The sequence below is a fragment of the Enterococcus sp. AZ040 genome (assembly GCF_050499185.1).
In the GTDB taxonomy this organism is placed as follows: Bacteria; Bacillota; Bacilli; order Lactobacillales; family Enterococcaceae; genus Enterococcus_D; species Enterococcus_D entomosocium.
In genome coordinates this window covers 2944113-3059455 of record NZ_JBMHEW010000001.1, presented here as the reverse complement: position 1 = coordinate 3059455, position 115343 = coordinate 2944113, and the positions used below count along the sequence as shown (strand labels likewise).

The following is a 115343-nucleotide window of genomic DNA, read 5'->3' as shown; positions in this document are numbered from 1 at the left end:
AACGTAGAAGCAAACAAAGAGAAAAGGCAGCAACTGCGGGGAAATTTCCCATAAAAAAACAAACCTGCGAAAAACAGGTTTGTTTGCTAAGTACGTGTATTTAAATTTCGACGTTGCCATAACGATTGGCAAGGGCGGTGCGGATCAAGCGCTCTGCCAAATGCTCATTTCTTGCGAGAAGCGGTCCGTGGAAGTAAGAGCCGAACACATTGCGGTAAACCACGCCTTCGGTTTGGTCTTCGCCATTGTTTCCTTGTCCTTGGATGACTTTCCCCAATGGTTTTTCCCCTTTACCTAAGAAAGTACGGCCATTATGGTTTTCAAAGCCATAATAGGTCTCATCGAATTCTTCATTGTGGATCACGATGTCACCGATGAACCGGTTGTTTTCCTGGCTTAAGGTGTAATGATCCAAGGCACCGATCCCCTTGATTTTCTCGCCGTTGGCACCGATGTAGTAATGACCCAGCAATTGATAGCCGCCGCAAATTGCCAGCATCACGCCATCATTTTCGATATAGCTGGTCAGGGCTTCTTTTTTTGATTGGATATCTTGTGAAACGATCACTTGTTCAAAATCTTGCCCGCCACCGAAGAAGACGAGATCATATTTTTCAGGATCGAAGGGCTCGTGAATGCTGACGACTTCTGCGTTGAAGGTCACGCCTAGTTTTTCGGCCACGTAGCGCAGCATCAAGAGATTGCCATTGTCGCCATAAGTATTCAAAAGATTTCCATACAAGTGGGCAACATTCAGTTGATACTTAGTCACGACTCATTCCTCCTTTGATATAGCCTTTTTCCGCAAGCTTTTTGCGTAGCTGCAGGACTGCAGTGTAAGTCGCTAAAATATAGACTTTTTCTGTTGGTAAGTCTGCAATTTGCTTGATGACGTCATCAAGTTCAGGGGTTTCAATGATTTTCTCTTCAGGGATCCCCGCAACTTTTAACCGCAACGCCATATCTTTGTGACGATCACCACCAGCGATCACTTGAGGAATCCCCATATCGGCAAACGCTTCATGGTCGCCATCCCAAATCCAGCTGACGTCGATCCCATCTGCGTAGTTGGCATTCAACAAGCTGACTAGTGAGAAAGGATAGGGCGACAGGCCGATCATATCGATGACTTGGTTCAAACCAACAGGGTTTTTAACTAAGACTAACGTACATTCTTTGTCCCCGATGCGGATCACTTCTTGGCGGCCAAAGACTTTTTCGTCATAGGCCAAACCAGATTTGATTTTTGCAGGTGCTACGCCATAATATTCCGCAACCGCAGTTGCCGCCAGCGCATTGTAGACATTGTACATCCCACCAACTTCGATGCGATAGTCATTGCCATCGATCACAAAATCAGCAGAGGTGTTGTCCATTGCGGTCATTTCCGTCAGTTTATAATCCAATTCTGGTCGATGGAAGCCGCAATTTGGGCAGTAGTATTTCCCAAGATTGGCATAGGTGATCATTTTATAATGCAAAATGTGATGACACTCAGGACACAACACGCCATCCGTATTGTAATGGGCCATCTGCTCTTCATCTGGCAAATGATCAAATCCATAGTATTTCCGCGGATTGACAGTTGCCACCGAATTGAACAGTGGCGAATCCCCATTGCAGAGGATCGTTGCTTCCGGTGAGTTTGCCGCACCTTCAACGATCATTTTATAGGTCGTATAGATCTCGCCATAACGGTCCATTTGATCGCGGAAAATATTGGTGAAAACGAACAATTCCGGTTTGATGTACTTCGTTACTTTGCTGAGACTGGCTTCATCGATTTCTAAAACCGCAAATTTTTTGCCTTTTTTAGGGCGTGCCGATAGAAAGGTTGAAACGATCCCTTGGACCATATTGGCGCCGGTGGGGTTCGTTAATACTTCATCAAATTCTTGGCGCAAAATATTGACAGTCAAGGCAGTCGTCAATGTTTTGCCGTTGGTGCCTGTGATCACGACGACTTGGTAATCTTTCGCCAAATGATCTAATATATGTGGATCAACTTTTAATGCTAATTTACCAGGCAGGCTTGAGCCACCTTTGAAAAAGTTCTTTAATACCCATTGAGAGGTCTTACCGACTGAAACAGCCAGATGACTTCGTATTCCCATAATGTAACCCTCCATTAGAGCGAATGCTTTCGTTGTGCAAATTCAATTTATCATACCATATACCAAGAAAAAGGTTAAATTGCTTTTGCGATTCTTTAAATTTCTACAAAGACCATGTTGATAAACGGCTCTTTCACTTGCGATGATCAACAAATTGAAAAGCAAAACAGCAAACCTTCTGCCAGGTTTGCTGCTGCTTTAACCGATAATGATTTTTTCCGTTGGGTACTCGTAGCCTAAGTCACGTGTTTCTTTTGGTACGAATAACATCAAGGTGTACAGCATACCGACACGGCCGATAAACATCAAAAGAGCAATCACGAGTTTGCCGATGGTTGATAAATCGCCCGTGATTCCTAAAGAAAGCCCTGTGGTTCCAAAGGCCGAGGAAACTTCAACAATGATGGCGATCAAAGGGATATCCTCGATGGCGGTCAAGAATAAGACACAAAAGAAGCACATGCCCATCGAAAGCATGAAGACCACCACTGATTTACGGACGTCATCTTGATCGATCCGGCGACCGAAGATATTGATATTGTCCTCACTTTTCAAGAAGGCATAGAGGTACAGCCCAATGATGGCAATGGTCGTCGTCCGAATCCCCCCACCAACAGAGCTGGGACTACAACCAATAAACATCAGCAAGGAGAAAACGATCAACGTCGTGGTTTGGAAGTTGCCTAAGTCATGGATCTGCAGGCCAGCATTCCGCGTTGTCATGGAATAAAACATGCTGTTCATCCACATACCACTAAAGCTGTAATCTTTGAATAAATAATCTTTCTCAAGGAAAAAGATCGCTAATGTACCGCCGACAAAGAGGATCACGAAAGCCAAAACAGCAATTTTTGTGAATAAAGAAAAGCGAAACGGCAAGCGGCGGCGTTGTTTTTTCATTTTAAAAAGGACCCATTCCCGAAAGTCCATGATCACTGGAAATCCGATCCCCCCGATAAAAATCAAAATCATGATACACGTCAGGAAGAAATAATCATGGGAAAACGGCAAGATGGAATTGCCCGTCACATCAAACCCTGAGTTGGTCACAGCAGAGATCGCTTGATAAAACCCATAAAAGATCGCGTCACGCCAATTGTCATAATACCCGTAAAGATGAAAATAAACAGCGAAGATCGTACCTGCTACCAACTGACAAACTAAAATGATGGTAAACGTCGTTCGAATCATCCGAACGATCCCGCTAAGCTTTGGCTGGTTCATATCTGTCATGATCAATTGGCGCTGCTTTAAACTGATTTTGCGCCGTGAAACGATCGCAAAAAAGGTCGAGATCATCATGATCCCTAAACCACCAACTTGAAAGAGGACTTCCAATAAAATGACCCCGCGGTCGTTAAATACGTCATTGATCGGGAAGGTAGTCAACCCTGTGACACTGACCGTGCTGACCGCCATAAAGAACAGATCGATAAACGCGACATGAGAGCCCGGTTCCCGAAAGAAGGGAAGTGAAAAAAGCCCCAAAGAGACCACCGTCATCACGATATAATAAAAAACAATCACTTGGATTGAAGATACATTCTGGGAAATAAACGTCTTGCTCCTGCGCTGCGTCAAGCGAGCAAAGCGGGTAAAGTTCATAACAAAAACCCCTCACTAATTAAACTATCCCCAGTATACCAAAGAACCAAGTAGATTTGAAAGAAAGCAGGATAGAATTTATGTGGGGCAGAAATTGCGCAAGGAAACGTTTCTGGAGTGATTCTTTTCATTCGGGCAAAGGAGCCGCCAATCAATCCTTGTGTTTGGCAGCGATGGTCTGCCTTTGAATGATCTTCAATCATTGTAAGGATTTTTGAAAAGGTAGGCACGATTGAATGGTGTAAAGCAGTAGTCTCTTTTTTTGAGAGGCACTATCCCTTCAATCGATTTTTTAGCAAGAAAAAGGATGCGGAAGTTGTATATACATGTTAAAATAATAATGTAAGAAAAACGCTTTCTTTAATAAAGAAAGCCAGAATGGAGAGAAGTAGATGAATGCCAACCCTTATGATATCAAGTTAGTAGCTGTCGATATGGATGGAACCTTTATGCGCACGGATTATACGTATGATGTTCCCCGCTTCAAGGCCGTGTTGGCCCGCATGAAAGCAGTCGGCTGTCAGTTTGTCGTTGCCAGCGGCAATCAGTATTACCAGTTGCGGGCTCAATTTCCCGGCTATGATCACGAGCTGAGTTTTGTTGCAGAAAACGGAGCACTTGTCAAAGACAAAGAAACAGTGCTTTTTGCAGCGGACATTCCCCGAGAAACGGTTTTCGCAACCTTAGATTTATGTAAAAAATACCCCGAAGTTAAAAATGTAATGTGTGGGCTCAATAGTGCTTATTGTGAACGGGGAACGGTCAGTGATGCTTTTTTTGAATTAACAAATAAGTATTACCACAAATTGCAATGGGTCGATGACTTTGCCCAAGTAGAGGACACGATCCTGAAATTTGCCCCAACCGTTCCTGTCGAAAAAACGGCCTATTATTCGGAACTATTTCAAAAAGAACTAGCTGGTTTGCTAGTGCCAACAGGCAGTGGGCATGGTTCCGTGGATCTGATCGTGCCTAACTGCCACAAAGCATCAGGATTGGCACGCTTGGTAGAGCGATGGGGGATCACTCCTGAGCAATGTGTCGCTTTTGGCGATGGCGGCAATGATTTGGAAATGTTAGCCTATTGCCAGAGAGGCTATGCGATGGACAATGCGCCAGAAAACGTCAAAGCCGTTGCCACCGCTGTCTGTCCCTCAAATGATGAGGATGGAGTATTAGTCACATTGGATCAGCTGTTCCCGATAGTCTAGGCGTTCTTTAAGATTCTTAAAAATAGGTAAGTATTCCGATCAATTTTCACGATTTCAGAAGAAAACGCTGGCAATTTATGAGAAGATAAAAGAAATAAAAGATAATAGCGACGATCCGCACGGAACAATAGAGAGAAAAGCGCATCAATTTTTTTGAAAATCGAGACGGAAATGGGGAAGATCATGAAGAACGTGAAAATTATTTTTTTTGATGTTGATGGCACACTGATCGACATGAGCAAAAAGCAAATCTCTAAAAGAATGTTAGCCACATTAAAAGCCTTGAAGAAGCAAGGGATCCTGTTGTGCATTGCGACTGGCAGAAGTCCCATCGCGTTGCCGCAATTTGAAGGCGTGACCTTCGATGCGTTTTTGACCTTTAACGGATCGTATTGTTTTAATCAAGCAGAGGGGATCCACCAAAACCCCATTCCTAAAAAAGATGTTCACCAAATCATAGAAAATGCGACGGCGCTCAAGCGTCCAGTAGCAATCGCAACGAAGGATCGTACCGTTGCCAATGGCAAAGATGCTGATTTAGTTGAGTATTTTTCCTTTGCTCACCAAGAAGTGATCGTGGCAGAAGATTTTGAAGAGTTGATCCAACAGCAAGACATTTTCCAAGTGATGTTAGGTTCAGGGAAAGAAGACTACGCCAAAGTGATGGCAAATACTACAGAGGCGAAAATCACCGCCTGGTGGGATCGGGCAGTCGATATTATTCCAGCCAGCAGCGGGAAAGGAAGCGGCATTGCCAAAATGCTGGCTTACTATGGCTTGGATAAATCCGAAGCCATTGCCTTTGGGGATGGCAACAATGATATTGAGATGCTGGAGGCAGTCGGCTGGGGTCTAGCAATGGCCAATGCTTCGGATGAGTTAAAAGCGATCGCCGACGAAGTGATTGGTCACGTAGCCGAGGAAGGCATTTATCAATACTGCTTAGAAAACGGGTTGCTGGGTGAAGCCGTGCAGTGATGGGCAATGCGTCAGTTGCTGTTGCCCGCTAAGAACATGCGCAGCCAGGATCGCTACTGCGTGTCAGTTTGATCAAATAAAAAAACTGTTTCCGAAATGCATTAGGGAAACAGTTTTTTATTGATATAAAGTTGTTTAGCAATTTGTACGGTTTACAGCGCCTCTACTGCTTCGATCGCCTGATAGACTTTTTCGGGTGTGATCGCAGGATCAATCAAAATAAAGGTTTCTTCTTCCTTGACAGCATAGGTCAGAACCGAGGCGAAGTAATCCCGATCAAGGCGTGTCACGTGGAGATCCTTCAGCTTCATCGGCAAGTGCAAAGCTTCGTAAAACGGCCGTAATTCTTCAATCACATCAAAATCATTGGTATAGGCAAGCTGGACCCAAATGCAGTAGGCGACTTTATTGCCGTGCAAGACACTATGGGTCTCATTCAAATAAGACAAGCCGTCATGCAGCGCATGCGCACCGGACGTGCGGCCAAACTCTACTGCAAAACCGCCAACTTCGCCTGCCAAAGCAATGATCGCGTCGGTGATGCGGGCAAAGGCGGGTGTCAGCTGCCCAGCTTCTAGGTCTTTGACAGCTTGGATCGCATCGGCAATCAGCAAGTTTTTGATCAAAAGAGCGCTTTGGAAACCTAGCCGTACTAAGGCAGTCTTGTCGTCTTCTGCCATGTTGCGGACGATGGCTTCCATTTCATAATATTTGGCTAAGGTATCAGCGATCCCTGCGATAAAGTAATCAACAGGTGTGGCTAGTAAAAAACGGGTGTCGACGATCGTCATGTAGGCACCTTTTTTGGCATAGTCGATTTTACAAATCGTATGATCGGGGTAATAGGCGACGATCACCGGGGTAAAGGGCGCACAGTTGGAAACCAATGTAGGGATCACGATCAGCTCTGCGCCAAGGGTTTGGGCGGTGATTTTTGCTGTATCAGCGACCTTGCCGCCGCCGATTGCCACCACGGCATCTGCTTGCTGGATCGCTTCAGCTAAGGTTTGCGCATTTTCATAACTCGATGATCCATCGTAGCGGTAGATCGGGTAGTCAAATGAATGAGGGTAATAGTTCGAAAACACATCGAATGACTGCTCCCCAGTAATTACTGCTACCTCTTGGAACTCTCGTAAATACTCCGGCAAATCAATTAAGACCCCATCGCCCGTAATATAACGGTTTGGACCTGGACGGACTTCATTAGCTAACATCAAACAAACACTCCTTTATAATCGTCAGAATTTTCTAATCAGTGTAGCGCGAAAATGCCCTGACTGTCAATTTCCTTTTTGGGAAAAAACAGAAAACAGCCGATCTGCTGACGAGGCAGATCGGCTGTTAGTGATGAATTGTAAGGAACGTTCCCCAAAATGTTAAGCCCAGTTTTGGCGAATAAAGCCGGCTCGACCGGAGCCTTCGCTATAAGCATTGTAATGGGCTGCATTTTTTTTGTAAAAATCTTGATGATAATCTTCTGCAGGATAAAAAGGTTCTGCTGGTTCGATCTTCGTTACGATCGGACGGTCAAAGCGGCCGCTAGCTTGCAACTGCGCCTTTGATTTTTCCGCAATCGCTTTTTGTTCTTCACTATTGTAAAAAATCACTGGACGATAGGAATCACCACGGTCGGCAAACTGACCAAACGCATCCGTGGGGTCTGTCTGCTGCCAATAGATGGCAACTAATTCTTCATAAGAGATGACTTCAGGATCAAAGGTGATTTCAACTGCTTCGGTGTGACCGGTGGTACCTGTCGTTACTTGTTGGTAGGTTGGGTTAGGGACATGGCCGCCAGTAAAGCCCGAAACCACTTTGAGGATGCCTGGCTGTGAATCAAAAGGCTTCACCATGCACCAAAAACAACCACCAGCAAAAATTGCCGTATCATTCATAGGTATTCCTCCTTTGCTTCTATGGTATGCTTCTAGTAGAGAAAAACAAGAGATATGCTTAGATAACTTACTAACGAAGAAAGGAACCGCCCATGGAAAGCATGTTAATTTTACTACGGGGGAATTCTGGCAGCGGAAAAACCACTATTGCCAAAGCTGTTCAGCACGTTTTTGGGGAAGAGGCAGTGCTGATTTCACAAGATGTTTTTCGGCGAGAAATTTTTTGTGTCAAAGATACCCCTAATAATTTAGCCAGCGGTTTGATGAAAGAAGCTGTCCTATATGCGAAGGGGAAAGTGCCGATGATACTTGTTGAGGGGATTTATTCTCGTGAAAAATACCAAGACTTTCTCGACTTTCTAATGAAACTCTTTCCCCAAAAAAAGCTAGTTTATTATTTTGATCTTTCTTTCGAGGAAACGGTCAAAAGACATCAGACCCGAATGCAGCGAGACTATTTTTCCGAGGAAGCGATGCGTAAATGGTGGCTTGAGCGAGACTTGCTTTTCCCAAAAGGATCTTCAGAGGAAAGACTGATCAAAGAAGGCCTAACGATAGCAGAAACGGTCGATCAGATCATCGCAGATTATCAAGAAACAAGAAGGAGTGATTGAATATGGCGCGAATCATTGAACAAGGAACAGACCAAGAATTGGCTGCGTTAGAAACAGCATTAACAGCATACACAAAGCATCAAAAACCATTTACACAAACAGAGACCTATCAGAACTTTAGCAGTGTAATCAAAAAAGAGGGTGTGGTGATTGCTGGCGGTATTGCCTACGCCTCAATGTATCATATCGGCTATCTTGACACCCTGTGGGTCAAAGCATCCGAGCGGGGAAAAGGGTATGGCAAACAGATTCTTACGGATCTTGAACAGCAGTTGAAAGCATTTGGCTGTGAAAATTGCCAGACGGCGACTTTTGATTTCCAAGCACCAGATTTTTATCAGCGAGTGGGCTATGAAGAAATCGGGAGAATCGCCCATACGCAAAATCAGCTAACAGAAATTTTTCTAGTAAAGAAATTACGTGATTGAATCCCAAAGAAACCGTTGAACAAGGACGAAACCAAGGAAAGAGAGGCACAACCAATGTTAGATAAATCAATTCCATATGCAGAAATCTGGATGAAGCGAGCACACAAAAGCACACCGATCCAGCCCATTCAATCCGATAACTATTCGCTACGCAGCTACCAAGCAGGAGACGAAAGGCACTGGGCACGGATCGAAACATCCGTCGGAGAGTTTGACAATGAGGAAGAGGCATTGGCGTATTTTGAAAAAGAATTTATGCCCGAGCAAGCACAGCTAGGACAGCGAATGTTTTTTGCCCTTGATCAAACAGGTACACCGGTCGGCACGGCTACCGCTTGGAAAAAAGCCAAGCAAGACGGTACACCGGTTCCGCTAGTCCATTGGGTAGCAGTAATGCCGCAAGCTCAACGTCAAGGGATCGCTCGCGGCTTGGTCACGCAAGTCGTTTCTGTCTTAGAGGCAGCCAACGAGCCGATGTATCTTCATACGCAAACGTGGAGCCACGCAGCAATCAAGCTCTACCAGCAGCTCGGTTTTGTGATCATTGCAACGGATATCAATGGGAATGAAAATCCAGAATATCCACTGGCTTGTCAAGTATTGGCAGAAGTGGCCAGAAAAGCCAGAAATGATTAAGAAGTACCGGCAGCAAAAAATCCGTTAACTTTTCGTAAAACTCTTGCGTAAAAGGCGGCGTGTGTCGAATTTAAGTCTGTAAAAATTCTCCTTTTTCAAGTATAATACCAAAGGAGTATGAGGAAGGATGGGCGAGATGGCACAGCTTTTTTTTAAATATGGCGCAATGAATAGTGGGAAAACGATCGAGATACTGAAAGTTGCTCACAACTATGAAGAACAAGACAAACCAGTCGTGATCATGACAAGTGGATTGGACACGAGAAGCGGCGTGGGAAATGTTTCGAGTCGCATCGGCTTAGAGCGAGACGCGATCCCGATTTTTGATGAAACGGATCTATTTCATTTGATCAAAGACCTCGGTTATAAACCTTATTGTATTTTGATCGACGAAGCACAGTTCCTAAAGAAGCATCACGTGCTGGCTTTCACCAAAATCGTGGATGAGTTAGGTATTCCTGTAATGGCCTTTGGCTTGAAAAATGATTTCCGCAATGAATTATTTGAAGGCTCAAAATACTTGCTGCTTTACGCAGATAAAATCGAAGAGATGAAAACCATCTGCTGGTTCTGTCATAAAAAAGCAACCATGAACTTGCACTATATCGACGGAAAACCCGTTTACGAGGGCGATCAAGTACAAATCGGCGGCAATGAAGCGTATTATCCAGTTTGCCGCAAGCATTACTTTCACCCGGGAATGAAAAAAGAAGGAGAATAATCAATGTACGATCAGTTACAAGCAATCGAAGACCGTTACGAAGAATTAGGCGAATTACTAAGTGATCCAGCCGTGATCTCTGACACCAAACGCTTCATGCAGCTTTCAAAAGAAGAAGCCAATACACGGGAAACGGTGGAAGTCTACCGCCGTTACAAAGAAGTCGTTGAAGGAATCAAGGACACTGAAGAAATGCTTGGGGAAAACCTAGATGCAGAAATGGCTGAGATGGCCAAAGAAGAACTCTCTGACTTGAAAAAAGAAAAAGACGTTTTAGAAGAACGCATCAAGATTTTGTTGTTGCCAAAAGACCCGAATGATGACAAAAACATCATCATGGAGATCCGTGGTGCAGCAGGCGGCGACGAAGCAGCCTTATTTGCTGGCGATCTTTTCAATATGTATCAAAAATATGCGGAAAACCAAGGCTGGAAAGTCGAAGTCATGGATGCCAACGTCACTGGGATCGGCGGCTACAAAGAAGTCATCATGATGATCACTGGCGACAACGTCTTTTCAAAATTGAAATATGAGAGCGGCGCCCACCGAGTGCAAAGGGTACCGTCTACCGAATCACAAGGCCGAATCCATACGTCTACGGCAACGGTCGTGGTTATGCCTGAAGCAGAAGAAGTCGAAATCGATATCGCAGACAAAGATATTCGTACCGATATTTACCATGCCTCTGGTGCCGGTGGTCAGCACGTTAACAAAACAGCTTCTGCTGTTCGTTTGACTCACTTGCCAACTGGGATCGCTGTTGCGATGCAAGATGAGCGTTCACAGCTGAAAAACCGTGAGAAAGCGATGAAAGTCTTGCGGGCACGGGTCTATGACCAAATGCAGCAAGAAGCACAAAGCGAATACGATGCAAACCGTAAATCAGCAGTGGGTACCGGCGATCGTTCTGAACGGATCCGGACCTATAACTTCCCGCAAAACCGCGTAACAGATCACCGTATCGGGTTGACTATTCAAAAATTGGATCAAATTTTAGCTGGAAAACTCGATGAAATTGTTGATGCACTGATCGTTTACGATCAAACATCAAAATTAGATGAGATGCAAAATGGCTAAAACCTATCGAGAAGTCCTTTCACGGGCTTCTTCTTTTTTAGAAACGAAAGGACTGGACGGGTATGCGATCCAATACCTGTTTTTACAGCGAAAAAACTGGCAGCAACTCGATTGGCTGCTGCAGATGGACCAACCCATCCTAAGGGAAGATGAGGCACAGATCGCAGCAGATCTTGAACAGTTGCTACAGCATGAACCCCCGCAATATTTATTGGGGTATGAAGAATTTTATGGTCATCGCTTAAAAGTGACCCCTGCAACCTTGATCCCGCGTCCAGAAACCGAAGAGCTGGTGGAAAACTGTCTGGCAAAACTACCAGCAGATCAGCCGCTACGAGTCGTTGACATTGGCACGGGTACAGGAGCGATCGCCATTGCCTTAAAATTGGCACGTCCCCAGTGGTCGGTAAGTGCCGTGGATCTTTCAGCAGAGGCGTTAGCTGTTGCTAAAGAAAATGCGACAGCCTTAGGTGCGGAGATCCGCTTTTTCCAAGGAGATACCTTGGAGCCTGTGGCAGATCAGCAATGGGATCTGATCGTTTCCAACCCGCCGTATATCAGCGCTGAAGAGTGGCCGCTGATGGATATCAGCGTACGGGAAAAAGAACCTAAAATGGCGCTTTTTGCTCAAGAACAAGGATTGGCGATCTATAAGCAATTAGCACAGCAAGCACCGAAGTGTTTGGCACCAAGTGGGCAAATGGCGCTGGAAATCGGCTTCCAGCAAGGACAAGCTGTTCAACAGCTTTTTGCAGCCGCTTTTCCCAACAAAGAAGTTACCGTAGTAAAAGATCTTGCGGGTCAAGATCGGATGGTGTTTGTCAGTCATCCACAAGATGTGGATAAATAAATTTTTTTTGCTACAGAAAAAGTGCAAAAACCTTATGAAATGAACAATTTGGGAATAAATGGAGTTATAAACAAGGTTATCCACACTTGACAAACGACTTATCCACAAAATGTGGATAAGAAACGAGAAAATGTTGATAAGTGTGGAAACTTCTCAAAAAAGGATGTGGATAAATTGTGGAAACAAAAATTTTTGATCAATCAAAGTTAAACGAAGCAGCAGCTATCTTAGCTGAGGGGGGATTAGTGGCGTTCCCGACGGAAACTGTCTATGGACTAGGGGCTAGCGCGCTTTTGCCAAAGGCTGTTGCGCAAGTGTATCAAGTCAAAGGACGACCTAGTGACAACCCTTTGATCGTTCATATTGCCGAGCCAGAGCAGTTGGAACCGTTTGTGGATAACAAGCATCCTTTTGCTGATAAATTGATGGAAACTTTCTGGCCTGGGCCCCTAACCTTGATCTTTTCGATCAAAAAAGACAGCTTACCTAGCATCGTTACTGGCGGCTTATCCACAGCGGCGTTTCGGATGCCCAACAACACCAAGACGTTAGCGTTGATCAAACAAGCCCAACAGCCATTGGTTGGTCCTAGCGCAAATACATCTGGTAAACCAAGCCCAACATCAGCTGCGCATGTTCAGCATGATCTGGCAGGCAAAATCGCTGGCATCTTGGACGATGGGGTGACACAGATCGGTGTCGAATCAACGGTCTTAGATTTGAGTGACCCAACGGCACCGCCGATCATCTTACGCCCTGGTGCAATCTCTAAAGAACAGCTTGAAGCAGTCTTACAAACAAAAGTCCTCGTCGATCAGCATTTAGTAACAGAAAGTGAAGCACCCAAAGCGCCAGGCATGAAATACAAGCACTATGCACCGAATACCAACGTCATGATGGTCAATGACCAAGATTGGTCGGCAGCCATGGCTTGGGCGAGAGAACAGCAGCTTAAGGTAGGTGTTTTAGCTGGACCGACGATCGCCGAGCAGGTCCGCTTCGAAGCTGCAGCCATCTATTTATTTTTTGATGACAGTGTGGAAGCTGCGACAAAAGGGCTGTTTGCGGGGTTACGGGCGTTAGATGAATCGATTGCTGAGCTAGATGTCTTATTCGCACCCACGTTTCCAGAAAGCGGCTTAGGGGCTGCTTATATGAATCGGTTGAAAAAAGCTGCAAATCAAAGTTTCTTTCAAGAAAATTAGCAAAAAACCAGAATTCATTATAGGTAGCTTATGAAGAAATGTGATACAATGCTACCATTAAGGTAAAGGGGTGTTGTAAGCATGGATTATCAAACGTTTGATCCCGAATTGTGGCAAGCGATCGAAAAAGAAACGAATCGTCAACAAAACAATTTGGAATTGATTGCGTCTGAAAATATCGTTTCAGAAGGTGTAATGGCTGCGCAAGGTAGTATTTTGACAAATAAATACGCTGAAGGTTATCCAGGTCGTCGTTACTATGGCGGCTGTGAATTTGTTGATGTGGTAGAAAACTTAGCAATTGAACGGGCGAAAAGTATTTTCGGTGCGGCATATGCCAATGTTCAACCGCATTCTGGTTCTCAAGCCAACACAGCAGCTTATTTAGCGTTGATCGAAACAGGCGATACAGTATTAGGGATGGATCTTTCCGCAGGCGGTCATTTGACCCATGGCTCACCAGTGAATTTCAGCGGCAAGACCTATAATTTTGTTAGTTATGGTGTTGATCCTGCAACAGAAGTCATTGACTACAATGTCGTTCGTATTTTGGCGCGCAAGCATCAACCGAAACTGATCGTTGCCGGTGCCAGTGCTTACTCACGTACAATCGATTTTGCGAAGTTCCGTGAAATCGCCGATGAAGTTGGCGCAAAATTGATGGTGGATATGGCGCATATCGCTGGTTTAGTAGCGGCTGGTCTTCATCCAAACCCAGTTCCTTATGCGGACATCACGACTTCTACGACCCATAAAACATTACGCGGCCCTCGAGGCGGCTTGATTTTAACAAATGATGAAGATTTAGCGAAAAAAATCAATAGTGCCGTTTTCCCTGGTATTCAAGGCGGCCCATTAGAGCACGTGATTGCAGCGAAAGCTGTTGCTTTTAAAGAAGCACAAGATGCGTCGTTCAAAGAGTACTCTGAACAAGTCATTCGCAATGCGCAAGCAATGGCGAAAGTCTTCAACCAAGCACCACAAGCTCGCTTGGTCTCTGGTGCAACAGACAATCACCTATTATTGATCGATGTGCGTGGCTTTGATTTGAACGGAAAAGAAGCAGAAGCATTGCTGGATCAAGTCAATATCACCGTCAATAAAAACTCGATTCCTTTCGAATCATTAAGTCCTTTCAAAACGAGTGGGATTCGCGTGGGGACACCAGCGATCACTAGTCGTGGCTTTAAAGAAGAAGATTGTGTCGAAGTGGCGAAATTGATCGTCAAAGTTTTAGAAAAACCAAATGATGAAGCCGTCTTGGCAGAAGTAGCGGCGCAAGTCAAAGAATTGACGGATAACTATCCACTTTACAAAAACAAATAAAATGGGACTGTGACAGAAGTTAAGGTCAGACAAGATGTCTCACGCGTTTTTCCTGCGCTCCAGCTCTTTGATCACCAAAAGTGAAAAAGGGGCTAGAATGAACGCAGAGGCGTGTTACATGCCGTCTTGTCTCCTTCCTTCTAACACAATCCTTTTTTTGAGGAAAAGCAGTATTGCCTGTGGCAGATGGTTGTAACAAGAGCCGATTTGCTTTAAAATAAGAGAAAAACCAAAGGAGATTTTTTTAAATGGGTAAATTTCAAGTAATCGATCACCCGCTGATCCAACACAAATTAACAATGATCCGCGACAAGAACTGTGGAACAAAGGTTTTCCGTGAAGTTGTTAATGAAATCGCAATGTTGATGGCGTATGAAGTGTCTCGCGACATGCCGCTTGAAGATCTAGTGATTGAAACACCAATTGAAGAATCAACACAAAAAACACTATCTGGTAAAAAGGTAGCGATCATTCCGATCCTGCGCGCAGGTCTAGGCATGGTTGATGGTATCCTTGAATTGATCCCAGCCGCAAAAGTTGGTCATATCGGGATGTACCGTGATGAAGAAACGCTAGAACCACACGAATACTTCGTAAAATTACCTGAAGATATCGATGAACGTCAATTATTTATCGTTGACCCAATGTTAGCTACGGGCGGTTCAGCGATCATGGCGATCGACGCACTGAAAAAACGCGGCGCTTCAAACATGAAATTCGTCTGCTTAGTTGCTGCACCAGAAGGCGTGAAAGCATTGCAAGATGCCCATCCAGATGTTGATATCTACACTGCAAATCTTGATGAACGCCTAAATGAACACGGCTATATCGTTCCTGGTTTGGGCGATGCCGGTGACCGTCTATTCGGTACAAAATAAATCAATACAAATAAGACAAAGGCAACTGCTTCAAGTTTTGCCTCGTCAATGATGCCATGGAAGAAGATCGACTGCCAAAACGGTTCGATCGGTTATCCATGGCTTTTTTTAGCTTTTCATAAAATCAGACAATGAAAAAAGGAGAAAATCAACTGATTTTCTCCTTGCATTAAACGGGTTATAGTTTGGTTAATTGTTTGTAATTGATGATCAATACACCATTACTTTGCGAAACTAATTTCTGGTTTTCTGGGGTTTCGTTCAGCTCGACCACCGCAGAGTTTTTCAACTGCTTTGTGATGGTACCAGTTTGTTTCTTCCCATGGAACGTGAACATGACAGGAGTAGCGACCTCAAACGTTGAACCTTCTTGTGACGGGACAATTGTTGTTTCGAATTTACCAAATGTTGCCATGTAAAAACCTCCTTGATACTTCTATTATATCACAATTTTCGGAAAATTTCAGTAAGTAGATTTTTTTCAGCAGACCTCTTTACAAAACAACCGTTTTTGCATATAATTTTCTTTGTGCCATACAACGCCAGCTTAGCTCAGTTGGTAGAGCAACGCACTCGTAACGCGTAGGTCACAGGTTCGAATCCTGCAGCTGGCATAAGAAATGAAAAACCATGAATCTTCTTTTAGAGGATTCATGGTTTTTCTTTTGCAGGCGATAAGTAATCTCAATTTTTCCTGATTTACCCGATAACTGTTCTTATTCGCCCATTAGCATTACATGGCATGACCTATTTCGCACACGATTTTGATCGAAATCAACAAAATAGATATAGCCTACAGAGCCGATCTCTAGCTTGCCGTTACTTAAAATAAAACTTTCGCTTGCACCGAAAAAACTCGAGCGAATATGTGCATCGCCGTTTAAAATCGTTGCTGGATCTGTTGGGTAGTTTGGATCGTCCAGACTCATCAAAAATTCTAAATGCTTTGGTCCAGGATAACGATAATCGGTATTTTCTGATAGTTCACGAGGAATAATTTTATCGAGAATTCGGTTTAAATCAACTTGAAGAAATTCATCTCCGTTAAAGTCTGTATCATGCATGTATTCTTCAAAGATAACAGAACAAGTCGTATGGGGAGACTGTACGAGACAGATTCCATTTGAAATTCCGCTTTTTTCAACCATTGCTTTCACTTCTTCTGTGATGTTGTGGTAAGACACTCGATTCCCGTTAGAAGTTAACGTCAGTTGCTCTTTTAAAAATTTCACAGTGTTAATCCTCCTTTTTATGCTTCACCGCTTGTTTGATCATTTCTGTAAGGGTTTGAACTGGATCATCTGCTTGCACAATGCCGCTTGTCCCGCCAGTCCCATCAGCACCTGACGACAAAGCTTTTTCAACATCGGCAGCGCTAGATATACCAGCAGCCTGCAAAATCAGGATTTCTGGATCAATTTCCCGAACAACACGATTTGTTTCCGTCATGTATTGAAGATCACTGGTTTGTCCTGTCCCAATTAGTTCGGTTGGCTCGCAAACCATCACATCGGGTTTTAGGGAAGCCGCGGCTCTCGCTTCACTCAATGAATTCGCACAGACAATTGTTAAGAGACCCAATTCATTTGAGCGCTGAATCGCTTTAGTCAGTTCTTGCAATGTCATGGGGTGTTCAGCATGGTTTAAAAAGGTAGCTTCAGCTCCGGCTTCTGCCACTGCTTCGGGTAAAACATAGCCCATTCCACGACCAATTTCGATTCCGTCTAAATGTTGGACAGTGACGAATAAATGTGTTGTTGCCTGTTTAATTAAAGAAACGTCTGCATGCTGAACAGTAAATAGAATGTCGATGTCATACAAAGATGACAACTCATCAGCAGCTTTTGCCAATGCCAATGCTTGTTTTCCATAAAGATAGGCTTTGGGATTGATGACAAAGAATGGCGTTCTTAAAGTTCTTTTTTTCATTAGCTTTCTCCTTCACGATAAGATTTGGTATGAAAGACTGTAAAATAGTGCTCGAGTGTCTTGGACATTCCATTGCTTGCTGAATGAAGTAAATCGAAATAGTCATTTGGTTGATTTTTGTGAATTTCATTCATAGCAGCAGTGACAAAGTCAGTAAAAATATTTATTTTCCGGATACCTTCTAAGGCACATTTTTCAAGGTTTTCATCGCCAGAAGAGGATCCGCCATGCAGAACAAGAGGAACATTGACGGCATGGTGTATTTCCTTTAAAACGTCAAAATTTATTTTGGGTATCCCTTGATAATGTCCGTGAGAGGTGCCAATAGAAACTGCCAACGAATCAACCCCGGTTAATTTGGCAAATGTAACAGCCTCAGAAGGTTCTGTGTAAATAGATTGACTATTTACGGCTGATTCCAGACTGTTTTCCGACCCAACGTGCCCGATTTCGGCTTCAACAACGACACCATTTTTATGAGCGTAATCGGCGATCTCCTTTGACCGACGGACATTTTCTTCAAATGGCTCCTCAGAAGCATCGATCATTACGGAAGTAAAACCTAAATGAATGGCTCTTTTGATGACCTCTTCATCGGTACCATGATCTAAGTGCAAAGCGATAGGTACAGTGCTTTTCTTTGCCAAAAATTTTCCAATCATGGCAGCCTCTTCTAAAGTCAACATGTTCATATGGGACTGAGCGAAGGCCAATATCAAAGGCTTGTTTAAACGTTCAGCAGTCTCCGCGTATGACCTTGCACTAGTTAAGTCGAAAAAATTTGCTGCAGGTAATGCATAATTGTGTTTTTCTGCATGTGCGAATAGTTCTTTTGTTGTGACCAACATAGGGCATTCTCCTTATTCTTTGATTTTCTTTTCGATTTCCGCGTACATTTCTTCTGTACCAATCCCTGTTAAGAGTGGCAGCCCCATAATTACGCGATCTTTGATTGAGTCTGGAACAACCGTTGTACTCACCACGATGTCATAGTTATCAATTTTATTCATCTCATCTGCCACTTTGGATTGATACAGTTTCACTTGATCAGTCATCCCTTTTTCTTTCAGCCATTCTTTTACCTTATTTGTTACAATTGTTGAAGTTGCAACACCTGTACCGCACATAATCAATAGTTTTTTCATTATCATTTCCTCCTATAATTTCGATGTTTGTTTCTTGGGACGAATTTTATTTACATAAATCAATCCAAACAAAACAGAGACGCCAATTATGGCTAAACCGCCCCAGCTTAATATTTTGGTTAAGCCGACATAAAGGAATGTGGTCCATAAACCACCTTCAGCCATAGCAGTGATCATAGAGTTTCCTTGTAGATCAAAGTTTGCGGATCGAGCAGCAGTAGTGACAAGCGGTGCTGCCCACGAAGTAATATAGAGAATGCTTACCATATAAATCGTTCCAGCAATTACTGTTCGAATGATGTTTCCTCCAAAAACAGCAGCCATCAAGCAAATCAGAAAGGGAATGGTTGCTAAATCACCAAAAGGCAAGGTCGTATTGCCAGGTAGAACTACGGCTAACAAAATAGTGATCGGAACTAGCAGCAATGAGGAAGAAAGGACAGCTGGATGACCAACCGATAATGCTGCATCCATACCGATGTAAAGCTCTCTTCCAGGAAACCGTTTTTTGACGAATTCATTTGCAGATTCAGAAATAGGCGTTAGACCTTCCATCAGTAAAGCAACCATTTTAGGCATCAAAACCATCACAGCGCCTGTTTGGACGGCTAATTGGCCGACACCTGCTGTGTCATATCCGGCAAGTATTCCCATGATGAGACCAATCAAAAAGCCCATAACAGTAGAGTCACCAAAGACACCAAATTTTTTCTGAATGGTTTCTGGATCTGCTTTCCAATCTTTTAGTCCCGGAATACGATCAAAGAGCCAATTCATCGGAAGTGCAAAGATGAATCCTGGTGCGGCGGTACCATGAGGAAAAGTGATATTAGGAAATCCGTAGAACTTATTAATGATCGGACCTAAAATATCTCCCATTAAAAGAATCATCATCAAATAGATGACGGTGGCCGCGATCCCCATTGCAAAGTCTCCAGTGAGGGCATAAATCAGAGAAGAGATGAAGGCTGCGTGCCAAATATTCCAAATATCTACATTCAATACTTTAGTCAGCCCTAAAATGATGAGTAAAACATTTAGGACCACACCAATCGGAATCGCAAGGCTTCCTAAAATCGTCCCGTAAGAAATTGCCGCTGCGGCAGGCCATCCGACATCAATCGTTGTCAAATTTAATCCTAGACGTTCAACCATATGCTGGGCGGCAGGACCCAAGCTGCTGCTTAGAAGGTCAATCACCAAATTCAATCCAACAAACCCGACACCAACAGTTAAGGCTGAAGTAAAGGCTTTGCCAGGCTTGGTTCCCAAAATTATTCCAAAAATAAAAATTAAAATAGGCAAAACAACGATTGAACCTAGATCAACGAACCACTGTAATGCATTTAACATAATTGTTCCTCCTTTTTATTGCAGTCCATTTTTTTCAATAATCGAAAGATACGCTTCTTTAGTCGTTACTGAGGATAGGGCTTCCAAAACCCCTGGTGTTTGAAACATAGAGATAAGATTTTGTAGCATACCCAATTGCTCATGTGGTTCCTTCAATGCAAGCATGAACAACAGAGATACATCGATTTTCTTTTCTTGCGAACCCATTTCAATAAATGAAAGGGGAGAGGCAAGTGACATAAAAGCGACTTGGGATCGTAAAACAAATTTGCTGTCCGTATGTGGGATCGCTACCCCAATGCCGTTAATTTTTAAACCTGTAGGAAAGGTTTCTTCTCGCTGTACGATATTTTGATAGAACTGATCATTTACACAATGAGTTTTGATGAGTTCGTCTGCTAATAGTCGAAAAGCTTCCTCTTTTGTTTTAGAATCTTTTTCAAGTAACACGATTTGGTGATCAAAAAACATGATCAATTTCCTCCTCTTAACAATCTTTGATACAGTTCTTCTTGCGTTTGACTATTAACGATCCATTGAATTTCTTCGGCTGAGTTAAACAATCCGTAAATCGAAGCGATCAACTCTTTTGCCTCGATCATGTTTTCTTCAGCAATCGCAAGCAAAACAATCAGTTGGATTTTTGTGTCTCCCCAAGTAATTGGCGCATCGAGGGTGAGAAAAGCAAGTTTTGTTTCTTTCACTGTATATGGATCAGCATGTGGAATGGCTACTCCTGTCTTTAAGCCCGTGCTTCCTAGTTCCTCTCGTTCAAATAGAGAATGCTTAAATTTCGTTGTAACAAGCTTTTTTTTCAGATAATCATCTGCTAAAAAATCCAGTACATCTTTTTTTGTTCGAAACTTTTTTTTGACAAAAAGGAAAGTAGGATCTAAATATTTTTGTAATAAAGTCGTTTTCTGGTATTTTTTTGAGTAAAAATTTTTCTCATTCTCATTAAGATTAGATATCTTTGCTGAGATTCTTCCTATTTCTTCGGTAGTAGGAAGCGGCGAAATATAAATAACTGGTAGTGCTGTAATGTCCAATGGAATAGTTGATATAATCAAATCAACAGTCTCAAGAGATGTACTGACCAGTTTACTCAAAGGAATGATCTCCAGTACGGTATCAGCAGCGATCGTCTGTTTGATACGGTTAAAAATCAACTCCGATGTAGCAAAACCAGATTGGCAAACAATTAGTATATGGTTAGTAATTTTTATCTTTTCAAAGGCTAGCTGAAAATGGATCGTCAGAAAAGAAACTTCGTCTTCTGTTAATAAGATTTGAAATCGCTCCTCTAAATCTCCAATTGCATATTTGGTCAATGTATACATTGTTGAGTATTGTTTTTTGATACTTTTTATCAGTGGGTTTTTCAATAAAATTCCTGTCTTTGATCGATGGATCATGGGAACGATATGAGCCAATAATGTTTGCAGCAATAATTTATCTTGTGTCAGATCTGCGTTTAACATATGTGACATTTTTTGAATAATTTGTTTCGTACAATTTGTGATAGTAGATTCGTGAGGCTCATCCATTTGACCAAAAGGTTCGATGCCGTGTGCTAATAACAAGGAACATACATATTGAATATCTGTATCACTAAATTGAACAGGTAGTTGCTGTTGGATCATTTCAGAAAAATCAACCGCGATCATATAGAATTTCATTCGTCTAAGTTCGTCAAATACTAGATGCTCTTGTTTTTCAATGTGTTTATCTATAAGAAGTCTTGAAAGAAAAATTCGCAATGAAAGCTTCAAGGATTCAATAGAATAATTATTGACTGGATGGCCGATTGTTTGAGTCATGTCTGAGACAAATTTCTTCGTTAAATCGAGAACCTTAGAGTCAAAGAGATTGTTGACCAAAAGATTTTCACTGGCTTTGGCGTCGGTATACTTCTCTAAAAAAGATTTGAATACGTTTTGAGCAGCAGATTCAACTGAGGTTAGCTTGAGTCCGCTAGTAGTCATTTTTGTTGATACTTGATGGAATCGACAGAAAGCAACGATTTCATCAACATCTTTCTTTATTGACTGGTTGCTAATATAAAAATATTCAGAGAATTCCTGATAATGCATTGGTTTTACTGAAAACAGATAGTTAGCGAAAATAAAGATTTTACGATAATTAGGTGAAAATAGTTCGAGTTTAGTCTCTTTTTTTGCTAACAATCGATAACCATTCTGTTTTGCTGATTCAGAACCAGATAAAAAGATTCCTTTTCTTGGTACTTTTTTGATAGCTAGTCCCGAATCTTTTAGTTTCTTTTCTAAAGTCGTTAAATTGTTATAAACCGTTTTTTGGGATACATTTAACTGCTTTTGAAAAAAAGAGGCAGGGCGAAACTCCGTTTGTTCTAATAGTAGTTGCAACAGTAGTTGTTCTCGATTATTTAAAATCATTGGTTCACCTCCGGAAGCGCTTCCTTAATTGTATTCTAGTGAAATTATGTGGTGGCGTAAATAACATTTCATTACCACATTAATGTGGTAAATAGGCTCGTCGTGCATCAATTTATATTCTGAGCAACTTAAGGGAAGTAGTCACAGGTTGCTATTTCTTTGAAACGAAAATAAGGTGGCAATTTTTGACTGATTTAAAGTTGCTTTGTTCGGTTACATTGAGTAAAGAATAATTAAAATAAAGAAGAATACTTAGAATAAGATATTTTATTAAGTAAGGAGAATAGACGAATTCAGCGAGTTTTCATTGAAAAGTATGTCGCTGAACTTCCTATCTAGTACATATACGATCGTTTTACTCTGATTGATCAGATATGCATCAGAATATAGCCCTTCTTTCATTGTAATTCTAAACAATTTCGGATTGTTTTTAACCCTCTTTTCCCGAAAATCATTAAAGTTTCTAAATTTTTTGTGAATGCTCGTGGACAATCCTTTCTTTTCTCCTCAAATATCACTATAATGGATAAAGATTCTACAGAAGAGAGTGTGGACATGGAAAATTCACGAATAAAAACGAACGATAATCGAATTGATTACGGTGTGATTCTACCCGTATTTTTATTATGTCTGATTGGTGTGGCGTCCTTGTATGTGGCGTTGACCCACGATCCAAATAACCCGAATATGTTGCGAACGTTAGGGTTTCAAGCTTTATGGTATGTGCTAGGTATTATTGCGGTGATTATTATCATGCAGATCAAATCAAAATGGCTTTGGAAATTGACTCCCTATATTTATGGAGCCGGATTAGCCGTCATGTTGGCGCTTTTGAAATTTTACGACCGGACAATGGCTGCCTCGACAGGGTCAAAAAACTGGTTCCGTTTTGGGGCCTTTACTCTCCAGCCGTCAGAGTTGATGAAGATCGCCTATATTATGATGTTGGCCTTAGTCGTCACACAGCACAATGTCAAGCATCGGGAACGAGATCTGAAAACAGATGGGTTGCTGATTGCGAAAATGTTGGCCGTCACGATTCCAGTACTGATCCTGATCACCTTGCAAAACGACTTTGGTACGATGTTGGTCTTTCTGGCGATTTTCGGTGGGGTCTTCTTGATGTCGGGGATCTCTTGGCGAATCGTTGTGCCAGTGATTGCGGCATTCGTGATTCTCGGCGGCGGAACGATTTTCTTAGTGACTACCGATGTTGGTCGTGAGTTGCTGTACAATACAGGGATCTTTAAAGAGTACCAGTTTGCCCGTATCGATTCGTGGCTAGATCCTTTTCATGATACCCAAGGGCAATCCTTCCAATTGGCGTACGCTCTGATGGCGATCGCCTCTGGCGGGATGTTCGGGAAAGGATTTAATGTCAGCGATGTGTATGTACCAGTCCGAGAATCTGATATGATTTTTTCGGTGATCGGTGAGAATTTTGGGTTTATTGGCAGCGCGTTTGTCATTTTATTGTATTTTATTTTGATCTATCGGATGATCCGGGTATGTTTCGATACCAACAATGAATTTTATGCTTACTTGGCAACTGGGATCATTATGATGATTCTCTTCCATGTGTTTGAAAACATTGGCGCAAACATCGGTCTCTTACCGTTGACGGGAATTCCACTGCCGTTTATTAGCCAAGGAGGATCTGCCCTATTAAGCAATATGATTGGGATCGGTTTGATTTTATCGATGCGCTATCAAGCTGAGACCGCACCAAAAACACTTTAAGGAGTTCACATGATTACATTTTATTGGTACCCAAAATGCAGTACATGCCGAAATGCGAAGCGTTGGTTAGAAGAGCACGAGATTCCCTTTGAAGCGATCGATATGGTGACCACACCGCCTCAACCGGAACAATTGCTGGCTTGGATCCAATCAAGCGAAGCACCGTTAACCCGTTTCTTTAACACAAGCGGCATGAAATACCGTGAATTGCAATTAAAAGAAAAAGTGCCGACCATGACTGCCCAAGACGCAGCCGACGTGCTGGCAACCGATGGTATGTTGATCAAGCGCCCACTGCTAGTTAGCGGCGACCGCTTTTTGATTAATGGATTTAAAGAAAATGAATATGAAGGAGTCTTACTAGAATCATGGAAAAGAAATGCTTAAGAAAAAAAGATAATTTGTGGGTTTTGTTTAACGGGAAAGAATATTGTGTCGGTTTAACAAAAGAAGCGCAAGAAGAACTTGGTGCGGTCACGTTTGCTTCGATTCAAAAAGCAGGAACTGCTTTAAAACAAGGAGAGACCCTTGTTGAGCTGGAAGCGGAAAAAGCAGTCAGTGAATTTCCAAGTCCATTGACGGGTGTGATTTCTTCCGTAAATGAAAAAATCGATCAATCCATTGATACCTTAAATGATGAAGACGAAATGAATGCTTGGCTGGTCAGCTTCAAAGAGGTTGACCCAAGTCAATTTGAAGCTTTGTAAGTCAGATCTGTAAAAACGACTATTTTTTCAAAAAGAATTGACAGTCGGATAAGACGTTGCTATAATTTGCTCAATAAATGAATGCTTTGAAAAGAAGAGTACATGTTCTTAACGTACACAGAGAGCCCTGTTTGGTGCAAATGGGCAACGGAGAGAGGATGGAAGATGGTCTTTGAGCATGATAGGTGAGTGGAAACAAGCCTATCACGGGAGGCACCCGTTACAGTGCAGCAGTATGCGAAGCAATTCAAGTACTGAGCGAGGCTGTTGATGTGAATCGACAGTAAATCAAGGTGGTAACGCGGAAGTTGTGCTTTCGTCCTTTGTAACAGTATAATGTACAGAGGATGAAAGCTTTTTTTGTGTTTAACCAACCAAAGAGGAAAGATGGGAATAACATGGCATTAATCGAATTGTCGCATGTAAAAAAGTCATTCGGCAAAAAGCAAACGGCTGTCCACGCCGTCAATGATGTTTCACTGCAAGTGGAAAAAGGCGATATCTATGGAATCGTTGGCTACTCTGGTGCTGGGAAAAGTACATTAGTTCGTTTGTTGAACGGCTTAGAATTGCCGACAGCAGGAGATGTAGTCATTAACGGTCAAAATATTTTGGCATTGAAAAACAAAGAATTGAGAAACTTCCGTAAAAAAATCGGCATGATTTTTCAGCACTTTAATCTATTATGGTCTCGAACGGTGGCGGAGAACATCGAATTGCCATTGGAGTTGGCAGGCGTTGAAAAAGCAAAACGACGGCAACGGGCGCAAGAGCTGATCAAGTTAGTTGGGTTGGAAGGACGGGAAACTGCCTATCCGGCACAATTGTCTGGCGGACAAAAGCAAAGAGTCGGGATTGCTCGTGCATTAGCGAATGAACCAGAAATTTTGCTGTGTGATGAAGCAACGAGTGCGTTAGATCCACAAACAACAGAAGAAGTGTTGGATCTCTTGCTTTCCATCAATAAAAAATTGCATTTGACGATCGTGCTGATTACCCATGAAATGAACGTCATTCGCAAAATCTGCAACAAGGTCGCGGTGATGGAGCATGGGCAGATCGTGGAAGAAGGATCAGTACAATCGGTTTTCCGTAACCCACAGCAAGAAGTGACCAAACGTTTTGTTCAGCAAGATTTGGAACCAGAAGAAGATGTTGAAGAACTACGGCAAGCCTTCTTACGAGAAAATCCGCAAGGGCATTTAGTGACCTTGACCTTTACACAAGACAACGCCAATGAACCAGTCATTTCACAAGCGATCCGCCGCTTTCAGATCGATGTCAATGTCGTTTACGGAAAGATCCAACAAACCAATGAAGGATCCTTTGGCGGCTTGACGGTCTTATTGACAGGTGAAGCAAGTGAGGTCGAAAAAGCGATCGCCTTTTTCAAAGAGCAGCAAGTGGGCGTGGAGGTGATTGAGCGTGGATAAATCATTTGTAGAAACCTATTTTAATTTTGAAAAAGTCGACTGGACCAACATGCAGCAAGCAACTCTGGACACTTTGTTTATGACTTTTTTCTCAATGGTTTTAGTGGTTGTGATCGGTTTGCTTCTAGGATTGGCGCTTTATTCACTAGGGCGTAAACAAACGGCGGGAGCCAACATTTTCTATAATGTGGTTTCCATCATCAGTAACGCCTTTCGCTCAACGCCATTCATGATTTTGATGGTCTTGATCATTCCGTTTACAACATTATTAGTCGGTTCGTTCCTAGGGGCAAAAGCAGCGATCCCAGCATTAGTTTTATCGGCTGCGCCGTTTTATGCTCGGATGGTGGAAATTGCTTTTCGTGAAGTCAATCCTGGTGTGATTGAAGCCGCCGAAGCGATGGGCGCCAGTTACTGGGAGATCATTTATAAGATCGTGATTCCAGAAAGTGTTCCGGCATTGATTTCAGGACTGACGGTCACAACGATCTCAATGATTGGTTATACCGCCATGGCAGGTGCGATTGGTGCCGGTGGGCTAGGCGCTTTGGCTTGGCAAGAAGGATTTCAACGTGGAAATTACACTGTTACGCTTGTTGCAACAGTGATTATTTTAATTATCGTTTTCATTATCCAAGGGGTCGGCGATTTCCTTGCGAAGGCCACCGATAAACGGTAAATGAAACGAAGAACAAAAAGTGGAAAATATGGGAGGAAATGGATATGAAAAAGATTTTTGGTATTGCAACAACCTTATTGTTAACTGCCGCTTTAGCTGCTTGTGGAACAGGCTCAAATTCAGGAAGCTCTGATTCATCTGCGGCTGAGGGAGAATCAACAAAATTAGTGATCGGTGCATCGGTTACGCCTCATGCGGAAATTTTAGAACAAGCCAAACCTTTACTAGCAGAAGAAGGCATTGATCTTGAAATCAAAACCTTCGATGATTATGTGTTGCCAAACAAAGCATTGGAAAATGGCGATATCGATGCCAATTACTTCCAACACATTCCTTACTTAAACAAACAAATCGCAGACAATGGCTATGACTTTGTCAATGCTGGTGCGATTCATATCGAGCCAATGGGTCTTTACTCAAAACGAATCTCTGATATTTCAGAACTAGAAGATGGTGCAACGGTTCTTACTTCCACTTCTGAATCTGACTGGGGTCGTATCCTAACGATTTTACAAGATGCTGACTTGATCACCTTAAAAGACGGCGTTGATACAGAAACGGCAACCTTTGATGATATTGCTGAAAATCCGAAAAACTTAGAATTTAAACATGACGTCGATCCATCTCTTTTGGCGACTGCTTATCAAAACGACGAAGCAGACCTAATTGCCATCAATGCGAACTTCGCATTTGGGATCGATTTGAACCCAGCGGATGATTCTGTTTTATTAGAAGCGGATAATTCTCCTTATGTCAACGTGATTGCTGTCCGCAGTGGTGACGAAGATAGCGACAAAATCAAGAAATTGATCGAAGTGCTTCATTCAGACGAAATCAAAGACTTTGTTGAAGAACAATGGCAAGGTTCAGTGAAAATCGTTGATGCTGACGCAAAATAATTCACTGATAGTAAAATGATTTTAAAAAGAGCGTACCGCTATTCAAGTGGGCGCTCTTTTTGTTGCGGAAAGGCAATGATGGGTTGGAAGAAAGAGACGTCTTGCCAAATGCATTCATAGAGCAAGGGCAACTCGGGATGCTTCTTTAAAAGTTTTTCGTAGTGGGGAAGCTGTGTCAAGAAAACACGGACCAAGCATTGTGAACGTTCAGATAAGCGAGGATTTAATGGCGGATAGACAAATAAATTGCCCTCCAATAATGCCCCCAGCAGATGGGCTTGGAAAATTTTCGGCAAAAGAACCTCTAACGGCTGCTCGATTGGATACTGCCTCAAAACTGGGGTGATGATTTGGCATAAGAGGACAGATTCTTCTGCAGGTACATAGAAAGGCTCCAGTGTTAGAAGCTGTTTCCATAAAAACAAATAGCTGCGTTCACCGACTAAGTAGAAACTTGGAACAAAGTGTTTGGGAAAAACTTGTTGAGTAAACGTGATTGATGTGTTGGGATAAAAAGCAGTTTTCCGTAACTGATGGATTTGTGTCAGCTCCTGAAACGCTTGATTGGGGGAGATAAGCGCTGGGTTTGCTAAGAGGGTAAGGCGAAAAAGCACATAGCGCAGTTGTCGTTCGTTGCCAGTGATTAAAGGATAACTGCGGCGATCGATAGCTAGTTGATAAGGTGCTAAAAAGTTAGAAAAGGATGAAAAGCGCCGATGCAAACTGGATGGGCTGAGATAATAGCGTTTGTAGAGGTCTGCAAAGGAAATAGTCGGCATTTTTAACAAGAGCAAGAGTAGCTGATAATTTACACTTTTATTGAATAATGCAGCAATCATTTCCATATGGGGGAGGGAGCAACTGGCTGATTGCTGCAAATGACGGTCTGCACGAATGTGCCCTTGTTGTACATCATAGTGGAAGAATGGGTCCTCGTTTAAATAGCTTGACAGCAGCCGGCGGATCGTTTTGACAGAGATATTTTGGGCGGAAGCAGCTTTATTCAAAGGCAGGGGATTTTCGGTTAAAAGTGTTGTGGAGAGTCGCAGCATTTGCATAATATCTTTTTCAAGGATATTTTTCAACATCATGCACCTCTTTCAGCTAAATTTTGCAACTGTCCTTATTATAAGGGAACTTCATTCGTTATTTTCACTCGCAAAAAATAGTCAATAAAACGTAATAAAAAACGATGTTTTTGTCGAGTATTTATTTGAAATTGCTGCTAGACAGAATTAAATGAAAGGAGGTATGCAAAAAAAAACCGCCTTCTAAAATAAAAAGGGTGGTTTTTTATATAGGTGTCGTTATAAAAAGAGAATGGCGAATGGGCGTTAACGAGTCTCGCTAGGCAATAAAATCGTTTGCCGTTGCCCATCGTCATATACATAGACTTTTTGGGGATACAGGTCGGAATACCGGTACGGTAGATCAACACCAAGTTCGATTTGACTTTGGGCTTGAGAAAAAAGCAGGGTGACACGACCATGATTGTTTTGGACTTCAAAGGTGAGCAGATTTGTCAACGGAATAAACCCTTTTAAATCAAGATCAATGATTAACCATATACTATCGATCAGTTCGCTAGGTAGTGTTTGAACAATACCGCCAGAAGCGTAACGACTGCGGTGATCATCAAATGTTTCAAACATAATAAACCCCTCCTTCAAGTAGGCTTGCCATTAACATCAAATTTGTCTATTTATCATAATGAAGAACCGTCAAAAATGCAACTACTTCTGCTTTTCTTTTTGGTCAGCGACGCATTTTAACTATTTTCTTAAAAATTTGTTGGGTTGGCTGGACCAAGCTTTCCCAAAGACGTCTTTCAATGGGAAATAGTCAGTTGCAGCATACCAGCTCTTCGTAAGAATGAAAAGGACTCTTGAAGGGAAATCCCTTCAAGAGTCCTACATTTCTTAGAAGTGTCTGTTGATTGAAGACGTGGTCTTAAGAACGGTGTTCTATGATTACTCTTCGTCTTCACCGATAACTGCTGGTTCAGCAGCTTCGCCGGCTTCTTCATCTTCAGAGATTTCTTGTGGTTCAGTAACCGCAACGATTTGTTCTTCTGGATCGGTCACGATCGTGTACTCGTCGTTCTTAGGCAGATCAGCCACTGTTAATGAATCGCCGATCTCTAATGACGTCACATCGATCTCAACACGTTCAGGCAATTTGTCTGGTGTTGCTGATACAACGACTGTATACAAGTTTTGTGCTAGAACACCACCAGCTTTGACACCAGCAGATTCACCAATTAAGGTTACTTCTGCTTCTACTTCTGTTTCTTCATTCATATCGACAGATAGGAATTCAACGTGGGTTAAATTGCGTGTGAAGGTATCTGATTGATACTCTTTGATCAGTGTATTGACTTTTTTGCCTTCTAAACTGATCGTGATTACGGTATTCAATCCATTTTCACGCAAGATTTTTTCTAATTCTGCTGCATTGACAGCAATCGGTGTGCTTTCTACTTTGTACCCATTGACAATTGCAGGTACTTTTCCTTCGTGACGCAACTTGTTCCGTAAAGAACGTGGGCGAACTTCTCTTTTCGTAACTTCTAATGATACTGACATAACTCAATTCCTCCTAAAATTTTCTCGTTAGTAACGAGATTTTTTAAGCAAATTTTGTTAACTCTGCACATTAAGTGGTACGTGAGTGAAAACACGCAAAAGGGCAGTTGTGTACACAACTGCCCCAGAAAGTTTTGGTTCAACTTTTCTCCACCAGGTCATAACGCTGTGTATGAGAAACTATATTTACTTTACTCTTTAACCTTACGCAAAAAGACAAAGAAAGTCAAATCATTTGAAATCCTGGCAGTTTCCTTTCGCTAAATCCTAAGCTATAATAGCCACTATGGAGAAAAATTTATGCGTTTAGATAAAGTGATCGAGCAACAATTGAATACATCCCGGAAAGAGATGAAACGGTTGTTTCAGCAAGGAAAAGTCTTTGTGGATCATAGGATTGAGCGAAGGCCCGAGCGCAACGTCGATAGCAGCTTGCATCAAATCATGGTTGCGGGGCGGCAGTTGGAAACACAGGAACGCTATTATATCGTCAACAAGCCCAAGGGTGTCGTTACAGCCAATCTGGATCAACAGCACCAGACAGTGATCGCTTTGATTGCACCCGAAGATCAACATCCTGATCTTTATGCCGTCGGTCGATTGGATCGGGACACGGAAGGGTTGGTATTAGTTACGACGAATGGCCAGTTAGGCTATGACTTGCTGCATCCCACCAAAAAGGTGACCAAGCGATATGAAGTGGTGGTCAATGACTTGGTGACTCCTGAGGATGTGGCGGCATTTGCTGCAGGGATCACCTTTCATGGTGGTGTCACTTGCAAACCAGCTGCCCTAACGATCATCGATGCCCGAGCGGATCATTCCTTTGTTTCGTTAGAAATTGCTGAAGGCAAGTTCCATCAAGTGAAAAAGATGTTTTTATCCCGAGGGAAAAAAGTCATTCAGCTGAAACGAACAGCGATGGGTTCGCTGGTTCTACCAGATGATTTAGCAGTGGGCAGTTATCGCTCGCTGACGCAAGAAGAATTAAAAGGACTGGCGGCGCATTTCCGCTGAGAAAGAGGGAGAAAATGAAGTATAAAACATTATTATTTGATGTCGATGACACGATCCTCGACTTTCAAGATACCGAAGATCAAGCCTTAAAAGCACTGTTTGAAGCTCATGGCTTGGAAATGACTCCAGAGCGCAAACAAAGCTATCAAACGATCAATCATGATTTGTGGCAGCAGTTTGAGCAAGGGAAAATCACGAGAGACCAAGTCATCAATGAGCGTTTCGGCTTGTTTTTTGAAACGCAAGGCATTCAGGTCGATAGTCCAGCAGTTGAATTGGCGTACCGAGAATTTCTAAATGAAGGACATAAACTGTTAGACAACAGTGATGAGATCTTAGCGGAGTTGGCGCAGCATTTTGACCTATACGTGGTTACGAACGGGGTTTCTGAAACCCAGTACCGTCGCTTGGAAGATGCCAAATTGAAGCCCTATTTCCGTGATATTTTTGTTTCAGAAGACACGGGTTATCAAAAACCAATGAAAGAATATTTTGACTACGTGTTTGCCCGCATACCAAACGTTAAAAAACAAGAAACAGTCATTATTGGCGATTCACTGACTTCAGATATCTTAGGCGGACAATTGGCAGGGATCGACACGATTTGGTTTAATCCAAAGAAAAAAAACAGTGGTGAGATTCAGCCTACCTTTGAGATCGAACGCTTGCAGCAATTACTTCCTTTATTGCAGCACTGATTCTACAGAAACAGTAGTAATTTGCCGAATTTTCGCTATAATAGAACCAGTGTGAATTTTTTAAGATGAAAGAGGTTAATTGAATGACGAATGGCAAGCCCATTATTATTGGTGTGACAGGTGGATCAGGTAGTGGAAAAACAAGCGTGAGTCGGGCGATCTTTAATCATTTCCCCAACCATTCTATTATGATGCTTGAACAAGACTCCTACTATAAAGACCAAAGTGATCTGAGCTTTGAAGAACGGTTGAACACCAACTATGACCATCCTTTTGCATTTGATACTGATTTGTTGATCGATCACTTGCAGCAGCTGCTTGCATATCAAACGATCGAAAAACCTGTCTATGATTATGTCGCTCATACCCGCAGCGAAGCAACGATCATTCAAGAACCCAAAGAAGTCATTATCTTGGAAGGGATCTTGATTTTAGAAGATGAACGTTTGCGTAATTTAATGGATATTAAACTTTATGTTGATACAGATGATGATATTCGCATCATTCGCCGGATCAAACGTGATATGGAAGAGCGTGGCCGGACGTTGGATTCTGTGATCGAACAATACTTGACGGTCGTAAAACCGATGTATCATCAATTTATCGAACCGACAAAACGGTATGCTGATGTCATCGTACCAGAAGGCGGCGAAAACCACGTAGCCATTGATTTGATTACGACCAAAGTGGCAACCTTCTTATCCTAAGGTTTCTTGAATCCATCGATTTGAACGTTTCTTTTGAGAAGAAACAACTGGTTCATGTAAAACTGCTGATAAGTGCTCTTTCTTGAAAGATGTTTATCCGCAGTTTTTGATTTTATAAAAAAAACAGTAGTATTCCGACTAATTTTATGGTAAAGTAATCCTCATGCGACGAGTCGAGAAGGTCTAGCATTAGCTGACCAGATTGATAGCAGAGGCACACCGCGTAAGCAACCTACCGGATTTGTAGGGTGTCGGAATATTCCTTTTGTGGAGATAGGGTATTCTACTAGCAATAGTACTGTGAGTGAAAAAAGCTGTGAACAATTTTGTTCACAGCTTTTTTTGTTTATTTACGTGAGAGAACAGCGATAGATGGTGGAAGACTCTCCCCAAGGGTGGTAGCCAGTGCCGATCGGTTCGAAAGCAAACTGCTCATAAAAAGTAGAAAGATCCGTACATAGATACAGAGAATCAAAACCAGCTCCAGCAGCGCGCTGTTTAGCTGTTTCGATCAAAAGGCGGGCACCGCCTTGGCCACGCCACAAAGGGTCCACATACAAGGCGCAAAGCCAAGGCGTCAAATCCATCCGACTGATGAAGTCGTTGGGGATCAAGCCGCCGCAGCCGATGATTTGATAAGGTCCGTCTGCTGCGATTTCTTCGTTGACCAGCAGTAGCCATTGCGGCAAAATGCTTGTTGAAAAACTATGGGTCAGGCTGTCTTCATAAACCATGAGGGAATCGGGGCCAGCCCACTGTTTTTGGAAGTAACGGATCGCTTCTGCTAAGTATTCAGGGTGTTCTTTAAGGGTGATGACCTGCATTTTTTTCTCCTTTATCCTTCTTTAGGTAAGCGAATCTGAAAAATAACCCCTCGTGGCTGCAGATCTTTGACCAGAATTTGTCCTTTGTGCTCTTCGACGATTTGCTTGGCGATCGCTAAGCCTAAACCATAGCCGCCGGTCTCCTTGGAGCGAGAACGATCCTCGCGGTAGAAGCGGTCAAAGATGCGAGCTTTCTCTTCATCGGAAATAGTTGGTCCCGTGTTTTTGACCTCGATCAGCCATTGCTTGTTAGAAATCTCCGATAAGAGCGTAATTTTATCACCACTGCTGGTATATTTTAAGGCATTATCTAGGAGAATCACGAGGACTTGATGAATTTTCTTTTGATCAAAGCAAGCGGTCGTTTTGGCAAAATTTTCGACAATAAAATGTTTTTGATCCAGTTCGGCAATTTCTTTGAAAGGTTTGACTAAGTCATCGATAAACGGAACTAATTCGACGGTTTCTTTCGTTAACAGCAGTTGATTGGAATCACTGCGGGCAATCGTTAGTAGATCAGCCGTTAATCCAGTTAGCCGTCGGGTTTCCGCTAACGCTTGTGCAATGCTTTCAGATTCTTCAATGATCGTATGATTGGGCTTGGTAAACAGGCGCTCCAGACTATTTTGAATGATCGTCAATGGTGTGCGCAGCTCGTGAGAAGCATTTTCGACAAATTCTTGTTGTTTCTTCCACGAGGCTAAAATTGGGCGCATGTTCAAGCTGGAAAGCAAGTAGCTGATCCCGATCGAGAGAATCCAGAAAAAAATCATCGATAAAATCAAGATGGTTTGGAAATTGTTCATGGCATTTTTGATTTGATTGGTGTTCGCTAAGACTTGGATATAGCCGACCCCGGCGTCATTGGTTGGGGCTTTGGTGGTGATTGAGCGAAACAAAAGTGTCTCTTCTTCCTCTGACAAGGACTGATCCACCACTGAAAAAGACGTGATACTGTCTAAATGGCTCGTATCTAAAGATAGACTTGCCAATTGTGAAAAACGGCCGCCTAAAGTCTGTTTGTTTAAAATCTCGCCGTCCTCAGACCAGAGGATCAACTGGGTGTTGAAGCGATTGGTACCAGGGATCTTCGGCATTGCACTATCTGGTGGCAATACCTCTAGATTGGATTGCGAAGCGCTGATCTCAGCTTGGATCAAGCGGGTATCTTTGACTGCTTGTTCCAAAGAAATATCGGTTTGACGATAAGCCGATTGGTTGAATAATTGGAGCACGATCGTTCCTAAAAGTAAGAAGACCAAAGCAAAGGCACTGACATTTAGGAGAAAGGAGTGCAGCCGTTGTCTCTTAGAGCGTTCTTTATTCATAGACTAGGCTCCTTGCATAATATAGCCGACATTTCGCAACGTACGGATCTCTTTGTCGATTCCTGTCTGGCGCAAGTGTTTTCGCAGATTGCTCATGTAGACTTCTACGACAGTCAGGGTCGTTTCTGAATCGAACCCCCAGATGCGATCAAAAATCTGTTCCTTGGTCAAAATAATGTTTCTATTTTGTAGAAAATAGAGCAGTAGCTCAAATTCTTTCCCTTGAATCGGTAAAAGCTCCCCTTGATAGCTGACCTCGTTGGTGCCAAGGTTACAGAGCAACCCGTTATATTCCAGTGTATTTTCATTGAACAAACCTAAGGAGCGTTTTAGCAACGCTTTGATCCGCATCAATAATTCTTCCCGATAAAAAGGCTTGGTCAAATAATCATCAGCCCCTTTTTGAAAGCCGGTTACTTTGTCTTCTAAGCCGTCTTTGGCTGTTAAAATCAGGACGGGTGTTTGGAGTCCTTTTTTTCGTAATGCTGAAAGCACCTCATAGCCGTTCATCTCAGGCATCATCAAGTCAAGAATAATCAAGTCATAGATCCCCGTTTCCGCCTCGTACAAGCCTTCACTGCCATCATATGCTTGCGTGACTTCACCGATTTCGCTGACGATCTCTTTCATATTTTCAGATAATGTTTTGTCATCTTCGATTACTAATAATTTAATCATGTTCCCACCTCTTTAAGGATAAGAATAGCACGAATAGCATAAAAAATGCTTAAAAAAACTGTTTTGTCTTAAGCTGCATTTAAGATAGCTGCCGTAAATTCAGTGCATGGATTTCAAGGGAGGAACATTTTATGAAATTAAAAAAAGTCTTTCAAAGAAAAGAGACGAAATATCTATTGACTAAGGAGCAATTTCCAGCATTTCTTGGCGAGTTGCAGCAAAAAATGGCGATCGATGAATATGGGCAACACACGATTATGTCCTTGTATTATGATACCCAGGATTACCGCTTTATTCGTCATTCGATGGACAAACCGAAATACAAAGAAAAATTTCGGGTCCGCAGCTATGGGGTACCGACAGAGCAACAGTTGATTTTTTTAGAGATCAAGAAGAAAGTCAGTGGCGTGGTCTACAAACGCCGCGTTCCGATGCCCTATGCTGACTATTGCCGCTGGTTGCAAACGGGGGTCTTGCCGTCAATGGAGGAAGCCCCGCAAATCGCCGCGGAGATCCACTGGTTATTTAAGAAAAACCCGGACCTGCTACCAAAAGTCTTGATTGCCTATGATCGCCTGTCGCTGTTTGTTGATGATGATAGTGAATTTCGCGTGACGTTCGATCAAAACATTCGCTTTCGCACCTGCGATCTCATGTTAGGTTCCGGTAGTGACGGTGCACTAGTAGCACCGGAAGTCGGAGTGTTGATGGAAGTCAAAGCCCTCGGCTCTTATCCAATATGGTTTGTGGAACTGCTGAACAAATACAGTGTGCGCAAAGGCAGCTTTTCAAAATATGCCCAAACCTATCAACGGCATTTATTCAAGAAGGAGGAACGGTTACATGTTATCTAGTCTATTTTCTGGCGATACGAGCACCCTTGAATGGAGTAGCTTATTGATCTGTATCGCCGCCTCATTGCTTTTAGGATTATTAGTGGCAGCGATCCATATGATCCGCAATGTCTATACGAAAAACTTCGTCATTACCTTGGCAGTCTTACCGATTCTCGTTCAATCGGTGATCATGCTAGTCAACGGCAATCTTGGCACAGGGGTGGCGATCTTAGGTGCCTTCAGTTTGATTCGTTTCCGCTCGGTTCCCGGGGGTTCTAGAGAGATTACCAGCGTCTTTTGGTCGATGGGGATCGGTCTGGCAACTGGGATGGGGTATGTCGGCTATGTTGTCATTTTTTCCATTATCGTGGCGCTTTTCTTGACCCTTTTATATACGATGCCCTTTGGCGATCGACAAGCCACGAGTGAACGGGAACTGAAGGTCACGATTCCGGAAGATTTGGATTATCCACAATTATTCGATGATCTCTTTGAAAAATATACGCATTCTGCCAAACTGACATCGGTTCGAACGACGACGATGGGAAGCTTGTATGAATTGCGCTATCAGTTGCTGTTAAAAGACCAAGCGCAAGAAAAGCAAATCATTGATGAAGTTCGGGTTCGTAATGGCAATTTACCTGTTGTTTTAGGCAAGCTCACCGCTAACCGCGATGAGCTGTAGAAGGAGGAACCTTTTATGAAAAAACTCATTTATCCACTCTTGCTCTCATCGCTGCTCTTAGGCGCTTGCGGGCAAACCGATAGTACTAGCACGAGCAGCAGTTCCAGTTCCGCAGCAGCAGTTTCCGGTTCTGCCGCAGTGACCAACGTTTCAACGACCCTTGATGATTCTGTGGACTATTACGGTAGTTACGAAGAAGAAGATGTTGATGCTTCCTACGATGAGGCAACTGCTACGCAACTTGAATTGAATGGCAGCGACACGACGGCTGTTGATGGCGTTTCAGTGGAAGACCAAACCGTGACGATCACCCAAGCCGGCACCTATGTCGTCAGCGGGTCGTTAAGTAATGGCCAACTGGTTGTCAACGTCAACAAAGAAGAAAAAGTCCATCTGATCTTTGCCGGTGTCACGATCACCAATGAAGACGGGGCGGCCGTCGTCATCGAACAAGCAGAAAAAGTCATCACGACCTTAGCCAGTGATACGACGAATACTCTGACGGATGGCAGCAGCTACACCTTGGCTGAAGGCGAGACAGAACCAGATGCTGCCTTTTATAGTAAAGAAGATTTGTCCATCAACGGCGATGGGACGTTGGTGATCACAGGAAATTACAGCAACGGATTGCGCAGCAAAGATGATTTGGTTTTAGCAGGGGGGACGATTGAAATCACAGCGAAAAACAATGCCATCAAAGGAAAAGATTCCGTGTCGATCTTGGCGGGGAACTACACACTGAACACCACTGAAGGAGATGGCATCCAAGCGAATAATACGGAAGATGCGGAAAAAGGCTACGTTGCGATTGATGGTGGTACCTTTACGATCCAAAGTGGTCGTGACGGGATCCAAGCAGAAACAAATTTAAGCATCCAATCAGCTGATATCACGATCAAAACGGCTGACGGAGCCCAAAGTCAGTCGCTAGTGACGGATGAAAGTTACAAAGGATTGAAAGCTGGCGGTGTGATGACCATCAGCAGCGGCACCTTTGCGATCGATAGTGCGGATGATAGCTTGCATGCCAATGATACGATCAACATTGCAGGTGGCACGATCACTGCCAGCAGTGGCGATGATGGGATCCACGCCGACAATGAATTGACGATCTCCGACGGAACGATTTCTATCGAAGAATCCTATGAAGGATTAGAAGCAAGTGTAATCACGATTGCAGGTGGCACGACACACGTCGTGGCTAGCGATGATGGGATCAATGCCGGTGGTGGCAGTGATACGGATGAAACAACGGGACAATTTGGTCAAGACAGTTTTGGCGGCGGCCCTGGCGGCGGCGATACCGCGGATGACAGTAAACAGATCACGATCACTGGTGGAACGTTGGTCATTGATGCCGAAGGGGATGGCCTGGATAGTAATGGCAATGTCACCATGAGTGATGGCGTCGTCATCGTAAATGGTCCAACGACCGGTGGCAATGGTGCTTTGGACTATAACGGCACATTTGAACTCACCGGCGGCGTCTTGTTAGCGGCAGGCACGACCGATATGGCCATGAACGTTAGCGGTGGTAGTCAACAGTCGATCGGAATCAGTTTCGATCAAACCCAATCAGCCGAGACCCTAGTGACCTTAAAGGACAGTCAAGGTCAGACGATCTTGTCCTATGCCCCAAGCAAAAGCTACCAACACGTGGTTCTTTCCAGCCCAGATTTGACCGATAGCAGCTATACGTTGGTCAGTGGTGGGACGAATGATGCACAAGCAGTCTCCGGTTATTATGCTGGCGGAACCCTCAGTGATGGGACAGAGTTAGGAACATTGTCCGTCACGGATACTATCGCTAACTTGACCCAATCAGGTGCAACAGCGACAACCAATCAGATGGGCGGTGGTTTTGGTCGTTAGTTGAAGTTTCACCGATCATCACCAAATGGTTATCAATAAATCGAACAGATCGCAGGCAGCCGTTGCGGTCTGTTTCTATGATTCAAAAAATCAGGAGACGGTTTAAGGTCAATTTAAGCTAGGATCCTTATAGTCGAAAGACAATAAATAGCTATTCAGGAGGAACAAAGATGAATTTTTTGAAACGAGGTCTCCAAAGTTTATGGGCGAAAAAAGGCCGGAGCCTGTTGCTGATCGCCGTATTTTCTGCAATCTTGATTTTTGTATTGGCGGGTCTGACGATTCGCAGTGCGGCACTAGTAGCGACTGAAAATGCCCAGAAAAGTGTTGGCGCAACTGTGACGTTGCAAGCAAACCGCGAGCAGGCTTTTCAGCAAAGGAGCTCTTCTTCTGACAGCGATGACCAAAGCACCCGACCAGATCCAGGGAGTTTTCAATCGACACCAGTAGCGATTACTGATGCCCAAGCGATCGCCGATTTAGACGGGGTTGCCTCATATAGTTTTGAAGTCAGCACCTCTGCTGATGCCGTCAGCGGGATCGAACCGATCTCCAGCAGTGACTCATCGACAGAGTCAGAAGCAACCGATAGCAGCGAGACGGGGCAAATGGACGGTATGCCAGGAGGAATGCCTGGTGGGAATATGAGTACGGGTGATTTCCAAATCACTGGTGTATCAAGCAGTGCGGCGTATACGACTTTTTCGGAAGGAACAGCGACGATCACGGATGGAGAAGGAATTACTTCTGAGGATGAAGGTACGAACCAAGTCCTGATCGAATCCTCACTAGCTGAAGCGAATGATTTGGCGGTCGGAGATACGTTTTCGATCACTGATGCAGAGGACAATGAAGTAGAAGTGACGATCAAGGGAATCTATGAAACGAGTGAAGTTGGCAACAGCATGAGCCAAATGTTTAACTTTCTCAACCCAGCCAACACGATCATTGCCTCTTATACTCTTGCCAATACGTTGAGCGGCAATGAGGACACCATTGATTCAGCAACCTATACCTTGAGTGATCCGTCTGAGATGACAGCATTCGTGGAAGAAGCGGAAGGGTTGATCGATACAGAAACCTACAGCATTCAAACCAACGATCAAATGTATCAGTCGATGCTGACACCATTGAATAATGTCGCTAGCTTTGCAAAAAATATTATTGTGTTAGTTGCTGCTGCCGGTATCATTATTTTGACGTTGATCGTGATGATGTCGATTCGGGAACGTCGCTATGAGATTGGTGTATTGCTCTCTTTAGGCGAGTCACGGGCTAAAGTGATCCTACAGTTTTTCACAGAGATTTTTGTCTGTATGGTGTTTGCTTTAGGGATCGCGGCCGCTAGCGGCAATCTTGTCGGGAATGCCGTCGGAGAGCAATTATTGGCACAACAAACAGAGACAACGACTGATCAAGCAGCCACTGAAAACGCTGGTCCTGGAGGCGGGGAGATGCCGCAAATGGGCGGAAATCGTGGTGGTTCTTTCCCATCCTTCACCCAATCAGCAGAAGTGGAGTCCTTGGAGATCACCGTTTCCCCTCAACAAATTGGTTTATTGGCATTACTCGGTCTAGGGATCAGTTTTGGCTCGATCTTACTCTCTTCCGCGGGCATTTTGCGGTTGAATCCGAAAAAAATCTTGGTTTCTTAGGAGGAACGACATGACATTACGAACAGAACAATTAGGATATTGGTATCAAAGCGAAGCAGAAGCGCTGTTTCGTGACGTTGATTTGACCTTTGAACCTGGCAAGATGTATGCGATCTTAGGTTCCAGCGGATCGGGGAAAACAACTTTCCTGTCACTGATCACGGGCCTAGATACACCGAAAGAAGGAAAGATTTTCTACAATGAAGAAACGTTAGCAAAAATCGGATTGCGAGAATACCGCCGCAAAGATGTTTCCATCGTGTTCCAAGCGTATAATCTATTGCCTTATATGTCGGCACTGGACAATGTGATCACAGCCATGGCGATCGCGAAGTCGCAGCAAGCCGATAAAAAGGCCTATGCTTTAGCCAACTTAGCCAAAGTTGGCATCACGGAAGAGCTGGCACTGAAAAAAGTGACCCAATTATCGGGTGGGCAACAGCAGCGGGTCGCTATCGTTCGCGCGTTGTGCTGTGAACATGAGCTGATCGTAGCCGATGAACCGACTGGAAATTTGGATGAAACGACATCTAAAGAAATCGTCAAACTGTTTCAAGAAATTGCCCATGAGCAAAAAAAATGTATCATCTTAGTGACCCATGAACAAGAAGTAGCAAAGGCTTGCGATGTCGTTTATGAGTTGAAGGAACGAGCATTTTCTAAAATTGAAAGGTGAGCTTTGCGTATGGTAACTGCTAGTTAGTGAGACAAAGATCGTCATTCTTATTCCCTCATTGAGCAAGACTGAAATGAAAATACCGCAAAGTCTGCTTGCATCTTCTAGGTGCTCCTCTTACAATAGAAGTAATTGTAAAAGAAGGAACTTTTGAGAGGAGCAAGCAGATGCGGCTTTTTATTGACGGCGACGGTTCGCCGGTGAAAAATGAAGTGATTGAACTGGCTCAGCAGTATCAGCTGCCGGTAGTGATCGTGACCAGTGTCGATCATTATACGACCAAAGACTATCCCGCCCATGTCCACTTTGTCTATGTCGACAAAGGCTCGGATCGCGCGGATTATGAAATCGTGAAGGAGATAGAACCCGGCGATTTTCTCGTCACCCAAGATTATGGCTTAGCCTCGTTAGTCTTGCCCAAAAAAGCACGAGTTTTTCACCATAACAGTACAGAGTATTTGCCAGAAACGATCGATTTTTTATTAGGTCAACGCTACTTAGGTGCGCAGATGCGTAAAGCAGGCAAGCGCACAAAAGGACCGAAGCCCTTTACGAAAGAGGATCGGGAAGTCTTCAAACGAATCTTTGAAAACGAATTGCGACAGACCCTTGCAAAATAAGCACCCTCAAGACCCAGCTTCTGCATGAAACACGGGAATTGAAGGTGCTTATTTATTTCTTACGAAAACGATCATAAAAGTATTTGCCGACTAAAGCTACGATCGCGAAAAATGCCAAGGTATATCCGAAGATCCCCATCTGATGGACGAAGGCTCCTTGTTGCGGGCTGGCGACCACCAATAAGGAAGAGCCAAGGATGACCGCAGCTAGAATAATACCGATCACCAGTCGATTGACCATCTGATCAAAGCGATCCAATAGCTGTTTTTGTTCGCGGATCTCTAAATTTAACCGGTGTTTACCAGTCGCAAAAGTGTCTAAGACAGCCAAGGTTCGATCAGGAAGATGGCTAAGTGCCCGCAAGCTTTTTGCGGTTGCCAAGGCGCTTTTTTTCACCTCGTCTTCAATACTCAGCTGCTGTAAGAAATATTTTTGTGCAAAAGGCTGAGTGACTTCCATCATTGATAATTCGGGGTCTAAGGCTTTGATCACACCTTCCAAGGTGCCAAAAGCCTTAATCAGCAAGGTGATGTCTCGATGCATCTGCAGTTGGTTATCATGGCAGATCGTGATGACTTCCCCCATCACTTTTTGCAAGTCGATATCCTTTAGCGGCATATTATAGTAGTTTTCAACAAATTTTTGAAGATCCTGATAGAAGGCGACTTCATCAAAGGAACTGCCGCTGCTGTTGCACAAACGCAAGACAGCTTTGCCGACTTCTTGGGTGTCTTGGGTATACAAAGCAATCAATGCATCAGCTAAGCGACTGCGTAATGACTGATCCAAGTGTCCCATCATCCCAAAATCTAAGAAAATCACTTGGTAAGGCGGCATAATCGCTTCTTCTTGCCACTTCAATGAATAATCAACACCGCCGAGGACACCGACGCGCTGTTTGACTTGGAATGGTTTTGGTCGGTTGGTTTGATCTGTGAAGACATGTAAAAAAAGATTGCCAGGATGCGGATCAGCGTGAAAGAAGCCATCTTCAAAGACTTGCTTCATAAAGTTTTCGACTAATAGCGTTCCCACTTGTTTTTTCACTGCTTTCACGGACTGATTGTCATAAACGATATCTTGATTGCTGCGGGTCAGCAAGCAGTTCAAACTTTCACCGGCCATGTAATCCATGACTAATACTTTTTGGGTGCACCATTCGGGATAAACTTTTGGCAATGCCAATTGCGGGTTTTGGTGATTGTTACGGTAGAATTCCTGCGCATTTTTCATCTCTTGTAAAAAATTTGTTTCATTGGCAAGGGATCGTCTGACTTCGCTTAACACGCTTTTTAAATCCACCACATTGGCTTCTGGAATTGCACGAACCAACGGTAGAGCCTTTTCAAAAAGATCGAGATCCACTTGAATCGCCGCAATGATTCCCGGATGCTGCACTTTGACGATCACTTCTTTGCCGCTGATCAAGTTTGCTCGGTGGGCTTGTCCGATGGAAGCTGAGGCGACTGGGATTTCATCAAAAGCGGAAAAAACTTCCGTTAGTGGCTGCTGTAGTTCTGCTTCCAGCAGTGCTTTGACCTTGGGAAATGGATCACTTTTGACATTGTCTTGTAACTGCTTGAAGGCATCAACGAAAGTGCTGGAAAGCAGGTCATTGCGGACCGAAAGCATCTGCCCGATTTTGATAAATGTTGGTCCTAATTCTTCAAACGCTTGACGCACCATTTCGGGATGCTGCTGTTTGCTGATATTTTGAACGACTTTGTATTTCAAAAAGACTTGAAGGATTTGTTTTAATCGTCCTTTTCTAGAAGGAGCAGTTTGTTCTGTCATAGGTCCCACCTCTTTAAACGTGCCGTGATATATTCATAGTACTGACAAAATGAAAAACATTCAACTAACGACTGTGTAAGCTTAAAGAAATTTCTGCAAGATTTAATGCCGGTTGGTCGATTTTGTGCTAAAATGTGGAAGACTTAGTTTGGTAGAATCAATGAATACAGGAGGAAATTCTTTTGAAAATCATTTTATTATACGGGGGACGCAGTGCAGAGCATGAGGTATCACTGTTATCCGCTTTTTCAGTTGTTAATGCTGTATATTATAATTACTACCAAGTTCAATTAGTAATGATCACTAAAGAAGGACGCTGGTTAAAAGGCCCATTATTGTCTGAGGCGCCAACGTCACCAGATACTTTGGCATTGACCAACGAAGAGACCAAAGGGGAAGAAATTTCACCTGGGGCCATCTATGAAGAAGACGCGATCGTCTTTCCATTGCTCCATGGACCAAACGGCGAAGACGGCACGATCCAAGGGTTTTTAGAAACCATCGGAATGCCTTATGTCGGTGCTGGTGTCTTGACTAGTGCCTGTGGGATGGACAAAATCATGACCAAGTACATCTTGCAAGCTGCGGGAATTCCGCAAGTTCCGTATGTACCAGTCTTGAAAAATGCGTGGAAAGAAAATCCGAAAAAGATTTTCGATCAATGCGAAGGCAGTCTCCTTTATCCGATGTTTGTCAAACCAGCCAACATGGGATCAAGTGTCGGTATCTCGAAAGCCGAGAACCGCGAAGAACTGCAAAATGCGTTGCAAGAAGCGTATCGCTACGATACCCGAGCGATCGTTGAACAAGGAATCGAAGCCCGTGAGATCGAAGTCGCTGTTCTTGGAAACGAAGACGTGCGGACCACCATGCCGGGAGAAATCGTAAAAGATGTTGCGTTTTATGATTACAATTCCAAATACATTGACAACCGAATCGAGATGCAGATTCCTGCGCAAATTCCCGAAGAAACACAAGCCAAAGCCCAAGAGTTTGCGAAAAAAGCCTATACGATGTTGGGCGGCAGTGGGTTGAGCCGTTGTGATTTCTTTTTGACCAATAAAAACGAGCTCTTTTTAAATGAGCTGAACACGATGCCGGGATTCACTGAATTCAGCATGTACCCACTGTTATGGGAGAAGACCGGATTGCCGTATGGTGATTTGATTGAAGAATTGATCCAATTAGGGATGAATCGTTTCAACCAAAGACGTTCTTTCTTGACGAATGTGGAAGAAGCAGAAGTTGAAGCAGAGAATGAAAACGAAGCAGAATAAATAGCAGGAAGAAAGCCAGCTCAACTCAAGGAAAATACTTGAAGCGATCTTGTGCTTTCTTTTTTTGTAAAAAAGGAGCGAACCTGATGAATTTTACTGTAAAAGAAGCCGCTGCCGTATTTGGTCAGCCAATTGAAAATGAGACACCACTTGCCTCTGTGGAGTTTGACAGCCGTCTAATCAAAGAAAACAGTCTTTTTGTTCCCTTGGCGGGGACTCGGGATGGACATGAATTTGCCCAACAAGCCAAAGACAATGGTGCGATCGCGACATTGTGGAGTCATCCCACCATCCAACCACCGCAAGGCATCCTTGTGATCCCCGTCACGGATACTGTCAAAGCGTTCCAACAGTTAGCACGAGCCTACAAAGAAAAACTTGCGCCAAAAATCATCGCTATTACCGGAAGTAATGGGAAAACAACCACAAAAGATATGGTAGACGCGGTTATGGCACAAAAATACCAGACCTACAAAACTCAAGGTAATCATAACAATGAACTAGGCGTGCCTTTGACTATCTTGCATGCACCAGAAGATACGCAAGTGTTGATTTTAGAAATGGGAATGGACCATGCAGGAGAGATCGAAGTCCTTTCGCGCTTAGCAGAACCTGATGCTGCTGCTATCACGTTGATTGGCGAAGCCCACATTGAAAACTTAGGGTCCAGAGAAGGGATCGCCAAAGCCAAAATGGAGATCACCGCAGGATTGAAAAAAGACGGCTTCTTTATGATGCCGGTGGATGAACCATTGTTAGACCCCTTTGTTCCTAACTTGACGCAGACCATTGAAACTTTTGGCTTAACAGAGGGAGATCTGCAAGGAGACATCGTAGAGGAATCGCAAGATCAAACGATTTTTACGGTAGCAGGTACGACTTTTACCTTACCGGTATTAGGCGGTTATAATGTCAAAAATGCCTTGATCGCGATTGGTTTAGGACGTCATTTTGGTGTATCAAATGAAGCCATCAAGGAGGGCTTGGCGCATTTTCAATTAACGAAAAATCGGACCCAATGGGTGACTGCCGGTAATGGAGCAGCGATTTTGAGCGATATATACAATGCCAATCCGACTGCCATGGGTCTCGTATTGGATAGTTTCCGCAAATTGCCGTTAGAAGGCCGACGGATCGCCGTATTGGCAGATATGCTTGAATTAGGACCAGATTCTGCACAAATGCATGAGCAGATGGCCGCACATTTAGATGACTCGTTCCAACTAGTTTTTCTTTATGGCAAAGAAATGCAAGCATTGCAAAAACGACTAGCTCAGTCACCACTGGCTGACAAGGTGCGCTATTTTGCGACAGATGAAAAACTACAACTGATCGCCTCCTTAAAGGAAACTTTAGAACCTTCCGACAGCTTGGTAATCAAAGGGAGCAATGGCATGGGCTTGAGCGAAGTCGTTGATGCACTAAAAGGAATGTAAAGCGGAGTTGAAATCTTGCTGAAACTTTCAAAACGTGTTATACTTATCTAACGCCGAAAGATGAAGCACAGAATGATTACTGTAAAAAACATTGACGTTTTGAGATAAAATGATGGCTGAGACAAACAACACTTGTTTTAGCCTTTTATAATGCCTTCGTGAAGCGGTTTTTCGGTACCGAGAGAAAGATAAGAGTAAATGGGACTACTCTTGTGTTTCTGAAGAACTAACCTACGCTTCGATGATAGAAAAACAGGCATCGAAAAGATGACCAGCCTAGGAGGATCCATTTGAAATTTAAAGATCTAGAATTATCCAACGAATTATTGACTTCTGTTGAGCGTGCCGGCTTTGAAGAAGCAACACCCATCCAAGAAGCAACGATTCCATTAGCCTTAGCAGGCAAAGACGTGATCGGTCAAGCACAGACCGGTACTGGTAAAACCGCCGCATTTGGTTTGCCAATGTTAGAAAAAATCGACCCAGCGAACCATCAACTACAAGGATTAGTGATTGCCCCAACCCGTGAATTAGCGATCCAAACCCAAGAAGAATTGTATCGTCTTGGTAAAGACAAAAAAATTCGCGTTCAAGCAGTTTACGGTGGAGCCGATATCGGCCGTCAAATCCGTCAATTAAAAGATCGTCCCCATATCGTAGTTGGTACGCCAGGACGTATGTTAGACCATATCAACCGCCACACCTTAAAATTAGGTACGGTTGAAACGCTTGTATTAGATGAAGCAGACGAAATGTTGAACATGGGCTTCTTGGAAGATATTGAAAAAATCATCAGCCAAGTGCCAGATGTTCGTCAAACGTTACTATTTTCAGCAACAATGCCGCCAGCAATCAAAAATATCGGCGTGAAATTCATGAAAGAGCCTGAACATGTTCAAATCAAAGCCAAAGAAATGACCGCTGATTTGATTGATCAATATTATGTTCGCTCAAAAGATTACGAAAAATTCGATGTCATGACTCGTTTGTTGGATGTGCAATCACCAGAATTGACGATCGTTTTCGGTCGTACGAAACGTCGCGTTGATGAATTGGCACGTGGTTTAGAAGCCCGTGGCTACAAAGCTGAAGGCATTCATGGGGACCTTTCTCAACAAAAACGAATGAGCGTTTTACGTTCATTTAAGAGTGGTCAATTAGATATCTTAGTTGCCACAGACGTAGCAGCTCGCGGATTAGATATTTCTGGTGTTACACACGTTTACAACTACGATATCCCTCAAGATCCTGAAAGCTATGTTCACCGGATCGGACGTACAGGTCGTGCCGGAAAAGGCGGAATGTCAGTGACTTTCGTTACACCAAACGAAATGAGCTACTTGCATGTCATTGAAAACTTAACGAAAAAACGGATGACACCAATGCGCCCACCAACCGAAAAAGAAGCTTTTAAAGGTCAATTAGGTGCCGCAATCGAATCTGTTGAAACAAAATTGGATGAAAATGGTTTGGATAAATACTTGCAAGCAGCCGACGATCTTTTGGAGCGTTATTCTGCACAAGATTTAGCAGCACTGCTTCTAAAAACAATGGCGAAAGATCCAGCTGATTTAGAACCAGTCAAAATTACACCAGAACGCCCATTACCTCAAGGAAAAAAATCATTCAATAAAAACGGACGTCGCAGCAATAACAGCAATGGCGGCAATCGTAACCGCAAAGAAAACGGTGGGAACCGTGGCGGCGGCAACGGCAATAAAGCCCGTGGTAACTATTCAAAAGATGGTGCCCGTAAAAACAATCGCCGTAGCAACGACAAAAAACGCGGTTTCGTTATCAGAAATAACCAAGACTAATTGAGTTTGTGGACCTTGTAAGGAAACTTGCAAGGTCTTTTTTATATAAAAAACAAATACGAGTGATTGAAAATCTTAATCTCCGTATAAACTCGTCAGATTTGAATGGTAATTCGCCATTTTTTTGGTAGAATGGTAACTAGCTAAACAAGGGCCAATTCCAATTTGGAAACCCCTATCTTAAGTAAAGGTAGCGAGAAGAATGATTAAAGGAATCGGGATCGATGCAGTCGAGCTGCTTCGAATGAAAGAATTAATTGAAAAAAAACCTCAGTTTATAACGCGTATTTTAACGGAGAAGGAAGCAAAATTATTTGCCCGTTTGCCCCTGAAACGTCAGGTAGAGTTCCTCGGGGGGCGCTATGCCTGCAAAGAAGCGTTCTCGAAAGCTTGGGGGACGGGGATCGGCAAAGTTTCTTTTCATGATATTGAAGTCTTGACCAATGAATTCGGTGCACCGATCGTTACCAAAGCACCGCACCCTTTAGAAAAAACGTTTGTCAGTATCACCCATACAAATGATACTGCCTTTGCACAAATTATCTTAGAATTATCGGATAGTGAGTAACCTGAGTGGAAGTCGTCACTTGGTGAAAAAACGACGATACTTTATGGACGAACAGCCGACTACATAAAACCAACTTAATTTGTTTGTCTGATCAAGCATTAGTAGAAAGAAGGAACTGGAAATGGTGGTTGCTTACCATAGACCAACGAAAGCGATTATTGATACGACCGCGATTACCGAAAACATCAAAAATGAGATTGCTCACTTACCAAGCGAGACGTTTCTTTTTGCGGTGGTAAAAGCCAATGGGTACGGGCACGGAGCGGTACAAACTGCTCAAGCAGCCAAAGAAGGCGGTGCAGCCGGTTTTTGCGTTGCGACGATCGATGAGGCAATCGAATTGCGAGAAGCAGGAATCACTGACCCGCTGCTGATTTTAGGGGTTGTGAACGTGCAAGATATTCCCTTACTTGCAGAATACGATTTTTCTTTTCCAGTCGCTTCGATGGACTGGTTGGTAGAAGCCGGTACTTATTTGGAGGAGAATCCTATAAAGACACCGCTTAAAGTACATGTCAAAGTGGATACCGGCATGGGGAGAATCGGTTTTTTGACCCCAGAAGAAGTGCTTCAAGCCGTTCTTTGGTTGGAAACTCATCCCACATTTGATTGGGAAGGAATCTTTACCCATTTCTCCACAGCCGATCAAGCTGATACAACTTATTGGGAAACACAGCACCAGCGGTTTAAAGAAGTCTTAACTGTTTTGCCTTATTTGCCGACATATATACATACAGGCAATAGCGCGACCTCCTTGTGGCACAAAGAGGCCGTTGGGAATATGGTCCGTTTTGGGATCGCGATGTATGGATTGAATCCGTCAGGTCATGCATTGAAGGAACCATTTTCCTTAAAACCAGCCCTTTCACTTGTTTCTGAACTGATCCAAGTGAAATTACTTGAAAAAGGAGCGGGGATTGGCTATGGTGAGACATATATCACGCCCCATCAGGAATGGATCGGCACTGTGCCTATCGGTTATGCGGATGGCTGGTTACGAAAAATGCAAGGCTTCTCACTCTTAGTAGAAGGTGAACCTTGTGAAATCGTCGGTCGGGTGTGTATGGATCAACTGATGATTCGTTTGCCGCGAGCCTTTGCTGTCGGTACAACGGTCACGTTGATTGGTGAGAATCATGGGAAACGAATTACGATGCAGGATGTTGCAGACCAGTTAGAAACGATTCACTATGAAGTAGCGTGCACCCTCTCAGCAAGGGTTCCGCGAGAATATAAAAGTTAGGGTGGTCCTATGGTAAAAAGGGGAGATATTTATTTTGCCGATCTTTCACCAGTCGTTGGATCGGAGCAAGGCGGAATACGACCGGTCTTGATCATTCAAAATGACTTGGGCAATCACTTCAGTCCCACCGTGATCATTGCGGCGATCACGGCAAAAATGGCGAAGCCGAAATTACCAACCCACATTGGGATTTCCGCTTCTTGCACAGGGATTGGCAAAGACTCCGTCATTTTGATGGAACAGATCCGCACGATCGACAAAAGTCGGTTGAAAGAAAAAGTTTGTCATTTAGACGATAAAGTGATGTGTGAAGTCGATGCTGCTTTGATGATCAGTATTGGTGTGGAGCCGACCTTTGCTACATCAACGATCGAGGTGTAAAACAAGCAATGGGGTATGTAGTATTAATAGTAGTTGTCATTTTATTGATTCTCTTTACTTATAAACATATTCGCCGTTTTCTTTCAGAAACCAAAAAGCGCAACGAAACCATGGAACAAGGGTATTACCTTGTCAGTCATACATATGAAGAGAAACGGGAACAGACCCATTATTACGGCGTTTTTCAACAAGGAGACAAAGAACTGATATTAGAAATGTCACTCCAGCTTTATTTACAGCTACAGCCACCGCAACGGGGGATGTTGACCGCCAAAGAAGGCCGAGTCCTTTCTTTTGAAGGGTGATCATGTGAAGAAAGCAGTGCCCATGAGAGAGTATCTCTTCAAGGAAAAGCAAACAAGCAGGAAAGAGCTGCTCCATTTATTTCACAGGAGTTGGTTCATTCACTGCTTGTTTTTTATGACTAAAATGTTTGTGAGAGCTATTTCAAGTAAGATGGCGTGATGGATGGGAACATTGAGCATCGAAAAAATGATCAACCAGCGCAGTAGAGCAACGGTTTTGCTTTGACAAACAACCAAGGTACGGTTGCTTTTCACAAAGAATTCAGTTATAGTATGTAGCGACTAGTTTGAAAAGAGGGAAAAAAGTGAACCCATCGATTTATGGACTTACCAAATCAGATCTATCTTTGTGGATAACTGAACAAAATGAAAAGAAATTTCGAGCCAACCAAGTGTGGGAGTGGCTCTATGAAAAACGAGTAACCAGCTTTGAAGAAATGACCAATTTACCGAAACCATTGATTGAGAAACTGACGGCAGCCTTTGTGATCAATCCCCTGAAGCAGATGGTGGTACAAGAAGCCAGTGATGGGACCGTCAAGTATTTATTTCAATTGCCCGACAATCACATGATTGAAACGGTCTTGATGCGTCAAGAGTATGGCATGTCGGTTTGTGTGACGACCCAAGTCGGTTGCAACATCGGCTGTACCTTTTGTGCCAGTGGGTTATTAAAGAAACAGCGGGATTTAACAGCAGGCGAGATCGTGGCTCAAATCATGTTAGTACAACACTATTTTGATGAACGCAACGAGGGAGAACGGGTCTCTCACGTAGTCGTCATGGGGATCGGCGAACCCTTTGATAACTATGACAATGTGATGCATTTCTTGCAGATCATTAACGACCCAAAAGGTTTAGCGATCGGTGCGCGGCATATTACCGTGTCAACCAGCGGCTTGGCGCATAAAATCAAAGAGTTTGCGGAGAACGGCTTGCAAGTGAACCTAGCGATTTCGCTGCATGCCCCAAATAATGAAGTCAGAACCTCCATGATGCGGATCAATCGGAGCTTCCCGATTGAAAAACTGATGGCAGCGGTCGATTATTATTTAGAAAAAACCAATCGTCGCATCACGTTTGAGTATATCATGCTGGATCATGTCAACGACCGACCGGAACATGCCCGTCAGTTGGCAGCATTATTGAAGGATAAAAAGAAATTGTCTTACGTCAACTTGATTCCTTATAACCCAGTGAGTGAGCATGACCAATATGCTCGAAGTAAAAAAGCCGATGTGTTAGCTTTTTATGACATTTTAAAGAAAAACGGCATCAACTGTGTGATTCGTAAAGAACATGGGACAGATATCGACGCAGCATGCGGACAGCTGCGAAGCAAACAAATGAAAAAAGAAGCTTCTGCTTCTTAAACAAAAAAAACCAAAAGAAGGACTGCACAAGCGCAGTTCTTCTTTTGGTTTTTTATTATCTAAGCAATTAAAAAACGCCTTAAAGAAAGCGTATTCCTGTAAAGAAAATTCAAAAAACATTGTTTTACAAGAAAAAAATAGATTATACTAAAAGCTGGTATTCATTAAAAATAACTTACTGTGAAAGGATGATTTGATGGAATGGATTAAATTAATTGGTATTCTAGTTATTTTAGTCGGCTTTTTGCTGAAGCTAGATACTATTGCTGTCGTAATCGTTGCTGGTTTTGTCACCGCGCTTGTATCGGGAATTTCTGTTGTTGATTTTTTAACAATGTTAGGAGAAGCGTTTGTCAATAATCGACTCGTTACACTGTTCTTGTTGACATTACCAATGGTCGGCTTGTCGGAACGTTTTGGCTTGAAACAGCAGGCCGTCATATTGATTGAAAAAATCAAAGGCTTAACACCAGGGAAGTTTTTGAGTTTGTACTTATTTATTCGGGAACTTGCTGGCTTTTTCTCTATTCGGATCCAAGGACATACGCAATTTATCCGCCCAATCGTTAACCCGATGGCGCAAGCTGCTGGGGAAAATAAATTTGGGGAACTGGATGAAAAAGATCAGGAAAAAATCAAAGCTCGGGCTGCCGCTAATGAAAATTTCGGGAATTTCTTTGCGCAAAATACCTTCGTGGCTGCTTCTGGTGTGCTGTTGATCGTAGGAACGTTGCAATCACTTGGATATGATGTGGCAGCTAGTTCGATCGCTCAAGCATCATTGCCGATCGCATTGATCGTCTTAGTTATTGCCACGTTATCGAACTTGCTCTTTGATCGCAAATTAGCAAAAAAATATGGCAAGAAGGAGGAGAAATAGATGGAAGGAATCGTTAACGGATTACTAGAATTCTTTTATATCTTGATTGGGCTGCTGTCGATCATGACGGCTGTCCGGGTTTTTCGTGAAGCAGACCATCCTACACGATTGGGCACCTCTGCCTTTTGGTTACTGCTAGGGGTCGTCTTTGCTTTCGGAAATTTTTTGCCGTATCTTGTGGACGGAATTTTGATCGTTTTGATGGGCTGTTTGACCTTCTTCAAACAAGTACAGATCGGTAAAATCGTCGACGTTGATGATGAAAAAGCCGAAGCGTCAGCAAAACGGATCGGTAGTACGATCTTCGTACCATGTATCAGCTTGGCATTGATCGCTGTGGTGATTTCTTATACACCATTAGGGGGCCAAGTGGGGATCGGGATCGCGTCGATCTTAGCACTCTTGTTGGCAGTCGTGCTAACTTCCGCTAAACCAAAAACAGTGTTAGACGATTCCGACCGGATGCTTCGCCAAGTCGGAACTGCCGGTATCTTGCCGCAGTTATTAGCAGCACTAGGTGTCATTTTTAACGCTGCTGGTGTTGGTGATGTGATTTCTCAAGGAATCTCTGGCGTCGTGCCAGAAGGCAATCGTTTTATCGGTGTCGTGGCTTACTGTTTAGGAATGATGATCTTTACTATGATCATGGGAAATGGCTTTGCAGCATTTACCGTTATAACTGCCGGTATTGGCGTACCTTTCGTAATGGCGCAAGGCGGCGATCCAGTTGTTGCTGGTGCTTTAGCAATGACCGCTGGTTTTTGCGGCACGTTGCTGACCCCGATGGCAGCCAATTTCAATGCACTGCCAGTGGCTTTGTTAGAGATGAAAGACCCTAATGGTGTCATTAAAGCACAAGCCCCAATTGCTTTATTATTGTTAGTGATCCACATCGCTTTAATGTACTTTTGGGCATTTTAGTGGTAAAACAGAGATGGAAGGATGATGGAAATGAAACTATTAATTACCGGATTTGATCCATTTGGCGGAGAAGCAATCAATCCTGCCTTAGAAGCAGTGAAATTACTGCCAGATACAATTCATGGTGCACAGATCGTGAAAGTAGAGATCCCCACTGTATTTGGGAAATCAGCGGCGATCGTCGAAGAGAAAATTGAAGAGGTCCACCCAGATGTCGTCTTAAACATCGGTCAAGCGGGCGGCCGGTTTGCCATCTCACCAGAACGAGTGGCAATCAATGTGGATGATGCCCGGATTCCTGATAATGAAGGCAATCAACCCGTCGATGAAGCGATCCAAACAGAAGGAAAGCCTGCCTACTTCACACAACTGCCAATCAAAGCAATGGTAGAAAATATGAAAAAAGCAGGAATACCTGCAGCCGTTTCTAATACTGCTGGAACCTTCGTCTGCAACCACATCATGTATCAAGTACAATACATGATCGATACAAAATACCCTGAAATGAAAGGCGGTTTTATTCACGTGCCATTTATTCCTCAGCAAGTCGTCGATAAAGCAGGACAGCCTGCAATGAGCATCGAAGACATCGCCAAAGGATTAACTGCAGCAGTGGAAGCTATCGTTGATTATGCCGACAAAGAAGATTTAAAAGCGATTGGCGGCGCGATCCATTAATCATTGAAGGACATCCTTTCGAGGACAAAACAAAAGTTCTTAAAATGAAAAGACCTGATCAGTAAGCATGCGATCAGGTCTTTTTTGTCTGAATTTGATAAGAAATCATCCTTGTTTTCTGCATGTTTACTTTTCTATCAGACATTTCTCATTTTGATGACTGAAATGAAAAAAGCAGACAGAAAATGAATGTAAGTTACATTTAACCATGTTTTTTTATTATTTTTTTCGCTTTATTTCTTATAAATAAAGAAAGGAAAAATAGCATTTAACGAATGTTTGATGAGAGTAAGGTAAGTAAATACCAAGAAAACTTTCTTCCAAAGGTGTTTTTTATCGAAAAAGGGATTGCTTTTTTAATAATTATTAATTAAAATCTTATCTAACTTCAGAAATCGAATGATTATTCTGAAAATTAATTCAATTAAGGGGTAGGACAGGATGAAAAATAAATGGGCCTATGGTTTAGTAGCTGTGTGTGGCGTGGTGTTAGCCGGCTGTACAACAGGCGGAACAAATAGTTCAAGCAATGACACAGCAACTAGCGGCGATAGCAACGCAGAACAAGTATTTAACGTAGTGGTTTCACAAGAAATGCCAAGTGCGGATCTTTCATTAGCAACCGATACGATCAGCTTCAGTGCATTGAACAATGTATATGAAGGACTGTATCGTTTGGATGCTGACAGCACACCACAACCTGCTGGTGCAGCTGAAGCAGCTGAAGTCAGCGAGGATGGACTAACTTACAAGATCAAATTGCGTGAAGATGCGAAATGGTCAAATGGTGACCCTGTTACAGCAGCGGATTATGTTTATGGCTGGCAACGGACGGTCAAACCTGAAACTGCATCAGAATATGCGTATCTATTTTCACCAGTCAAAAATGCGGATGCCATCACAGCTGGCGATACGGATCCATCAGAGCTAGGCATCAAAGCAGTGGGGGATTATGAATTAGAAATCACCCTAGAAAAAGCAACACCTTACTTTGATTACTTATTAGCATTCCCATCATTCTTCCCACAAAATCAAAAAGTAGTGGAAGAAAATGGCGATCAATATGCATCAACAAGCGACAATGCCGTTTATAATGGACCATTTGTCCTGACTGGTTTTGATGGACCAGGAACGGATACAGAATGGGCTTATGAAAAGAACGATCAGTATTGGGACAAAGACACTGTTAAATTACAAACGATCAACGTAAGCGTCGTGAAAGAATCCTCAACTGCCTTGAATCTTTTCCAAGATGGTCAAGCAGATGATGTCATCCTAACAGGTGAACTGGCGCAACAGATGGCTAACGACGAAGCATTCGTTTCTCAACCAGAAGCAACGACTTCTTACTTAGAATTGAATCAACGTGATGAAGATTCACCTTTCCGTAACGAAAATTTGCGTAAAGCAATCTCTTATGCGATCGACCGTGATGCCTTAGTAACATCCATCTTAGGTGATGGTTCAATTGCTTCAAGTGGTTTGGTTCCAGAAGGCATGACTTTCAGCCCTGGCGATCATACAGACTTCACAGAAGCAGCTGGCAGCGTCATTAGCTACGATCAAGAGAAAGCAAAAGAATATTGGGAAAAAGCCAAAGAAGAATTAGGAATCGATTCATTAGAATTTGATATCTTAGCTTCTGATACAGACTCAACCAAGAAAATCATTGAGTACTTGCAAGACACGATCGAAAAAACATTGGACGGTGTGAAAGTCACGTTAAGTCCAGTTCCATTCTCTGTTCGTTTGGATCGTTCAAATGCGGGTGATTTTGATACAGTAATGGGCGGTTGGGGTGCTGACTATGCCGATGCAAGTAGCTTTACTGACTTGTTTACGACAGGTAACTCATACAACCGTGGTCAATGGAGCAGTGAAGAATACGATGCAGCTGTAAAAGCAGCAGGTACGACCAATGCCAATGACCCTGACAAACGTTGGGAAGATTTAGTCAATGCAGAAAAAATCATTATGAATGAACAAGGTGTCATTCCAGTTTATCAAAAAGCGGAAGCACATTTACGTGCAACAAAAGTCAAAGGTGTTGTTGCTCACGCAGCGGGCGCACAATACGACTACAAGTGGACATCAATCGAATAATCACGAGTAGTTGACTTGAAATGCCGAAGAAAAGGCTGGGACAATTTCTTGTCTCAGCCTTTTGCTTCTCATTTCAATGAGTAAAAATATAAGAGTGAAATTAACTAGTAGCAATCATTAAAAAGAGCAATGAAAGGAATAACAAGAAGACACCAGGCCATAACCAAAAGGCGTAACTCTGTTTGCCGACTTGGGATAATTTCAGATAATCTGTTTTATTTTTGGAAAAAGCTTTCTTCATGGAATATTGAAAATGGTCAAAGAAACCAGAAGCAAATACCCATAAAAAACCGCCAATGATCAAAAAGAACAGCGCCCACAAGAAAAGGGCATCTGAAAGAGCTGCTATGGAAAATTCATTTTTTATGGCTAACCATCCGCCAGAAATTGCGAGGCATAGGAGGGGTATGAGCCCACTACTTTTTTTTATTTTCATGATCTGACTCCTTTTTAATGATTCGTACTATGTTAATTTACATAATTATTGAATAGAAGTCAAAATACTTAAGGGGGAAACTGCGTGAACAGCTTTTTGAAATATTTATTGAAACGAGTGTTCTACATGGTCTTAACATTATGGCTGATTGCCACGATCACCTTTTTCTTGATGCAATTTTTGCCAGGAACACCATATACGAATGCTGAAAAATTAAGTCCAGAACAAATTGCCTTGCTAAATGAGCAAGCAGGATTGGACAAACCGATCATTACCCAATATTGGCTTTATTTGACCAATCTACTAAAAGGTGACTTTGGGATCTCTTTCCAATTTAAAAACCAGCCAGTAGCGAATTTATTATCAGGAAGAATCGGACCTTCACTGCAACTAGGACTACAAGCGATCATCTTTGGTACCTTCTTTGGGATTATTTTAGGAACGATCTCTGCAATGAAACAAAATACTTGGGTCGACACAACGTCTACCTTAGTGGCGATCTTAGGGCGTTCGATCCCTAACTTTGTCTTTGCCGTTTTGCTGCAATATATTTTTGCCATCAAACTAGGGATCTTGCCGATTGCCAAGTGGGAGACCTTTGCCAGCACGATCTTACCGACCGTCGCCTTAGCGATGTCGCCGTTAGCGGATTCCGCTAGGTTTATTCGAACCGAGATGGTGGAAGTGCTGCATAGTGATTATGTCGAGTTGGCACGAGCAAAAGGTTTGAGCCGCTGGGAAATTGCCTTCAAGCACGGTTTGCGGAATAGTTTGATTCCGTTATTGACGTTGTTAGGACCGCTAGCTGTCGGTTTGATGACTGGTTCCCTTGTCGTAGAAAATATTTTTGCGATCCCGGGTATCGGTGAACAGTTCGTAAAATCAATCATGACCAATGACTATCCGACGATCATGGCGGTAACGATCCTTTATTCCGCAATGTTGGTCTTTGTGATTCTTGTTGTTGATATTTTATATGGAATCGTTGATCCGCGGATCCGAGTTTCAGAAGGGAGTCGTGGCTAATGGCAGAGAAACCTTACACAGCAAATGATGTTGCTGCCATCGATGCAGCCAAATTTCAACCGTTACAAAAAAATACCAATGAAGAGCGTGAAGCGATCGCAACCCCCTCATTAACCTTTTTCCAAGATTCGTGGCGTCGTTTGAAAAAGAACAAAGCCGCTGTTTTCTCAATCGTTTTGTTGCTGATCATTATTACGATCTCAATCATTACCATTTTTGTCTCGCCACATGATCCGACCGCGCAAAATGTGACCTTTACAAATCTGCCGCCGAAAATTCCCGGTATCAACATCAATGGCTTAAACGGCTATGCGATGGTGGGAGGCGAGCTAGTAGATAAGTATGCAGCTGCCAATGTACCTGACGGGACATATTTCCTTTTAGGAACGGATGGATTAGGTCGTGACTTATTGAGTCGTCTATTTGTAGGGACACGTATCTCCTTATTGATTGCGTTTATCGCAGCGATGCTAGATATCATCTTTGGTGTAACCTATGGTTTGATCTCTGGTCTTTTAGGTGGACGAATCGATAATGTGATGCAACGTTTCCTAGAAATCTTATCAGGTATTCCCAACTTGGTGGTAATGATCTTAATGCTGGTAGTTTTCGAACCTGGGATCTTCTCGATCGTGGCAGCAATGGCGATCACTAACTGGATTCCAATGGCGCGGATCGTACGGGCCCAAACAATGAAACTGAAAGATCAGGAATTCGTTTTAGCCGCAACAACGCTGGGGGAAAGCCGTCTTAAGATTGCGATGAAACACGTATTACCAAATATTTCCAGCGTGATCATCGTACAAATGATGTTCAGTATTCCCTCGGCGATTTTCTTCGAGGCCTTCCTAAGCTTTATTGGGCTAGGATTAAAACCACCTTCAGCATCTTTAGGGATGCTACTAAGCGATGGCTACAAAACCTTCTTGTTCCTGCCTTACCAAATGTGGGTACCGGCTGTGACCTTGTCTGTGATTATGATTGGGTTCAATTTGCTGGCAGACGGTTTGCGTGATGCCTTTGATCCGAAAATGAAAGAGTGATTGCTATGAAAAAAGTCTTAGAAGTGAAAAACTTAGAAATTTCTTTTGACACCTTTGCTGGGAAAGTCCAAGCGATCCGCGATGTCAGTTTCGATCTATACAAAGGAGAAACCTTGGCGATCGTGGGCGAATCCGGGAGCGGAAAGTCCGTGACAACCCGCAGTATCATGGGGTTATTAGCCAGCAATGCCAATGTCGATAATGGCCAGATCCTCTTCAATGGGACGGACATTTTGAAAAAATCCGAAAAAGAACTGCAAAAAATCCGTGGCAAGGAAATCGCCATGATTTTCCAAGATCCAATGACTTCACTAGACCCAACGATGCCGATTGGCAAGCAAGTGGCAGAGTCATTGATGAAGCACAACAAAATCAGTAAAAAAGAGGGCTTGCGACAAGCGTTGGAATTACTGAACCTTGTCGGCATCCCGAATGCTGAGAAACGCTTGAAAAATTATCCGCATCAATTTTCGGGTGGTCAGCGGCAGCGGATCGTTATTGCGATCGCGCTGATCTGTTACCCACAGATCTTAATTGCAGATGAACCGACGACTGCATTGGATGTAACGATCCAAGCACAGATCTTAGAGTTATTAAAAGATATTCAGAAGAAAATCAATTCGTCCATCGTCTTTATCACCCATGACTTGGGTGTCGTTGCCAATGTGGCTGACCGAGTAGCCGTGATGTATGGTGGGAAAATCGTCGAAGTGGGCACCGCAGAAGAAATCTTCTACAACCCGCAACATCCATACACCTGGGGCTTGTTGGGTTCGATGCCAACGTTAGAAGGGACAGGCGATCGTTTGTACGCGATTCCTGGTTCACCGCCGGATCTGTTGGACCCGCCAACCGGGGACGCTTTTTATCCACGAAACGAATTTGCTTTGCAGATCGATGCAGAACAGCAACCGCCGTTCTTTGATGTTTCACCGACCCACAAAGCAGCAACGTGGCTGTTAGCGCCGCAAGCACCGAAGGTAACTCCGCCGGATGAGATCTTGATTCGCTGGAAAAAATTCCAAGAAAAAAATACTCAGGCATCTGTCTAAAGGAGGAGAAACGGTTGGAAAAAGTTTTACTTGAAGTAAAGAATCTCAAACAATATTTTAACGTTGGCCGCAAAGACGAAGTCAAAGCCGTCGATGATATCTCCTTCCAAATCTATGAAGGAGAAACCTTTGGTCTAGTAGGTGAATCCGGAAGCGGAAAATCGACCACTGGACGGACGGTGATTCGTTTGAATAATCCTACCGGAGGCGAAGTTCTTTTTGATGGACAAGATGTTATGAAAATCAAAGGCAAGAAACCGCTGGCTGATTTTCGCCGGGAAGTTCAAATGGTCTTCCAAGATCCTTATGCCTCCTTGAATCCACGGATGAAAGTTCGCGACATTATTGCCGAAGGGATCGATATCAACGGATTAGCTAAAAATGAAAAAGAACGCAATGATCGGGTGGATGAACTCTTGCGAACCGTCGGACTAAACCCAAGTCATGGGACCCGTTATCCTCATGAATTTTCAGGGGGACAACGTCAGCGGATCGGAATCGCCCGAGCATTAGCCGTCGATCCAAAATTCATCATTTGTGATGAACCGATCTCGGCATTGGATGTTTCGATCCAAGCCCAAGTTGTCAACTTGCTGCAAGATCTGCAAGAAGAACATAAATTGACGTACTTGTTTATCGCCCATGATTTATCGATGGTCAAACACATCAGCGATCGGATCGGCGTGATGCACAACGGCAAACTGCTAGAAGTAGGAACCAGTGATGAAATCTATCATTACGGGGTCCATCCGTATACTGAAAGTCTTTTATCAGCGATTCCGCTGCCAGATCCTGACCATGAGCGTCAACGCAAACGGATCAAATACGTCAGCGAACCAAACGATAACCAAGAACGAGCAATGGAAGAGATCGCACCAGGACATTTCGTTTATGCCACGAAACAAGAAGCCAAGATCTACCAAGAAAAGTTAGCACAAAAAAAGGGGAACTAGCGTCAAAGGTATAGGGAGTGTTAGGAGGAGATGAAACTGGGTGTTTTAAAAGCATACAAATTTCGGATCTATCCTAATGGACAGCAAAAACAGTTTTTCATCGAAACCTTCGGCTGTGTTCGGTTTACGTACAATCAACTGCTGGAGGCGAAGATGGAGGAGCTGGCCAACAATGAAGCAAAGCAAGGGTTGACGCCAGCCAAACTAAAAAAGGAGTATCCTTTTTTGAAGGAGACCGATAGTTTGGCATTGGCGAATGCACAAAGGAATCTGGACCGAGCGTTTCGAAATTACTTTCAAAAGCGGGCTGGCTTTCCAAAAATGAAAACCAAAAAAAGTATTTGGCAATCGTATACTACGAATAATCAGCAGCACACCATTTACTTTGAAGAGGATCAAATCAAGCTGCCAAAGCTCAAAACACTGGTTCCAGTAAAAAAGCATCGGGAGATCAAAGGGAAAATCAAATCGGCAACGATCTCAGCGAAAAACAATGAAGAGTTTTATATCTCGATTCTTTGTTTGGAAGAGATCACACCACTCCCGAAACAGCAAGCGTCTATCGCGGTTGTTTATGATCCGCAGCAGCTGATCAAAGCCAACCAATCGGTACCGGTCACTTGTGAGCATGCGATCCAAACAAAACAGAAGCTGACACGAGCAGAACGCAAACTTCAGGTGAAAGCTACGGCGGTCAAACGGAAAAAAATCCTTTTGACTCAGGCACGGAATTATCAGAAGCTAAAAGGAAAAGTCGCTCGCCTCTATCGTTTTCACTGCTGTCAAAAGCGGGAATTCATCGATCAAGTCAGTTATCATCTCGTAAAACAGTACGATACAATCTATTTGGAACAAATTGCTGAAGAAACGGTTCTAAAAGCCGGTCATTACAGCATCAGCGATTGGCATCAGTTTGTTCGCAAAATCCAGTACAAAGCGCAGTGGTACGGCAAAGAACTGCGTTTTGTCACGTTGGACACGCAGGACCAACAGAAGCTAGAGCGGCTCTCAGGCGAAATGAGCAGCTGATCTGCTTGAACTGGAAGGAACGCCAGGGATCGCCTAGGGTATAGAAAAAATCTTTATGATTTTTGTTTCTAGGAACCACGTTCACTAATTATGATTAACCAGCAACCCCCTGCCAAACTACAGTTTAGCAGGGGGTTGTATTTTTTTACATTTTATCACCTAAAAATGCGTCATTTAAGCGATAGATCTTTGAGGGACGCCCGATGCCAACGGGCTTTTCGCCGACCTCCGTAAAATATTGAAGCATGGATTTTTTAAAGTTGGAATGATCGATCATTTTGAAATCGATCCCCAAAAACTTGGCGAATACTTTGCGGGCTTCCGTGATCGTAAAATCTTTGCCTAATACAAGAAGCACTTGCGGCTCGTGTTCCATCTTGTTGGCAACCCGTTTGAAGGCTTTGAGAATGATCGCGCTGTGGTCAAAAGCCAGCGTATCTTTTCCAACAGAGGCACCAGTCACCAGGTCAAGAATGATCTCGATCTCACCGCTGGTCAAATAGATTTGATTGGCTTTTCTTTCCAGAGAAAACCAGCGTACCTGATTCGCATCGTCCCCAGCACTTAAGGGCTCTTCACCAATAAATGCCAAATAGCTGACGGTGATTACCCACCCACGCGGATCACGACCAGGGGTGCTGAAGGTGTGCAGCTGTTCGATGTTTTGTTTGGAGATAGTGACCCCGATCTCTTCTTGGGTTTCACGGATCACACTTTGGCCTGTCGATTCATTCGGATTGACGAAGCCCCCCGGCAATGCCCAAGAATTGCGGAAGGGATGGCCTTTTCTTTGGATCAGCGCAATTTTGAGTTGTTCTTCTTCTTTGTTGTAACACATCAACACCATATCGACGGTTACGGAGGGTTTCTCGTATTTCGGCTGATCTTGTGCCTGATACCACGTAAGAAAGTCTGCTTCAGAAGCTTCTTTCTCATAGTAGTGTTTTTCAGCTGATTTTGAGGTAAATTCTTTCATTGGTTTCTCCTGCCTTAGATAAAGTAAGTAACTGAGCGCGATGGTTTTCCTTAACGGAAAAAATAAGGAACGATCAAATTAATGAAAAACAGTGCGAGATAAAGCCAAGAAGACCGAGGGTGTTCTTTGAGTGCTAAATAGCCCCAAAGAGCGATCCATAGCAGAAAAGCTACCCGTAGGATTGCCAGCGCTGTCGCAAAAAGCGCCGCGTAATCATGGCTGTTGAAGTAAGCAAACAAAAAGGGGTAACCTGTGGTTGAAAAGAGCAAGTGCCCCACAGAAAGCGCGGTTAAAAGCAAAAAATGCTGTTTGTTTTTTCGAGTCATAGCGTTCCTTTCTATAAGAGAAGTCTTCCTCATTATAGCAAAAGAAGTACCTGTTAATCAAAGAGAGATAAAACACCTTTATTTCTTATGAGATTCGTTGTCAGGATCAGATTCTTCCCCTAGAACATTGAAGTGAACGGCTATCTGCGCTATGATAACTAGTAGAAAAGAAATACTCAAATCTGCTGGTTTATTTGCTGCGTTTTAAGGACGAAAACGATTCCTTTGCTTCTTTTAGAGCATGAAGAAAGGTCTTATTATGTCCGCTTTTTTGATTAAATTTATAGCATTTTTGGGTTGCGAACTGTATACTACCTAAGTATACACTTTACTAGTGAAAAGGAGGACTTGCGTCCATGGCTGAAAAAGAAACATTCTATATTACGACGCCAATTTATTATCCAAGCGGCAAGCTGCATATCGGGAATTCTTACACGACGATCGCTTGTGATGCGGTAGCACGATACAAACGATTGATGGGCTTTGATGTCTTTTATTTAACGGGTGTCGATGAGCACGGTCAAAAAATCGAGAAAAAAGCAGAAGAACTTGGCGTAGATCCGCAAGAATACGTCGACAAAATGGCAGCTGACGTCAAGAAATTATGGAACACACTAGACATCAGTTATGACAAATTTATCCGTACAACGGATGACTACCATAAAACAGCCGTTCAAAAAATCTTCCAGCAATTGCTTGATCAAGGCGATATCTATCTTGGTGAATATGAAGGCTGGTATTCTGTTTCTGATGAAGAATACTTTACTGAAACGCAATTAGCAGAAGTTTACCGAGATGAAGAGGGCAAAGTCATCGGCGGCAAAGCGCCAAGCGGTCATGAGGTAGAATTGGTGAAGGAATCTTCTTATTTCTTCCGCATGAGCAAATACGCCGATCGTTTGGTTCAATACTATGATGAACATCCAGAGTTCATTCAACCAGAATCACGCAAAAATGAAATGCTGAATAACTTCATCAAACCAGGTTTAGAAGACCTGGCTGTTTCCAGAACGACCTTTAAATGGGGCATTCCTGTCACGGCTAGTCCTGAACACGTGGTGTATGTTTGGATCGATGCGTTATCTAACTATATTACGGCATTAGGCTATGGCTCAGAGGACGATTCCTTGTTCCAAAAATACTGGCCAGCTGACGTGCATATGGTTGGGAAAGAAATCGTGCGTTTCCATACGATCTATTGGCCAATCATGCTGATGGCCTTAGACTTGCCCTTACCGAAAAAAATCTTTGGTCATGGCTGGTTGATGATGAAAGACGGCAAGATGTCGAAATCAAAAGGCAATGTCGTTTATCCAGAAATGTTAGTGGAGCGCTACAGCTTAGATGCGTTGCGTTACTATCTATTACGGGCGGTTCCTTTTGGTAGCGATGGTGTGTTTACACCAGAAGATTTCGTTTCTCGTTTGAACTACGATCTAGCCAACGACTTAGGCAACCTGCTGAATCGGACGATCGCCATGATCAATAAATATTGTGATGGCTTAGTGCCCGATTATGCCTCAAAAGTAACGCCTTTTGATAGCGAGCTGTCAACGACTGCGGCCAATGTGGTTGGTCGTTACCATGAAGCCATGGATAAAATGGAATTCAGTACGGCATTGTCAGAAGTTTGGACATTGATTTCCCGTGCCAACAAATACATTGACGAAACCCAACCATGGGTGTTAGCCAAAGAAGAAGAAAAGCGCGCGGAATTAAACAGTGTGATGGTTCATTTGGCGGAAAGCTTACGCATCGTTGCGATCTTATTGCAACCGGTGATGACAGAAACACCAGCCAACATTTTCCAACAATTAGGACTGGCTTCTGTTGCCATGGATCTGAAAGATTTACGCTTTGGTGAATTTCCAAGTGGCACGAAAGTCGTTGCCAAAGGCACACCGATTTTCCCTCGGTTGGAACTTGAAACAGAAGTAGCCTACATCCAAAAGAAAATGGCTGAAGGGACACAAAGTCCAGAAGAAACAGTCAAATGGAATCCAGAAGAAACCACATTGCAATCAGACAAAGCCGAGATCAAATACGAAGACTTCGACAAGATCGAATTAAAAGTGGCAGAAGTCGTTGATTGTCAAAAAGTCAAAGGGGCCGACAAGCTGCTACAATTCCGCTTAGCTGCGGGAGATGATCAAGATCGTCAAATTTTATCGGGGATTGCTGAATTTTATCCAGAACCACAAGATTTGATCGGCAAAAAAGTCGTGATCGTTGCCAACTTGAAACCACGGAAAATGCGGGGGCAAGTCAGCCAAGGAATGATCCTTTCTGCAGAAGACAATGATGGTCGTCTGCAAATCGTGGAAGCGCCAAAAGGCATGCCAAACGGCTCGGTCATCGCTTGATTTTTAAGAGAAATTCTTTGTTGAATTTCAGCGAAAATAAAATTGCCAGACCCGAAAAGTTTTTGTATAATGTAGGTTATTGATATGAACATGAGGGAGTAATTGGCGGATTTTATCTGCGGCAGTATCACCATCCTGAAAGAAATTTCTGGTGCTGTCTTAAACAGTGAGACTTATGTATGCTTAGACAGTGCATACATAAGTCTATTTTTTTTCATATCATGTACAATAAAGGAAGAGTAAGTATAAAAGGAGGAGAAACATGTCAGAAGAAAACAAAAAGGAGCAGCTATCGCAGGCGTTTTATGCGCAAGAAGCGCAGCATGTTCTGGAAGAAATGCAAACAGATGCCAATGGATTAACGAACGATGAAGCGCAAAAACGCTTATCTGAGTATGGTCCCAACGAATTAGAAGAAGGCAAAAAGAAATCGATGGCACAAAAATTCTTTGAGCAATTTAAAGATTTGATGATCATCGTTTTGCTAGCGGCGGCAATTATCTCAGCAGTCGTTTCCCATGAAGTCGTGGACTCAATTATTATTTTAGCAGTTGTCATTATCAACGCGATCATGGGTGTTGTTCAAGAGGCAAAGGCAGAGCAGGCCATCGAAGCACTAAGAGAAATGTCCACACCAAATGCCAATGTACTGCGTAATGGTCATACCGTCACCATCAAGAGCGATGAATTGGTTCCGGGGGATATTGTCCTATTAGAAGCTGGCGATGTCGTACCGGCAGATTTACGCCTCTTAGAAGCAAGTTCGTTAAAAATTGAAGAAGCCGCTTTGACCGGTGAATCCGTACCAGTCGAAAAAGAATTGACTGTCATCGAAGGGACGGATGTCGGGATCGGCGATCGCGTCAATATGGCCTATTCAAACAGTAATGTGACCTATGGCCGCGGAAAAGGGGTCGTGGTCAATACAGGAATGGGAACCGAAGTTGGGAAAATCGCTGGCATGCTAGCTAGCGCCCAAGAAACCGAAACACCATTGAAACGTAACTTAAATGAACTAGGAAAATTCCTGACGATCGCCATCATTATCATTGCAGTGATCATGTTCTTTGTTGGAACGATCTTTAACAATACGTCATGGGTCGACATGCTATTGACTTCGATCTCATTAGCAGTAGCGGCGATCCCAGAAGGGCTGCCAGCGATCGTAACGATCATCTTAGCCTTAGGTACGCAAGTAATGGCGAAACGAAATGCAGTGATCCGTAAATTACCAGCGGTTGAAACCCTTGGGGCAACGGATATTATCGCTTCTGATAAAACTGGTACTTTGACGTTGAATCAAATGACCGTGGAAAAATTGTATGTCAATAACAAACAACATGCTGCTTCAGAAGATATTCCGTTAGACAACATGGCATTAAAAGTCATGAACTTTGCCAATGATACAAAATTTGGTGAAGAAGGCAACTTGATCGGTGATCCGACCGAGACCGCATTGGTGCAATTCGGGATGGATCAAGGATTCCATGTGCGGGATCTCGTCAATCAAGAACCACGGGTAGCGGATCTGCCCTTTGATTCTGACCGAAAACTTATGAGTACGATCCACCAACAAGAAGACGGCCGCTATTTAGTTGCTGTCAAAGGTGCACCGGATGTCTTACTAGGCAGAACCTCAAAAGTACTATTGGATGGCCAAGAGCTACCAATGACGAATGAAGAAAAAGAAAAAATCTTATTCAACAATACCGATATGGCAAAACAAGCGCTGCGGGTATTGGGAATGGCCTACAAATACGTAGATCAAGTGCCAGAAAACTTAGAATCAGAAATCGTCGAAAATGATTTGGTCTTTGCTGGCTTAGTCGGAATGATTGACCCAGAACGGGCAGAAGCAGCCGATGCGGTACGTTTAGCCAAAGAAGCTGGGATTCGTCCCATCATGATCACCGGAGACCACCGGGATACAGCTGAAGCCATTGCGGGACGTTTAGGGATCATCAAACCGAGCGATGATGATGCTGTCTTGACCGGCGCTGAACTCAATAAAATGAGCGAAGAAGAGTTTGCCCAAAAGGTAGCCCACTACTCAGTCTATGCGCGGGTATCGCCGGAACATAAAGTCCGCATCGTCAAAGCTTGGCAGCAAGAAGGCAAAGTCGTTGCCATGACCGGTGATGGGGTCAACGATGCACCATCACTGAAGCAAGCCGATATTGGTGTTGGCATGGGGATCACAGGTACCGAAGTTTCTAAAGGTGCTTCCGATATGGTCTTAGCCGATGACAACTTTGCTACGATCGTCGTAGCGGTGGAAGAAGGACGTAAAGTCTTCTCCAATATTCAAAAAGCGATTCAATACTTGCTAGCCGCTAACCTAGGGGAAGTTTTGACCTTGTTCTTAGCAACCTTGTGGGGTTGGGACTCGCTATTGCCGATCCACTTGCTTTGGATCAACCTAGTAACCGATACCTTCCCAGCAATTGCCTTAGGAATGGAGCCTGCTGAAAAAGATCTAATGAAACATGCACCGCGGGGACGCAGTTCCAACTTCTTCTCCGGTGGTGTGATGAGCAGTATCATCTACCAAGGGATCTTAGAAGCAGCAACCGTGCTGTTCGTTTATTGGTCAGCGATCCAATGGCCCGTTCACAATACGTACGATGCGATCCATGCCGATGCCTTAACGATGGCCTTTGCCACGTTAGGATTGATGCAATTGTTCCATGCCTTCAACGTCAAATCGATCCATCAGTCGCTCTTTAAAGTAGGAGCATTTAGAAACAAAGCCTTCAACTGGGCGATCCTACTTTCCTTTGCATTGATGCTAGTGATCTTCATTGTGCCAGGATTGAATGATATCTTCCGTGTCGCACACCTTGACTTGTATCAATGGGGCATCGTTTTAGGCGCCTCCTTTGCGATCATTCCAGTCGTTGAGATCGTCAAAGCGATCCAACGAGCAATGGGACGCAAATAAGCCAAAAATAAACAGAAAAACAACGAATGGTCTGCTGTCCTTCTCCATGGGCAGCAGGCCTTTTTTTGCTGGCTTATTTTCGATAAACCCTATGGCTGTTTCTTGACCTTTTCATTTGCAGCAAGAAACGGTAAAATAGAAGATAATAACAAAGAAAGTAGGGGACCCACTGTGCGACCAAACTTAGGTTTTTATGTACAAACAATCAACGATCTTGTCAAAGAAACAGAAGCGATCGGGGAGAAAATGAATCCCAATTATGAAGAGATCCGCAAAGCGATCGACGAGAAGAAAGAAGCAGAGGTAACACCTGAGCGGCTAGCTGAGATTACCAGAATTTTTAAAGAAGGCACGGACAAATACCGCTTGATGCTGGAAAAAATCAGCAAATTGCGTCCACCAGCGAATGTGATGGGGATCCATAAAAAATTCGAGCGAGCGTATATGAAATATGTTGCCGGCTGTGATGAGATGATTTTGAGTCTGGATAACAAAATCGACCAAGAAGCCTTTGATTCAGCTGAAGCTAAGCAAGATGAAGCAACGGACGAAATTTCTTTTGCTATCCAACGGATGACCGCTTTATTGTTAAAAAAATGATAAACATTCAAGTTAAACAAGAGTTATTTAATTTAACTGTTATGTTTTTCACATGTAAAATTTTTTTATCGGAGGTATAATGAATTCACAACCAACAACCTTTTTATTTTTCATTTTACTCCTTTTGCCATCAGGACTAACCAACCTGATGGTTTTTTTTTGTTTTTTAATGAAATATTTCCATCAAAAGCGGGGATAGTTTGTGAACAAAATATAAAGTTGAAATAGCAAGGAATAGCAAGCTTGCGCTTTTTTGTCGATCAATGCTATACTTAGGGCACTATTAAACGAAATGAGGGATCCTCCATTGAAAAATTAACCAATTTGTTGAAAGCTGCATGAAACTGTTCCTCCAAGGGGATAGTCTGCAGATTTTCAGGATTGGTTGACTTTTTCAATGGAGGATCTTTTTGTGTACCTCTAAAAACTGATTCTGAAAATAGCTTTAGGTCTACTCTATTCCGTGAATAGAGACGAGGTATATTTATGTCGAATATCAGTATTAATCATTTAACTTTTGGCTTTGATAGCCAGGAACGGTTGCTTTTTGAGGATGCCAACTTGAACCTTGATACACAATGGAAATTAGGGTTGATTGGTAGAAATGGTCGCGGCAAAACGACCTTGCTGCGTTTGCTGCTCAATGAATTGCCTTATAGCGGCTCGATTACCCATGAGCAGCAATTCGTTTATTTTCCCTTAACAGTCGCTGACGAACAGCAACTGACGCTTTTTGTTTTACAAGAATCCGGTGAATTTGAGCAGTGGCGTTTGGAACGAGAATTGAACCTGCTGCAACTTGATCCAGAAGTTCTTTGGCGGCCCTTTGCCACTTTATCTGGCGGCGAGCAAACGAAAGTTCTATTGGCGCGTTTGTTCGTTGATGAAGAGAATTTTGCTTTGATCGATGAGCCAACCAACCATTTGGATGTGACTGCTCGCCAACATGTTGCCCGCTATTTGCAGCAAAAAACCGGGTTTATCGTTGTGAGCCATGATCGACAGTTTGTCGATGAAGTCGTCGATCATGTATTGGCGATCGAAAAAAGCCGCTTGGTGTTGTACAAAGGGAATTATTCAGTTTATGAACTGCAAAAGCAGCAAAAAGATGCCTATGAGCAAGAACAAAACAGCAAGTTGAAAAAAGAAATCGGTCGTTTGAAGCAGACGGCAGCCGAGAAAGCGGAGTGGTCCCGAGGACGCGAACGGGACAAATTAGGGTCGCCGACCAAAAAAGGCAGTGGGGCAATCTATGATACGGGGGCGATCGGTGCCCGAGCGGCACGGACCATGAAGCGCTCGAAAGCGATCGTTAAACGGATGGAAGATCAAATTCAAGACAAGTCTGCGTTGTTAAAAGATATTGAGTGGATCGATCCTCTGAAAATGACCCCGCTTGTTAGCCATCATGACGTGTTGCTGGAAGCAGAGCATTTTCAGCTCGGCTATGAGAAGCCTTTGTTTAAACCGCTGACGTTTGCGATCCGTCAAAAAGAGCGCTTGGGGATTCAAGGGGCCAACGGATCTGGCAAGTCCAGTTTGATTGCGAGTATTTTAGGTACTTTCGAAGGACAGCAGACAGGGAAGATCAAAACAGCCCATGGGATCACCATCAGTTATGTTCGACAAAACTACGAGGACAACTGTGGGATGCTGACAGAGTTTGCCCAAGAACATGGCTTGAATTATCAAGATCTGCTAAATAATTTGAAAAAACTTGGCTTGGAAAGAGCTGTTTTTCAAACGCCGATCCAGCAAATGAGCATGGGGCAGCGTAAACGCGTGGAACTAGCCAAATCATTAGCAACACCAGCAGAATTGTTTATCTGGGATGAACCTCTGAATTATTTGGATGTCTTCAATCAGAAGCAATTAGAGGAAGTAATCCATTTGGTGGAGCCTTCTATGCTGATCATTGAACACGACCGTTATTTTCTTGAGCAAGTCTCAACGAAATTGCTGACGTTGACGATCGATGAAGTCGAATAACTGAAGGGGAAAAAGGACGATTGTTTTCTTTGGGGAAACCGTCCTTTTTTGTTATTTTAATCGGAGAGATACTGACGATTTTAGTAAGTATTTAATAAGGGTGCTTTTGATAAAAAAGCTGTGTAAAAATAGTGTTATTATACACAGGTATGTATATTTGATAAAATTCATTCATTTTTTCATGAAAATTTTCGAAAAATGACGAAACGTTCGGGATTAGCGGGTAGAATTCCCTTTGAATCACTCATCGTTTTCTCATTGTTTGGTAAATTAATTAAAAATTCTTTCATAATTCCCATTGGTTTTTACAAAACATTTACAATAATAGTATCGAATAAAAACATTCGTTTGTTATGATTAAAATCGAATTTCTTTGAGCGTTTGACCGAAACATCAAGAGTTCGTTTTTTTTGTGACTTGAAATGCCAGTCAACTATTCGGAGGAAAAAGAGAAAATGGAGGGGCAGTTTTGATAGAAGTAGTCGGGTTGAAGAAGGTTTTTGATAATAAGTTCGAAGCCTTGAAAGCAGTAGATTTTACAATAGAAAAAGGCGATTTGGTTTGTTTGTTGGGACCTAGTGGTTGCGGGAAATCGACGATATTGAATTTGATCGCGGGGTTGTTAAGTCCCACCGATGGTGATATCCGCTTTAATGGTACTTCCGTTGTTAAGACGGAGCCGAAAGACCGCAATATCGGGTTTGTTTTTCAGAACTATGCCCTTTATCCCCATATGACTGTGTTAGAAAATGTCATGTTTCCCTTGACAGTCGGAGAGAAAAAAATCAAGAAAAACGAAGCACAGAAAATTGCTGAAAAGTTCATGAAGCTGACCAATATTGAAGAATTAAGTCAGAAAAAACCAGGAACCCTTTCCGGTGGACAACAGCAACGGGTCGCCATTACTCGTGCTTTGGTGCAAAGTCCAGAAGTGTTACTGCTGGATGAACCATTGAGTAACTTAGATGCCCGTTTGCGCTTGAAGATCCGTGAAGAAATTCGTCGGTTAGTCAAAGAAGTAGGAATCACTACGATCTTCGTGACTCATGACCAAGAAGAAGCTCTTTCTATCAGTGATAAGATTATTTTGATGAATGAAGGGATCATTCAACAAAATGATGATCCGCAAAACCTTTACTTAGAACCAAACAATCTTTTCGTAGCGAAATTCATTGGTAATCCAATCATCAACATCTTGCCAGTAGAAGTCAAAGAGGGACAAATGATCCATCCAGCATTCACGATCCCAGTTGACCGCTTTACCGACATTCGCTTCAAGAAACCATTGACAGACGGCCAATATACGTTAGGTATTCGTCCAGAAGATGTGCTGACCACCTTACAAACGGGGTTGTTCCAAACAGAAATCAAGAGTGTGGAGCTGATCGGACGAGAACGAATCTTGAACTTTGATCTGGCTGCAAAACATATGAAATCGATCGTTAGTATTGAAGAGATCATTGAAGAAGGCGCGCAAGTGTCATTTGATTTTCATTACAAAAAAGCCTTTATCTTTGATGAAAAAGGAGAGCGGGTCTACTAATGTTCAAAAAAAATTATAACCCTGAGAATCAACCAAAGGCGTGGCTGTTTTTACTGCCTTCATTGGTCATTATTTTCTTATTCAGTGTGTATCCGCTGTTTCGTTCTTTCATCATGAGTTTCCAAAAAGGAACCTTGATTAACCAACAGTATGCTGGGCTTGAGAACTATCAAAGGGTTTTAACGGACCCCGTATTCTTTCGAGCACTGCAAAACACAGCACTGTTTGCTTTTGCGGTCGTGCCGATCTCGCTGATTCTCTCATTAGCGATTGCTTGGATCATTTTTGAAAAAGTCAAATACAAAAGTTTTTTTGAAACGATCTTCTTTATGCCCTATGTCACAAGTACGATTGCGATCGGGATCGTGTTTCGTTACTTTTTCAATGGCTCTTACGGGATCATTAATTATCTGCTAGGTCTTGTCGGCATTGCGCCAGTCAACTGGCTAGATAACGTCAACATGAGTATGACGACCTTGATCATCTTCGGCGTTTGGACGAGCCTCGCCTTCAACATTATTATCTTGTTGGCAGGAATGCGCAACATCGACAAAGAACATTATAAAATCGCAAAAATGTTTGGCGCTACCGATGGCGAAATTTTTCGGAAAATCACCTTTCCGCAGTTGATCCCGACCTTTGCTTTCTTGTTGACGGTCAATCTGATCAGTGCCTTTAAAGTTTATACCCAAGTATATGCTTTGTTTGGCGGCCAGCCAGGGATCGCTCGTAGTGCCACGACAGCAGTCTTTTATATCTACGACAAATTCCATATCGCCGGACGTCCGGGGATTGCAATGGCGGCAACCGTGATCTTGTTTATCATTATTTTGCTCGTCACCTTTATCCAAAATAAACTTTTGAAGAAAGTGGGCGAATAAACGAATGAAAAAAATTGTCACGATTGTTTCGATGCTGTTTTTAGCAATTTTAGCAGTGATCACGCTGTTTCCCTTTGTCTATATGATTTTAGCTGGTCTAATGACCTACAGTGAAGCAACCAGTATTCCACCGACGATCATGCCAGAGTCCTTCCAATGGAGCAACTACGGGGAAGTCTTTACCCGAGCACCGTTTTTACGCTACTTCTTCAATACGGTCTTTGTTTCAGCGGTCACTACCATAGCGACGCTGATCACGGCAATTTTAGCTGCTTTTGCATTAACGAGTCTTGAATTCAAATACAAGCGTCTCGTGATTGGTTTGATGATCTCCTTACTGATGGTTCCTTATGAATCCATCATCTTTACCAATTACAATACGATTGCTCGAATGGGCTTATTGAATACGTATAGTGCCTTGATCATTCCGTTTCTGACCAGTATTTTTTACATCTATTATTTAAACGGTTATTTACAAAGTATTTCTAATACCTTTTATAAGGCAGCCAAAATTGACGGTGCCAGCGACCTAGCTTATATCCGCCGAATTTTGATCCCCATGTCTAAACCAGCCTTGGTGACAGTCGGGATTCTGACGTTCATCTCTAGCTGGAATTCTTTCTTATGGCCGTTGTTAGTGACGAATGAGAAAAAATACCGTCTCTTAAATAATGGATTGGCTGCCTTTACCACAGAAAGCGGCAGTGACGTTCATTTACAAATGGCGGCAGCGACCTTGACCGTCATTCCAATTCTGATCATTTACTTGATCTTTAGAAAAGAAATTATCAAAGGAGTGGCTAAAGATGGCATCAAAGGATAAAACAACGATCACCTTCCATAGCGGAATTTTAACGATTGGAGGAACCGTCATCGAAGTTGCGTACAAAGATGCCCATATCTTTTTTGATTTCGGTTCGGAGTATCATCCAGAAACACCCTTACCAGATGAAGAATTACAAACGTTAGTTGCGCATCGCTGGATACCAGAACTGAAAAATGTCTACGATCCACGCTTAGACTACACGTACCAAGGAAGCGAAACGAAAGAATACCAAGAAACAGCAGTTTTTCTTTCCCACGCCCATCTGGATCATTCCAAGATGATCAACTTTTTAGACCCAAATATTCCTATGTACACCTTGAAGGAAACCAAAGCGATCCTCGAAGTGTTGAATCAAAAAGGGGACTTCTTGCTGCCCGTTCCTCATGAGGAAAAAAGCTTTGTCCGTGAATTGATCGGCTTAGAACCCCATGATGTGATTCGGATCGGGGAAATCGAAGTCGAGATCATTCCAGTCGATCATGATGCGTACGGTGCGGCGGCCTTGTTAATTCGCACGCCGGATCATTTTATCGCTTATACCGGTGATTTGCGTTTGCATGGCTATCATCCAGAGCGTACCAAAGAATTCTGTCAATTAGCCAAACACACGGATCTATTGATGATGGAAGGGGTCAGCATCAGCTTCCCAGAAAGAGAACCGGACCCCAAAGCGATCACGGTGGAAAGTGAAACAGAATTGATTGAGACCTTCGTGCGTTTGGTCAAAGAAAATCCCCAACGACAAATTACCTTCAATGGCTATCCAGCCAATGTTGAGCGCTTTATGGCGCTTGTTGAAGCCGCGCCGCGGACGGTTGTTTTAGAGGCGACGCAAGCTGCTTTGTTGAAAGAAATTTTCAATAAAGATGTACCGTTCTATACGATCGATGATCAAGTACCAGCGACTCTCGATCCAGCCTTCGCCATTTCTTATCAGGCATTATGTGCCGACACGAGCCAGTACCTTTGGCAAGCAGTCGCGCATTTTGAAAACTTGCAAACAGGTGGATTGTATATTCACAGTGATGCGCAGCCGTTAGGCGATTTTGATCCAGCTTATCAAGTCTTTTTGGATCAACTGGCAGCACTGGAGATCGAATTTGTCCGTTTGCCAAACTCGGGACATGCAAAACCAGCTGATTTAGATCAGATCATTGCCTGGATCGAGCCCCAACGATTGGTTCCAATCCATACGCTGAAACCAGAAAATCTGGTGAATCCGTACGGTGAAAGAATATTGCCGCAACGCGGTGAAAAAATTATTTTAGAGTGATAGAGGAGAGGAAAAAATGAAAACAAAGAAACTTGCATTTGCAGCAGCTGCAGCCGCGACATTGGTATTAGGGGCTTGTGGAAACAACAACGATTCATCTGGTTCTACCGAAAGTGATGAAATCGTTACAGAACTAAGCGAAGATACGACTGTCACCTTTTGGCATGCAATGAATGGTGCGCAAGAAGAATCATTGACGAAATTGACGGAGCAATTCATGGACGAAAATCCAAACATCAAGATCGAATTGCAAAACCAATCCAGCTACTCTGATCTACAAGCAAAGGTGAATTCAACCTTGCCTTCACCAAAAGATCTACCAACTATCACCCAAGCATATCCTGGTTGGTTATGGAATGCTGCCCAAGATGACATGTTGGTTGACCTTGGCGAATACATCAACGATGATACTATCGGTTGGGGTGACCAAGAAGAAATCCGCAGTGCCCTTTTAGAAGGCGCGCAGATCGACGGCGTGCAATACGGGATTCCTTTCAACAAATCAACAGAAATGCTGTTCTACAATGCAGACATGTTAGACGAGTATGGTATTGACGTACCGACAAACCTTGAAGAATTAAAAGAAGCTTCTCAAGAAATCTATGAAAAATCAAACGGTGAAGTAGTAGGTGCTGGTTTTGACTCATTAAACAACTACTACGCCATCGCAATGAAAAACCAAGGTGTTGATTTTGACAAAGACTTGCAACTAGACAGCGATGAATCAAAAGAAGTCATCAACTACTACCTGGATGGTGTCAAAGAGGGCTACTTCCGAATCGCTGGTTCTGATCAATACTTGTCTGGACCATTTGCCAACGAGCAAGTCGCAATGTATGTCGGCTCAATCGCAGGGGAAGGTTTTGTTAAAAAAGATACCGAAGGCAAATTTGAATATGACGTAGCAGCTCGTCCAGAACCAATCAACTTGCAACAAGGAACTGACTTGTACATGTTCAACAGCGCAACACCAGAGCAACGTACTGCTGCTTTTGAATACATGAAATTCTTGACTTCTCCAGAAGCGCAAAAAACATGGGCAATCGATACCGGCTACATGCCAGTTGTTGAATCTGTTTTGGAAAGCGATGAATACAAAAACAATCCTGAAACAAAAGTGGCTGCCAAATTAGAAGATGCAACCAAAGAATTGTTCTCGATCCCAGTGATTGAAAATGCTGATCCTGCTTACAATGAAATGCGTTCAATCATGGAAAACATTTTGTCTAATACAGATCAAGATGTCGATCAATTGATTGAAAACGCAAAACCACAATTAGAAGATGCTTGGAACCAATAATTCTGAATTTCTTCGTCAAAATAGGGTATAATCAGGGAAACACCTGAGATGAAACACCAAAGGGTTTGTATCATAAGGTTTGAAGACGCAAGGAAGCAGAATTTGCTGGCTTTCGAGGGTTTTCGACTTATGCGCATGCCCTTTTGGTGTATTGAGGGGAAAAGGAGTCTTTTGAATGAAAATCACGTTTTTAGAAACGAGCGATATGCATGGCTATGTCTATCCAACCAATTTTGCCGATGACACGGAACAAGGATTCGGCGTGGCAAAAGTTGCCACCAAAATGAAAGAACTGCGCCAAGCAGCCACCGGATCGGTCGTAACGATCGAAAATGGCGACTTTATCCAAGGATCGCCCTTAAGCTATTACATTGCCAAAAGCCAGCACTCCGTTGCCGCATTGACCGCTGTCGTCAACCACCTAGACGTTGATGTTCATGTCTTAGGCAATCATGAGTTCAACTACGGTCTGCCTTATTTGCAAGAAGCGATCGCCAGCTACCAAACGCCGGTACTTGCAGCCAATATTTTAAATGAAGCGGGGGAACCATTCTTTGGGCAAGCTTACACCATCATTGAAAAAGAAGGGGTAAAGATCGCGATTTTAGGAATGGTGACGCCCTATATTCCTCATTGGGAACAACCTGCGACGATTCGCGGGATGCAATTTGTCAGTATTGTTGAGACGGCGAAAAACTATGTACCTTACTTACGAGAACAAGCCGATATCGTTGTCATCAGCTACCATGGCGGCTTCGAGCGTGATTTAGTCACTGGGGAACCGACCGAATTATTGACTGGCGAAAATGAGGGCTATCAATTACTGCAGGAAGTTTCAGGAATCGATGCCTTCTTCACAGGACACCAACATCGTGAGATCGCCACAAAAATCAATGGTGTCCCTGTTGTGCAGCCCGGTTATCGTGGAAGCTTTATCGGCGCCATCGAATTGACGGTTGAAAAAAATCAGACAGGGGTTCATGTCACAAACAGTACGGCTGCGTTGATCCCTGTTGCGGATGCTGTCCCAGATCAAGAGACGTTGGCTTTGTTAGCACCCATCGAAGAAGAGTTACAAACATGGCTAGATCAGCCGTTAGGCAAAGTCAGTGGGGACATGCGAATCAACGATCCGATGGGGGCACGCTTGAAAGAGCATCCTTATATTGAATTCATCAATCGTGTTCAGATGGCTGCCAGCGGTGCTAAAATTTCTGGCACTGCTCTTTTCAACAATGAAGGCAAAGGCTTTGGCGCAACCATCACGATGCGGGATGTGATCACCAATTATATTTACCCAAATACATTAGCTGTAGTCAAAATAACAGGTGCCGAATTAAAAGCTGCTTTAGAACAAACGGCGGATTATTTAGCCGTTGTTGACGGTCAGATCGTTTTCAATCCTGCTTTTATTGAACCAAAACCGCAATATTATAACTACGATATGTATGAAGGCATCGAGTATACGATCGATCTTAGTCAACCCGTTGGTCAACGAATCACCCGTTTGGACTTTGAAGAAAAAGCCATTGCGATGGACCAGGAATTAGAGATCGTCATCAACCAATACCGTGCCGTGGGCGGTGGCAACTACGCCATGTTTTCTGCCGAAAAAATCGTTCGTGAGATTCAAGTCGATATGACGGAACTGATTGCTGACTATTTGAAACAGCATCCTCAGATCGAAGCTACGACGAATCAAAACTTTCTAGTGACGTTATAATAGCAAAACAGCCTGCGATGAATGAATCATCGCAGGCTGTTTCTTAATTTTCTACATTACGTACATAGTCATCAAAGTATTTTACCAAATCCGCTTTGACTTGTTGATAGTCTTCTTCGGAATAGTCTTTGTCTTCTAGTTTTGCTTCGAAAAATGGCATGGCCAATTCTTCTCGTAAACGATCCAACACTTGTTCTTGGTTCATAACGTCACCTTTTTCACTTTTGATTTGATTTCATCATAACAAATGAAATGAGGCTGTCAATGCTTCGTAAGTGTCTTTCATTTTTTCTAAACGATTTTTTAAAGAAACAAAATCATCGTCATCATGAAAAAGGACTTGTTTTAATTCAAAATAATAGATCTCAAAAGCATCAAAGAAAGCAATGACTTCCGCTGTTTGCAGCTCTTTGGCAGTATCGCAGCGAATATAGGCTTTTTCAGCGATCGCATACGTTTCCGCAGTCGTTAATAGGACCAATGATTCATTGTATTTGCGGCTCGTCACTAGTTCAAAGGTTGATTGACATTTATTGTAGATATTAGAAAAATCTTTGAGCACGAGTTCCTTTGGTGTTTTATCAAACATGGGGGAATCCTCCAAAACTTTATTTTTTGAATAAGACGCAGACACATTCTGGTGCGTAGATGTCTTTTTCTAAGACAGTCAATTTGCCAGTGGCTTCATCGCGTTTGTATAACGTTAGGTTATCAGAATTTTGGTTGGCACAAACCAGATAATCGTTTGTCGGGTCCAAATCGAAATCGCGAGGGAAGTCGCCTTCTGTTGAGATTGATTGAACAAAAGCCAGGCCAGCGCCTTCATCGGTTACTTCAAAAACAGCGATTGAATTATGGCCGCGATTTGAGCTGTAAACAAAACGTCCATCGTTCGAGATCCGTACCGCAGCGCCACTGTTGAAATCCGTAAAGTCCGCAGGGATCGTTGGCACCTTTTGGATTTTCTCAAAACTGCCATCTGCTTGATTGTAGCGTAAAACAGTCAATGAGCTGTCTAATTCGCCCACTAAGTAAGCGTATTGGTTATTTGGATGGAAGACTAAGTGACGAGGACCAGTTCCGTCTTCTGCCACATAGACAGCTACTTCTGTCAGTTTGCCATCTTCTGAAATATCATAAGTATAGACCCGGTCCGTTCCAAGGTCACAAACTGCTAAACGTTGGTCTGGTGTTAAGTCAGTATAATGGACATGAGGTTTGTCTTGGTTTTCATGAGAGCCGACGGGTTCATCATGGTAGATGCTGTCCGTTGCTTCGATGCTGCCATCTTCTAGAATTTTATAAACATTCACTTCACCTTTGTGGTAGTTGGCACCATATAAAAGCTGACGGTTTTCATCAACTGCTACATAGCAAAGGGGTGCGCCTTCTTCCGTTGCGGTATTCAGCAAGGTAAAGTCTGGGGTATAAGCAGCGGCGCCGCCGTTGCCAGCTACTTCTGTGACGCTGTAAACTGCTTCTTTTTTACTGCGGACAAGATAAGTCGGACTTTTTTCTTCCGCACATAAGGTCAAATCGGTCAGTGTTCCTTTTTCCGTATCTAAAGCGATCGAATAGATCCCCTTACTTTCGCGACGAGTGTACGTACCTAAATAAATCGTTTGCAACATAAAAAAACCTCCTAATAGTTTCATTCCTCTTTAATTCTACCATAGAATGCGGATTTGGGCGGGCAGAAAAACTCTTTATGTTATAATAAACGAGAAGATAGAAAGGGGAGTTTATCATATGAAAAAAGGGACGATCAAAGAAATCGGTCCACAGGCGATCGATTCGCAAGAAAGAATGATCATCTTCTTTGGGGAAGAAGCGACCGATACATTGCGAGAATATTCAGTCATCCAAACGATTCCTGATTCGCAAGCGTTAGTCGTAAAGAAAGAGGATCAGATTACTTTTGGTGATCAGACCTATCAAGTCCAATATGTAGGAACGGTGGCTAACCAAATCCTGCAAACGATCCAGCATGTGACCTTTGTCTTTGACGAAGTGCCGGATGAAGAACCGCTTTCAAGTGCGATTTATTTAACGCCAACTGTTTTGCCGAACCTAGAAGTCGGCATGCAAGTGACGTACAACTAGGAGGCAAAGAATGTCATGAAAGAAACGCAGAAAAAGCCGCATTCCTGGTTTTGGAAATGGTTTTTAAACAATCAAGCAGTGACCAGCTTGCTGGTCATTTTATTGATTCTCTTAATTTTGCTGCTCTTCACGAAAGTTTCATATTTGTTTGAGCCTGTCTGGCAATTTTTAGCCATCGTCGGATTGCCAATCATTTTGGCGGGGATCTTGTATTACTTGATGAATCCCACTGTTGACTATTTGGAGCGCAAAGGAATCAAACGAATTTACAGTATTTTTGGTCTTTTTGTTTTGGTGGTTGGTCTGATTGTCTGGGGGGTGGTGGTCATCATTCCTAAGATCCAAGAGCAATCCATGAGTTTTGCGGATAATCTGCCGGGGTATTTGACGATTATTGAGAATAAGGTGAATGAAATCTTGTCTGATCCAATCTTCTCGCAAGTCCAAGATCAGATCGAAGCTTCCAATGAGAAGTTGATTTCTTCTCTGACGGATATCGTCCAAAATCTTTCCCGCAGTACGATTCAAAATCTAGGTAGTTTCTTCGGAGCCGTTGCGACGATCGTTTTAGCGGTCATTACCATGCCGTTTATTTTGTTCTACCTACTGAAAGATGGCCGCAAACTAGCCCCTTATTTTGTCAAATTTTTACCAACCAAAATGCGCCAGCCGTCACTGATCGTTTTAAAAGAAATGAATGACCAGGTATCCTCCTATATTCGGGGACAGCTGACAGTGGCGTTTGCGGTCGCAGTGATGTTTATGATCGGCTTTAGTATTATTGGCTTAGATTATGCCATCACACTGGGGATTGCAGCGGGATTTCTAAACTTGATCCCTTATTTAGGCTCCTTTTTGGCCATGATCCCTGCGGTCTTTTTAGGAATCGTCGGCGGACCCGTGTTACTGATCCAAGTTCTGATCGTTTTTGTTATTGAGCAAACCATTGAAGGACGCTTGATTTCGCCATTAGTTCTAGGAAATGAGTTATCGATCCATCCTGTCACGATCCTGTTAGTCCTCTTGACTTCAGGAAAATTGTTTGGTCTTGTTGGGGTCATTTTAGGGATTCCTGTCTATGCGGCTGCCAAGGTGATCATTACCCATGTGTTTGAATGGTATACGCGGGTTTCCTCCTTGTATGAAGAGGAAGAACCAATCCTCGAAGCACCACCAGAGGACACCCCAGAAGTTTAGCAGCTTCGAGTGCAAAAGAGTCCATACGTATTATCAACGGTACAGCCTTTTTCTGTGGGCTGTACCTTTTTTGTGCGGATAAAAGAGCCAACAATCACTGGGAAGTAATGCAAGATTTACAACCTATGAACGATGATTTGGGAGAAACCGACAGCTCTTTATTCAATAGAAAGAGTGAGGGAGTAGTGTCTTGGACCCGATTGACTTCGCAGGAACAAAAGAATATAATCGAGTTATATAAATCGTTTATATAATGTGACTTGTGCTTAAGGAGGGGCTTGGATGCCAAAACAACGAATAACAAAGGAAATGGTGGTTGATGCCGCTTTTGAGATTGCTCGAAAAGGCGGTATGGAGCAAGTGATTGTCAAAAATATTGCGGAAAAGTTAGGCTGTTCAGTCCAGCCCATTTATAGTTATTGCACCAATATGGAAGGACTGCGGACAGAAGTAGAGCAGAGAGCACGGCAATTTTTACAAGCGTATCTAGAAGCCCATAGTGACTCCCAGGATCTGTTTCGCAGTACCGGACACGCATATTTGCAATTGGCGAAAGAAGAACCCCAAATTTTGAGAATTTTTGTCTTACAAAAAAGAGCGAATGTTTCGTCATTAGAAGAGCTGTATCAGTTGGAGACGAATCCTCAAGTAGCGAAAAGGATTGCCGCCGATTTGAACATCAGCATAGAAACCGCCAAACAGCTGCACTTGCATATGCTCATTTACACGATCGGAATCGGCACGATTTTCGCAGTAACGACACCAGGTATTCCACTAGGTGAAATCTATGCACAACAGGAAGAAGCTTACGAGATGTTTTTGAAACAGGCAATAGATGGCACAAAAAGTAGGTCGCAGTCCTAACTGCAGGGAGGAATTCCTCATGAAAAATGGCATTATTGTTTATCAATCGAAATACGGCGCTGTCAAAAAGTATGTCCACTGGCTTCAAGAAGCAACAGGTTTTCCCTGCCTAGAAACCCCAAAAGCCAAAATAGCTGAAGTAATGGATTATGACACAATTATCTTCTGTGGGGGAATCTATGCTTCGGGTATTGCTGGACTGTCCTTTTTAAAAAAGAATAGCAATCAGCTAAAAGGCAAAGAGATACTCATCTTTTGTGCGGGAGCTTCTGTTCCTGAAAAAGTGGTAGTGAAAAAACTCAGAGAACAGAATCTCACGGGTCCGCTAAAGGACATCCCCTTTTTTTACGGAAGAGGACAATGGCAGGAAAGCAAAATGAACTTTTTCGATCGAACCTTAGTGAAAATGTTAAGAAAAGCGGCCGCTAAAAAAGAGCCACACACCTATGACCCACAGACGAAGGTACTCATGGAAGCCAATGGACAAGATTGCGATTGGACGGATAAAAAATACTTGGTTCCGTTGGTGGATTATTTGGAGCAGGAATTGTATTGAACGAGCACAAGCGCTTTATTGAGGTTTTATGAATCAAATGAGCAATAAGTGACCAGAGTGTAAGAACAGAACAAAATTAGTTTACTGCGAATAGATTTTTTGTTGTGACACCAAGAGTCTGCAACTAAGTTCTTAAAATTGTTTGATCTATTCCTAAAATTCAATGAGTAAGTAGAATGCCGATCACGCATGAGAGGATGTCTTATGCGTGACGGTTTTTTTGTTTATAGCTTATCTTAATAGAAAAAACGGGAGTAGCTGATTCCTTTGTTTATAAAATTCTCAGACATTGTATCTAATAGTTCTATTTTTTAGCTTTGCATGATGAACACTTTTGTGAAGCTGAACGTTAAACCAGGTCTTTCAAGTTCTAAAAAAATAAGCAGAGAAGCTATCTCTGTATGTACAATGTATATTCTTTCTAAATGCAAGATATCTTTCGTTGCGGGCTTTTTTATGGCTTGGACGGATTTGACATATTGTTGCAAGAAATACATATGGTCGCTGAAAACATTGGTTGCGTATACTGAATGCAAGACAAAAGAAAACCTTGTGAGGTCAAGAAAATGTGGATTTTAGCAATTGATATTGGCGGTACTGCTATTAAATGTGGGTTAGTGAATAGTCAAGGGGAACGCAGACAATTGACTCAATTTCCTATGAACAAGGAATATTCCACAGTCACGCAACGTATATGTCGACAGATCGATGCATTCTATGCAGCAGCATTTGATGGCATCGCTATTAGCTCAACGGGAGTGGTTGATCCACAAAGCCAAGAAATCGGGATGACATCACCTTTATATGAAGGATTTGGTAAAAGACTGGTTAAGCATTTGCGCAGTACATACCAATGTCCAGTTGCTGCCGAAAATGATGGCAACTGTGCGCTATTGGCAGAAAAATGGTTGGGTCACGCTCAAAATTGTGCGTCCTTTGCGACAATTGTCCTAGGTACATCCGTTGGCGGTGGCTTGATGATCGATCATCAATTGATTCGCGGCAAACACTTACTAGCAGGAGAGTTTGGTTATCTGCTTTTTCCGACCGAAAGGAAGGATTGGGAACTTTGGAGCATCGCAGGGTCAACCAGAACATTAGTAGAGAAAACAGCAAAACGTATCGGAGACCCAACAATCAATGGCCAGCGTATTGATACACTGGTTCAAGAGCAAGATCCGCGATGTCTGCCAGTAGTAGCTGATTTTGTCGATAAACTGGCGGCGGCTTGCTATAGCCTGCAATATATGATTGATCCGGAAATCATCTTGATTGGCGGTGGAATCAGTGCGAGCCGTTTCTTGATCCCACATGTAAACGCACGATTAGCTATGATTGCTGAGCAGATTCCTAGTACTGTTATCGTGCCAAACATTTGTGCCTGTCGTTTCGGCAATGAATCTAATTTATTGGGCGCTTGTTATAACTGGTTAAGAAAATACAAGCCTGATAGCTGACTTGTAAAAAAGCATTGTTTTTTATTAAAATAAAGCGTATTTTATTAGAGTATCATACATTCTTTTCTCCTAAATAAGTATCGATAAATGAAAGCGTTTTTGAGCTTTCGAAATAACAGAGAATAGGTGATGCAAATGGGAAAGTACACGGAACTGAATCGTCAAAAACTATTTAGGGGAATCATTCGTGCCATCAGCTCTTATTTAATCGTGTTTTTAGTGCCTTTTTTAGCCGTGTCATGGATTTGGTATGATACATCTGTCAAAAGTATCAATGAACAAGTGATGCTGACCGCTAGAAATCAATTGATTCAGTTGAAATATTCTTTAGAAAATACGTTTATTCAATTGAATTATCTGACGCAAAAAATGACCAATGATCATGTTGTCTCATTGAAATATTTGCAGCATCCTTACTTGACCAAAGAAGCAAGAGAGGCCATGCAAACGTACAAAATCACCAACGACTTAGTCGAAGAAGTCTATTTATATTATAAAGAGTCCCCAGCAACCTTGTATTCAACCGTAGGATCATTCTCTTTTGACACATTTTTGAAAAAAGTACTGCCGAAAAATGAAATGGGCCAGGAACAGTTAGCCGCACAATTGGATTCCTCAGCGCCTACATTGTTGACATTAGAAGGCGCCGGTGAGGAGCAGCGATATTCCCGTTTCTTTTATATCGTTCCCATTCAAAGTGAAGAGATGACTGTCTATGGCTCAGCGATCTATGAAATCAAAGAGAACAATTTGAAGAGAATTCTTGATCTCAGCAATAACGATGGGATCAGTAACACCTATATTATCAATGATGAGTACCAGTTATTAGCCAGTACCACCAATGATGAGTTAGCGCGCTTTTTAAATCATCCCGAACGCATGAAAAAAGGCATTCAAACAGGACGAATGCGGTTTGAACAATCAACGTATTTTGTTCAAGCGATTGCCAATAATGAATTGAATATTTCAGTGGTAGCCGTTGCTAATCCGAATCAAGCGCTGGCATCGGTCAACCGTGTACAAGAGCAGTTCGTCTTAGTATTTATCGCCATATTATTTACGGGTATCACTGCAGTCGTGATGCTTGGGTTACGTAGTTATCGCCCAATTCGCAAAATCGAAAATCTGGTTCAGGAGTTTCATCGGGACCCCAAAATGACCCTTCATTCGATGGATGATGTCCATAATACCTTGGCGGCATTTTTGGTTGAGCACCAAGAACTACATCAGGAAGTCCGCCTGCAAACACCTCATGCCAGAGAGCAAGTGCTGCGCAAATTAATGAGCGGACGTTTTCGGTCCGAGCAAGAACTGGCTTTGCTTTTAGAAGCGGTTCATGTCTGCTTTCCTAAGTCAAATTACTTTGTGATCGCCATCGATACGAAAACTGTGGATTCCAAAGCCAAGCAAGGAGATAAAAAATTTCTGATCGATTATATCGAGGAAATCAAAGAGGCGGATTATACGGCATATGCGACGGAAATTTTATCCAAAGAAATGTTAGCCTTGACCGTAGGGTTTGTTGATGGCAAAGAACAACAAGAAATTGTGGATGCCATTGCGGAAAAAATTACCCATGCGATCTCCCTAACACCCACAATGGGTGTCGGTATGACGGTCGATCAACTAACCGCCATCAATGAATCCTATATCGAAGGGTTGGCAGCACTGGAAAATCAAGGGAGTCAAGGCAAGCAAATCAGCTAGTATGCGGAGCTTTCCAAAGAGACCAATCATTTGCCAATCAATTATCCAGACAATCAAAAATTAAAATTGATCCAAGCCTTGAATCAAGGAAATATTGAGATTGCCAGTGAAACGATCCAGCGGTTGATCGAAGAAGGCGAGAGTAAACAGACTTCGCCTCGTGTCCAAAAAATGTATGGCTACTACTTGTTGAATACGATCGCGCAAGTCGGCGGTGAATTGGTGGGGGCAGAGGTACTGCATACCGCTTCTGAAAGTGCTGATTTCAACAGCTTGAATCAATTGCAGTCTGCCTTGTTAACGATTGCCCAGCAGATTTGCACGAAGGTGCAGAAACAGCCGCTGGATGACGAGTCGGAAATGAATGAGAAAATCTTCAGTTTTATCCAAGAAAATTGCCATTCCTCACAGCTCTCCTTGGAATCGGTGGCAGAGGAGGTTGGTGTTTCTGTCTCTTATGTCAGCCGTTTTGTAAAAAAAGAAAGCGGCAAAACCTTCTCCAAATATATTCAAGAACTAAGACTGAAAAAAATCAAAGAGGAACTGATTGAAACAGATTTGCCAATCAAAGAAATTATTCGCAACAATGGGTATTATGATGTTTCCAATTATACGAGAAAGTTCCGAAAAATAGTGGGTGTGACACCAGGGCAATACCGTGAAATGAACCAAAAAATGAGAAATTATTGAAAGTATGGGGGAAAATGAGATGAACAAACAAGTTGATTTGACAAAAGTTCAGCAACGAGCAGCCGTCTTTTTTGAGGAAATAGGTTGGCAGTCGGCGAAAGATCCGTTACCGAAAATAGTGATCGATCCGCAGCTGGATGCTGATTTTCGATTTGAAAACCAAACAATCAGTGTGTCCTCGCCAGAACATGCCTTTTACGCGTTAACCAAATATGGCCGAGATCAGGCGACGGGTCAATTAGCACAGAAAAGCTATCTAGCAGCGCTTAAAGAACGCTGTCTGATGATCGATATCGGGCGCAAATTTTATTCGCTAGCTGATTTGAAAGCAATCGTCCGCAGCATGGCTTGCTTCCAATTCACGCATCTGCAACTTCATTTTTCGGAAAACGAAGGCTTTCGGATTGAATCCCAGCAATTTCCAGAAATTGTTTCGGAAGAATGTTTGACCAAGCAAGAAATTCGTGAATTGATTGCGTATGCTCAAAACCATGAAATTGCCATTATCCCTGATTTTGATTCTCCTGGTCATTTGCGTCAAGTCCTAGCACAAAAACCTCAATGGCAATTGCCGACAGCAGATGGCACTCGTGATGATCGAGCACTGAACATTTTGGATTCAGAAGCGGTAGCCTTTATTCAGGAAGTTTATCGAGAATATGCGCAACTGTTTGAAGACAGCACCTATTTTCACATCGGGGCCGATGAGTTTATTGATTTTGACCAGTTAGAAAACTTTCCACAAATGATCGAAGCTGCCCGCGAGCGTTATGGGGAAAAAGCCAGCGGAATCGAAGTCTTTATTGATTATGTCAATGAGCTGGCGGCCTTTGTTGAAAGTCTCGGCTTTGTTGTGCGGGTCTGGAATGATGGTTTTTACCGCTTGAATCGCCAAGAGCAGACAACGTTGACGGAGAATTGTCAAATCTCCTATTGGACCCGTTGGAACCAGAATATGGCACCGGCGGATGTCTTTTTTGAAAAGGGCTATACCATGATCAATCACAATGATAATTTTTTCTATTATGTCTTAGGAGAAGCGGCAGGGTATACCTACCCAACTTACGAAAAAATCAGCAATGAATTCCAGTTGACGACGTTTGCCAATGGACAACAAGTTGCACAGGAACAGCTTGCCCAAACACAGGCGATCGCTTTATCCGTCTGGGCGGATGTACCTGAGGCTCAGACTAGTCGTGAAGTGATCCAAGCGATTTTTTGGCTCCAAACGGCCATTAGCCAAAAAGTTTATAATGAGCCAAATCGACCAAAAGAGACATTTCGAAAGCTTTATGATGGGTGGGAAGCGACATTTAGCTGATTGTTAGAGGAATTGGGTGAAAGGGCACATCGCTGACAATCCCTGTTGTTTTCTTTATGATGAATAAGTTTAGCGACAAGTGAAACAAAAGCCAATAGTATTTTGATAAAATGAACGTAACTCCGAGTGAGGGGAGAAATGGAGCAATAAGTGATCATAGACATTCAACCGTTGAAGAAAAAAGATATCCTTGAAATGGATCAAATGTTTTTAAAGCAAGGGTGGCCTTCTCGCCAGCAGCTCTTGATGGAGTATTTAAACGAGCAAGAAGCGGGGGAGAGATACATTTTGCTTGCCAAAATAAACAACAAAACTGCCGGGTATTTGACATTGGTCCCTCTAGCAAAGCACGGACCATTTAAAGGCTTGTACCCAGAAATTGTGGATTTTAATGTTTTTGAATCTTATCAAAAACAAGGGGTAGGCAGTCAGCTTTTAAAAGCAGCCGAAGAAAAGGCACGAGAAATAGCTGCCGTGGTGACATTAGGGGTAGGTTTACACAATGGTTATGGATCGGCCCAGAGACTGTATGTAAAACAAGGCTATATTCCAGATGGATCTGGTGTTTGGTTCAATAATCAAAATTGTGCGATGAATGTGCCTTGTTGTAACAATGACGATCTTGTTCTTTATTTGTCTAAGGAACTTTGACCCTCCCGTGGTAAGTACCTTTAAAAAAGGATTAATCCCGCAGCTTGTTTGCATGTTCTCATCACCTGTTCAACAAGCTAGCTCGCTACTTTCGTATAAGCGAATTTGGGGAGTTTTTGAAAAAATAGCCATAAAAAATGACTAGAAACGATCAGTTTCTAGTCATTTTTTTGTAAAGAAAGTAAGGACAATGTTTTTGTATCAATAAAATATTCATTTAGGACAGTGCAATAGGCGCTTATATTTCTTTTAAAGTGATTTCGACCACTGGTACCAACACATCTGGGGGGCAGACGGGTAAGCTGAGAACAAGGTCCTCTTTGTTGATGATGGCTTCCGTTGACGTGAGAACTTCCTCGGGATCAAATCCTCGATAAAACAACTCGGAGCCATCATGTAAGAAACGGATATGCTTCACGCATCCTGCAAGTCCCGGAAGATGCAAGGATTTGTAGGGGTAGGAGAAGAGGTGCAAGTAAAGTTTATTCCCGTTTTGGGTGTAACGACTGTCAATAGGCGGTTGAAAAGTGCTGGCACCACAGCCGATAATCGCTTGCTGATGATAATGCATCCATGAACCGATGGCTTCTAAATGGCCGCGAGTTGGTAAGTTGATTTCTCCACGAGCATTCGGACCGATATTTAAGAGAAAGTTCCCATCTTTTGCTACTGTGTCAATCAGCATTTTGGTCATCATTTCACTGGATTTCCAGTGCTGAGCATCACGATCATAGCCCCACGTTTCGTACATCGTTTGGCACGCTTCCCATATTAAAGGCAATCCATTCGCTTCTAATGGTTTGTCTGGTTGGAATTGCTCAGGGGTGGTAATCCCTCGGCCCAAATCCAAACGGTCATTCAGTAACATCTCCGGCTGTAGACTTCGGCAAATTTCTTCGATCCGCTTACTATCCCAATCGGCGGCACCCTTGCCTTTTGACCAGCCCCAATCTCGATGGCTATAAGGAAAATCAAACCACATATAATCGATGGTTCCATAATTGGTCAATAGTTCGGTGACTTGACCAGCCAAAAAATCTTGATAACGGCGCATGTCCCGCTGGTCATTGGCTTGACGGGCTTGAATAGTCTCTCGTTGCGGATGCAGGCCGTCGAGCGTGAAATCTGGATGATACCAATCGATCAGCGAATGATACAGTCCGACCTTAATGCCGACCTTGCGAAATGCCGGCAGCAGTTCTGCTAAGAGGTCTCGCTTGAATGGGGTGTTGGTTACTTTGTAGTCGCTGAGAGCGGTGTCCCAAAGGGCAAAACCTTCATGATGTTTCGTCGTGAAGACCATGTATTGAAAACCAGCCTTCTTTGCGGTTTGAGCCCATTCCTCCGCGTTGAAAAGATCAGGATCAAACTGAGAAAAATAGTTCTCGCGATAGGTGGTGGGTTCAATTTTTTCTGTCGTCATAAACCATTCGTGTCGAGCGCCAATACTGAATAGGCCGAAATGGATGAATAAGCCAAACCGATCATGGAGGAACCAGTTTGGATCAGGGTAGTTGGCAGGCCAATTCTTATACGTTCTCATTAAAAATCACTCCTTTTTCACTCACTTAAAGAAATTCTGTATTCGTCATGACTGTTTCTTGAATTTTCCAGCCATCTGCTTCCTTAACGAAAGTATGGTAAGCCTCTGTGATGTGATCACGGTAGGAAGAATCTTTTGGGCTGATCGTTTTCTGCTGCGCCGCGACCAGCATGGATCCTGTCTCTTGTTTAACGACTTCAAAAGAAAGCAGCGTGTGCTGCAGCTGTTCTTCTGCAAAAAAATCAGCCAATTCTTGGCTCGTCTCTGCTCGCGCCGCTGCCACGAGCGTGGCGGCATAAGCTGTCGCATCTTGGTCAGAGGCTGCTTGTAAATTTTCTTTCAGCACTGCCAAACAAGCCTCCGCCGCTGCTTGATTTGTAATATTACCTGTCATCTCCAGTTTTTCTGAAGGTTGGGCATGAACTGGAGCAGAAGAATCGGTTGTTAGAAAATAGAGAAAGAATAGGCTAACAACAGCCAGCAAACTCACGATGATGGTTCGGCGCAGCAAGGATGTTTTCATAATTTCTCACTCCTTCTTTTAAACATCAGAAATTTTCCCCGCACTATAGATTCCATGAAATAAATTGCGACCCACAGAAGTGTTGCTGCTGAAAGGGGTCACCATTGGTAAGGACGGTTGAGTCAATTCTTCCAAAGTATCGAGCTCCCCGTCCAAGAAGGCAGTAAGCCGCCAGAGTGTCGTGTCACAGCGCATCAGCAGGGCCCCATAGCGCAGATCGATAATCTCAAAACCGAAAGGTCGATTCCAGTCGAACCAGACTTGACGATGGGCTTCATAAAGGGATTGCAAGGCGGATTTATAGACACTGAGCTCATCGACTGCTTGGCGCAATTCCGTGAAGTCCTTGCTTTTATAGGCACTGGTGATTTGGTCGGTAATACAGGCTTTTTGTGCCAAAACATCAGCCAGCTGCTGATAAAAAGCAAACATCGTTTGTGTGTCCCGTGTTGATTTCACAGCGGGCAACTCTTGAGCCAATGCTTGATAGTGGGATGCTAAAGAAAGATCGGTTAAGTTTTCTTGATACAAGCCATACAGCAAGTCTTGGTAGAGCAGTAGCTTGCTGGGGTTTTCTCCGTGAGGATTGTTTTCTGGTACACCTGCAGTTTGATCAAAACGATCAAGCAGCAAGAAATCGCTACTAACTGACTGGTGAAAGAGCTGAAATTTTTTAGTTAATTTCTCTAACGAAAGGTCGTTTCCAAACTGCGCTTCACTGAAATATTGCAAACCTAGTAGCGCAGCAATCAATGGTGTTTCGGCTCCGTCGTCGCCCCAAAGTGTGGCATAAACTTCCTGAACATCGTTTTCTTTGGCGGCTTGCAAGGCATGACGCATGGTGGCAAAACTTTTGCCATAGTTCGGCGCCAAACCGTTCCAAGTCCAGATACCTCCAGCAAAGACGATCGGCTGTTTTAATTCCCGATGTTTCGCAAACATTCGCTGATAAGAGGCATGATCATGGTGGTAATAATCCCAGTAAACCATTTTGACAGCAGGAAGGTCAGCAAACAATTCTGTTGGAAAACACACGTCTGGATCGTAATAATCACCAGTAGGTGCACCGATCCTAAAAAACATATCGCTCCACATCATCGGCTTAAAACCCACTTTTTGACAAAGCGCAGCTACCCGCTGCAGATGTTCGGCCATAATCGAGAAACGGTCTTTTAAACCGTGCAATACCAAATATCTTCCTTTCCCCAATTGGTGTGCTTCATCCATGCCAATGTGTAGCTGATCCGTCGTAAAACACGAACGGATCGAACGGATCGCTGCTTCCAAAAAGGTATATGTTTCTTCTTCTCCCACCAGTAAAATATCTTCCGTGTCCCGAATGTTTTTAGTAAATCCCCATTTTAAGGGATTCGTTAAGTGTGCCAATGTTTGAATCGCCGGAATCAAAGTTACACCTATAGATTGCGCGTAGCTATCAAGCTTCTTTAACTCACCTTGTGTATAACGGCCTCGTAAATGACCAAAATAAGGATACTCTGGAATTTCATAAGTGTCTTCCATATAAAGCATGAGGCGATTAAGCCCCATCTTGCTTGTCAATAGAATAAAGCGTTGCAGTTTTTCAACGGTCATTACTGCATTGCGGGACAGATCGATCATTGGTCCAATTGCTTCAAAATGCGGCTGTTCTTCTAAGACATAGACTGGGCGGTCTTCATGCACCCATAAAGTTAATGCCCGAAATAAATGGGCCTTTTCTTGATAGTAAATGATTGTTGCTAGCGGACCATGGCAAATTTTCAGAGAACCGGGCCGTTGAATCAGCTGTAATGGATGCCCTTGCGGTGATTCTCGCAACGCTAGTTCCGGTAGTATGTTACTAAAAAAATCATCAAGATTTTCATTACTTTGGATAAAAATGTCTTTCATTACGAACGTCCCTTCTTAAGTTTCTTTTATCAGCAATGATTCTGAACGTTGGATCGCTTGAAAAGAGAACCAATTATTTGGAAAAAGGAACAAAGGAACAAAGCCGATGACTAATAAAATCGGTAAAAAAGTCAAAATGATTGTAGTTACTAAGATTCCCAAAATCATCGCAATCGTTTGGGGAATACTGATAACCATCAGTATTACTGCTTGCTTAAAATAGTGAAGAAGGGGCAAGTCATAACGCAAATACACTGGCAGCAGATACAAGCTGATCAAAAGGGCACTGATAAACAACAGCAGCAAAAAAAAGTGAATCAAGCTATTTTGGATAAAGGTACTAGAGATGCGCAATTCTAGCCATAAGAAAAGCAGCAAACCCGCTTGCATGGCTCCTAATTGATTGGCGCGACGGAAATTTTTTTTCACGACAGTTCTGAACCAAGGCTTCAAAGCCGCTGGTCGTCCCTTTTTTTGGAAACTGTTGAAAAAAGCTTGGATAATCGTAGCGGTGGCAGGGAAAATGCCTAAAAATATCCCATATCGAAATACCCAGTAAAACCAAAGAAACTGCAATTTTAGGCAATGGAGGAGCCATTCACCGACTTGATAGGAAACATGATAAAGACCATTGGATTGTTTCATAAAATCCTCACTTTCTTACGGATAACCATTTTGTATCCGCTTTAATTGTTGTCCTTATCGTACCATTGATCCATGGATAATGGGCATGGATGAAAAAATCACACATCCCATACAGGAAAAACACAGCAAATATATTTGATCCGCTTTATTTCTCCTAACGCTTTTATGGAAGGAAGCTTTTTTCGTTACAAATTTTACAAACGCTCTTGCTTGGTTTAACACAGTAAAAAAAGTTACATATTGTTAGATGGACTTTTTTTCGTTTACATTTAGAACAAAGAAAGGAGTGCAAATGTATGATAAAAATTCGCGGCGATATTGAAGAAGCCAAGGAGAGAGAGCAAGCAGCGTGGGTCCCGGAAACAGAAATGCTCAAGCAGCGTCTGGAATGGTTTCAAGACTTGAAATTCGGAGTAATCTTCCATTATGGGCTGTATGCTGAAGCGGGGATCGTTGAATCATGGCAATTATCTGAAAAAGATGAATGGGCTAGAGAAAACCAGCCCTATCGAGAAACTATCGAAGCACTGCGTTTGGATTATTGGCAGTTGATTAATCGATTTGAGCCGAAGAAGCTGGATACCCGTAAATGGGCCAAGATCTGTAAGAAGGCGGGATTTAAGTACTGTTTATTCACAACAAAGCATCATGATGGGTTTTCGATGTTTAACACAATGGAGTCAGAGTTTAAAATCGGCGGGAAATTAAGTCCCTTTAAACGCGATATTTTACAAGAAGTGTTTACGGCGTTTCAAGAAGCAGGGATTGCAACAGGAGCCTACTATTCTAAAGCTGACTGGTATTCTCCTTTTTACTGGTTGGATGATGATACCGTCAAAGGCCGTCATGCCAGCTATGACACCCACCTTCACCCAGAAATCTGGGCGCGCTATGTGTCATTTGTGCATCGTCAGATTGTAGAGATTACTTCCAATTACGGAAAAGTCGATTTTCTTTGGCTAGATGCCGGTTGGTGCGGGCAAGGAAAAGAAGACCTACAAATGGATCGTTTAGCTGAGATTGCACGTGAGAAACAGCCGGAATTGATCATCGTTGATCGAATGATGGGTGGCCGTCATGAAAACTATGTGACACCAGAACGCAAAATTCCTGCATTAGCAGAAATTCCTAAAAAAGTTTGGGAAAGCAATATCCCGATTGGGAATGATTGGGGATATGTGCCGAATGATACCTTCAAGAGCAGCCAAGAACTGCTGGAAACCTTGATTGAGGTAGTCAGCAAAGGGGGAAATTTGATTTTAGGTGTCGGCCCAACACCTGATGGCGAATTTACATTCGAAGAGACCCAACGCTTAGAAGAAATCGGCAATTGGTTGGCGCTATATGGTGAAGGCATCTATGAAACGCGGGCGAACCCAATAGCTTGGCCAAATGAATGGCATTTGACCTATCAAAAAGAGGGCAAGGCTCATTTTGCATTTCGCAGTATCGCTGCAGGCGCTTTCGAACAGATTCCTTTAACAGAGATTGGTGCAACTGAAGAAGACGAGCTAATTGATCTAGCCACTAAAAAAGCGTTACCAGTCTATAAAAACGCTACCGAACCGTACCTCTTATGGTCGGATATCAGTCAGCCGAACGTTGGGGCAGTTGGGATTCGCGTTTCGACACATAGGGAAAAAAATACACATTGATTTGAAAGCGAATACAATTCATGATAAGGCTAACACCAAGCAAGGAGGAGGAAGAATGGAAACAGCGCCAATCAGACAAACCGTTTCAGTACCTAAAACAAAGAAACAAGATATAAAAATGAAGATCAAGAAAAATCGGCAATTGTACTTGTTTGTGTTGCCAGCATTTTTGATTATTTTGATTTTCTCTTATGGACCGATGTATGGAATCATTATTGCATTCAAGGATTATATGCCTTCATTAGGGATTTTGGGCAGTCCTTGGGTTGGATTTAAACATTTTCAACGTTTCTTCGATTCCTATTATTTTTGGGAACTCATCAAAAATACTTTAGGAATCAGTATCTATTCGTTGGTTGTCGGTTTTCCGCTGCCGATCATCCTGGCATTGGCTTTGAATGAGATCAAAGACGGCCCGTTTAAAAAGATTACCCAAACAGTCACTTATGCCCCAAACTTTATTGCTGTGGTGGTCATGGTTGGTATGGTCATTGCTTTCTTATCTCCTTCAACAGGGATCATCAATCACCTATTAGAATTTTTGGGTTTCGAGCGGATCAGCTTTATGACTAATCCCCGTTGGTTTAAAACGATTTATGTCCTGTCCGGAGTTTGGCAAGGAACGGGATGGGGGTCTGTGATTTATCTGGCAGCTCTATCTGGAGTCGATACGCAACTGCACGAAGCGGCAACGATCGATGGCGCTTCTCGTCTGCAACGCGTTTGGTATATCAATATTCCAACGATCATGCCCACGATGGTGATCTTATTGATAATGAGCTTCGGCAGCTTGATGTCAGTTGGGTTTGAAAAAATCATCTTGATGCAGAATCCTTTGAACATGCAATCCTCGAATGTGATTGCGACCTTTGTTTACCAGCAAGGGCTGTTAGATGCGCAGTACAGTTTTGCTGCGGCAGTCGGCCTATTTAACTCATTGATCAATTCCGTATTGTTGATCGTAGTCAATCATATTGCCAAACGTTTAAGCAATTCTAGTCTATTGTAGGAGGGAGGACCAAAAGTGAAAACAACTTCTTTAATAAAAGATACCCGTGCTGATAAAATCTTTTTGATCTTTGTTTATGTGTTTTTAGCAATTTCATTGCTGATCGTTTTATATCCGCTGATCTATATCGTCAGTGCTTCGATCTCAAATCCGCATCTGGTAAACTCAGGTGAAATGTGGCTTTTACCAAAAGGAATCACCTTCGAAGGCTATCGAACATTATTGGGCAACAGCAGTATCTGGCGTGGCTATTTGAACACGATCTACTATACAGTGTTAGGAACATCGATCAATCTCTTGGTAACCTTGCCTTGTGCCTATGCGTTATCGCGAGAAGATTTTTATGGGCGACGAGCCTTCACCAATTTTATGCTGGTTACCATGTTCCTGTCTGGTGGCTTGATTCCCAGCTATTTGCTGATTCGCAGCTTAGGTATGCTGAATACCGTTTGGGCACTGGTGATTCCAGGGGCCGTCTCGGTTTACAATGTGGTTGTCACACGAACGTTTTTTCAATCCACAATTCCGCGAGAGATGGAAGAAGCAGCGATTGTGGATGGTTGTTCCGATTTTCGTCTATTCATGCAGATCGTTTTACCATTATCAACGCCGATCATTGCGGTAATGGCTTTGTTCTATGGCGTCGGACATTGGAACAGCTTCTTTAACGCATTGATCTATCTTTCTGATCGATCGATGTACCCGCTGCAGATGATTTTAAGAGAAATTTTGATTCTTCAAGATATGTCTTCAAATACCGTCAGCAATGTGACTTCAGAAATGGCGAATATGCTATACAGCAAACAGCAACTCGCTCAAGTCATCAAATACGGCGTCATGATCGTTTCTTCGTTACCGGTAATCATCGTCTATCCGTTCTTACAAAAGTATTTTGTCAAGGGCATGATGGTCGGTTCAATTAAAGGATAAAAAAATCAAAGGAGGAAGAAAATGGGATTAAAAAAGAAAATTTTAGGAATGGCGGGTGTCGCTTTATGCAGTACCCTCGTCTTGGGTGCCTGCGGCAATTCTTCAGATGAGGGAACTGGAGAAAAGAAAGAGGTTGCTATCAATCATGACAGCCAATTTCCAATCATCAAAGAAGGCGAAGAGCTGACCTTGAATATCATGGCACCAGGTGTGGGAATGGCCGAGTGGGAAGACATGCCGACGCTACAGGATTACCAAGAAAAAACCGGTATCAAACTGACTTATACGACACCGCCATCGGCTGACTTTAGTACGAAACTGAACTTAGCTTTTGCTTCCGGCGACTTGCCGGATATCGTTTACGGTGCTGGTTCGCAAGCACTGACGGCTTCGATGGAGATCGATTACGGTTCACAAGGGATTTTACTTCCCTTAGAGGAGTATATCACGCCAGAAATCATGCCAAATCTTTATGCACTGACGCAAGAAGATCCTTCTATTTTAAAATCGATCACCACGCCAGATGGGCACATTTACTCCTTACCAATGATCTCTCGGAATGCGACTTCAATCTGGTGGCAAGGCCCGATGTGGTACAACGGCACGTGGCTAGATAATTTAGGTGTATCAGAACTGCCGAAAACCACAGAGGAACTGCAAGAATTGTTGACGCGTTTCAAAGACGAAGATCCTAACGGAAATGGTCAAGCAGACGAGATTCCATTGACGGATGTCGATATGAACTCGACACGTGTTTGGTTGATGGCCGCCTTTGGCTTACGGACTCGCGGGATTCAAGTGGACGATGATGTGGTCTCCTACACACCGACATCAGAAAACTACAAAGCATTCTTGGAATACATGAATACACTTTACGATGAAGGCTTGCTGGATAAAGAAGTTTATGGACAGTCAGATGAGCAGAAAAAAGCGAAGGGTGAAAACAATCAACTAGGGCTTTTTGCCGACTATTTCAGCTTCTTTACTACTGGTCGCAGTGAGGCAGAGGCGATGAACGATCCGATGTTCCAACCGTTGACCTCTGAATGGGCACCAGAAGCCAAGATTCCTGGCAGTCCACGAATCTCTCGGGGAACTTTTGCATTGACCAATGTCAATCCTTCCCCAGAAGCTTCCATGCGTTGGGTGGATTACTTCTATTCGGAAGAAGGCACAAAATATATTGAACAAGGGCCAGAAGGTGTTCTTTGGGAGTACCAAGAAAATGCGGATGGCGAAAAAGTCCGGGTTTATGTGGATGGCATTGATACAGACAACACGGAAGACGAACGCGGCAAAATCACGCCGGCATATGGATTGACTACACCAAACATAGTCATTGATACAACAGGTGAATACCATATTCGCAAAACGGCTGATGAAGAACCAGATACTCGTTTTAGTGATTGGGTTGCACAAGAAACGGCAGAAAAGATGGAAGACATCGCTGAAGTACCATTCCCGCTACTGTATTTAACGATTGAAGAAAATGACAAAGTAGCAGCCACTGCCACTGATTTGACAACTTATGTAGAACAAATGGAAGCGAAGTTTATCACAGGTGTCGAGCCATTAGACAATTGGGACGATTATGTGAAAACGATCGAAGCAATGGGCATTGACGAATATGTCGAAGTCTATCAAACGGCCTATGACCGCTGGAAAGCAAACTAATATCATACGATAAGGGAAACGGGTCGAGACAATCAATCTCCACCCGTTTTTTTTCAAAAAATAGATAGAGGAGTCAAATGAAAAATGAGAGTTATGCAGCCTTACGAGTTTGAACGCATCCGAAAAATTTTCTACAAATTAAAACAGTACCGTGTACGCTATCAACAGCCAATAGACCCGCTTTTTTTAAAACAAGAGGATTGGGTACCGTATGAGCAAGGGAGTTATTTCGGAGAAAAAAACACCTATTATCAGCTGAAAGGCAGCTTTCAAGTTCCCAATGATTGGGTAGGGAATCCTTGTGTCTTACAAGTCTATTCAAGCCTCTCAGAGTGGGACAACACCACCAATCCCCAAATCAAAATTTATTTGGACGATACCTATGTCCAAGCTATCGATGTCAATCATCGAGAGGTCACTTTGGCTGAAGGATATCAACAAAAAGCAGTCAAACTGAAGATTGATCTGTTCTCGGGCCGTTCCGATAAACCATTCCCACTGCATATCAACTTATTGGCATTGGATCCTGTCGTCAATGAACTCTGGTTTGATTTTTATACGCTGTTTGATAGTTGGCGTGCCATTCGTGCGTTTGGCGGTGACGAAGCATTTTATCAACAAGTTCTTGGTCAAGTCGCCAATGTCTTGGATTTTCGTACGCCCTACTCAGCGGCATTCTATGAAAGTCTCGCAAAAGCCAAGCAACTGCTTGCGTCATGTTACTTACCAGCGCATACACCAAAACAAAAAGTGACGGCTGTCGGCCATACCCACATCGATCTGGCGTGGCTTTGGACGGCACAGCAAGCAATTGAAAAAGGTGAGCGCAGTTTCCAGACGGTCTTGAAATTGATGGAGGAGTATCCAGATTACACGTTTTTTCAAAGCCAACCACAACTGTATCTCTCCATGAAAACACATTATCCTGAACTTTACGCTGCAATCAAAGAAAAAGTTCGAGAAGGAAGATGGGAAGTTGACGGGGCGATGTGGGTGGAAGCCGATTGCAATTTGACTTCAGGGGAATCGCTGGTTCGTCAGATCCTTTATGGCAAACGGTTTATGAAAGAGGAATTTCAAGTCGATAGCCGCATCTTATGGCTACCGGATGTCTTTGGTTATTCAGCCGCCTTGCCGCAAATTTTACGCAAAACAAATACGCCCTACTTTATGACGACGAAGCTGTCATGGAACCAGTTCAATCAAATTCCTTATGATTCCTTCTATTGGCAAGGAATTGATGGCAGCCGCGTTTTGACGCATTTTATTACCACCATCAGTGAAGGATACAGTCCAAGAGATTATTATACGACGTATAATGGATTGCTAGATCCTTACACGATCAAAGGCAGTTTTGAACGTTATCAGCAAAAAGATCAGCACGACGAAATTTTGATTGCCTATGGGTACGGTGACGGTGGCGGAGGCCCGACGAAAGAGATGCTAGAAGTCCAGAAACGGCTGCAAAAAACATTGCCGGATATGCCGACGATTACTGGCAATCATGTGGGGGGCTTTTTTGATCGACTGGCAGATTCTTTTAAGGAAAAATCTGGGCCAGTCTGGTACGGCGAATTGTACTTTGAATACCATCGTGGAACACTGACTTCGATTGGCAAAAACAAGAAGGCCAATCGCCAAGGAGAATTTTTCTTACAGACGATTGAAAAACTTTATAGTATTTGTGCAATCAATCGTTATCCGCAAGCTGAATTAGAACAACTTTGGAAACAGCTGCTATTTAATCAATTCCATGACATTCTGCCGGGAAGCTCGATCAAAGAAGTTTATGATCAGACGGATCAAGAGTATCAACAGCTCTTTGATAAAGGCTGCAAGCTGATCGAAACTTTGATTCCAGCGGTGCAAGCAGCCGAAGCTACGTCATGGCATGTCTTTAATCCGCTGGGACAAGAGCGGACGGGTCTGGTCTATTTAGACGATCAGACAGGGATCAAAGAAGCTTACCTGACTCAGCGGACCTATGATGACCGGCTCTTAGTCAAAATTCCCGCCATGGCTGGATTGAGCTGCAAAACACTGACCCCTGTCTCAGCTGTGCCTCAATCAAAGCAAGTGGCAATGCGGCTGGAGGAATCGTTTGAAACGGTTGATTTTAAAGTGATTTTTGACAAACACTTTGACATCATCTCTTTATTTGACAAACGGCATCAACGAGAGATCGTACCAAAAGGCGAGCGGTTGAATCAGTTAGTAGCTTATGAAGATCTGCCGATGGATTATGATGCGTGGGACATTGATATTTATTACCAGAAGAAGCCTTATCCTGTGAAGCAAGTTCCCTCAGCTGAGGTCGTTGAGCAAGGTGAGATTCGTGATACCTTGAAAATCAAACGTCAGTTTGAAGATTCTTTTATTACCCAATGGCTACATTTTTATCATGGCACCGGAAGAATCGATTTTGAAACAGCGGTTGATTGGCAGCAGCATCAATTGCTGCTGAAGGCATTGCTGCCGATTGATGTCAACACATTGGAAGCGACATTTGATATTCAGTTTGGGCAGGTAAAACGACCTGTGCATCAAAACACGACATGGGACCAAGCACGTTTTGAGAGCTGTGGTCAAAAATGGGTTGATCTCTCAGAAGGAAATTATGGGGTTAGTATTTTGACAGATTCGAAATATGGGTTCAATACGGATTATCAAAAGATCGGGCTTTCTTTGATTAAATCGCCGATTGATCCGTATCCAGAAGCGGATCAAGGCTTTCATGAGTTTACCTACTCCTTGTACGCCCACGAAGGGACTTGGCAAGACGCGCAAACGATGGAAGAAGCTTTGGCATTGAATGTTCCCGTTCTAACCGTTCCAAGTGTGCCACAACTATCAGCAGAAGCTTTTCTAGCAGTCGATCAAAAGAATGTCTTGCTGGATACGGTGAAAAAAGCCGAAGATGAAGAGGCACTGATCGTGCGGTTGTATGAATATCACAATCAAACCACCGCCTGTCAATTGCGTTGCCAAAAAAGAATCAAAAAAGCGGTTTTAACGAATCTTTTGGAAGAAACCGTCGCTGAACTGCCGGTCGAGCCGCTGGATGCCCAAAGCATCACAATCCATTTCCAGCCTTTTGAGATCCAGACCATCATGCTTTATTTAGAAGACTAAATAGAAATGGAGAAGCATATGATTGAGACACTTTTACGGCAAATGACGTTGAAAGAAAAAATCGGCCAGCTGAATCAGCGTCTGTATGGTTGGGAAGTTTATGAAAAAACTAACGGAAAAATTATGTTGACTGAAACCTTTAAAAAAGAAGTAGCTCGTTTTGGCAGTCTTGGCTGGATTTACGGCGTGTTTCGAGCTGATCCTTGGTCAGGTAGAAATAAGCAAACAGGCCTGACGACCACGGAGTCCTATGAGCTATCCCTTATGATTCAAACTTATTTGCAGGAGCACACTCGGCTGGGGATTCCGGCCCTTCTCAGTGAAGAGTGTCCTCACGGGCACCAAGGTTTAGAAGCGACGACGTTTCCGGTCAATTTTAGTGTTGGTTCTAGTTGGAATCCAGAGCTGTATCAAGCGGCCCAAACCATCACTGCTCAAGAGATTCGGGCAAAAGGAGCCCATGTTGGCTTGGTTTCCGCATTGGACATTGCTAGAGATCCGCGTTGGGGGCGAACTGAAGAATGTTTCAGTGAAGATCCGTTTTTAACCAGCAGCTTTACCAAAGCGGCCGTCAGAGGATTACAAGGATCAAAAACAACGATAGAAAAGCAGAACGTTTTAGCGGTATTGAAGCACTTTGCTGCCCAAGGTGCAGGAATGGGGGGACACAATGCAGGGCCAGTGGCAATCGGTGATCGGGAATTCCGCGAGATCCATCTGCCACCAATGAAAGCAGGGATTGCTGCTGGGGCCTTGGGGTGTATGGCTGCATACAATGATCTAGACGGTATCCCGTGCCATGCCAATGCTTATTTGCTGCAAGATGTTTTACGAGAAGAAAGTGGCTTTACGGGAATTGTGATGGCCGATGGGTGTGGGCTGGATCGGATTGCTGACTGGCTGGGGAGCCACCCACAAGCGGCCGCCAAATCCTTGACCAGCGGTGTGGATGTTAGTTTATGGGATGAAGTTTTCCCAGTGTTAGAAGAAGCTGTCCTTGAGGGGCTACTTGCGGAAACGGCGATCGATGATGCAGTCCGTCGTGTGCTTCTTTTGAAAGAAAAACTTGGCTTGTTTAAAGAAGCAACGCCCCGTGTTTCATTGCCCCGTAAAGAAAAGGCGCAACAAGTTGCCTTGAAATTGGCGGAGGAATCGATTGTTTTACTAGAGAACAATGGTATTTTGCCTTTGAAGAAAACGCGACAAAAGATTGCCGTCATCGGTCCTCACGTTAAACAGCTCTATCATCAGCTGGGGGATTATACGCCATTCAAGGAAGAAACAACATGTACGACCCTTTGGGAAGGTTTGACCAGTTTAAGTACGCATCAAGCTGACTTCTTCTACGAGAAAGGCTGCGAAATCTCTAGTGGCACACTGGCTCAACGAAGGCAAGCCTGTCAGATTGCAGAAAAAGCGGATGTCGTCTTAGTGACGATCGGCGGCTCCAGTGCCCGTGATTTCACAACGGATTTTGACAAAAACGGTGCCGCCTTAAGGGGATCTCAGGAAATGACCAGTGGAGAAAACATCGACTTGGCTACCCTCGATTTGCCGCAATGCCAGTTGGATTTACTGTTTGCGTTGAAGAAGAGTAAAAAGCCGCTGATTGGGATCGTGATTTCCGGTCGACCGCATTGCTTAGCTCCTTTGCAAGACTTGTTCGATGGGGTGCTTTACGCTGGCTATCCCGGCCAATATGGAGGGGAAGCGATTGCTCGGATTCTTTTTGGTGAAACGGTACCTAGTGGGAAATTAGCAGTTTCTATTCCTGATACAGTTGGACAACTGCCTGTCTGTTATAATTATCGCAACACAGCGTTTCAAAAAGACTACCTCGATCAAAAAGGCGCACCAGTATATTCTTTTGGTTATGGTCTTAGTTATGCCTCTTTTATTTGCAGCTCGGTTTCGGCTGAATATGCAGGGGAAGGCATTATCGTCAGTGGCACACTTGAAAATCATTCTACTGTGTCTGGTAAAGAACTGGTCCAATGCTATCTAAAAGAGTATACAAAAGCATATGTGCCGAGGAAAAAAGTCTTATGCGGCTTTCAAAAAGTATGGGTGCCTAGTCAAGGACAAGCAACTTTTCAACTCGTGATCGGTGAAGCATCATTGCAGCAGCTGGCAATTTCCTTGGAAGAAACAACATCGTTTTGTCTGGAAGTCGAAACAGCAGGTCAGCAGTATCGATTTGTATTTCAACGGTCCAACCCTGACCGCACGTGGCAGGTAATTCAGAAAGGAGCAAAAGAATGATTCACTTTCCAAAAAACTTTTTATGGGGAGCGGCCGCGTCAGCACCGCAAACCGAGGGGGCCGCAGTGGTTGACGGCAAAAGTCCCTCTACATGGGACAAATGGTTTGAGTTGGAGCCGTCACGCTTTTACGATGGTGTCGGACCAAGCGACACCTCAAATACCTACTATCAATACCGGGAAGACGTAGCAAACATGAAGGCCATGAACTTGAATTCCTATCGGACATCGATTGCATGGACCCGCTTATTACCAGATGGAAAAACATTGAATCAGACGGCAGTCCGGTTTTATCGGGCATATTTTCAGGAAATGCTGGATCAAGGCATCGAACCGATCATTAATTTGTTTCATTTTGACATGCCTTGGTGGCTGATGGAAAAAGGAGGTTGGGAGGCGCGGGAATCCGTGGACCATTTTGCATTTTATGCAAAAACTGCTTTTGAACAATTTGGCGATTTAGTGAAAAAATGGGCGACCTTTAATGAACCATTGGTGCATATTGAATGTGGGTATTACGGAGATGCTCATTGGCCGCAAGTGCGTGATTTCAAGCGGGCAATTCAAGTTGGTTATCATACCTTGTTAGCCCATGCGAAGGCAGTTGCTGAGTTTCGTAAAATCGCACTTCCTGATGGAGAAATCTGTATCATCTTGAATTTGTCACCTGTTTATCCAAAAAGTCAAGAAGCGGCTGATCGAGAAGCCGCTGAATGGGCAGATCTCTTGTATATTCGCAGTTTTTTGGACTGTGTCGTTTATGGACAATTTCCAGAAAAGCTAACGAGCTTATTCAAGGAGCATCAATTGTCCCCTGAATATGAAGCAACAGATGCGGAAATTTTTCGTGAAAATACCGTAGATTTTATTGGTTGCAATTATTATCAACCGTTGCGGATCCAAGCACCACTTCCGCAGAAGGCAGCATCCGGTCCCTTTGAGCCACGTCAGTTATTTCGTGGGTACGATTGGCCAGAGAAAAAAATCAATCCTCATCGCGGCTGGGAAATCTATCCAGAAGGGATTTACGATATCGCGATGCGTCTAAAGAATGACTATCAAAACATGCCATGGTTTGTTTCCGAAAATGGCATGGGGGTATCTGAGGAAGAACGGTTCATGGACGCCACGGGGCAGGTCAATGATACGTATCGGATCGCCTTTGTTGAAGACCATTTGCGTCAGCTGCATCATGCAATCGAAGACGGGTCTCCTTGTTTCGGTTACCATATGTGGACCTTTATGGATTGCTGGAGCTGGTTGAATGCATATAAAAACCGTTATGGGTTTTATCGAGTGGATTTGAAAAATGACTTCAAGCGTTATCCCAAAGCGTCCAGTTTTTGGTTGGCAGAAGTAGCTGCCAAGAATGCCCTTGATTGATCAAAGTGTCCTTAGAAGAAAAAATACCGCAGGAAAACTTTCCTGCGGACTTCTTTGGCTATGAATATTTTATAAATACTTCTCACGAAAATCGGCAATGGCTTGGCGTGAGGCATAGATATTGCGTGCCAGCTTTTCATTCTTGCTTAAAAAGACATAGAAAAGGACATCGACCGCCAATAGGTGGGCGATAATCGAATTCGTAGCAGCACTACGTTGGTTGGCTTCTTTGGAACGGGACACTTGCAGGGGAACATCCGCCAACTTTGTTAACGGATTACTGCCAAATCGGGTGAGTGACAGAATCGGGACGCCAAGATTTTTAACGATTTCTGCTAAGTGAACCATCTCAGGCGTGTGTCCACTGTTGGAAATGACCCAGAGGAGACTTTTTTTCTCGTTTTTGACGAGTTGCGGCAACAAGAGATTGTAGTCATTTTCAAACACGACGATTTTGCCTAAACGGGTCCATTTTTGTTGGATATCTTGTGCGATCAATGAAGAAGCACCGATCCCGCAGACAAAGATTCGCTCACGAGTCGCGATCAGTTCAGCGGCAGCCAACATCAGCTGTTCTTCTAACAATTGAGCCGTCTCATTCATAGTCACCTGTGCATTGTGGCTTAATTTAGATGTGATGGCATGAAAGGGCTCATTTAATTCAACATCGGCATAGCCCAAGTTTTCATTGGCATTTTGGCGCAAGCCGGATTCCGCAGATAATTGTATTTTTAAATCTGTCAAACTAGCAAAGCCGGTTTTTTTCGCAAAGCGTACGACAGTCGGCGCACTGATCCCAGTGGCTTCTGCTAATTGACTCGCAGTCATCGACGGCACTTTTTCAGGATTGGCCTCCATGAATGCGAAGAGTTTCTTCTCAGAAAGCGATAATTCATTTTTCATGCTCTCGATTCGGGAAAGAACGCTCATCCTTACACTTCCTTTAGATAGAGTAGTATCCTCAGTATAACATAAGTTTTGGAGGAGCTTTCAAAAGAAACGAAAAGAATAGGTAGATAAACTTGCTTTTTTACTTAGAATCAAGTAAAGTAATTACGTGTGAAAAGCACAGTACCTGTTACTTGGTTTAACGAATCACCAACGTTTTACTCAGTCGCAGGGGAAAAAGAAAAAGAGGTGAAAAACATGGCAATTTCAAAAGAACGCAAAAACGAAATCATCAACAAATTTGCACGTCATGAAGGAGATACTGGTTCTCCAGAAGTTCAAATCGCTGTTTTAACAGAAGAAATCAACCATTTGAACGAACATGCACGTATGCACAAAAAAGACCACCATTCATACCGTGGGTTGATGAAAAAAGTTGGACATCGTCGTAACTTATTAGCTTACCTACGTCAAAAAGACGTACAACGTTACCGCGAATTAATCCAAGCTTTAGGATTACGTCGTTAATCAAACAAAGAAAAGTGAGGTTCAACCCGAATCTCACTTTTTTGCTATGAATCACTGCGACTGCAGTGTCGGCTAAAACAGCTGATGCAGTCTGACAGGTGATCTCGAGTCATCTAAAAAGTGAAACACCGAAAGAGCGGCCTTTTGACTGGTGAATCAAAAAGCGCAGCTAAAAAGAATTTTGGGTCCTTGTAAGCAGCATCCTACTAACCAAATGAAAGCAGCGGAACGACATTCCGATTTTTTCATTTGTTTAGTAGTGACTTGCTGGGATCCGATGAAAAGGAGCAGAACATGACAGAAAAACAAGTATTCAAAACAACTTGGGGCGGCCGCCCATTAGAAGTAGAAGTTGGCCAATTAGCCAAACAAGCAAACGGAGCTGTATTGGTTCGTTATGGCGATACGGTTGTCCTAAGTGCAGCGGTTGCATCTAAGGAAGCAAAAGATACCGACTTTTTCCCATTAACAATCAATTACGAAGAAAAAATGTATGCCGTAGGGAAAGTACCTGGTGGCTTTATCAAACGGGAAGGACGTCCAAGTACGGAAGCAACCTTGACTGCCCGCTTGATCGATCGTCCGATCCGTCCAATGTTTGCGGAAGGTTTCCGTAACGAAGTACAAGTAACAAACATCGTAATGAGTGTTGAACAAGATTGTACGCCAGCAATGGCGGCAATGTTAGGTTCTTCTTTAGCATTGTCTATTTCAGATATCCCGTTTGACGGACCGATCGCTGGTGTTGATGTTGGTCGGGTCAATGGTGAGTACGTCTTGAATCCAACAGTAGAACAAGCAGAACAAACTGATATCGAATTGACAGTAGCTGGAACGAAAAAAGCTATCAACATGGTTGAATCAGGCGCGAAGGAAGTTTCTGAAGAAGACATGTTAGGTGCGTTATTATTCGGTTTTGATGCTATCCAAGAATTGGTTGCCTTCCAAGAAGAAGTTGTCGCAGCTGTGGGTAAACCAAAAATGGAAGTCAAATTGTTACAAGTAGATGCTGACTTGAAAAAAGAAATTTTCGACGGCTACTACCAAACAATGAAAACTGCTGTTATGACTGAAGAAAAATTGGCTCGTGAAGACGAGATCGATAAAGTCAAAGACACAGTGAAAGAAGTGTATGCAGAAAAATTTGCTGGACATGAAGAGGAAGCACAATTCTTGAAAGAAGTGAAACAAATCGCGGAAGATCTTGAAAAAGATGTGGTTCGCGAATTGATCACCATCGACAAGATTCGTCCGGATGGCCGTCAATTAGACGAAATCCGTCCATTGGCATCAGAAGTTGGCTTATTGCCACGTGTTCATGGTTCTGGTCTATTTACTCGGGGACAAACCCAAGCATTGTCTGCTTGTACATTAGCACCTTTAGGCGAACACCAAATCATTGATGGATTAGGGGTTGAAGAATCAAAACGATTCATCCACCATTACAACTTCCCTCAATTTTCTGTTGGTTCGACTGGTCGTGCCGGCTCACCAGGACGTCGTGAAATCGGTCATGGTGCATTAGGCGAACGTGCCTTAGCACAAGTGATTCCTGATGAAACAGACTTCCCTTACACAATCCGTCTCGTTGCAGAAGTATTAGAATCAAATGGTTCTTCTTCTCAAGCAAGTATCTGTGCAGGAACCTTAGCATTGATGGATGCAGGGGTGCCAATCAAAGCACCAGTTGCAGGTATCGCAATGGGACTTGTATCTGATGGTGAAAACTACACGATCTTAACTGATATTCAAGGCTTAGAAGATCACCTTGGCGATATGGACTTTAAAGTTGCTGGAACCAAAGATGGGATCACTGCGTTACAAATGGATATCAAGATTCAAGGAATCACTGAACAAATCTTGACAGAAGCATTAGATCAAGCGAAAAAAGCACGGATGGAAATCTTAAATGAATTGACATCAACATTGGCTGCTCCTCGTGAAGAGTTAAGCCAATACGCACCGAAGATCGAAATGATCCAAATCGATCCTGCGAAGATCAAAGATGTAATCGGTAAAGGCGGCGACACCATCAATGGCATCATTGATGAAACTGGCGTGAAAATCGATATTGATCAAGACGGAAAAGTTTCGATTGCTTCTGCTGATGCAGAAATGATCCAAAAAGCTATCAAGATCATTGAAGAATTGACGAAAGAAGTAAAAGTTGGCGAAGTGTACCTTGGGAAAGTTGTCCGTGTTGAAAAATTCGGTGCGTTTGTCAACTTGATCAAAGGCAAAGACGGCTTAGTTCACATTTCACAACTTGCGAACGAACGGGTCAACAAAGTAGAAGACGTTGTCAAAGAAGGCGACGAAATCTTAGTGAAGGTCACAGAAATCGACAAACAAGGCCGTGTGAACCTTTCAAGAAAAGCACTATTGAACGAAGATAAAGCAGAGCAAAAATAAGCTGCTATTTCTAAATTATCGCATTGAAAAGCAAAGTCTAGGAAACTAGACTTTGCTTTTTTTTTGTCTAAGTAGCACATCTTCAAAAGGGTCTTACTTGACAGGAGTTATTTTTTGCTTTAGTGCGAAAAATAAGAGATAATTCAGAATATTGTCTTTGCCATGCAAGCAATAATTCTAAGATGTTAAACGCATCTTATTTAGGATAAGGAGTACGATATGAAACAAACATTTCCAACTGATTTTTTATGGGGAGCATCGATTTCCGCTCACCAAACCGAAGGAGCGTATCAAACCGATGGCAAGGGACTGAGTGTCCAAGATACTCGTCCAAGAGACAACCACAAGATCGCGGATTTTACTGTGGCTGTCGACCATTACCACCAGTACAAAGAGGATATCGCCTTGTTAGCAGAAATGGGGATCAAAATTTTCCGTTTTTCGATCGCTTGGTCGCGAATTTTTCCAGAAGGGCGCGGTACTATTAATCAAAAAGGATTGGATCATTACAGCGATGTCATTGATGAATTGCTGAAACACGGCATTCAGCCCTTTGTAACGTTGAACCATTTTGACTTGCCGCAAGCATTGGAAGACGAAGGCGGCTGGACAAAACGCAGCACCGTTGAGGCATTTGCCGCATACGCCAAAACGCTGTTTACAGCCTATGGGGATCGAGTGACGCACTGGCTGACGATCAATGAACCAAATATCATGCTGTTGGTGGATCAAAAAATATTAGGGAAAAAGATTCCATTATCAGAAAAATACCAGCAATTTCATCACCTGATGATCGCTGAAAAATATGCTTTCGAAGCGTGTCATGAAATCGTACCGAATGGCAAAATCGGACCGGTGCCGAATATTTCGTTGGTCTATGCGGCGACTAGTCGACCAGAAGACAACCAAGCGGCGCTGTATTTCAACAGTGTCCGGAACTGGGCGTACCTTGATTTCGCCTGCTTCGGTCGTTACAATACGGTCTTTCAAGATTATTTGAACCAAAACGGCCTCACGATTGACTTTGGTCCGGAAGATGAGGTGTTGATGAAACGGGCTCTGCCTGACTTTGTCGCAATGAACTTCTACACCACGGTGACAGTGGAGCAGCCGACGGAAGCTGGGGACATGAAAAACGGCATCAGTGATCAGCAAAGTGAAGACATTATGGAGCGTGGTTTTTACAAAGGGTTCACCAATACGTTCTTGAAGAAAAATGCCTTCAATTGGACCATCGATCCCTTGGGACTGAAAACGACGTTGCAAACACTTTATGATCGTTACCACTTGCCGATCATCATTACTGAAAACGGCTTAGGGGCCGAAGACCATCTAGAAGCAGATGGCGCGGTTCATGATCCGTACCGTATCGATTATTTGTCGCAGCATATCAATCAATGCTTAGCCGCGATCAATGCTGGGGTGGATCTGATCGGATATAGCCCGTGGTCTGCCATTGATTTGATTAGTGTGCATGAAGGGATTCGAAAACGGTATGGTTTTATTTACGTAGATCGCAATGATGCAGAGGAAAAAGAACAAAAACGAGTGAGAAAAGACAGCTTTTATTGGTATCAAAAGCTGATTGAAGAAGGGGCGATCCCTTCGTTGGAGGAGTAATGATGACAAGTGTTTTTACCTTTTTAGAAACGCGTTTGATGCCGCCATTGAATAAGTTGGCGAATTTACGCTTTATTCGCGCAATCATGCAAGCTGGGATCATTACGGTCCCTTTTACGATCGTCGGATCGATTTTTTTAATCATCAATAATTTACCACAAATCATTCCACCACTGGCTGGCTTTTTCGAACAAACGATTTTACGATTTTCACCGCTTTATAGTGTCGTAACTACCATGTCTGTTGGCTCGATTGCTGTTTTTTATTGTTTAGCAACAGGGTATTATTTAACTGAGATCTATCATAAAGAAGAGCATTTGACTATGAGCAGTTTTGTAGGGGCGTTATTAAGTTTGTTTGCCTTTTTAATGACGATCGTCCAAGTCGATATCACAGATGGTGCGGCACAATTGCTGCAGTCAGAGAGCGAAACCGCCATTGTTTATAATGGGGTCGCTTTAGGCGGTTGGATCACTCGCTTCAGTGGAGTAGGGATCTTCATCGGGATTATCACTGCAGTACTTGCTACGTCAGTCTATCGTTTTTGTGTAAAAAGAAAGATCACCATCCAGATGCCTGAAGGGGTTCCTGATGGAGTCAGCAAAGCATTTGCGTCATTGATCCCAGCGATTTTGATTGCCTTTTTGATGGTGGCGATCAATGGAGTACTGGCGGTTTTCCACACGGATCTTCACGGATTGCTATCCAAACCATTTGAATTCGTGAAGGAGTTGACGGGTTCGTGGTTAGGAATCATCGTGATTATGCTCCTTATCCATCTCTTATGGGCAGTGGGGGTTCATGGGACGGCAGTTATAAAAAATAGTTTCATCAATCCCATCCTATTGGTGGCTCTAACTGAAAATATCGATGGTGCCAATAATATTTTTGCTGGGGATTTTGTGAACATGTATATTTTTATGGGTGGCGCAGGAAGTACACTTGGATTGGTTTTATTGATGCTGTTTGTGGCAAAATCACAACAGCTCAAAGTCTTAGGAAAAGCAGCGATCTTACCGGGGCTTTTTAACATCAATGAACCAGTGATCTTCGGGGCACCGATCGTCTACAATCCGTATTTGATCATCCCCTTTATCGTAACACCTTTGATCAACGTGACGATTGCTTACTTTGCTAGCTCGTTTGGCTTTGTCGATAAAGTCATTACGGGAATTCCCTGGATTTCACCGGTGGGCATAGGGGCGTTTTTAGGAACCGGCGGTGATTTCCGAGCCATCCTGATCGCTTTGATCAACTTAGGGGTTTCCATTCTCTGCTATTATCCATTCTTTAAGATGTACGATGGCAAACTCTACACGGAACAACTTGCCAATCAAGCATAAGTAGAAAAAACAGCAAAACGCCCGTTGATGGACTTCTAGTGAAGTGCCAACAATGGGCGTTTTTGCTAGTGCAAATAGTGGTCACGTATGCAAAGACTGTTGATACAAGACACAATCATCGCAATCTTTGCGGGTTGGTTTGGCTTGCTGGGGTGTTTCTTTGTGTAATGGCAAAAGCATACGCAACCCGTTTAAGATAACTAAGATCGTGCTTCCTTCATGACCCACGACCCCTAGAGGTAGCGTGAGAAATTCAAGGAAGTTTGAAGCGATCAGCAACAAGATGACACTGATAGAAAAGACGATGTTTTGTTTGATGATCCGCTGTAATTTCTTAGCCAAACGGTGACTGTCGACCAAACGCAGCAAATCATTTTTCATCAAGACGATCTCCGCCACATCCATTGCGACATCTGTTCCTTCGCCCATCGCGATCCCTACACTTGCGGTCGCTAAGGCGGGGGCATCATTGATCCCATCACCGACCATCGCATTGATTTGGTAGGTTTCTTTCATTTCTTTGATCCGAGTGGTTTTCTCATCAGGCAGGCAATCACTTTCGTAGTCAGACAAGCCGATTTCTGCGGCGATCACTTTGGCAGTACCTAAATGATCACCCGTCAGCATCGTCGTGTGAATTCCTTGCTTATTGAAGTAGGCAAGACTCTCACGAGCTTCAGGACGGGGCTGATCCAATAGTGCTAAATACCCTGCTAATACACGGTCACGATTGATATAAATCAAGGTTTTTCCGGCTGCTTTCAATTCTTGGATGCGGGTTTGTTCACTGACAGCAACAGAGGTTAGATCGACTTCTTTTCCAATCGTCCAATGGGCAGCTTGGTAAGTGGTGGCTAGACCGACCCCCGCTTGTTCTTCCACTGCTAATTCCAATGGTCTTTCATCGTGGAAATACGCCAAGATCGCTTCAGCCAATGGGTGATTTGATTGTTTTTCCATCCCAACAATCAGTTGGGGGATAAACGGTTCATCCAGCAATAGATGAACATCAGTGACAGCAGGTTTGCCTCGAGTCAGCGTTCCGGTTTTGTCAAAAGCGATCGCTTTGACATTGGCAAAGGCATCCAAGGCTTGTCCGCCTTTGCATAAAACGCCCAAACGAGCAGCGTGAGAAATGGCTGCTAACGTCGCAGGAGTAGCAGAGGCGACTAAGGCACAAGGGGATGCCACTACTAGTAAGACCATGCCACGATAAAAACTTTCTTGGAACCCCCAATTCGTGAAAAACGTACACAAAACGATCATTAGTGGGACGGCGATCAGGACGATCGGCACATAGATCCGTTCGATTTTTTCGATCAGGGTCGCCGTTTGACTTGGCATTTGCTGCGCTTCTTCCACCAATTGAATGATTTTTGCAAAGCGGGTGTTTTCACTCGTTTGAGTAACTTCAATGTACAATGGCTGCCCAAGGTTGATGGTTCCCCCAAAGACTTCACTGCCTAAACGTTTCTCGACAGGAATGGATTCGCCACTGATGGCCGCCTCATCAACACTGCTGGTTCCTTGGATCACGATACCGTCGATCGGGATCGCACTGCCTTTTGCCACCATAATCGTATCTTTTAACTGAAGGGCTTCGACTGGTACTTCGACGAGCTCCCCAGATTCAATCATTTTTAAGGCAGTCGTTGGTTGCAGTGCCATTAATGAACTAATTTCTCGCGTACTTTTGTTGGTCGTATATTCCTCAAGGGCACCGCTCAAACAAAAGATAAAGGTCAGCATCGCCCCTTCAAACCAATGCCCAATGATACAGGCACCAATGGCGGCTAACGCCATCAGTAGATCGACGTTCAACCGTTTGTCGTGCACCAATTCTTGCGTGCCTTCCCAGGTTTGTTTCCAACCCCCGGCAAGAATCGCTAACAGATAAGGGACAAAGCTATAAGGAATGGAAAAAGATGCCATAAGAAAGCCAGTTGCCATCAATAGCAAACAAGCAATCGTTGAAAAAACAGCCGACGATTCGGATTTACTCATAAGAAACGCCTCCTTTTGAATGTAGTCTATGAATGAAAAAACCGATCCTTTTCTCAAGAAACAATCGATTGTTCCTCCCTCAACTTGAGCATAGCACATTCGAAAACAAGATGGTAAAAAAACAACGTACCTGATAATGAAAGTGATTATCAAGTAGCGATTAAATAACGCTACTATCCAAATGATAAATGGAAACTCACTATTATAGAAAAAAGAACACAAAAAAAGCAGTACAATAAAAAACGAATTGTACTGCTTTTGCTTGTTCGATGTGGT

The 115343-nt window shown here is 43.2% G+C and carries 103 protein-coding genes, 1 tRNA gene, 1 pseudogene and 1 other annotated feature; of the genes and pseudogenes, 73 read left to right on the top strand and 32 right to left on the bottom strand.

What is annotated here, in order from left to right; all coding sequences use genetic code 11:
* Nucleotides 1-100: 100 nt before the first annotated feature.
* The 3 genes from IGK63_RS14015 to IGK63_RS14005 all read right to left on the bottom strand — a co-directional run bounded on the left by IGK63_RS14015 (nt 101) and on the right by IGK63_RS14005 (nt 3719).
* A complete protein-coding gene (locus IGK63_RS14015) occupies nt 101-772 on the bottom strand; it encodes a type 1 glutamine amidotransferase (protein WP_005233555.1) in 672 nt (223 codons plus the stop codon).
* The gene (locus tag IGK63_RS14010; protein WP_005227862.1) at nt 765-2114 is read right to left on the bottom strand and encodes a Mur ligase family protein; all 1350 of its coding nucleotides are present in this window, start codon (nt 2112-2114) and stop codon (nt 765-767) included. The genes IGK63_RS14015 and IGK63_RS14010 overlap by 8 nt, the downstream gene beginning before the upstream one ends.
* 198 nt (nt 2115-2312) lie before the next feature.
* On the bottom strand, nt 2313-3719 hold the full coding sequence (locus tag IGK63_RS14005) for a TrkH family potassium uptake protein (RefSeq protein WP_008379338.1): 1407 nt from the start codon (nt 3717-3719) through the stop codon (nt 2313-2315).
* 392 nt (nt 3720-4111) lie between these two features.
* Here IGK63_RS14005 and IGK63_RS14000 point away from each other — a divergent pair, with 392 nt between their 5' ends.
* Entirely contained in the window at nt 4112-4930 is an 819-nt protein-coding gene (locus IGK63_RS14000) for a Cof-type HAD-IIB family hydrolase (protein WP_016612950.1), read from the top strand.
* 183 nt (nt 4931-5113) lie between these two features.
* Entirely contained in the window at nt 5114-5908 is a 795-nt protein-coding gene (locus IGK63_RS13995; RefSeq protein WP_345774313.1) for an HAD family hydrolase, read from the top strand.
* Nucleotides 5909-6060: 152 nt separating this feature from the next.
* Here IGK63_RS13995 and IGK63_RS13990 read toward each other — a convergent pair whose 3' ends face one another.
* Both IGK63_RS13990 and msrA read right to left on the bottom strand, forming a co-directional pair.
* Nucleotides 6061-7125 (bottom strand): iron-containing alcohol dehydrogenase family protein, encoded by a 1065-nt coding sequence (locus IGK63_RS13990; protein ID WP_016612946.1) that lies wholly within the window; start codon nt 7123-7125, stop codon nt 6061-6063.
* Between the two features lie 162 nt (nt 7126-7287).
* On the bottom strand, nt 7288-7806 hold the full coding sequence (gene msrA, locus IGK63_RS13985; protein WP_008379347.1) for a peptide-methionine (S)-S-oxide reductase MsrA: 519 nt from the start codon (nt 7804-7806) through the stop codon (nt 7288-7290).
* A gap of 92 nt (nt 7807-7898) precedes the next feature.
* On the opposite strand from msrA, the gene IGK63_RS13980 reads away from it, so the two are divergent.
* The 9 genes from IGK63_RS13980 to upp all read left to right on the top strand — a co-directional run bounded on the left by IGK63_RS13980 (nt 7899) and on the right by upp (nt 15541).
* A complete protein-coding gene (locus IGK63_RS13980; protein WP_008379349.1) occupies nt 7899-8420 on the top strand; it encodes an AAA family ATPase in 522 nt (173 codons plus the stop codon).
* A gap of 2 nt (nt 8421-8422) precedes the next feature.
* Complete coding sequence (locus IGK63_RS13975; protein WP_005233566.1) at nt 8423-8848, top strand: GNAT family N-acetyltransferase; 426 nt, start codon at nt 8423-8425, stop codon at nt 8846-8848.
* A 54-nt stretch (nt 8849-8902) separates the two neighbouring features.
* Nucleotides 8903-9484 (top strand): GNAT family N-acetyltransferase, encoded by a 582-nt coding sequence (locus IGK63_RS13970; RefSeq protein WP_008379353.1) that lies wholly within the window; start codon nt 8903-8905, stop codon nt 9482-9484.
* Between the two features lie 136 nt (nt 9485-9620).
* Nucleotides 9621-10205: a thymidine kinase gene (locus IGK63_RS13965; RefSeq protein ID WP_005227882.1), complete on the top strand. Its 585-nt coding sequence runs from the start codon at nt 9621-9623 to the stop codon at nt 10203-10205.
* A gap of 3 nt (nt 10206-10208) precedes the next feature.
* Nucleotides 10209-11282 carry a peptide chain release factor 1 gene (gene prfA / locus IGK63_RS13960; RefSeq protein WP_005227884.1) on the top strand — a complete coding sequence of 358 codons (1074 nt, stop codon included), beginning with the start codon at nt 10209-10211 and terminating at the stop codon, nt 11280-11282.
* Nucleotides 11275-12132, top strand: a complete 858-nt coding sequence (gene prmC, locus IGK63_RS13955; protein WP_005233577.1) for a peptide chain release factor N(5)-glutamine methyltransferase — start codon at nt 11275-11277, stop codon at nt 12130-12132. Before prfA ends, prmC begins: the two co-directional genes overlap by 8 nt.
* A gap of 176 nt (nt 12133-12308) precedes the next feature.
* A complete protein-coding gene (locus IGK63_RS13950) occupies nt 12309-13337 on the top strand; it encodes an L-threonylcarbamoyladenylate synthase (RefSeq protein ID WP_008379357.1) in 1029 nt (342 codons plus the stop codon).
* A gap of 81 nt (nt 13338-13418) precedes the next feature.
* Nucleotides 13419-14663 (top strand): serine hydroxymethyltransferase, encoded by a 1245-nt coding sequence (gene glyA / locus IGK63_RS13945; RefSeq protein ID WP_008379359.1) that lies wholly within the window; start codon nt 13419-13421, stop codon nt 14661-14663.
* A 248-nt stretch (nt 14664-14911) separates the two neighbouring features.
* Complete coding sequence (upp, locus tag IGK63_RS13940) at nt 14912-15541, top strand: uracil phosphoribosyltransferase (protein ID WP_005227894.1); 630 nt, start codon at nt 14912-14914, stop codon at nt 15539-15541.
* 178 nt (nt 15542-15719) lie between these two features.
* Here upp and IGK63_RS13935 read toward each other — a convergent pair whose 3' ends face one another.
* Nucleotides 15720-15956, bottom strand: a complete 237-nt coding sequence (locus IGK63_RS13935; protein WP_005227896.1) for a hypothetical protein — start codon at nt 15954-15956, stop codon at nt 15720-15722.
* Nucleotides 15957-16082: 126 nt separating this feature from the next.
* On the opposite strand from IGK63_RS13935, the gene IGK63_RS13930 reads away from it, so the two are divergent.
* Nucleotides 16083-16155 (top strand) — tRNA-Thr (locus tag IGK63_RS13930).
* 102 nt (nt 16156-16257) lie between these two features.
* Here IGK63_RS13930 and IGK63_RS13925 read toward each other — a convergent pair.
* The 7 genes from IGK63_RS13925 to IGK63_RS13895 are packed head-to-tail and all read right to left on the bottom strand — an operon-like array spanning nt 16258 to nt 22385.
* Nucleotides 16258-16773 carry a YjbQ family protein gene (locus tag IGK63_RS13925; RefSeq protein WP_016612944.1) on the bottom strand — a complete coding sequence of 172 codons (516 nt, stop codon included), beginning with the start codon at nt 16771-16773 and terminating at the stop codon, nt 16258-16260.
* Between the two features lie 4 nt (nt 16774-16777).
* A complete protein-coding gene (locus IGK63_RS13920; RefSeq protein WP_008379366.1) occupies nt 16778-17470 on the bottom strand; it encodes a triose-phosphate isomerase in 693 nt (230 codons plus the stop codon).
* The gene (locus tag IGK63_RS13915; protein WP_016612943.1) at nt 17470-18318 is read right to left on the bottom strand and encodes a class II fructose-bisphosphate aldolase; all 849 of its coding nucleotides are present in this window, start codon (nt 18316-18318) and stop codon (nt 17470-17472) included. The genes IGK63_RS13920 and IGK63_RS13915 overlap by 1 nt, the downstream gene beginning before the upstream one ends.
* 12 nt (nt 18319-18330) lie before the next feature.
* Nucleotides 18331-18615, bottom strand: a complete 285-nt coding sequence (locus tag IGK63_RS13910) for a PTS sugar transporter subunit IIB (protein ID WP_010749080.1) — start codon at nt 18613-18615, stop codon at nt 18331-18333.
* A 12-nt stretch (nt 18616-18627) separates the two neighbouring features.
* Entirely contained in the window at nt 18628-19968 is a 1341-nt protein-coding gene (locus IGK63_RS13905) for a PTS galactitol transporter subunit IIC (protein WP_016612941.1), read from the bottom strand.
* Between the two features lie 15 nt (nt 19969-19983).
* A complete protein-coding gene (locus IGK63_RS13900) occupies nt 19984-20439 on the bottom strand; it encodes a PTS sugar transporter subunit IIA (protein ID WP_005233600.1) in 456 nt (151 codons plus the stop codon).
* A gap of 2 nt (nt 20440-20441) precedes the next feature.
* Nucleotides 20442-22385 carry a BglG family transcription antiterminator gene (locus IGK63_RS13895; protein ID WP_016612940.1) on the bottom strand — a complete coding sequence of 648 codons (1944 nt, stop codon included), beginning with the start codon at nt 22383-22385 and terminating at the stop codon, nt 20442-20444.
* 555 nt (nt 22386-22940) lie between these two features.
* Here IGK63_RS13895 and IGK63_RS13890 point away from each other — a divergent pair.
* The 6 genes from IGK63_RS13890 (at nt 22941) to IGK63_RS13865 (ending at nt 27843) form a co-directional block, all read left to right on the top strand.
* A complete protein-coding gene (locus tag IGK63_RS13890) occupies nt 22941-24125 on the top strand; it encodes an FtsW/RodA/SpoVE family cell cycle protein (protein ID WP_034872154.1) in 1185 nt (394 codons plus the stop codon).
* Nucleotides 24126-24134: 9 nt separating this feature from the next.
* A complete protein-coding gene (locus IGK63_RS13885; RefSeq protein WP_005233612.1) occupies nt 24135-24512 on the top strand; it encodes an arsenate reductase family protein in 378 nt (125 codons plus the stop codon).
* The gene (locus tag IGK63_RS13880) at nt 24494-24832 is read left to right on the top strand and encodes a glycine cleavage system protein H (RefSeq protein ID WP_010749086.1); all 339 of its coding nucleotides are present in this window, start codon (nt 24494-24496) and stop codon (nt 24830-24832) included. The genes IGK63_RS13885 and IGK63_RS13880 overlap by 19 nt, the downstream gene beginning before the upstream one ends.
* Nucleotides 24833-24909: 77 nt before the next feature.
* Nucleotides 24910-25159, top strand: a binding site (T-box leader).
* A gap of 71 nt (nt 25160-25230) precedes the next feature.
* Nucleotides 25231-26265: a methionine ABC transporter ATP-binding protein gene (locus IGK63_RS13875; protein ID WP_008379383.1), complete on the top strand. Its 1035-nt coding sequence runs from the start codon at nt 25231-25233 to the stop codon at nt 26263-26265.
* Nucleotides 26258-26944: a methionine ABC transporter permease gene (locus tag IGK63_RS13870; protein ID WP_005233617.1), complete on the top strand. Its 687-nt coding sequence runs from the start codon at nt 26258-26260 to the stop codon at nt 26942-26944. The genes IGK63_RS13875 and IGK63_RS13870 overlap by 8 nt, the downstream gene beginning before the upstream one ends.
* A gap of 44 nt (nt 26945-26988) precedes the next feature.
* Nucleotides 26989-27843, top strand: coding sequence for a MetQ/NlpA family ABC transporter substrate-binding protein (locus IGK63_RS13865; RefSeq protein WP_010749087.1), 855 nt, complete (start codon nt 26989-26991; stop codon nt 27841-27843).
* Between the two features lie 38 nt (nt 27844-27881).
* On the opposite strand, the gene IGK63_RS13860 is transcribed toward IGK63_RS13865, so the two are convergent.
* From IGK63_RS13860 to IGK63_RS13850, 3 genes are all read right to left on the bottom strand, one after another.
* Entirely contained in the window at nt 27882-28934 is a 1053-nt protein-coding gene (locus IGK63_RS13860) for a helix-turn-helix domain-containing protein (RefSeq protein ID WP_016612937.1), read from the bottom strand.
* Nucleotides 28935-29177: 243 nt separating this feature from the next.
* Entirely contained in the window at nt 29178-29495 is a 318-nt protein-coding gene (locus IGK63_RS13855; protein ID WP_005233624.1) for a DUF960 domain-containing protein, read from the bottom strand.
* Nucleotides 29496-29813: 318 nt separating this feature from the next.
* A complete protein-coding gene (locus IGK63_RS13850) occupies nt 29814-30428 on the bottom strand; it encodes a 50S ribosomal protein L25/general stress protein Ctc (RefSeq protein WP_005227923.1) in 615 nt (204 codons plus the stop codon).
* A 300-nt stretch (nt 30429-30728) separates the two neighbouring features.
* Between IGK63_RS13850 and IGK63_RS13845 the strand changes: the two genes are divergently transcribed.
* From IGK63_RS13845 to udk, 3 genes are all read left to right on the top strand, one after another.
* Entirely contained in the window at nt 30729-31445 is a 717-nt protein-coding gene (locus IGK63_RS13845) for a 16S rRNA pseudouridine(516) synthase (protein WP_016612935.1), read from the top strand.
* A 14-nt stretch (nt 31446-31459) separates the two neighbouring features.
* On the top strand, nt 31460-32143 hold the full coding sequence (locus tag IGK63_RS13840) for a YjjG family noncanonical pyrimidine nucleotidase (protein WP_016612934.1): 684 nt from the start codon (nt 31460-31462) through the stop codon (nt 32141-32143).
* A gap of 83 nt (nt 32144-32226) precedes the next feature.
* Nucleotides 32227-32850 (top strand): uridine kinase, encoded by a 624-nt coding sequence (gene udk, locus IGK63_RS13835; RefSeq protein ID WP_005227927.1) that lies wholly within the window; start codon nt 32227-32229, stop codon nt 32848-32850.
* A gap of 350 nt (nt 32851-33200) precedes the next feature.
* On the opposite strand, the gene IGK63_RS13830 is transcribed toward udk, so the two are convergent.
* From IGK63_RS13830 to IGK63_RS13820, 3 genes are read right to left on the bottom strand one after another with little or no spacing between them, the layout of a single operon-like run.
* Complete coding sequence (locus IGK63_RS13830) at nt 33201-33674, bottom strand: GNAT family N-acetyltransferase (RefSeq protein WP_016612933.1); 474 nt, start codon at nt 33672-33674, stop codon at nt 33201-33203.
* Between the two features lie 11 nt (nt 33675-33685).
* A complete protein-coding gene (locus tag IGK63_RS13825; protein WP_005233642.1) occupies nt 33686-35002 on the bottom strand; it encodes a sensor histidine kinase in 1317 nt (438 codons plus the stop codon).
* Nucleotides 35003-35005: 3 nt separating this feature from the next.
* The gene (locus tag IGK63_RS13820) at nt 35006-35680 is read right to left on the bottom strand and encodes a response regulator transcription factor (RefSeq protein ID WP_005233644.1); all 675 of its coding nucleotides are present in this window, start codon (nt 35678-35680) and stop codon (nt 35006-35008) included.
* Nucleotides 35681-35811: 131 nt separating this feature from the next.
* Between IGK63_RS13820 and IGK63_RS13815 the strand changes: the two genes are divergently transcribed.
* The 6 genes from IGK63_RS13815 (at nt 35812) to IGK63_RS13790 (ending at nt 42024) form a co-directional block, all read left to right on the top strand.
* Nucleotides 35812-36534, top strand: a complete 723-nt coding sequence (locus tag IGK63_RS13815) for a polyphosphate polymerase domain-containing protein (RefSeq protein ID WP_005233646.1) — start codon at nt 35812-35814, stop codon at nt 36532-36534.
* A complete protein-coding gene (locus tag IGK63_RS13810) occupies nt 36524-37201 on the top strand; it encodes a DUF4956 domain-containing protein (protein ID WP_005233649.1) in 678 nt (225 codons plus the stop codon). Before IGK63_RS13815 ends, IGK63_RS13810 begins: the two co-directional genes overlap by 11 nt.
* Before the next feature lie 15 nt (nt 37202-37216).
* On the top strand, nt 37217-39073 hold the full coding sequence (locus IGK63_RS13805; RefSeq protein ID WP_101699368.1) for a carbohydrate-binding domain-containing protein: 1857 nt from the start codon (nt 37217-37219) through the stop codon (nt 39071-39073).
* Nucleotides 39074-39243: 170 nt separating this feature from the next.
* A complete protein-coding gene (locus IGK63_RS13800; RefSeq protein WP_016612931.1) occupies nt 39244-40728 on the top strand; it encodes an ABC transporter permease in 1485 nt (494 codons plus the stop codon).
* A 10-nt stretch (nt 40729-40738) separates the two neighbouring features.
* A complete protein-coding gene (locus IGK63_RS13795; protein ID WP_005233653.1) occupies nt 40739-41404 on the top strand; it encodes an ABC transporter ATP-binding protein in 666 nt (221 codons plus the stop codon).
* 167 nt (nt 41405-41571) lie between these two features.
* Nucleotides 41572-42024 carry a YaiI/YqxD family protein gene (locus IGK63_RS13790; protein ID WP_008379406.1) on the top strand — a complete coding sequence of 151 codons (453 nt, stop codon included), beginning with the start codon at nt 41572-41574 and terminating at the stop codon, nt 42022-42024.
* Nucleotides 42025-42076: 52 nt separating this feature from the next.
* Here the strand turns inward: IGK63_RS13790 and IGK63_RS13785 are convergent, their stop codons facing one another.
* The gene (locus IGK63_RS13785) at nt 42077-43819 is read right to left on the bottom strand and encodes an ABC1 kinase family protein (protein WP_016612930.1); all 1743 of its coding nucleotides are present in this window, start codon (nt 43817-43819) and stop codon (nt 42077-42079) included.
* A gap of 182 nt (nt 43820-44001) precedes the next feature.
* On the opposite strand from IGK63_RS13785, the gene IGK63_RS13780 reads away from it, so the two are divergent.
* From IGK63_RS13780 to IGK63_RS13725, 12 genes are all read left to right on the top strand, one after another.
* Nucleotides 44002-45096, top strand: a complete 1095-nt coding sequence (locus IGK63_RS13780) for a D-alanine--D-alanine ligase (protein WP_034872153.1) — start codon at nt 44002-44004, stop codon at nt 45094-45096.
* A gap of 86 nt (nt 45097-45182) precedes the next feature.
* Complete coding sequence (locus tag IGK63_RS13775; RefSeq protein WP_016612928.1) at nt 45183-46532, top strand: UDP-N-acetylmuramoyl-tripeptide--D-alanyl-D-alanine ligase; 1350 nt, start codon at nt 45183-45185, stop codon at nt 46530-46532.
* A 290-nt stretch (nt 46533-46822) separates the two neighbouring features.
* Complete coding sequence (cshA, locus tag IGK63_RS13770) at nt 46823-48349, top strand: degradosome RNA helicase CshA (RefSeq protein ID WP_010749100.1); 1527 nt, start codon at nt 46823-46825, stop codon at nt 48347-48349.
* 202 nt (nt 48350-48551) lie between these two features.
* The gene (gene acpS / locus IGK63_RS13765) at nt 48552-48917 is read left to right on the top strand and encodes a holo-ACP synthase (RefSeq protein ID WP_016612927.1); all 366 of its coding nucleotides are present in this window, start codon (nt 48552-48554) and stop codon (nt 48915-48917) included.
* A 121-nt stretch (nt 48918-49038) separates the two neighbouring features.
* Entirely contained in the window at nt 49039-50160 is a 1122-nt protein-coding gene (alr, locus tag IGK63_RS13760; RefSeq protein WP_008379416.1) for an alanine racemase, read from the top strand.
* 9 nt (nt 50161-50169) lie between these two features.
* Entirely contained in the window at nt 50170-50541 is a 372-nt protein-coding gene (locus IGK63_RS13755) for a type II toxin-antitoxin system PemK/MazF family toxin (protein ID WP_005227961.1), read from the top strand.
* A gap of 8 nt (nt 50542-50549) precedes the next feature.
* Complete coding sequence (locus IGK63_RS13750) at nt 50550-50846, top strand: hypothetical protein (protein WP_016612926.1); 297 nt, start codon at nt 50550-50552, stop codon at nt 50844-50846.
* Between the two features lie 305 nt (nt 50847-51151).
* Nucleotides 51152-52219 carry a 23S rRNA (adenine(2503)-C(2))-methyltransferase RlmN gene (rlmN, locus tag IGK63_RS13745; RefSeq protein ID WP_010749104.1) on the top strand — a complete coding sequence of 356 codons (1068 nt, stop codon included), beginning with the start codon at nt 51152-51154 and terminating at the stop codon, nt 52217-52219.
* A 196-nt stretch (nt 52220-52415) separates the two neighbouring features.
* Nucleotides 52416-53099: a DUF969 domain-containing protein gene (locus IGK63_RS13740; protein ID WP_005233676.1), complete on the top strand. Its 684-nt coding sequence runs from the start codon at nt 52416-52418 to the stop codon at nt 53097-53099.
* Nucleotides 53100-54020, top strand: a complete 921-nt coding sequence (locus IGK63_RS13735; RefSeq protein WP_005233677.1) for a DUF979 domain-containing protein — start codon at nt 53100-53102, stop codon at nt 54018-54020.
* A 30-nt stretch (nt 54021-54050) separates the two neighbouring features.
* On the top strand, nt 54051-54698 hold the full coding sequence (gene pcp, locus IGK63_RS13730; RefSeq protein ID WP_034872152.1) for a pyroglutamyl-peptidase I: 648 nt from the start codon (nt 54051-54053) through the stop codon (nt 54696-54698).
* Between the two features lie 441 nt (nt 54699-55139).
* Nucleotides 55140-56801, top strand: coding sequence for a peptide ABC transporter substrate-binding protein (locus IGK63_RS13725; protein ID WP_005233679.1), 1662 nt, complete (start codon nt 55140-55142; stop codon nt 56799-56801).
* Nucleotides 56802-56901: 100 nt separating this feature from the next.
* Here IGK63_RS13725 and IGK63_RS13720 read toward each other — a convergent pair whose 3' ends face one another.
* Nucleotides 56902-57237 (bottom strand): DUF3899 domain-containing protein, encoded by a 336-nt coding sequence (locus IGK63_RS13720; protein ID WP_005227990.1) that lies wholly within the window; start codon nt 57235-57237, stop codon nt 56902-56904.
* Nucleotides 57238-57321: 84 nt separating this feature from the next.
* Here IGK63_RS13720 and opp3b point away from each other — a divergent pair, with 84 nt between their 5' ends.
* Genes opp3b through IGK63_RS13695 form a run of 5 tightly spaced genes read left to right on the top strand, consistent with a single transcriptional unit; the run spans nt 57322 to nt 62340 of the window.
* A complete protein-coding gene (gene opp3b, locus IGK63_RS13715; RefSeq protein ID WP_005233681.1) occupies nt 57322-58263 on the top strand; it encodes an oligopeptide ABC transporter permease in 942 nt (313 codons plus the stop codon).
* A complete protein-coding gene (locus tag IGK63_RS13710) occupies nt 58263-59306 on the top strand; it encodes an ABC transporter permease (RefSeq protein ID WP_005233683.1) in 1044 nt (347 codons plus the stop codon). The genes opp3b and IGK63_RS13710 overlap by 1 nt, the downstream gene beginning before the upstream one ends.
* Nucleotides 59306-60358: an ABC transporter ATP-binding protein gene (locus IGK63_RS13705; protein WP_216593164.1), complete on the top strand. Its 1053-nt coding sequence runs from the start codon at nt 59306-59308 to the stop codon at nt 60356-60358. The genes IGK63_RS13710 and IGK63_RS13705 overlap by 1 nt, the downstream gene beginning before the upstream one ends.
* 14 nt (nt 60359-60372) lie before the next feature.
* The gene (locus IGK63_RS13700; RefSeq protein WP_005233685.1) at nt 60373-61311 is read left to right on the top strand and encodes an ABC transporter ATP-binding protein; all 939 of its coding nucleotides are present in this window, start codon (nt 60373-60375) and stop codon (nt 61309-61311) included.
* A 30-nt stretch (nt 61312-61341) separates the two neighbouring features.
* Nucleotides 61342-62340: an RNA-guided endonuclease TnpB family protein gene (locus IGK63_RS13695; RefSeq protein ID WP_008379437.1), complete on the top strand. Its 999-nt coding sequence runs from the start codon at nt 61342-61344 to the stop codon at nt 62338-62340.
* A 145-nt stretch (nt 62341-62485) separates the two neighbouring features.
* Here the strand turns inward: IGK63_RS13695 and IGK63_RS13690 are convergent, their stop codons facing one another.
* On the bottom strand, nt 62486-63316 hold the full coding sequence (locus tag IGK63_RS13690) for an NUDIX domain-containing protein (RefSeq protein WP_005233702.1): 831 nt from the start codon (nt 63314-63316) through the stop codon (nt 62486-62488).
* 50 nt (nt 63317-63366) lie between these two features.
* On the bottom strand, nt 63367-63642 hold the full coding sequence (locus tag IGK63_RS13685; RefSeq protein WP_034872151.1) for a hypothetical protein: 276 nt from the start codon (nt 63640-63642) through the stop codon (nt 63367-63369).
* A 356-nt stretch (nt 63643-63998) separates the two neighbouring features.
* On the opposite strand from IGK63_RS13685, the gene metG reads away from it, so the two are divergent.
* The 10 genes from metG to IGK63_RS13635 all read left to right on the top strand — a co-directional run bounded on the left by metG (nt 63999) and on the right by IGK63_RS13635 (nt 79081).
* The gene (gene metG, locus IGK63_RS13680) at nt 63999-66005 is read left to right on the top strand and encodes a methionine--tRNA ligase (RefSeq protein WP_005233704.1); all 2007 of its coding nucleotides are present in this window, start codon (nt 63999-64001) and stop codon (nt 66003-66005) included.
* Nucleotides 66006-66267: 262 nt separating this feature from the next.
* A complete protein-coding gene (locus IGK63_RS13675; RefSeq protein WP_016612920.1) occupies nt 66268-68946 on the top strand; it encodes a cation-translocating P-type ATPase in 2679 nt (892 codons plus the stop codon).
* A gap of 171 nt (nt 68947-69117) precedes the next feature.
* Complete coding sequence (locus IGK63_RS13670) at nt 69118-69546, top strand: hypothetical protein (RefSeq protein WP_034872150.1); 429 nt, start codon at nt 69118-69120, stop codon at nt 69544-69546.
* Nucleotides 69547-70032: 486 nt separating this feature from the next.
* Nucleotides 70033-71535, top strand: a complete 1503-nt coding sequence (gene abc-f, locus IGK63_RS13665) for a ribosomal protection-like ABC-F family protein (RefSeq protein ID WP_101699362.1) — start codon at nt 70033-70035, stop codon at nt 71533-71535.
* 469 nt (nt 71536-72004) lie between these two features.
* Complete coding sequence (locus IGK63_RS13660) at nt 72005-73078, top strand: ABC transporter ATP-binding protein (RefSeq protein WP_005233711.1); 1074 nt, start codon at nt 72005-72007, stop codon at nt 73076-73078.
* Entirely contained in the window at nt 73078-73959 is an 882-nt protein-coding gene (locus tag IGK63_RS13655; RefSeq protein WP_008379450.1) for a carbohydrate ABC transporter permease, read from the top strand. The genes IGK63_RS13660 and IGK63_RS13655 overlap by 1 nt, the downstream gene beginning before the upstream one ends.
* A 4-nt stretch (nt 73960-73963) precedes the next feature.
* Nucleotides 73964-74782, top strand: coding sequence for a carbohydrate ABC transporter permease (locus IGK63_RS13650; RefSeq protein WP_005228015.1), 819 nt, complete (start codon nt 73964-73966; stop codon nt 74780-74782).
* Nucleotides 74766-76058, top strand: coding sequence for an MBL fold metallo-hydrolase (locus IGK63_RS13645; RefSeq protein WP_005233728.1), 1293 nt, complete (start codon nt 74766-74768; stop codon nt 76056-76058). Before IGK63_RS13650 ends, IGK63_RS13645 begins: the two co-directional genes overlap by 17 nt.
* A gap of 16 nt (nt 76059-76074) precedes the next feature.
* Complete coding sequence (locus IGK63_RS13640) at nt 76075-77358, top strand: ABC transporter substrate-binding protein (protein WP_016612916.1); 1284 nt, start codon at nt 76075-76077, stop codon at nt 77356-77358.
* Nucleotides 77359-77533: 175 nt separating this feature from the next.
* On the top strand, nt 77534-79081 hold the full coding sequence (locus tag IGK63_RS13635) for a bifunctional metallophosphatase/5'-nucleotidase (protein ID WP_016612915.1): 1548 nt from the start codon (nt 77534-77536) through the stop codon (nt 79079-79081).
* Nucleotides 79082-79124: 43 nt separating this feature from the next.
* Here IGK63_RS13635 and IGK63_RS13630 read toward each other — a convergent pair whose 3' ends face one another.
* The 3 genes from IGK63_RS13630 to IGK63_RS13620 are packed head-to-tail and all read right to left on the bottom strand — an operon-like array spanning nt 79125 to nt 80712.
* Nucleotides 79125-79286, bottom strand: a complete 162-nt coding sequence (locus tag IGK63_RS13630; RefSeq protein WP_005233739.1) for a hypothetical protein — start codon at nt 79284-79286, stop codon at nt 79125-79127.
* A 33-nt stretch (nt 79287-79319) separates the two neighbouring features.
* Entirely contained in the window at nt 79320-79670 is a 351-nt protein-coding gene (locus IGK63_RS13625) for a hypothetical protein (protein ID WP_005233740.1), read from the bottom strand.
* Nucleotides 79671-79689: 19 nt separating this feature from the next.
* Entirely contained in the window at nt 79690-80712 is a 1023-nt protein-coding gene (locus IGK63_RS13620; protein WP_034872149.1) for a lactonase family protein, read from the bottom strand.
* A gap of 118 nt (nt 80713-80830) precedes the next feature.
* On the opposite strand from IGK63_RS13620, the gene IGK63_RS13615 reads away from it, so the two are divergent.
* The 8 genes and pseudogenes from IGK63_RS13615 (at nt 80831) to IGK63_RS13580 (ending at nt 89627) form a co-directional block, all read left to right on the top strand.
* A complete protein-coding gene (locus IGK63_RS13615; protein ID WP_034872148.1) occupies nt 80831-81184 on the top strand; it encodes a PTS glucitol/sorbitol transporter subunit IIA in 354 nt (117 codons plus the stop codon).
* A gap of 15 nt (nt 81185-81199) precedes the next feature.
* Complete coding sequence (locus IGK63_RS13610; protein ID WP_005233743.1) at nt 81200-82381, top strand: AI-2E family transporter; 1182 nt, start codon at nt 81200-81202, stop codon at nt 82379-82381.
* Nucleotides 82382-82663: 282 nt separating this feature from the next.
* Nucleotides 82664-83245, top strand: coding sequence for a TetR/AcrR family transcriptional regulator (locus IGK63_RS13605; RefSeq protein ID WP_016612912.1), 582 nt, complete (start codon nt 82664-82666; stop codon nt 83243-83245).
* 19 nt (nt 83246-83264) lie between these two features.
* Entirely contained in the window at nt 83265-83801 is a 537-nt protein-coding gene (locus IGK63_RS13600; protein ID WP_008379457.1) for a flavodoxin domain-containing protein, read from the top strand.
* A 530-nt stretch (nt 83802-84331) separates the two neighbouring features.
* The gene (locus IGK63_RS13595) at nt 84332-85258 is read left to right on the top strand and encodes an ROK family protein (protein ID WP_016612910.1); all 927 of its coding nucleotides are present in this window, start codon (nt 84332-84334) and stop codon (nt 85256-85258) included.
* A gap of 129 nt (nt 85259-85387) precedes the next feature.
* Nucleotides 85388-87655 (top strand): annotated as a pseudogene (locus IGK63_RS13590) (helix-turn-helix domain-containing protein).
* Nucleotides 87656-87674: 19 nt separating this feature from the next.
* Nucleotides 87675-88976: a family 20 glycosylhydrolase gene (locus IGK63_RS13585; protein WP_034872147.1), complete on the top strand. Its 1302-nt coding sequence runs from the start codon at nt 87675-87677 to the stop codon at nt 88974-88976.
* Nucleotides 88977-89126: 150 nt separating this feature from the next.
* The gene (locus tag IGK63_RS13580; RefSeq protein ID WP_005233764.1) at nt 89127-89627 is read left to right on the top strand and encodes a GNAT family N-acetyltransferase; all 501 of its coding nucleotides are present in this window, start codon (nt 89127-89129) and stop codon (nt 89625-89627) included.
* Nucleotides 89628-89865: 238 nt separating this feature from the next.
* On the opposite strand, the gene IGK63_RS13575 is transcribed toward IGK63_RS13580, so the two are convergent.
* Genes IGK63_RS13575 through IGK63_RS13560 form a run of 4 tightly spaced genes read right to left on the bottom strand, consistent with a single transcriptional unit; the run spans nt 89866 to nt 94228 of the window.
* A complete protein-coding gene (locus tag IGK63_RS13575; RefSeq protein ID WP_016612908.1) occupies nt 89866-91170 on the bottom strand; it encodes an alpha-L-fucosidase in 1305 nt (434 codons plus the stop codon).
* Nucleotides 91171-91195: 25 nt separating this feature from the next.
* The gene (locus IGK63_RS13570) at nt 91196-91693 is read right to left on the bottom strand and encodes a hypothetical protein (protein ID WP_016612906.1); all 498 of its coding nucleotides are present in this window, start codon (nt 91691-91693) and stop codon (nt 91196-91198) included.
* An 18-nt stretch (nt 91694-91711) separates the two neighbouring features.
* On the bottom strand, nt 91712-93583 hold the full coding sequence (locus IGK63_RS13565) for a beta-N-acetylhexosaminidase (RefSeq protein ID WP_429972524.1): 1872 nt from the start codon (nt 93581-93583) through the stop codon (nt 91712-91714).
* 15 nt (nt 93584-93598) lie between these two features.
* The gene (locus IGK63_RS13560; protein WP_429972523.1) at nt 93599-94228 is read right to left on the bottom strand and encodes a DUF624 domain-containing protein; all 630 of its coding nucleotides are present in this window, start codon (nt 94226-94228) and stop codon (nt 93599-93601) included.
* Nucleotides 94229-94524: 296 nt separating this feature from the next.
* Here IGK63_RS13560 and IGK63_RS13555 point away from each other — a divergent pair, with 296 nt between their 5' ends.
* The 7 genes from IGK63_RS13555 to IGK63_RS13525 all read left to right on the top strand — a co-directional run bounded on the left by IGK63_RS13555 (nt 94525) and on the right by IGK63_RS13525 (nt 106272).
* A complete protein-coding gene (locus IGK63_RS13555; RefSeq protein ID WP_016612903.1) occupies nt 94525-95883 on the top strand; it encodes an alpha-L-fucosidase in 1359 nt (452 codons plus the stop codon).
* 55 nt (nt 95884-95938) lie between these two features.
* On the top strand, nt 95939-96892 hold the full coding sequence (locus IGK63_RS13550) for an ABC transporter permease (protein WP_008379472.1): 954 nt from the start codon (nt 95939-95941) through the stop codon (nt 96890-96892).
* Nucleotides 96893-96907: 15 nt separating this feature from the next.
* A complete protein-coding gene (locus tag IGK63_RS13545) occupies nt 96908-97822 on the top strand; it encodes a carbohydrate ABC transporter permease (RefSeq protein ID WP_008379474.1) in 915 nt (304 codons plus the stop codon).
* Nucleotides 97823-97843: 21 nt separating this feature from the next.
* Entirely contained in the window at nt 97844-99496 is a 1653-nt protein-coding gene (locus tag IGK63_RS13540) for an extracellular solute-binding protein (RefSeq protein ID WP_016612901.1), read from the top strand.
* A gap of 84 nt (nt 99497-99580) precedes the next feature.
* Nucleotides 99581-102628 (top strand): alpha-mannosidase, encoded by a 3048-nt coding sequence (locus tag IGK63_RS13535; protein ID WP_016612900.1) that lies wholly within the window; start codon nt 99581-99583, stop codon nt 102626-102628.
* A gap of 6 nt (nt 102629-102634) precedes the next feature.
* Complete coding sequence (locus IGK63_RS13530; protein WP_016612899.1) at nt 102635-104890, top strand: glycoside hydrolase family 3 N-terminal domain-containing protein; 2256 nt, start codon at nt 102635-102637, stop codon at nt 104888-104890.
* Entirely contained in the window at nt 104887-106272 is a 1386-nt protein-coding gene (locus IGK63_RS13525) for a glycoside hydrolase family 1 protein (RefSeq protein ID WP_016612898.1), read from the top strand. Before IGK63_RS13530 ends, IGK63_RS13525 begins: the two co-directional genes overlap by 4 nt.
* Before the next feature lie 69 nt (nt 106273-106341).
* Here IGK63_RS13525 and IGK63_RS13520 read toward each other — a convergent pair whose 3' ends face one another.
* Complete coding sequence (locus tag IGK63_RS13520) at nt 106342-107202, bottom strand: MurR/RpiR family transcriptional regulator (protein ID WP_008379484.1); 861 nt, start codon at nt 107200-107202, stop codon at nt 106342-106344.
* Between the two features lie 216 nt (nt 107203-107418).
* Here IGK63_RS13520 and rpsO point away from each other — a divergent pair, with 216 nt between their 5' ends.
* From rpsO to celB, 4 genes are all read left to right on the top strand, one after another.
* Nucleotides 107419-107688, top strand: coding sequence for a 30S ribosomal protein S15 (rpsO, locus tag IGK63_RS13515; protein ID WP_005228072.1), 270 nt, complete (start codon nt 107419-107421; stop codon nt 107686-107688).
* A gap of 294 nt (nt 107689-107982) precedes the next feature.
* Nucleotides 107983-110100 (top strand): polyribonucleotide nucleotidyltransferase, encoded by a 2118-nt coding sequence (gene pnp, locus IGK63_RS13510; protein ID WP_008379486.1) that lies wholly within the window; start codon nt 107983-107985, stop codon nt 110098-110100.
* A gap of 219 nt (nt 110101-110319) precedes the next feature.
* Nucleotides 110320-111720, top strand: a complete 1401-nt coding sequence (locus IGK63_RS13505; RefSeq protein WP_008379488.1) for a glycoside hydrolase family 1 protein — start codon at nt 110320-110322, stop codon at nt 111718-111720.
* Nucleotides 111721-111722: 2 nt separating this feature from the next.
* Nucleotides 111723-113063, top strand: coding sequence for a PTS cellobiose transporter subunit IIC (gene celB / locus IGK63_RS13500; RefSeq protein WP_034872146.1), 1341 nt, complete (start codon nt 111723-111725; stop codon nt 113061-113063).
* Nucleotides 113064-113144: 81 nt separating this feature from the next.
* Here celB and IGK63_RS13495 read toward each other — a convergent pair whose 3' ends face one another.
* Entirely contained in the window at nt 113145-115067 is a 1923-nt protein-coding gene (locus tag IGK63_RS13495) for a heavy metal translocating P-type ATPase (RefSeq protein WP_051154593.1), read from the bottom strand.
* Nucleotides 115068-115343: the final 276 nt, after the last annotated feature.

What these genes read in the sequence shown, in the direction of transcription:
- IGK63_RS14010 (WP_005227862.1), bottom strand. Translation starts at nt 2,114, where the DNA reads ATGGGAATACGAAGTCATCTGGCTGTTTCAGTCGGTAAGACCTCTCAA.
- IGK63_RS14005 (WP_008379338.1), bottom strand. Translation starts at nt 3,719, where the DNA reads ATGAACTTTACCCGCTTTGCTCGCTTGACGCAGCGCAGGAGCAAGACG.
- IGK63_RS14000 (WP_016612950.1), top strand. Translation starts at nt 4,112, where the DNA reads ATGAATGCCAACCCTTATGATATCAAGTTAGTAGCTGTCGATATGGAT.
- IGK63_RS13995 (WP_345774313.1), top strand. Translation starts at nt 5,114, where the DNA reads ATGAAGAACGTGAAAATTATTTTTTTTGATGTTGATGGCACACTGATC.
- IGK63_RS13990 (WP_016612946.1), bottom strand. Translation starts at nt 7,125, where the DNA reads ATGTTAGCTAATGAAGTCCGTCCAGGTCCAAACCGTTATATTACGGGC.
- msrA (WP_008379347.1), bottom strand. Translation starts at nt 7,806, where the DNA reads ATGAATGATACGGCAATTTTTGCTGGTGGTTGTTTTTGGTGCATGGTG.
- IGK63_RS13980 (WP_008379349.1), top strand. Translation starts at nt 7,899, where the DNA reads ATGGAAAGCATGTTAATTTTACTACGGGGGAATTCTGGCAGCGGAAAA.
- IGK63_RS13975 (WP_005233566.1), top strand. Translation starts at nt 8,423, where the DNA reads ATGGCGCGAATCATTGAACAAGGAACAGACCAAGAATTGGCTGCGTTA.
- IGK63_RS13970 (WP_008379353.1), top strand. Translation starts at nt 8,903, where the DNA reads ATGTTAGATAAATCAATTCCATATGCAGAAATCTGGATGAAGCGAGCA.
- IGK63_RS13965 (WP_005227882.1), top strand. Translation starts at nt 9,621, where the DNA reads ATGGCACAGCTTTTTTTTAAATATGGCGCAATGAATAGTGGGAAAACG.
- prfA (WP_005227884.1), top strand. Translation starts at nt 10,209, where the DNA reads ATGTACGATCAGTTACAAGCAATCGAAGACCGTTACGAAGAATTAGGC.
- prmC (WP_005233577.1), top strand. Translation starts at nt 11,275, where the DNA reads ATGGCTAAAACCTATCGAGAAGTCCTTTCACGGGCTTCTTCTTTTTTA.
- glyA (WP_008379359.1), top strand. Translation starts at nt 13,419, where the DNA reads ATGGATTATCAAACGTTTGATCCCGAATTGTGGCAAGCGATCGAAAAA.
- upp (WP_005227894.1), top strand. Translation starts at nt 14,912, where the DNA reads ATGGGTAAATTTCAAGTAATCGATCACCCGCTGATCCAACACAAATTA.
- IGK63_RS13935 (WP_005227896.1), bottom strand. Translation starts at nt 15,956, where the DNA reads ATGGCAACATTTGGTAAATTCGAAACAACAATTGTCCCGTCACAAGAA.
- IGK63_RS13920 (WP_008379366.1), bottom strand. Translation starts at nt 17,470, where the DNA reads ATGAAAAAAAGAACTTTAAGAACGCCATTCTTTGTCATCAATCCCAAA.
- IGK63_RS13915 (WP_016612943.1), bottom strand. Translation starts at nt 18,318, where the DNA reads ATGTTGGTCACAACAAAAGAACTATTCGCACATGCAGAAAAACACAAT.
- IGK63_RS13910 (WP_010749080.1), bottom strand. Translation starts at nt 18,615, where the DNA reads ATGAAAAAACTATTGATTATGTGCGGTACAGGTGTTGCAACTTCAACA.
- IGK63_RS13905 (WP_016612941.1), bottom strand. Translation starts at nt 19,968, where the DNA reads ATGTTAAATGCATTACAGTGGTTCGTTGATCTAGGTTCAATCGTTGTT.
- IGK63_RS13900 (WP_005233600.1), bottom strand. Translation starts at nt 20,439, where the DNA reads ATGTTTTTTGATCACCAAATCGTGTTACTTGAAAAAGATTCTAAAACA.
- IGK63_RS13895 (WP_016612940.1), bottom strand. Translation starts at nt 22,385, where the DNA reads ATGATTTTAAATAATCGAGAACAACTACTGTTGCAACTACTATTAGAA.
- IGK63_RS13890 (WP_034872154.1), top strand. Translation starts at nt 22,941, where the DNA reads ATGGAAAATTCACGAATAAAAACGAACGATAATCGAATTGATTACGGT.
- IGK63_RS13885 (WP_005233612.1), top strand. Translation starts at nt 24,135, where the DNA reads ATGATTACATTTTATTGGTACCCAAAATGCAGTACATGCCGAAATGCG.
- IGK63_RS13880 (WP_010749086.1), top strand. Translation starts at nt 24,494, where the DNA reads ATGGAAAAGAAATGCTTAAGAAAAAAAGATAATTTGTGGGTTTTGTTT.
- IGK63_RS13875 (WP_008379383.1), top strand. Translation starts at nt 25,231, where the DNA reads ATGGCATTAATCGAATTGTCGCATGTAAAAAAGTCATTCGGCAAAAAG.
- IGK63_RS13865 (WP_010749087.1), top strand. Translation starts at nt 26,989, where the DNA reads ATGAAAAAGATTTTTGGTATTGCAACAACCTTATTGTTAACTGCCGCT.
- IGK63_RS13860 (WP_016612937.1), bottom strand. Translation starts at nt 28,934, where the DNA reads ATGATGTTGAAAAATATCCTTGAAAAAGATATTATGCAAATGCTGCGA.
- IGK63_RS13855 (WP_005233624.1), bottom strand. Translation starts at nt 29,495, where the DNA reads ATGTTTGAAACATTTGATGATCACCGCAGTCGTTACGCTTCTGGCGGT.
- IGK63_RS13850 (WP_005227923.1), bottom strand. Translation starts at nt 30,428, where the DNA reads ATGTCAGTATCATTAGAAGTTACGAAAAGAGAAGTTCGCCCACGTTCT.
- IGK63_RS13845 (WP_016612935.1), top strand. Translation starts at nt 30,729, where the DNA reads ATGCGTTTAGATAAAGTGATCGAGCAACAATTGAATACATCCCGGAAA.
- IGK63_RS13840 (WP_016612934.1), top strand. Translation starts at nt 31,460, where the DNA reads ATGAAGTATAAAACATTATTATTTGATGTCGATGACACGATCCTCGAC.
- udk (WP_005227927.1), top strand. Translation starts at nt 32,227, where the DNA reads ATGACGAATGGCAAGCCCATTATTATTGGTGTGACAGGTGGATCAGGT.
- IGK63_RS13830 (WP_016612933.1), bottom strand. Translation starts at nt 33,674, where the DNA reads ATGCAGGTCATCACCCTTAAAGAACACCCTGAATACTTAGCAGAAGCG.
- IGK63_RS13825 (WP_005233642.1), bottom strand. Translation starts at nt 35,002, where the DNA reads ATGAATAAAGAACGCTCTAAGAGACAACGGCTGCACTCCTTTCTCCTA.
- IGK63_RS13820 (WP_005233644.1), bottom strand. Translation starts at nt 35,680, where the DNA reads ATGATTAAATTATTAGTAATCGAAGATGACAAAACATTATCTGAAAAT.
- IGK63_RS13815 (WP_005233646.1), top strand. Translation starts at nt 35,812, where the DNA reads ATGAAATTAAAAAAAGTCTTTCAAAGAAAAGAGACGAAATATCTATTG.
- IGK63_RS13810 (WP_005233649.1), top strand. Translation starts at nt 36,524, where the DNA reads ATGTTATCTAGTCTATTTTCTGGCGATACGAGCACCCTTGAATGGAGT.
- IGK63_RS13805 (WP_101699368.1), top strand. Translation starts at nt 37,217, where the DNA reads ATGAAAAAACTCATTTATCCACTCTTGCTCTCATCGCTGCTCTTAGGC.
- IGK63_RS13800 (WP_016612931.1), top strand. Translation starts at nt 39,244, where the DNA reads ATGAATTTTTTGAAACGAGGTCTCCAAAGTTTATGGGCGAAAAAAGGC.
- IGK63_RS13795 (WP_005233653.1), top strand. Translation starts at nt 40,739, where the DNA reads ATGACATTACGAACAGAACAATTAGGATATTGGTATCAAAGCGAAGCA.
- IGK63_RS13790 (WP_008379406.1), top strand. Translation starts at nt 41,572, where the DNA reads ATGCGGCTTTTTATTGACGGCGACGGTTCGCCGGTGAAAAATGAAGTG.
- IGK63_RS13785 (WP_016612930.1), bottom strand. Translation starts at nt 43,819, where the DNA reads ATGACAGAACAAACTGCTCCTTCTAGAAAAGGACGATTAAAACAAATC.
- IGK63_RS13775 (WP_016612928.1), top strand. Translation starts at nt 45,183, where the DNA reads ATGAATTTTACTGTAAAAGAAGCCGCTGCCGTATTTGGTCAGCCAATT.
- acpS (WP_016612927.1), top strand. Translation starts at nt 48,552, where the DNA reads ATGATTAAAGGAATCGGGATCGATGCAGTCGAGCTGCTTCGAATGAAA.
- alr (WP_008379416.1), top strand. Translation starts at nt 49,039, where the DNA reads ATGGTGGTTGCTTACCATAGACCAACGAAAGCGATTATTGATACGACC.
- IGK63_RS13755 (WP_005227961.1), top strand. Translation starts at nt 50,170, where the DNA reads ATGGTAAAAAGGGGAGATATTTATTTTGCCGATCTTTCACCAGTCGTT.
- IGK63_RS13750 (WP_016612926.1), top strand. Translation starts at nt 50,550, where the DNA reads ATGGGGTATGTAGTATTAATAGTAGTTGTCATTTTATTGATTCTCTTT.
- IGK63_RS13740 (WP_005233676.1), top strand. Translation starts at nt 52,416, where the DNA reads ATGGAATGGATTAAATTAATTGGTATTCTAGTTATTTTAGTCGGCTTT.
- IGK63_RS13735 (WP_005233677.1), top strand. Translation starts at nt 53,100, where the DNA reads ATGGAAGGAATCGTTAACGGATTACTAGAATTCTTTTATATCTTGATT.
- pcp (WP_034872152.1), top strand. Translation starts at nt 54,051, where the DNA reads ATGAAACTATTAATTACCGGATTTGATCCATTTGGCGGAGAAGCAATC.
- IGK63_RS13725 (WP_005233679.1), top strand. Translation starts at nt 55,140, where the DNA reads ATGAAAAATAAATGGGCCTATGGTTTAGTAGCTGTGTGTGGCGTGGTG.
- IGK63_RS13720 (WP_005227990.1), bottom strand. Translation starts at nt 57,237, where the DNA reads ATGAAAATAAAAAAAAGTAGTGGGCTCATACCCCTCCTATGCCTCGCA.
- IGK63_RS13710 (WP_005233683.1), top strand. Translation starts at nt 58,263, where the DNA reads ATGGCAGAGAAACCTTACACAGCAAATGATGTTGCTGCCATCGATGCA.
- IGK63_RS13695 (WP_008379437.1), top strand. Translation starts at nt 61,342, where the DNA reads ATGAAACTGGGTGTTTTAAAAGCATACAAATTTCGGATCTATCCTAAT.
- IGK63_RS13690 (WP_005233702.1), bottom strand. Translation starts at nt 63,316, where the DNA reads ATGAAAGAATTTACCTCAAAATCAGCTGAAAAACACTACTATGAGAAA.
- IGK63_RS13685 (WP_034872151.1), bottom strand. Translation starts at nt 63,642, where the DNA reads ATGACTCGAAAAAACAAACAGCATTTTTTGCTTTTAACCGCGCTTTCT.
- metG (WP_005233704.1), top strand. Translation starts at nt 63,999, where the DNA reads ATGGCTGAAAAAGAAACATTCTATATTACGACGCCAATTTATTATCCA.
- IGK63_RS13675 (WP_016612920.1), top strand. Translation starts at nt 66,268, where the DNA reads ATGTCAGAAGAAAACAAAAAGGAGCAGCTATCGCAGGCGTTTTATGCG.
- abc-f (WP_101699362.1), top strand. Translation starts at nt 70,033, where the DNA reads ATGTCGAATATCAGTATTAATCATTTAACTTTTGGCTTTGATAGCCAG.
- IGK63_RS13655 (WP_008379450.1), top strand. Translation starts at nt 73,078, where the DNA reads ATGTTCAAAAAAAATTATAACCCTGAGAATCAACCAAAGGCGTGGCTG.
- IGK63_RS13650 (WP_005228015.1), top strand. Translation starts at nt 73,964, where the DNA reads ATGAAAAAAATTGTCACGATTGTTTCGATGCTGTTTTTAGCAATTTTA.
- IGK63_RS13645 (WP_005233728.1), top strand. Translation starts at nt 74,766, where the DNA reads ATGGCATCAAAGGATAAAACAACGATCACCTTCCATAGCGGAATTTTA.
- IGK63_RS13640 (WP_016612916.1), top strand. Translation starts at nt 76,075, where the DNA reads ATGAAAACAAAGAAACTTGCATTTGCAGCAGCTGCAGCCGCGACATTG.
- IGK63_RS13635 (WP_016612915.1), top strand. Translation starts at nt 77,534, where the DNA reads ATGAAAATCACGTTTTTAGAAACGAGCGATATGCATGGCTATGTCTAT.
- IGK63_RS13630 (WP_005233739.1), bottom strand. Translation starts at nt 79,286, where the DNA reads ATGAACCAAGAACAAGTGTTGGATCGTTTACGAGAAGAATTGGCCATG.
- IGK63_RS13625 (WP_005233740.1), bottom strand. Translation starts at nt 79,670, where the DNA reads ATGTTTGATAAAACACCAAAGGAACTCGTGCTCAAAGATTTTTCTAAT.
- IGK63_RS13620 (WP_034872149.1), bottom strand. Translation starts at nt 80,712, where the DNA reads ATGTTGCAAACGATTTATTTAGGTACGTACACTCGTCGCGAAAGTAAG.
- IGK63_RS13615 (WP_034872148.1), top strand. Translation starts at nt 80,831, where the DNA reads ATGAAAAAAGGGACGATCAAAGAAATCGGTCCACAGGCGATCGATTCG.
- IGK63_RS13610 (WP_005233743.1), top strand. Translation starts at nt 81,200, where the DNA reads ATGAAAGAAACGCAGAAAAAGCCGCATTCCTGGTTTTGGAAATGGTTT.
- IGK63_RS13605 (WP_016612912.1), top strand. Translation starts at nt 82,664, where the DNA reads ATGCCAAAACAACGAATAACAAAGGAAATGGTGGTTGATGCCGCTTTT.
- IGK63_RS13600 (WP_008379457.1), top strand. Translation starts at nt 83,265, where the DNA reads ATGAAAAATGGCATTATTGTTTATCAATCGAAATACGGCGCTGTCAAA.
- IGK63_RS13595 (WP_016612910.1), top strand. Translation starts at nt 84,332, where the DNA reads ATGCAAGACAAAAGAAAACCTTGTGAGGTCAAGAAAATGTGGATTTTA.
- IGK63_RS13585 (WP_034872147.1), top strand. Translation starts at nt 87,675, where the DNA reads ATGAACAAACAAGTTGATTTGACAAAAGTTCAGCAACGAGCAGCCGTC.
- IGK63_RS13575 (WP_016612908.1), bottom strand. Translation starts at nt 91,170, where the DNA reads ATGAGAACGTATAAGAATTGGCCTGCCAACTACCCTGATCCAAACTGG.
- IGK63_RS13570 (WP_016612906.1), bottom strand. Translation starts at nt 91,693, where the DNA reads ATGAAAACATCCTTGCTGCGCCGAACCATCATCGTGAGTTTGCTGGCT.
- IGK63_RS13565 (WP_429972524.1), bottom strand. Translation starts at nt 93,583, where the DNA reads ATGAAAGACATTTTTATCCAAAGTAATGAAAATCTTGATGATTTTTTT.
- IGK63_RS13560 (WP_429972523.1), bottom strand. Translation starts at nt 94,228, where the DNA reads ATGAAACAATCCAATGGTCTTTATCATGTTTCCTATCAAGTCGGTGAA.
- IGK63_RS13555 (WP_016612903.1), top strand. Translation starts at nt 94,525, where the DNA reads ATGATAAAAATTCGCGGCGATATTGAAGAAGCCAAGGAGAGAGAGCAA.
- IGK63_RS13550 (WP_008379472.1), top strand. Translation starts at nt 95,939, where the DNA reads ATGGAAACAGCGCCAATCAGACAAACCGTTTCAGTACCTAAAACAAAG.
- IGK63_RS13540 (WP_016612901.1), top strand. Translation starts at nt 97,844, where the DNA reads ATGGGATTAAAAAAGAAAATTTTAGGAATGGCGGGTGTCGCTTTATGC.
- IGK63_RS13535 (WP_016612900.1), top strand. Translation starts at nt 99,581, where the DNA reads ATGAGAGTTATGCAGCCTTACGAGTTTGAACGCATCCGAAAAATTTTC.
- IGK63_RS13530 (WP_016612899.1), top strand. Translation starts at nt 102,635, where the DNA reads ATGGAGAAGCATATGATTGAGACACTTTTACGGCAAATGACGTTGAAA.
- IGK63_RS13525 (WP_016612898.1), top strand. Translation starts at nt 104,887, where the DNA reads ATGATTCACTTTCCAAAAAACTTTTTATGGGGAGCGGCCGCGTCAGCA.
- IGK63_RS13520 (WP_008379484.1), bottom strand. Translation starts at nt 107,202, where the DNA reads ATGAGCGTTCTTTCCCGAATCGAGAGCATGAAAAATGAATTATCGCTT.
- rpsO (WP_005228072.1), top strand. Translation starts at nt 107,419, where the DNA reads ATGGCAATTTCAAAAGAACGCAAAAACGAAATCATCAACAAATTTGCA.
- pnp (WP_008379486.1), top strand. Translation starts at nt 107,983, where the DNA reads ATGACAGAAAAACAAGTATTCAAAACAACTTGGGGCGGCCGCCCATTA.
- IGK63_RS13505 (WP_008379488.1), top strand. Translation starts at nt 110,320, where the DNA reads ATGAAACAAACATTTCCAACTGATTTTTTATGGGGAGCATCGATTTCC.
- celB (WP_034872146.1), top strand. Translation starts at nt 111,723, where the DNA reads ATGACAAGTGTTTTTACCTTTTTAGAAACGCGTTTGATGCCGCCATTG.
- IGK63_RS13495 (WP_051154593.1), bottom strand. Translation starts at nt 115,067, where the DNA reads ATGAGTAAATCCGAATCGTCGGCTGTTTTTTCAACGATTGCTTGTTTG.